Source organism: Neobacillus sp. NPDC093127 (assembly GCF_044754175.1).
In the GTDB taxonomy this organism is placed as follows: domain Bacteria; phylum Bacillota; class Bacilli; order Bacillales; family Cytobacillaceae; genus Neobacillus.
The window spans coordinates 1-115343 of record NZ_JBIVOP010000012.1; the positions used below are offsets into that span (position 1 = coordinate 1).

Below are 115343 nucleotides of genomic sequence, written 5' to 3' on the forward strand. Positions count from 1 at the left end.
CCCTCTGCTTTAGAACATTATCTAAAAGTACACACTGTAATATAAATTGAACCGCCGTATACGGAACCGTACGTACGGTGGTGTGAGAGGGGCGAGAATAATTAAATTATTTTCCCTCTACTCGATTTTCATCCATTATTTTATCTGTTCAAAGCTAAAATCGAAAAATGTTTCAGAACGAATAGTTTTTTCATGAAAGGTTAAAAAGGATGTTACCTGATTGGGGATTACGACGCATTCCATCCCTGCTTCGATGGCAGCCAGCGCTCCATTTAGCGAATCTTCAATAGCCAAGGCCTCTTGAGGTTCCACCTGTAATTCAGCTAAAGCCTTTATATAGAGAGCGGGATCAGGTTTAACCTTTGTGACATCTTCTTTTGTTTTTATCACGGAGAAATACTCCCAAAGTTCAAATTGTCTAAGGAATCCTTCGACCCATTCCCGAGATGAACTGGAAGCAAGTCCAATCTTCAATCCCAGCTCTTTGGCTTCATCTAGTTTTTCCTTTACTCCCTCACGAACAGCTAAGATTCCCTTTTTTGCTAAAAAGCGTTCAGTTGCTAATTTTTCGATATTCTCTTGATCAATCTTCATTCCTGTTTGGTTTTCTATGTATTGAAAAAACTCCTCATCAGTAGTACCGATACTTTTTGCAAATTCCTCTAGCGGTAATTCGATTTCATACGTCTCTTTTAGGATTTCCTGATAAACTTCAAACCAAATCGTTTCTGTATCAATAATGGTCCCATCAAAATCAAAAATAACTGCTTTAATTATCACATTCTCCCCCATTCTATTACACCTTTAATCTCTTAAGATATTTACATTATATGAATTCCAAGTGAGCGACACAAATTAATAGATTAAATGATTGGAATTCATTGTGTGGGAACCTTGGAAAGATAAGTGTGGATCTTTTTTTTCACAGTCAATAATTTTCTTCTTGACTTAGAGCTAACTCTAAGTTGTAGCATGTGATTAGGAGGTGTGGTTGTTAATGTTTAGTATTTCAGAGGTTGCCAAGGAAACAGGATTTTCTGCTCATACGTTACGATACTACGAAAAAATTGGCCTATTGGAGTCACCAATTAAAGTTGGTGGCAAACGGCTATATACAGCAGGCGATATTCGCTTGCTGCAGTTTATGAAAGTGTTAAAAAATACGGGAATGTCTTTAGAGGATATCCAAGAGTTTTTGGTGGATGGATGCTTATTGGAAAGTGATGATTCCGAACAAGAAAGAACTCCGAAGGTACAAAAACGAATGAACATTCTACAAAAGCATTTACTGACTTTGGAGCAGCAACGGAAAGAAATTGAGATGGTCATCCGGCTAACAGAAGAAAAGCTGGAAACCTATCAGGAAATGTTAGAAGGGGGACATTATGATGAACGGTAAAGTGTTGGCGATGTTACTAGGTTTTGCCATTGTTACAGGTGCCACATTTATTCTTGCAAAGTACGCTGTTCATTATTTCTCAGCAGCTAGTGCGGCAGGCTGGAGGTTTGGCATTGCCGCCATAGTGATGTTTTTCATCCTTTTGCTTCAAAGGAAAATAAAATGGACCGTCATTCGAAAATACGCTGCCATATACACATTATTAGGTGTTATCGGAATTTTCGGTTTTAATGCCTTATTCTTTTTCGGAATGAAACATACTTCTCCATTAAATGGGGCATTAATTATGGCAACAAACCCATTAGTTACGACAATTTTAGCATATTTTGTACTAAAAACTCCGATATCCAAAAGACAAGCTGCAGGAATTATTTTTGCACTCGTTGGAGTGATATTGGTTTTAACTCATGGCTCATGGGAGGTTATTCGTACGCTTTCCATATCAAAGGGCGACATGCTGATTTTATTAGGGAATGTGTGCTGGGCGTTATATGGTGTATTAGGGCGAAAGTATTTAAAAACTAGTTCTTCTATGGAGACCACCACCTATACAATGATTGTCGGTGCCTTATTTCTTGTTCTTTTAGCTCTATGTTCACCAAGTACTCAACCGCTGGTAAACGTTACGATTTCTGCCTGGGGGGCCATATTATTTATGGCCATCTTTACGAGCGTGTTAGGCTATCTATGGTGGAACAAAGCAATGGAGATGATTGGAGCGGCTAATACTTCGGTCTTCTTTAACCTCGTTCCTGTGGTTACCATGATTCTTTCAATCATGATGGGAACGCAAGTATCAATTGTTCAAGTGCTTGGAACAACAATGGTTATTTTGGGTGTTTTAACATCTTCCGGTTTTCTTAACTATCAACTGGTAATGAAATCTACAAGTAAAAACGCTTGAGGTTATTTTTGGCCTCAAGCCTTTCCCATGACTAATTAATAAGTTTCTTTACTTCATATCCATTTTCCCTAAAATAGGCGAGGACTCCATTTTCACCCTCTAAGTGCCCATATCCGACAGCCACAAAGTAAATCTCACCACTTCGTATATACGATTCAAATTTTTCCACCCAGACTTTATTTCTGTCCTCAACAAGTATTTTATTTTGTTTTTTATCAAATTCATCTGCAAGCTGCTCTTCAATGTCTGTTAATTTTCCTTGAATATAGTCAGTATATAATTGCGCCAGCTGCTTTTTTGATTCTGTTAATGATGGAATTTGTTTAATTACTTTTTCAGCTTCATTTTCAGAATATACTTTTTGCATTGCTTCAATTTGATATTTTGGTGTTTCAAGAAATTTGTTTATAAGATGATAGGAATCCGCCAATTCCATTATCTTTTGATCAACGCCATAATCCGATGTCAAATCAACCGTGCCAGCGTCTAAAAATAAACTCATCACAAACCACAATCGATATTGCTGAAGAGAGTGATAATCGAGTCCATATTCTTTAGCGCGCTTTTCCAAATACTCTTGGGCATCCGTTGATAAATAATCACTTAAGCTTTTATCCTCTGTTAATAAATACATGTCTTGATAATCAACATTCTTTAGGTCAATGGCATCTGTTTCGGTAACGAGAAATTTTGATTCTTTGAGAGCATGTTCAATTTTTTTAGGAAAGGGATACATCTCTTTTTTACCTATATGTATGGTACCGAACAGATACATGAAGTGATTATTTTTTTCAATTTTATAAATCGGCCACTTTACATCAATCACTGCTTCGTTTCTTGGTTGACTTGCAGCAGTAGCAGCGCCGCTTGTTAGGAGTAAACACAAGAAAATCGGCACCTTTCTGATAAATAAACCTTTCAACACTACTGGCTCCCTCCTCGTAACCGAAATATCTATATTCAATGGTAAATATACCATATTAATCTTTAACAAAGCCCCAAAATTAGAGTTATAATAGGGTATAGCACCCTTGCACTATTACATAGATTATCCCCAAATTGAAAGGAGAAACCATCTTGTTTGAAAAAGCACTCCCCTTACTAGAATCCCATTTTGGCTACGAAGCCTTCCGAAAAGGCCAGGAGCAGGCAATCCGCTCGGTATTAACCGGAGAAAACACCATTTGTGTTATGCCGACTGGCGGCGGAAAGTCGATTTGCTACCAAATTCCTGCCCTTATTCTGCCAGGCACCACGATTGTCATCTCTCCGCTGATCTCCTTAATGAAGGACCAGGTAGATGCCCTCATTCAAGTCGGGATTCCTGCGGCATTTATTAATAGTTCCCTTACGTATAATGAGGCAAACGAACGGATTCGAGCGGCAAAGCAGGGCAAATATAAATTACTCTACATTGCGCCCGAGCGTTTGGAATCATACGAGTTTTTGGAAGACCTTAATCAGATGGAGATTCCATTAGTTGCCGTCGATGAAGCCCATTGTATTTCACAGTGGGGCCATGATTTCCGCCCAAGCTACCGCCATATCCAGCAAATGATTCATAATCTGCCTAAGCGGCCGAATGTGCTCGCCCTAACAGCAACCGCAACCCCAAGAGTTCGCGCAGATATTTGCCAGCTGCTAAATATTGATGAAAATAATACAATCATTACCGGGTTTGAACGTGAAAATCTTTCTTTTTCAGTTATAAAAGGACAGGACCGGGTGAAGTATCTCCAAGCCTATCTAAAAAAGAACGAAAAAGAAGCAGGGATTATTTATGCAGCAACAAGGAAAAATGTGGACCAGCTTTATGAACGGCTGAGGAAAGAAAACATCAATGTTGCTAGGTACCATGCAGGGATGGGCGATGTGGACCGTGCCCGTGAGCAGGAACGATTTTTGGAAGATAAAGCATCGGTCATGGTTGCGACCTCTGCCTTCGGAATGGGGATAGATAAATCAAATATTCGCTATGTGCTTCATTTTCAGATGCCGAAAAACATGGAGAGCTATTACCAGGAAGCAGGCCGTGCCGGTCGTGACGGGCTAGAGAGTGAATGTATCCTGCTTTATTCCCCGCAGGATGTGCAGGTGCAGCGCTTTTTAATTGATCAATCAAGTGACCGGGGCCGGATCACACAAGAATTAGAAAAGCTGCAGCAAATGGTTGATTATTGTCACACAGAGAGCTGCCTCCAGGAATTTATTTTAAAGTATTTTGGCGAAACAGAAACGGACACCTGCGGCAGGTGCGGCAATTGTTTAGATTCTCGGACAAGCATCGATGTTACAAAGGAAGCACAAATGGTGATGTCCTGCGTGATTCGGATGGGGCAGCGCTTTGGCAAAAACATTACCGCACAAGTGTTAACGGGATCAAAAAATAAAAAAGTAACCGAAATGGGCTTTAATCGGCTCACCACCTACGGAATCATGAAAGATCAAGGGGCGAAAGATGTCAGTGATTTTATTGAATTCTTGATTTCGCAGGAGCTGATTGCGATTGAACAGGGGCAATTTCCGACCATCTATGTTTCTCCGAAAGGGAAAGATATTCTTTTAGGACATGAGCCGGTTTATCGCCGAGAAGCCGTTAAAGTGAAAGAAGTTTCGAAAAATGACCCATTGTTTGAAGAGCTTAGAGAGGTCCGAAAAAGTATTGCCGAAACAGAGAAAGTACCGCCATTTGTCATTTTTTCTGATGCCGCGCTTAAGGACATGTGTGCCAAGCTGCCGAAAACGAACGAAGAGTTTTTACAGGTCAGCGGTGTGGGGGAACATAAGCTGCAAAAATATGGACTTGAATTCATTCAAGCGATTCGGACCTATTTAGATGCCCATCCGGATTATCAGAGCGAAATCCAAGCAGAGCCGAAAGTGCCGAAAAAGTTAGCCAAAGCTGTAGGAGATTCTCATCTAGAAACACTTGAGCTGCACCAAAATGGTCTGTCCATTAACGAGATTGCGGAAAAGCGCGAGCTTGCGATAAGCACCGTAGAAAGTCATCTGCTTCAATGTGCCCAGCAAGGATTAACTGTCGACTTCATCAGGATGATTCCAAGTGAATACATCCCACTATTAGAAAAGGCAGTCGAAGAGGCTGGTCGAAATCGGCTAAAGCCAATTAAGGAACTGCTCCCTGAGGAAGTTAGTTATTTTATGATAAAAGCATATGTGTATTATTTGAGTAAAAATAAATAATAGATTGGCTGGCGCAGAAGAAAAACCCCTTCGCCAGCCATATTTTTACCAGAAATAAGGGCAGAACATGGTAATATGAAAGTATCAAATGTGATAGAAGGTGATGGTCATCGAACAAGTAGTATTATGTTTACGAGATTTAAAGAAAAATTACGGGGCAAAAGAGGTATTAAAGGGGATTGATTTAACGGTCCACCGTGGGCAAATTATCGGTTATATTGGACCAAATGGCGCCGGAAAAAGCACGACAATCAAGATATTGCTAGGGCTCGAGGGGGACTATTCCGGGAAGGTGGAGATTTTTGGCGAGGAAGTAACGGAGAAGAATATCGGCTATAAAAGGAAGATTGGCTATGTTCCGGAAATCGCTGAACTCTATGATAATCTCACCGCTAGGGAATACCTAACCTTTGTTGGTGAACTATATGGAATGGAATTTCAAGCGGCGGATGAAAAATCACTGCGGCTGATGAAAGTCTTCGGCTTGGAAGAGGTGTACGATTCAAGAATTGCCTCCTATTCCAAAGGAATGCGGCAAAAGGTATTGATTATCTCAAGTTTACTTCATAACCCAGACCTGTTATTTTTGGATGAGCCGTTAAGCGGCCTCGATGCCAACAGTGTCATGGTCTTTAAAGAAATCCTCGCTGTCCTGGCGGCGCAGGGAAAAACGATTTTCTACTCGTCACATATCATGGACGTCGTTGAGAAAATCAGTAATCGGATTATCTTAATTAATGATGGAAAAATTGTTGCCGATGGCAGCTTCAACGAGTTGAAGGCTCAGAACAAGGAAGGGACATTGGAACAAATCTTTAATCAGCTGACAGGTTTTAATGAATATAAGGCGCTGGCGGAGGAATTTGTAGCCATCGTCCAAGAGGTATAATTCGATGAAAAACTTTCAAACGCTTAAATTCTTAGATTTGTTCCGGCGGATTTTTGAGAGCTTTGGGATTGATTATCCCGTGATGCGAAAAATTTTAGCAGTCAAATTAACGATGGATGGGCGAAGGACCCCCACCATCTTTAACCAACAGGCTAAGAAAAAGAAAAAGCCGGAAGAAAACGGCTTTATCAAATCGTTAGGGATGTATGTATTATTAAGCCTCTTTCTAATTCCTATTGTGATTTTTGGACAGAATTATCTCTATCAAATGAGTATTCTTTTCGGAATCGTCATGTTTCTTGTGATGACCTCGATGATCTCTGACTTTTCCAATGTTCTTCTCGATATCAAGGACAAAGGAATTCTGCAGACAAAACCGGTTGGGCGAAAAACGATCAGTGCAGCAAAAACAGTTCATATTAGTATTTATCTATTCTTTCTGACAGCGGCTATCGCAGGAGCTCCGATTGTGGCCGGGACATTTAAGTATGGAATCCTGTTTTTGCTCCTCTCACTGATTGGGCTGATTTTGGTCAATTTATTTATTGTCGTATTAACAGCGATTATTTACTATTTCATCCTGCGTTACTTTGACGGTGAAAAATTAAAAGATATCATCAACTATGTCCAAATTGGTTTATCGGTCTCGATTGCTGTCGGATATCAGATTTTGGGGAGGGCCTTTAGTTTTATTGATATGAAAATTACCTTTTCTCCAAGCTGGTGGCAATTCTTTATTCCACCCATTTGGTTTGGGGCACCTTTCGAGCTGTTCTTAGGGAGCCATTCGAACGGATATCTAGTTATCTTTTCACTAATGGCTTTCGTTGTGCCAGTTCTAGCGATTGTCGTTTATAACCGAATGATGCCTTCATTTGAAAGGAACCTGCAAAAGTTAACAAATAATAGCGGGGAAAGTAAACGGAAGGAACGCAGGTGGAAACAGTGGCTGGCCGGTGTTATTTGCCGAAGTAACGAGGAAAAGGTATTGTTTCGATTCTCCGATAATATGATGCGGAACGAACGGGAATTTCGCTTAAAGGTTTATCCCTCTTTAGGGCTATCGCTCGTTTTCCCATTTATTTTTTTGTTTAACGAAATTCAAATGAATTCCTATGCTCACCTCGTATCGAGCAAATGGTATTTAGGAATTTATATGTCTTGCTTGATGATCCCCAATGCGGTGACGATGCTGAAATACTCAGGGAAATATAAGGGGGCTTGGATTTACAAAACTGCTCCGATAAAGAGCTTAGCACCCTTATACAGTGCGGCATTGAAGGTGTTTATTGTCAATCTTTTTCTTCCAGTCTATTTGATCCTATCCGTCATTTTTATCGGTATCTTCGGAATAAAAGTCATCCCAGACCTTTTAGTTGTGTTCGTGACCGCCGTATTATACACGGTAATTTGCTCGAACTATCTTAAAGGGACGCTGCCTTTTTCGGAATCGTTTGAGGATGCCCAGCAGAGCGGGGGAGCAAAAATTATGCTGGCGTTACTGTTGATTGCTGTTTTTATTGGTATCCATTTTGCCGTTACTTTTATCCCATTCGGAGTGGTAATTTATTTCATCCTGCTCCTAGTGATCACCATTTTTGCTTGGAAACAGGCCAATAAAACGATTTGGAATTTTTAATAGACAACGGATATATTATTTGAATATTCGTAATTTTGTCGACATAACACTGATATTGGCGTTATTTCCCCGGTAATTTGTCGATAAAAGAGAACAGGGCCGCCTCTGCATTTAGCTGCCCTGCTCTTTTTTTCAATAACCTCCAAAAACGGCTGATTCGCATATGTCTGAATCAGAAGCTTATTCGGACAGGATAAGAATGATCCGATGCTGTTATGCTGTATGCTTTACAAGTTTTGGATTTCGCTGCATGGAGACAAGTAAAATAAAACCGCTGATAACCAATAAGGCACTTGTACTGATAAATACCGCGGAAAATCCAAAGGAGCCGGATACGAATCCACCTAATAACGGCCCGATGATATTCCCAAGGAACCTTAAACTAGTATTGTAGCCAAGTACCTCCCCTTGCATCGCAATCGGTGCTTCTTGGCGGATATAAGCAATCCGCACAGGAATAATGCCGCCAATCGTGACACCGAGAGCGAAGCGGATGATGACAAGCTGCCAAAAACTTGTAACGGCTGCTCCCGGCAGGTAGACAATTCCCGCCAAGAAAAGAAGAATGATCAGTATTTTGATATAGCCATACTTATCAGCAATTTTCCCCCAATTCCTCGACATCATTAAATTCCCTAGACCTGCGGCGGAAAACGCAATCCCTGAATAAAAGGCAATATTTGCTGGGCCGTGCAGATTACTAACAAATAAGGACAAAATCGGTTGGATGCTAAAGTGTGCAATCTGGACAAGAGCAGAGATTAGCAGCACGGTTAATAATACGGGATTGCGCGTAATATGCTTCAATACTTCCTTGCTTGAATAATGGGATTTTGTGCCCTTTTTGGCTTCAAGTAGAAATTCTTTTGTGGCAATGACAAGGAGGGCCGAGATGAATATGGAAATGGAGGTCCACTTAAAGGTGGTGGAATAGCCAAGGGAATCTGCCAATATTCCGCCTAACATCGGCCCTAACAACGAACCAGTGATGCTCCCGGTTTGCAATGTCCCAAGGACCCTTCCGGCAACCTGTTTCGGTGTTTGCGTTGAAATAAAAGCTTGTGACATCGGGATAAATCCCGAAAAGAATCCCATGAAAAACCGGAGCATAAATAGCTGCCAAACGGAATGGACATAGCCTATAAGAAAAATCGATAAGGCCATTCCTAATCCGGAAAAGATTAGAATTTTTTTCCTCCCAAAGCGGTCGCCAATTCTTCCCCAAATAGGTGAGAAAAGGAAGGCGGATACAAATGTAATTGCAAATGTTAACCCTGACCAATGTTGGACATATGTTTCGGAAAAATCACCAAATGACTCAATGTACAACGAAATAAACGGCATAACCATCGTCATACTTCCGGCTACAAAGAAGTTGGCAAACCACATGATCAGTAAATTACGTTTTGCACTTTCCTGCTGGTTCAAGTAATTAACACTTCTTTCTAAAATTTATTTCGATTTACTAAATATTATCATACCGAAATTTCAATTGTTTATAAAGCGATAGCACTTAAATTGAAACTTGTGTTATTTTTCCCTAAATGTAGGGGTTTTGGATATCACTTTATTAAAAATATTCAAAACACTATTGACAACTTGTTAATAGGAGTTTAAATTAAGTTTAATACTTTAAATGAATAATACGTTCTCTTATCAAGAGTGGCAGAGGGACTGGCCCGATGACGCCCAGCAACCGTTCCGACAAGGAATTGGTGCTAAATCCTGCAAAACAAGTAATTGTTTTGAGAGATAAGAGAGGAGTAATCCGTCTATTTGTGATGAAACCTCTCTTTTCTGGAGAGGTTTTTTATTTTACATAAAAGCTAACCTTTCCAATAGGAATAATGTGTTAATTGGTAAGAAGTAAAAAGGGGGAGTTTCAAAGATGAAAAGGAATTTATTAAAAACTACGCTCGTATCAGCATTGGCAGCAACTCTATTACTCACAGGCTGTGCTTCAGGTGGAGAAACAAAACAAACAAGCAGCAATAAAAAGGTTTCCCTTGAAGGGGTACCGGAGGCATTTTCCAAAGGTGATCAGTTGAAAATCAAGGTCATCCGTAAAATTGGCGGTGACGACCATACAGCCCAATTCTTAGCCGGGGCAAAAGAAGAAGGAGAATCATTGGGGATAAAGGTAGACGTGTTTACAGCAAATGGGGACACAGCGAAATTCCACGATGCCATCAATCAGGCATTAGATCAGAATTATGATGGATTTATCATTTCACACGGTGACGACGATGCCACTGTAAACGATGTAAAGAAAATCGTAGAAAAAGGAAAAAGTGTAGTTGCATTTGACTCGAATCCGAACTTGGCGAATGTTGAAGGCGTGACGCTTACCTCTCAGGATGATGAAGCATTAGCAACCTTAGCTCTAGACCAGCTCATAAAGGATACGAAGGGTAAAGCTAATATTGCTTATCTTTGGGTAGATGGCTTCCCGCCAATGGTCCGTCGGAACAAAGTTTATCAGGACGTGCTTGCGAAAAACCCCGGGCTTAAAGAAGTGGAACGATTTGGCGTAGCGGCAGCGGATACAAGTGTGCAAACGCAAAATGCTGTTGCAGCGATGTTGAACAAATACCCTAAGGGCAAACTTGACGCAATCTTTGCTACGTGGGATGCCTTTGCGATTGGCGCTGCACGTGCGCTTAAAGAAGCAGGTCGTGAAGAAGTGAAAATCTATGGAATTGATGTTTCCAATGCGGACTTGCAGGATATCCAAAGAAAAGGCAGTGCCTGGAAGTATACAGCCGCTGTCGATCCTAAATTAATCGGCGCTGTCGACATGAGATTACTTGCGAAAAAACTGGCTGGCGAAGAAACACCTAAAACCTATGACTTAGAAGCATCACTTGTTTCCCAAAAAAATCTTCAGGACTCTAAGGATCCAGTGAACATGGTTAATCTTTCAAAAATCATCCCGAGCTGGGGCCAGTCCACGGCCTTTGAAGAAGATTGGATGAAAACGTTGAAGAAGCATTATAAAAAGTAATTTAGGCTGGCACTCTCTTTTTCTATCGATTAAGGGAGTGTCGTTTTGATAGGGGGTGGCATTTTGACGAGTTCAACTTTGGCAATGAAAAATATCTCAATTGAATTTCCAGGCGTGAAGGCGTTAAACCAGGTCAATTTTTCGATGGAAACGGGGAAAATTCATGCCTTAATAGGGGCAAATGGTGCGGGAAAATCAACGTTAATGAAGGTTCTTTCCGGAGCCTATGACCACTATACCGGCGAGATAACGATGAATGGGCAAGACCTGAAAATTCGTTCCCCGAAAAATGCCCAGAATGCTGGTATTCAAATTGTTTATCAGGAGGTAGATACGGCCCTTATTCCTTATTTAACCGTGGCTGAAAATATCATGCTGCTGGACACCGTTCATAACATGGGAAAACGACAATGGATGAGATGGAAGGAAATTCATCAAAAAGCGGCGCAAATATTGTCCAGTATGAATATTAGACTTTCAACGAAGACGCTGGTGAGCGAGTTGTCACTTGCTGAAAAACAAATGATTTTAATCGCAAGATCTGTTTCCAATCAGTGCAAGTTTCTCATTTTGGATGAACCGACTGCACCATTGAGCCATACCGAAACGAGCGAGCTTTTCAGGATTACTCGTGAACTAGTAAAACAAGATGTCGGGATTATCTTTATCTCACACCGCCTGCCGGAAATATTTGAAATCTGTGATGAAGTGACGGTAATGCGAAATGGTGAGTTTGTTGTAAAAGAGCAGGTTGCCGCCACAACCTCCAATAAAGTGGTTGAGCATATGCTTGGTCAAAAGCTGGAGGAGCAGTTTCCCGAAAGGAATTCGGCCATTGGAACCACCGTCCTAGAAGTGAAGGGACTTTCTGATAGAGGAAAAATAAAAGACCTGCATTTTCACGTTAAATCGGGAGAAATCGTTGGAATCGCGGGGCTTGTAGGCGCTGGGAAGACGGAATTATGTAAAGCGTTATTTGGTTCTGAGAAAACAACTGGCGGGGAAGTCCATCTTCACGGGGTCGAAGTAAAAATAAAGAGTCCTTATGAGGCGGTAAAGAAGGGGTTTGCTTTAGTACCCGAAGAACGGAGAAAGGAAGGAATTCTTGTTCTTGAATCGGTTGAAGCTAATTTGACAGCTGCGAACCTAGGGAGCTTTTCAAAGGTATTTAGCTTTTTAGATAGAAAAAGAGAAAAGGAGACAGCAAAGCAATTGATCAGCCGTCTTGGAATTAAAACACCATCTGAGGAAACGAAGGTACAAAATCTGTCTGGTGGAAATCAGCAAAAGGTTGCAATTGGAAAATGGCTCGTGGCTGATGCGGATGTTTACATTTTTGATGAACCAACTAAAGGTGTCGATGTGGGGGCAAAGAAGGATATCTTCGAATTAATTGCCGAATTGGCCAGCCGGGGCAAAGCGATTATCTATGCTTCATCCGAGCTTTCGGAGATTATCGGAATTACAGACCGGGTCTATGTTTTATATGATGGTAGGTCGGTAAAGGAACTAGAAACAAAAGCAACCAGCGAAGAGGAACTTTTATTGTATTCAACAGGGGGCAGGTAAAATGGAAGCAAAAATATCAGCGAAAAAACAGGGGGCCCCAGCGAAAAAGGCTTTTGAGTTATTTCAGTTTTTATATAAATACGGGACCATTATTACGATTCTTGTACTTATCATTATTTTTTCAGCAGCCAATCCTACATTTATTCAAGGCAGCAATGTTATCAATATTTTACGCTCGATATCGATTGTGACGATTATTGCGATTGGTATTACGATTTCGTTGTCTGTAAATGGTTTCGATCTGTCGGTCGGTTCGGTGGCATCACTTTCTAACGCGGTTGTCATTTCGATGTTTGTTTGGTTTTCACAAAATACACTGGTGGCGATTATTTCTGCGATTGCGGCGTCATTGGTTGTTGGGGCATTAAACTCGTTCATGATTGTGAAGTTAAGAATCCCTGATATGCTAATGACGTTGGCAACGATGTTTATTATCCAGGGGACAGCACTAACCTATACAAAGGGAGCAACGGTTTCGCAAAATATGGTGATGCCGGATGGCTCAATGGCAACAGGTTTGATTAGTCCATTTTTTGCAAAAATCGGTGAGGTGCCATGGATTATTATCATCATGGCTGTGACCGTCATACTTGTACACATCTTTTTGACCTATACAAAGCATGGCCGCTATATGTATGTAATCGGTGGAAATAAAGAAGCGGCAAGACTTTCGGGGATCCCTGTGAATAAATATAAGGTCTTCGCTTATTTGCTTTCTGCTTTGTTCGCAGCAATAGGCGGGATTGTGCTTGCATCACGTGTCATGACTTCAGAAATAAATTCCGGGGCACCCTACTTAATGGATTCAGTAGCCGCCGCCTTTATCGGCTTTTCGGTTCTTGGAGCCGGGAAGGCCAATGCCATTGGCACATTTGTTGGGGCAGTGTTAATTGGAATATTGCAAAACGGCCTCGTAATGATGTCTGTTCCGTATTATGCGATGGACATTGTTAAAGGGGCAGTATTGGCCTTTGCACTGGCGATTACCTATTATAAGCAAAAATAAACCTATTCACATTGTGGATAGGTTTATTTTTGTGTCAAGTTGAAAAAATATCTAATTAATATATTGACATTCATTATATTAACAATGATAATATAAACAAAGATAATATAAACATAAATAATATGAGGTGAAACCAATATGAATATTCAAGACGTAATTCTTGGCTTTATTTATGAGGAGCCGATGAGTGGCTATGATATCAAACAAATGATGGAGAATTCCGTGTCCTACTTTTTCGACGCGTCATTTGGGGCGATTTATCCGGCATTAAGAAAAATGGAAAAGGAAGGATTAGTGGAAAAACAGGTGATTCAGCAGGATGGTAAGCCGAACAAGAATTTATTCGTTATTACCGAAAGTGGAAAAGAGCAATTTCAACAATACCTAAACAGTCCAATCAATCCAACGATTACAAGATCGGATATCCTCATCCGTATCTTTTTCGGCCGGTTTACCACCAAAGAAAAAATCCAGCGGTGGTTAGAGGAGGAACGTAAAAAGAGCCAGGCAATGTTTGATAACTTAAACAGAATTGCCGAGATGTACCCTGAAATGGAACAGCACAAAAGATTTACATTAGAATTTGGGATTCGCCAAGCTGAGATGATTTTAGGAATGGTTGCCGAAGAACTAAAAAAATTGAATGAACAACAAGGGGAGTAATAGGATGAAGGAAACTGGCGGAATGAAGATTGTTTTGCTTATGTGCTTAGGGATATTTGTTTGTATGCTTGATTCAACAATTATGAACATTACGCTTCCGGCAATTCAGAACAGCCTGCATACGACATTGGAAACGAGCTCATGGATGTTAAATGTATACACAATGACGATTGCTGTCTTAGCAATACCGATGGCAAGGTTTGCCGAGATGTTTGGCAGAAATAAATTTTATCTTGTCGGGCTGCTTATTTTCGGATTGGGGTCTGCCCTTTGCGGACTTGCGACGAGCGGGGACTTCTTAATTGCTGCAAGGTTCATTCAAAGCATTGGTGCCGCCATCTTAATTCCGTGTAGTATGGTGATTGGTATTGCTGCCATGCCTATTGAAAAAAGAATACTCCCACTAACATTACTAGGGGCAACACAGGGTTTAGCCACAGCAATGGGGCCGACGGTGGGGGGAATCATAACAGAAAAGTTAAGCTGGCATTGGGTATTTTATGTGAATGTTCCAATCTGTTTACTGGCCATTGTCATTGCCTTCTTTTTACTAACACTAAAGAAAGAAAGTCGTGTAAAATCAAAAATAGATTGGTTTGGATTACTCTTCTCTGTTTCAGCCATTTTCCCGTTAAATCTTGTGTTAATTAAGGGAAATACATGGGGCTGGAATAGTACTCAAGCGATTTTCTGTTATCTTGTTACTGCCGCGTCCATTCTGCTATTTATTTTTGCAGAGAAAAAATCAAAGGCTCCAATGGTAAATCTAAATCTCTTTAAAGACCGCTTGTTCACAGGGTCAGTTGTAATAGTGACAACAGGGTTTATCTTCCTCATTGGTGTAATGGTCCTACTACCTCAGTTCTTAACTAACTTCCAGCATAAGACGGAGCTTCAAGCCGCACTACTCGTCACGCCCGTATCTGCCGCCATCTTTGTTTTTTCCAACATCGCCGGTTTACTAACGAAAAAGATCGGATATACCATCCCAGTCATTCTTGGTTTTGGTATTATGGGATGCGCGTATTATTTGTTACACAATTTAACTATTCACAGCACTTCAAAAGAAATTGTCCTATTGTGCAGTTTGCTTGGCTTGGGATTTAGCTTTGTCATTTCCTCGGCCACGATTGCCAGTACATCCTCTTTCGAAGGAGAAATGCTGACAGCCTCTCAGGGTGTTTTCTCGATGCTGAGGCAATTAGGAGTAGTATTAGCCGTCGCTATTTTTGTGGCAGGGCTAACGAATAATATTGACACTAAAAAGCAGGATGTTGTTCATTTCGCAGCCCAACAGCTTGAAAAGCTCGACGTACCACAATCGGCAAAAGAGAAAATCTTGAGTGAAACAAAAAGATTTATTAATGGCGATGAGACTGCACGCAAAACCATTCCAACCTTAATGACAGCAGCGGAACGTCAACAAATCATCGACATCAACGTCCAAAAAGCACTTGCCACTATTCCGAAAGAACAAAGAACTTCAGCCAAGGAATTGGTTTACCAAAAGGTAGCAATGCAGGTGGATAAGGATATCGTCGAAAAAGGAAAGCTCGTAAAAAACTATTCGAATCAGGTATCCACTTTTGCGAAAGAAACAATTGCTTCTAGTTTTGCTGACCTTTATAAAACGAGCATTCCATTTGTATTACTTTGCTGCTTAACTGGATTCGTTTTTATCGAAAGAAAAAAGAAGTCAACTACTGCTTTTGTAACTACTCCTGCTGCTGAATAAAGAAGATAGACAAAGTTATATTAGAAGGGCGTGGACAAATGGAAGGATTAAAGGTAATTAACCTGGGAGTGCGTTTTCTTTTAGAAATTTTAGTTTTGGTCATTTTAGGGTATTGGGGTTTTCGTGTATCACAGGGAACCGTCATGAAAATAATAGTAGGGATAGGGTCCCCCTTACTTGTAGCGGTAATATGGGGAATGTTCGGAGCGCCAAAGGCGTCGTATCCGTTAAGTGGATTCTCTTTTCTTCTGTTTGAAATTGTTATTTTTGGATTGCCGGCAGTTGCCTTGTTTTTTATTGAAAAACAATCGCTCGCCTATAGTTATGGGGTGATTGTGGTTATAAATCTAGTTTTAATGAAGATTTGGCATCAATAATACAAAAAAACAGCCTCCATCTAAATGATGAAGGCTGTTTTTGTTATTTCCAAGCGAATTTCTAATCAACAGCATCTAGACACTTTTCCACCCTTTGCATTGTAACGAGCCTCCTGTGCCTCACAGAAAAATTCCTTCCGTGATTTTACCGGTTCCCCAGGATGGTGTGATTCCATATGCTGAACGTATACCTCATAGCTTGGAACTCCTACTAGCAGACTTATGAATTGCTTTCTATAGGCATTGATTTTTCTTAATTGATTAAGCATGGAATTTCATATCTCCTTCATTGTGAGGCACGTATGGTGACTCATGCAACGGTAGTTTATGGTTTGTTAACACTTTAAACCAAATCCGGAGTGCTGAAATTAAGACAACGATGACCACGAACATGAACAGAGCAGTCAGTGCGGCGTCCACATAGTCATTTATTAACACCTGCTTCATTTGGGCAGCCGTAGCAGCTGGAGCCATGATTTTTCCATCATCGTATGCCCCTTTGAAAATTTTCGCATGTGCTAAGAAGCCAATTTTCGGATTCTCATGGAAAAGCTTTTGCCAGCCGGCAGTTAAGGTAACAATTAATAGCCAGGTTGTTGGCAGCAAAGTCACCCATACATATGCTTTTTTGCCCATTTTATAAAGAATGGTTGTTCCTAGCAGAAGCGCAATTCCGGCAAGCATTTGGTTGGCAATCCCAAACAATGGCCAAAGTGTATTAATTCCGCCAAGCGGGTCTATCACGCCCTGATACAAGAAATAACCCCAGAAGAGCACGCATAAAGCAGTAGCGATGATGTTTGGAATTAGCGAATCTGTTTTTGCGAAAGGCTTATAAACCGTTCCAAGAAGATCTTGAATCATAAAACGTCCGACACGAGTGCCAGCGTCGATAGTTGTCAAAATGAACAGGGCTTCGAAAAGGATAGCAAAATGGTACCAGAATGCCATTAAGGCCTTTCCACCAATGACATTTGAAAATATTACCGCCATTCCTATGGCAAGGGTCGGCGCACCGCCGGTTCTTGATAAAATCGTTTGCTCGCCGACATGCTTAGCAATCAATGATAAATCCTCGGGAGTAACAGTAAAGCCCCAGCTCGAAACAGTAGTAGCAGCTTGAACAACATCTGTCCCGATCAAGGCTGCCGGGCTGTTAATCGCAAAATAAACACCAGGGTGCAATACGCAGGCAGCAATCATCGCCATAACCGCAACAAATGATTCTGTCAGCATCGCCCCATAGCCAATTGGCCGGGCATGGGATTCGCGTTCAATCATTTTAGGGGTGGTCCCTGATGAAACCAATGCATGGAATCCGGATACGGACCCACAGGCAATCGTGATAAATAAGAATGGGAAAAGGTTCCCGGCGAATACCGGTCCTGTTCCGTCAATAAACTTTGTAATACCCGGCATTTCAAGATTAGGAGCAACAATGATAATACCTAATGCAAGTCCAAGAATGGTTCCGACTTTTAAGAACGTACTTAAATAGTCCCGCGGTGCAAGTAAAAGCCAAACTGGTAAAACTGAGGCCACAAAACCATAGATAATCATCATGATGGCAATTGTTTCACCTTTAAAGGTAAACATTGCGGCTAATGTTGGATTTTCCGCTACCGTTTGTCCAAAAATTAACGAAAGAACCAACAAGACAATGCCGATTAAGGATGCTTCGCCAACCCGGCCAGGACGGATAAAGCGCATATAAATTCCCATAAAAATCGCAATCGGAATCGTTGCAGCAATGGTAAACATTCCCCATGGGCTGCCGATAAGTGCTTTCACAACTACAAGTGCTAAAACAGCTAATAAAATAATCATAATGCCTAAAATGCCAATCATTGAAATAATGCCTGTTACCTTGCCCATCTCATCCTTGATCATTTCACCAAGGGATTTTCCATTTCGCCGCATCGAACCAAAGAGAATAATAAAGTCCTGAACAGCGCCTGCTAACACAACACCAACTACAATCCAAAGTGTTCCAGGCAAATAGCCCATTTGCGCGGCAAGGATTGGACCAACCAATGGTCCGGCACCGGCAATAGCCGCAAAATGGTGCCCGAAAAGCACCCATTTGTTAGTCGGCACATAGTCTTTTCCATCATTATGTATCTCTGCAGGTGTCTTACGCTTGTCATCAAGCTGAAAAACTTTTTGTGCAATAAATTTGCTGTAAAAACGGTAGGCAATCGAATATACGCATACAGCTGCTGTTAACAGCCAAATGGCATTAATGCTTTCGCCTCTGTTTAAGGCCATCACTGCAAATCCTACTGCTCCTAAGGCGGTAATGACCCCCCATATAATAATTGATTTCAATGCCTTCAACAAGATTCTCCATCCTTTCCAATAATATACCAATAGATTATAATACAAAATTCTGAAGATTTAAATAATTACTTTAGCCTATTATTCAAAAAATTCTTTTCAGGATCCCTTGCTCAAGAATGCACCTTGTGCATTGCTTCAACCCCTGGTTTTGATTTACACTAAGAAGCAAATGCAGGAATAATGTGGTGAGATAAAATGGGAAAACAAGTTGAACAAACATACGATATCATGGAGGTCTGTCTGCTTGCGGGGAAAATTATGCTCCAGAGCGGCGCGGAGACCTATCGGGTGGAGGATACGATGATGCGGATTGCCTCCTCCTTTGGGATTGTAAAAACACATAGTTATGTAACTCCAACCGGGATTATTTTTTCAGCGGAAAGTTCAGAGCCGACAAAGACCAAGCTGATTCGAATTTCGGAACGCTCTACGGATTTAAAAAAGGTGGCTTTGGTTAATAGTATTTCGCGAAATATCAGCAGCGGTACGATTAATCGCGAACAGGCATTGGAGCAATTGAATGAGATTGATTCCATGGACCTTTCCTTTCCCCTAAGAACTCAAGTGACCGCCGCTACTTTAGCCAGCGGCTGTTTTATGATTATGTTTAAAGGAGGATGGAATGACTTTATTCCCGCGATGATTTCCGGGGGATTAGGGTATCTTAGCTTTGTCTGTTTCCACCGATTTATCCCAATCAAGTTTTTCTCAGAATTTTTGGCAGCCTTCGTCATTGGTTTGCTGTCGTTTATTTTTGTAAAAATGGGTGTTGGCCATCAATTAGATAAAATTGTCATTGGCTCGGTGATGACGTTGGTACCTGGACTTTTAGTAACGAATGCCATCAGAGATTTAATGGCTGGACATTTAGTTTCAGGGTTGTCAAAAGGAGCGGAGGCTTTCCTGACGGCTTTTGCTATTGGCGCGGGAATTGCTGTTGTCGTTTCATTTTCAGGATGGGTAGGTTAGAAATAGTGGCGATTCTTGCACAGTTAATCACAAGTTTTATTGCTACAGGGTCCTTTGGGATCGTTTTTAATGCACCGAAAGAAACCTTGGTAAAATGCGGGCTGATTGGCATGGGCGGCTGGCTAATTTATTATCTTCTTGAAGGATATACAAAAAACCCGGTGTTGGCCACATTGGCAGCCACTGTCTTTATCGCGGTCCTCAGTCAGGAGTTAGCAAAGTTTTATAAAACCCCTGTGATTATTTTTAGTGTAGCCGGCATTATTCCGTTAGTGCCGGGCGGCCTTGCTTATGATGCCATGAGGAATTTCGTTGAGAACGATTATAATACGGCGATTGGCCTAGCGGCAAAAGTGCTTATGATTGCTGGATCAATTGCCTTCGGGCTAGTCTTTTCGGAGGTAATCAATCAAGTGATTCGAAAGCTTACACCAAAAAAAAGCTGAGAAATTCCCTTTTAGCGATAAGGCTAAAGGGGTTTTTCTTTAGGCTGTGCAAAAGAACATTGTTGATTTTGAGCACAATATTGATTGGAGTGGAGGGCGCGAGACTCCTGCGGGAGCAACGGGACAGGTGAGACCCCGCAGGCGCTTTAGCGCCGAGGAGGCTCACCGCCCGCCCCGCGGAAAGGGAAGCGCCTGGAACGGAAATCAACATTCACTTTTAACACAGCCTTGCTTAAGGAAATTCTTAAGAAAAGACGAATAGAATGTATTTGGAAAAGTTTTTCCTTTATCCTTAATGTACTTTTTGGTATGGTTATATAGTAGTATATTACGATAGTCGTAGTTTTTAGGTAAATTATCTTATGAGGAATGGTATAATTTCTATGAAAAAATTGCTAATCTTCATCATTATTCTTGTCATTACATTTATTAGTACAAAGACGATATTTGCTGTGAAATCCAACCAATCGGCAATCGTCCGTTTGAAAGAGGCTGCTCAATTGAAAATGCGTGAAGTAAACATTTTGAAAAAGGAGGTTCCCAGTTTACCAGATAGTATCCTTCTGGATGTTCCGTTATTAAATCAAATGGATAAACCCAAACTCTACAACGGATGTGAAGTTACCAGCCTGGCGATGATTCTCAATTATCATGGGGTAAAAGTAACAAAAAATGAATTAGCTGAAAAAATAAAAACAGTTCCGTTAACTTATAGTAATGGCAAAAAGGGGAATCCAAATGCTGGCTTTGTCGGGGATATGGCACAGGGACCAGGGTTGGGTGTATACAATGGCCCAATATTGGAACTGGCCCAAAAATATGTCGGGGATAGAGCGGTCAATTTAACGAATCAACCGTTCGACGATTTAATAAATGAAGTGGGCCAAGGGCTTCCAGTGTGGATTATTACAACGTCCAGCTTCGCACCTGTCTCTGTTTTTCAAACATGGGATACACCACAGGGGAAAATTGATATTACATTTAGTGAACATAGTGTCGCAATTACCGGCTACGATGAAAACTATATTTACATAAACGATCCATATGGGGAGAAAAATAAGAAATTAAACAAGGACAGTTTTATCAAAGCCTGGGAGCAAATGGGCAAACAAGCAATTGTGATAAAAAAATAAAAAAGACCTGAAATGGGCGAAGGCAGAGGAATGATTTATCCCTCTGCCTTCTTCGCTTCTGATTCAATTTTTTAGAATCCATATCGTAACTTGTGAATGGTTGTATTGTTAATGTCCAGCTAAAGCGCCTGATCAAGGCACTTGCGCTTTTCTTTTTGCCATCGCAAGGTAAAAACTTATATATTGTAATTGTTATAAAAACAAGTTTGCCGCGGTTATTCTTCCACCTGATGGTTTTATACCTAAACGACGTAAGCCCTACCTCTCTTACATCCTAACGGCTCCGAAGCCGATCCAGTGTGAATAAGTTTTTATTTAAACATAAGCAGAATGCCAGAAAAAATTCTTACATTGCGTTATCTCATTAATTACAAGTTACTTATTTGTAAAGCACAAACACTAATATTACAGGATACTTGTTATATTGTCAACTTTTTTCCTCCATTTTGTAAAAAGCAGGATTTTTTTACATGTATCTCTAATTATCTTGTATAAAACAAAAAAGGTGGAACTGTATATGAACCCATTTGCATTTGCTTGTATAATGCCGCATGGAGGAGAAATTATTCCAGAGCTACAAGGTGTATACCCCGAAAGAATGTCCGTGACAAGGGGGAGTATGGAAAAGTTAACGACTCTGATGTCTGAGGCGAATCCGGATTGTATCATCATTCTTACTCCACATGGAACAAGAATCCACGGTCAATTTGCAATCACGGATTCAGAAAGAATGGCTGGGACCGTTGAAGAAAATCAGTCGACGTATACTATTGAAAGACGAGTAGACAGGGAACTAGCTAGGTTGATTAACAAATGTGCACAGGAGAAGGGAGTTCCATCCGCCACGATTAATTTTGGAACTGCGGCTGGTCCAATCTCTTGCCTGCCGCTCGATTGGGGCGTAATTGTACCGCTAAGGTTTATGCCGGATGTGCCGATTGTTGTTATAAACCCGACAAGAGAACTTTCTTTTGGCCAGCATTTAGAATTTGGGAAAGCACTCCGAAAAGCTGTCCAACAATCACAAAAACGTGTGGGTCTTATTGCCAGCTGTGATTGGGCCCATGCCCATGACAAGGCTGGTCCATACGGCTTCGACCCGGCGGCAAAGCCTTTCGATGAACAAGTAGTAGAGTTAATTAAAACCAATCAATTAGAGAAAATGGCGGAATTCGAAGAAGGTTTTATTGAGGCAGCAAAGCCGGATGGAATCTGGCAGACGTTAATTCTTGCCGGGGCGATCCCTGCTGAAGAACGTCATGTCGAGTTTCTATCCTATGAAGCGCCAACCTACTTTGGATTAATTTGTGCGGCCTTTTATTCCCCAAAAAAATAGATTTATTTTACAAAATGAAGGTCAGTACGATGACCTTCTAATTTTTTGTGAAAATAATGTAAATTTTATGAAAGTTTTTTTGAGTTAAAGGAAATAGGGGACTTTTGTCGTATTGTTTATCTATCTAGTAGGTTGTTCTTGGGGGAATTGCAATGTTGGCAGAAAAACTTCTTTTGAATGTATTAATTACATTAGCACCAGTCCTGCTTTATAGCATTTTTAAGGATGATAAGCAAAAAGTTATTTCCCGCTTGATGTGCGGCCTAACCCAAAGTGCTGCCGCAGTTTCGTGTATGCTTTTTTCCTATTCAAACTACGGTTTCAATTGGGACCTGCGTTATGTTCCTCTTATTATCTCAATCCTTTATGCGGGTCCGGCAGTTGGCGGAATCGTTTTCGGCACGATGTTTGGAGCGCGTGTCATCATTGGCGGTGACACAGTAGTTTTTGGATTAGTGAATATTTTTTTAATCGCGCTTGTCTCCTTCCTATTGAGGAGGAAATTTTGGAATGCTGCCGCAAAAAAAAGAGTTCTTATTGCAACGGTTATTGGCGGCTGGTCGCTAATCCTTTGCTACATGTCTTTTATCACTTACCGTTATTTTAACGGCAATTTTTTTAAATTAGATTTTTATATTCCTGACGTCCTCCTTGTTGGTCTGATTGAAACGCTGGCTATTGTTTTAGGAGCTAAGCTGTATGAAGGAATAATCGATAAGAAAAGGATGAAAGAAGAGATTCAGCGGGCAGAAAAGCTGAATACACTGGGAGAGCTCGCCGCTTCGATTGCCCATGAGGTCCGCAATCCATTGACAGTAGTGAAGGGGTTTCTTCAGTTGATGCAGCAACAGGAGGAAGGAAAGAATTACGAATACCTTTCCCTTGTTTTAAGTGAATTAGGTCGTGCGGAATCGATTATTAGTGACTATTTGAATTTTGCCAAACCTAAATTTGAAAAAATAGAAACATTTCAATTAAAAGAAGTGCTCTCAGAAGTAGCCATGCTATTGAAGCCACTTGCAGTAAAGCAGGGGGTAGAGCTTAAAAGTGAATTGGACGCATCTGATTTTTCGCTAGTTACCGATCGGAATCAGTTGAAACAAGCCTTAGTTAACTTAATAAAAAATGGAATTGAAGCGACTCCAGATGGCGGGATAGTAACCATTCATTCAAAGATTGACAATAATCAGGCGGCTATTCAAATCTCTGATACAGGCAAGGGGATGACACAGGAACAATTATCGCGGATCGGTACCTTGTTTTATACGACTAAAGATAAAGGAACAGGGCTTGGTACATCTGTTTCCTTAAGAATTATCGAAACCATGAAGGGGAAGGTGTCATACCAGAGTGAACTTGGATTAGGTACAGAAGTTACGATGGTCCTGCCGGTAAGTAAAAAAGAAGAATTATTGATAAGTTAAGCTAACCATTTTGATAAGTGGTTAGCTTTTTTTGGGTTTTTTATCGAATTATGTCGAAAATCACATTTTTTTCGTTTTTTTTGTCATTATTTATGAGAAAAGATGATAAGATAGTAGGAGAAAATACTATTTAATATTTTCAGAAAACTTATCGTGAAAACTTGGCCAAGGGAGCTACTAACATGAAAGAAAGCAATAATAGTCCTAAATTGATATATGAAGAGAAAAAGGCGATTAAACTATTTTTGTGGTTGTTTTATATCTTTTTTATTACCTACGATATATTTTGGTATGCTATTTTACCAAGATATACAGGGTATGGGGGTTCGAAATTTCCAGACGGTGGACTGGGATTATGGCTTTATTTATTGATTTTAGGCTTTCTGCCTGTATCTATTTATTTTATTAAAAAGGGTAATCCGTACGTAGTTAAATATTTTTATCTTTTAGGCTATGTTATCCTTGATGTAATAGATACTTTTATAAAGTATTTTGGAACTAAGGATGTTTTTGCTTCAGGAAATGCAGTTGAACTTTTATTTGTGTTTTTTTCTCCCATATTTGTAAATAAAAAGTATTTCTGGACTGTTGCATGTGGAATTATTGGGAAGTATATTCTTTTAGGCGTCGCACTCAAAAATGGAGGTGTTTTACCACCTATAGTTATAACAATTATAATATCTGCGATTGCATCCATTATACTTATCCGATTTTATTCGTATATAAATTCCTTAACTTCGGCCCATGAAGATCTCCGCCAAAAAGAAAAGCTAGCTGTTATCGGTCAAATGGCTGCTGCGATTGGCCATGAAATTCGTAATCCCTTGTCATCATTAAAGGGATTTACCCAGCTGCAGCAAGAACGGGATCCAAATAGTAACGAGTATTATCCAATTATGATTCAGGAAATTGATCGGATAAATTCCATCGTTGACGATTTGATGTACCTTGGGAAACCGAAGGAAATCAAATTTGAAAAGGATAGTATTGAAGAAATTATTGCTTATACGTTGTCGATTACGCAGCAACAGGCTGAAAGACAAGGGGTAACGGTGGTAACGTTAATAGCCGGACCGCTGCCGCCTATCGATTGTGATGAGAAACAACTAAAGCAAGTGTTTATTAATTTAATCAAGAATGCGATTGAATCCATGGCTAATGGTGGTGAGATAAAGGTTCATGTTAAGGTTCACGAGCAGAAAAAAATGCTCATCTCTATCCAAGATGAAGGGTGCGGAATTGAGGATGAAGACATACTTAATCTAGGAGAACCTTTTTACACAACGAAAAAAGATGGTACTGGATTAGGTCTATTGGTGACGAATCAAATTATTCAAGATCACCATGGTAAGATGAAAATAGAAAGCACTCTTGGCAAAGGAACGAAGGTTAATGTAACTTTACCTATAAAACAGGGTAATTATTGAAATAAATAGTTCTATATTTATACAAAATTCTTCAAAATAATATCTATCATGGGTACAATGGATGATATATAATGGAGAAGAATATGGAATTTTAATAGATTTTGTAAGCGATAACTGATATGCTTATTACGAAATATTCAAAATTACGTTAATATTACTAAAACCTTATTTTCCAACACAATCTAGACATAAGGCAATTGTAATGATGTACTTGGAGGATTATATGATACCACACGAAGAACAACGAACCGTCAAATGGTTTCTATTATTTTTCTATATTATATTGATAGGTTATGATTTTTTTTATTATTACCTTTTTCCTGTTTTTATTGCTCATAAGAAGATTGGCTCACCAAGCAACTTTTTATATCTCACATATATTGTAATAACGCTATTAATTCCAGTAGCATTCTATCTAAATAAGATAAATAAGCAATTCTTAATAAAATATATCTTTTTTACAAGCTATTTAATTATCACTTTTATTGTTGATATATTATCTTACTATGGTAGAGGGGATTCTTACATTACTGGGAATATTATAGAGGTGTATTTAGTCTTATCGTTACCGCTTTTCATTAATACAAGATATTTTTGGTTAGTGAGTATTGGTATTACTTCCAAGTATATGTTAATTGGAATTGTTTTAAATTCTTCCAATGTGATTGTTCCCATTATATTAATTGTCGTTTTATCTGTTTTGGCGTTTTTCTTATTAGTAAGGTTCCAAGGTTATGTTCGAGCAATAAGCATTTCATATGATAGACAATTAGAAGGAATAGTCAAAGGAGTTATTGCAACCCTTGAACTAAAGGATCCCTACACAAGGGGTCATAGTGAACGAGTTGCCAGCTATGCTTTGTTATTAGCACAAGAAATAGGGAAGTTTTCTAAAGGGGAACAAAAATCCTTTTATTATTCATGTTTATTGCATGATATTGGTAAGGTTCATATTCCTGATTCAATCCTTATGAAACCAGGGAAGCTGACAAAAGAAGAATTTGAAATTATTAAATCCCATCCTGGAGTCGGAGCTGAGGCTGTAAAGAATGTCGAGGGAATTAAGGATTGTATTTGCGTTATTCGTTCGCATCACGAGCGCTGGGATGGAAAAGGCTATCCTGATCAATTAAGAGGAGAAGAAATCCCCTTGCTGGCGAGAGTGGCTTCTGTTGCGGATGCGTTTGATGCGATGACATCTTCACGGTCCTATCGTGCAGCCATGCCAGTTGAAGAAGCTTATAAACGTATTATTGATGGTAAGGGTTCCCAATTTGATCCGAATTTAGTGGAAGTATTTATAAAAGTTTTCCCTGAATGGGTCAAATTTCATGAAAAATATCAATTGACAAAACAATGGGAATTCCCAAAGGAGGTGGAGTTATGAAAATCCGTAAGCTCAAGAAAGTAAAAACAACTTGCTGGTGGTGCCCATTTCTTCCAGGATATAAACCGTGAGTATGTAGGATGCTAGCTTAGGCTAGCATCCTTCTTTAATGTCAAATAATGTGTAAAAAGGGAGTTAAAATGAGCCTTACACTCGATTCACGTTTATTATTGGTTCCTATCGAGATTCGCAAGGACAAAAAACATTACATCGTTGAAGATAAAACTTCCGGTGAGTTCTTCGAGATGCCTGAGGTTTGTATCGATGCCATCCATTTCATTAACAATGGCGAAACATTAGGGGAAATCGAACAGCAATTGAAAGAGAAGTATCCTTTGGAAGAAGTTTGCTTGATTGAGTTTGCCGAACAGCTCCTAGAGATGCACCTTTTAGCTGAAATTGATGGTGTCAAAGTTGAGGTTAATAAAGTAAAAAAGGAAACTTTAGGCTTTTTGTGGCTTTCACCACAAATCGGAAAATTCTTTTTTAATAAGTTCTCCCTTTTTCTGTATGGGGCGTTAATCATCGGAAATGCCTTCCTTTTCATTGCAAAACCGTCATTATTTCCACACTATAAGGACCTGTTTATCTTTGATTTAATGGTTTTCAATATCCCGGCTTGGATGCTCTTGACCTTTATACTTGTCCTAATCCATGAATTTGGCCACATTTTAGCGATGAGAGCGCAAAATCTGCCAACGAAATTAGAAGTCGGTCATCGTTTATTTCTTGTCGTCCTTGAAACTGATATGTCATCGGTATGGAAACTGCCATCAGGGAATCGCAATGTTTTATTTTTAGCGGGGCTTTGTTTTGATACAGTGATCTTATCTCTTGCCTTAGTTAGTCAGCTAATCTTCGCAAACGGGTCAGGGATTTTCATGAGTATCTTGCATGTGGTAGTCTTAGATACATTTATTCGCATGGTGTACCAATGCTGTGTTTATATGAAGACTGATTTATATTACGTGTTTGAAAATATGTCCGGCTGTTATAACTTGATGGAAAATGCCCAGCAAGCGATCAGAAAAAAACTTCCATTTCTAAATTCTAAAGTAACAGAAGAAGTTGTTTTCGCTGGTGAAAGAAATACTGTCTTCGTCTATTCGATTTTCTATTTCTTCGGTGTATTTGTGACGGTTGGAACATTTGTCTTTTATTATATCCCGCAACTTTTGTATGCCTGGAAAAAGGTCCTGCCAGGATTTTCGGCCGGGCCGGCCTCACTTCCATTCTGGGATGCTATGCTTTTCACCTTGCAAATATTAATTGGATTTGGGCTTCTCTTTTACGCTTGGCGGAAAAAATACCGCCAGACATAGATTTTATGCGTTTGTGTCAGAACTTTGTCTAAAAATGAATATCTCAGGGTTTTCCCCCCCCGATGATAGGGGAGTTCCCCTATATAGATAGCACTTCTGTTTTTCTTACAATAAGGGTAAGAAAACGGAAGTGTTATTTTTTAAAAGGAGGAGCTTGAAATGCAGGCGAATACTTCAATATCTAAAAAACCGGGAAGCTCGGTCAATGATGCCTTTGCATCCCATTTTGCGAAATCAATGTTTCTAACGATTGCCGGTCTATTGATCTTAACTTTTATTGGTACAAGAATGTTCACACATGTCGATTTAAATCTTTATGGATATATGGTTGGAACCATCGTGTTTATCGGCGGATTCTTCTACCGCTTTATTGCTTGGGGTGAAAGGCCGCCAACCAAACTTTTTATTAAAAAAGGCTTAAAGCTGCTGTTTAGAAAAAGCACACCGAAAACGGCTGTGAATCATTTAGCAATTTACGATTTCATCCGCAATCGCGGTGTTTATCGCTGGGTTCAGCATATCTTAATCGGCTGGGGCTGCGTCCTTGCTTGCCTAGTTACCTTCCCTCTCGTGTTTAGCTGGATGTATTTTACGATGGAAGACAATGGCTACTATACAATTGTACTATTTGGAATGAATGTCATGAATGTAAAAGCAGATGGGATCATCGCTTGGTTATCCTATAATGCCTTAAATATTGCAGCAATCATGGTTACCGCAGGCGTATGTATGGCCCTCTACCGCCGCTTGAAAAATATGCAGGCAAGAGCAGAGCAAAAGTTTATGTACGATTTCTTACCACTTTACCTATTGCTCTTCATTTCGATTACCGGACTATTACTGACGTTTCAAAATGTAGTTTTACATGGCTGGATGCAGCCGCAAATGTCACTAATCCACCAATTCTCAGTGATTGTAACGTTAATCTATCTGCCATTTGGAAAGCTAGCCCATATTCCTTTCCGGCCACTGAGCGTATTTGCAAGAAACTACCGTGAACATTATAGCGAACAACATATGAAAGAGTGTAAAGTATGTGGCGATCAATTTGTTTCTGTTGAACACTCAAACGATGTCATTCAAGTGTTAGACGTAAATGAAATTGATTTCAATATGAATGACGGCTTTAATCTTGCTGAACTATGCCTGCCATGTCGCAGGAAATATCGAATTGCGAAATTCTCAGGTTTCGCAACGCATCAAGTGAAGGTCAAGGAGGCAAATCAGAATGCAAATGGATAATTTTAGAAATGAAAGAGATCAATATTTTAAAGAAATCGATAACTTAAACCATCCAAATGAAACATTAGTCAAGACACATTGCAGCTATTGCGCGATGCAGTGTGGGATGAACTTAAGGGTAAATACAAAAACAAACAAGATTGTTGGGGTTGAGCCTCGATATGATTGGCCGGTAACTTTAGGAAAGATGTGCCCGAAAGGAGTTACGGCTTACCAGCAAGTAAACAATAAAGATCGTTTATTAAAACCATTAATTCGTGATGATCAATCATTAAAAGGGACGAAAAATGGCTTCCGTGAAGCAAGCTGGGATGAGGCATATGATCTAATTGTGAAAAAATTCACCGAACTGCAAGAGAATTATGGAAAAGATTCACTCTCTGTGTATAGCGGTGTTTCCATGACAAATGAAAAGTGTTATTTAACAGGTAAATTTGCTCGTGTCGGACTTCAAACGCGCTATATTGATTATAATGGCCGATTCTGTATGGCTAGTGCAGCTGGTGGTTTAAATCGCTCATTAGGTATTGATAGAGGTTCAACAATTCCATGGACGGATGTACAGGATACCGATTGTATATTTCTTGCCGGCAGTAATACCGCCGAATGTCATCCGACGATGATGTTCCGGGTTTGGGCAATTCAAGAACGGGGCGGCTATGTCATTGTTGCAGATCCACGAGAAACACCAGTTGCTAGAAGAGCAGATCTTCATCTTGATTTAAGACCTGGTACAGACCTTGCACTAGCCAATGGGATTGTCAACCTATTAATCCATAATGGCCATATTGACGAAGAATTTATCAAAAATCATACAAATGGCTTTGAAGACACAAAAGAACTTGTTAAACAATTCACACCGGAATATACAAGCGCGATAACAGGTGTGGCACCAGAGAAAATTATCCGCGCGGCAGAAATTTACGGTAAAGCTCCAAATGCGATTGTCATGTTTGCCAGAGGGATTGAGCAACAAATTAAAGGGGTAGATAACGTTTCTGGCTATACGAATATGGCCCTTGTAACCGGGAAAATTGGTCGTGCCAAATCAGGTGTTGCAACCATAACAGGACAAGGAAATGGCCAAGGTGGACGTGAACATGGGCAAAAAGCCGATGCACTGCCTGGCTATCGAAAAATTGCCAACCCTGATCACGTAAAATATGTTTCAAAGGTGTGGGGTATTGAACCGGAAGAAATGCCAAAAGAGGGTGTATCCGCATTTGAAATGTTTGGCTTGATGGAACAGAAGACCATTCGTGCGTTATATCTATTATGTTCAAATCCTGCCGTTTCTGCACCAGATCAAAATTATGTGCGGGAGCAGTTGAAAAACCTAGACTTTATGGTATGTGTTGATTTTTATCTTTCAGAATCTGCTGAATTTGCTGATGTCGTACTGCCTACAACAACTTGGGCAGAGGATGAAGGGACAACTACAAATGTTGAAGGACGGATTATCAAGATTAATCAAGCACAAATGCCTCTGGGCGAATCAAAGCCAGACTGGAAGATTCAAGTAGAACTTACCGAGCGAATGGGCCGTGGTAAATATTTTTCTCACTTAAAAACCTCTGAAGACATATTTAATGAACTTCGTGTCGCTTCTAAAGGTGGAACGGCTGATTACTATGGCGTTACATGGGAAAAGATTGACAAGCAAGACGGCGTGTTCTGGCCATGTAAAGATGAAAATGATCCTGGAACACCACGTTTATTTTTAGATAAAAAGTTTAATCATCCAGATGGAAGAGCTAAAATTTTTGCATTACCTTACAGACCTTCCGCAGAAGAACCGGATGAAGAATACCCATTGCGATTAACAACAGGACGTGTTGTCTACCATTATTTATCAGGGAATCAGACGAGGAGAATTCAATTCCTTCGTGATATGTGTCCTGAACCATTTGTAGAAGTACATCCAGAAACAGCGGCAAAATACAATATTGATCACGAAGAACTTGTCCGTCTCTATACACGTAGAGGCGAAACAACCTACAAAGTGAAAATTACAGAGGCCATTCGGAAGGATACCGTGTTTGTTCCGTATCACTGGGGCCATGAAAAATCTATTAATCTATTAACAATTGGTGCCCTTGATCCAATATCACGGATGCCGGAGTTCAAAGCGTGTGCCGCACAAATCGAAAAACTTGAAATGAAGAAGGTGCAGTAAATGAAAAAGAGGCTATATTTAGAACTTGAAAACTGTATAGGGTGCCGCTCTTGTTTAGCGGCTTGTACACAGTGCGGAGGGCATGAGGAACGGAACCGTAACTATGTTTACGACGTGAACCCGCTTGTTAACCGTCAAACAATGCCTCTTATGTGCCTTCACTGTGTGAATCCGGCATGTGCGAGAAGCTGTCCGGCTCAGGCAATCCAAATACACGAAACTGGAGCCGTACTTTCAGCTCTTGTAGAAAAATGTATTGGCTGCCAAAACTGTACGATTGCCTGCCCGTATGGTATACCAAAGTTTGATACAGAACAAAATCTCATGTATAAGTGTGATTTATGTATCGACCGGTCAAAGGATGGCATTCCGCCGATGTGTGCTAGTGTATGTCCAACAAACACATTACAATGGTTAACCGATGAAGAAATTGAAGCGAAACAAAAACAATTTAATTTAGATAATGGTAAATGGGTCACAAGCATGCCTTACTTAGAAGGCGAAACAAACGTAAAAGTGAATCTCCCTGGTATCCTGCAGGGCGTCACTAAATTGTTTTAGGAGGGATTAACATGAGCGATAAAAATAGTAAAATCCCGTTCAATGAAGATAACTATACACATAACATCAACCGCAATAATGAAAGAAAGCTTGACCGCCGCGGGTTTATGAAAACATTGGTGGGGGCAGCAGGGGTGTTCGCTGTTTCCTCACTCCCATGGGGTGTATTAGCAGCAAAAGAATTAAATGGACTTGGCGACAAAAAATATCCGAAACACAAAATTACCGATGTTAACTCATTGCCGATTGGTGATGCTGTTGACTTTGCCTTCCCAGGAGAGCATGACAGCGCGATATTAATCCGGCTTTCGGAGAATAAATACGTTGCCTACCAAAATGCCTGTACCCATCTGCGCTGCCCGGTTTTTTGGAAAAAGGATGAAGGGGAAATGATTTGCCCTTGTCATCACGGCAAATTTGATGTCAATTCCGGCGAACCGACTGCGGGGCCGCCAAGACGTCCGCTTCCGGAAATCCATGTGAAAGTAGAAAACGGTGCTGTATATGCCGTGGGGGTGAAACGTTATGAAGCGTAGTTACCTGCCTGTCGCCCTACTTCTTGCCGTGTTAATGTTAAATATAATTTTCACGCAATATATGGTTCATCAATATTTTTATGAAAACTATACCAATACCATTATTGCAGCTGTCATTAACGTGATTTTATTTCCAGTCGCATTCCTTATCTATAAAAAAGGTGTGAATGTCCATGACTAGTGAGACATATATTGATTTATGTTTTGTCCGCCCTGAATCAGGCGGTTTCACAGCGGAAATCGATGAATTGTTAAAAAGTACTTTTGCCAAAAAACGCTTGAACTGGTTTCTTGAAGAGAAATTACTAGATGGTGCTGAAATGGTTGTTGCAGAAGTTAAGGGAATGAGCGATTGGGGTTCTGAAGAAGAAACGATTCAATTTCTTGAAGAGCATGCAGGCGAGAAGTTTTGGGAGTATCTCCAAGGATATAAGATGTTCATCTATCCTGTATTGAAAGGATGTAACAGCTGTGGAACCCATTAAATTAGAAGATGTAAAGCGTTTTGTTGGTGTGCCGGTGGAAATTATCATTCATGATGAAGATGGTGGCGACCAGGCGCCAGCAGTAAAGAAAACAGTGAAAAAAGTCCAGCTTTGTCCCGACAACACCCATATTCGTTTCTATTTTGATGATTTTTATTTTCTTGCCGTTCCGCTTTACAGTCGCGTAAGTGAATCAGATGAACATTGGTCAGCTTTCGACCCAGAAAGCGGCTTAACCTATACAGTAAAAAAAGTTCAGGTCTTTTAATTAAGAGCCTGGCTTTTTTAAAAGGAGAATTGTTAATGGAGTTAAAATCAAAGCAGCAGATTAGCTCTTACATTATCCAGTCACAGGAAGAAGAAATCAAGCGGATTTCCATCGAACTTCACGAGGGTGTCGGTCAAAATCTTTATAGTATTTTAACAGGCTTACAATTTATTGACTCAGGGACAAAAGAGCCTCATATGAAAAATAATCTTCGCGAAATGTCGCAGTTAATCGAGAAAACGATTCAAGAAATTAGGCTGCTCTCTGTGGAATTGTATCCTCCTGTCTTAACAACTCTTGGTTTACTACCCGCCATGAAAAGCTATATTAAGCTGTATACTTCGACATTTGGAATTCTTGTTAATTTAGAAACTGCGGGCACGCAAAAGTGGCTCCCGGAACAAAGCAGGATTGCAGTGTTTCGGGTTTGTCAAGAAGCACTAACGAATATAGTGAAATATGCTGACACGTCCAATGTGAAAATAAATTTTATTTGGACTGACGATGAGCTGAAAGTTACGATTAATGATTTTGGGAAAGGATTTCAACAAGTAGAACATGGAGACAGCAATCAATCATCGGGAATTGCCGCAATGAAAGAGAGAATGCTTCTAACTGGCGGACAGTGCACGATATCCTCTAAAATAGGAGAAGGAACATCTATTGAACTATCCCTGCCGTTAAAGGATTAAAGGAGAGTTAAGAATGATAAAAATCCTCTTGGTTGATGATCATGCTGTTGTGAGAAGCGGTTTGAAAATGCTATTAAATACAAACCCTGAAATAGAAGTAATCGGGGAAGCCTCAGAAGGGAATGAAGGTATCAAGAAAGCGTTAAAATTAAAGCCGAATGTCGTGGTTATGGATTTAAGTATGCCCCATGGTAAAGACGGCTTGTCGGCGACAACAGAATTGAAAAAGCTGATGCCTGAGATTAATATCCTGATTCTAACCATGCACGATGATGAGGAATACCTCTTCCGGTCGATTCAAGGAGGGGCATCCGGCTGTATTTTAAAGAGCGCCCCGCACGATGAATTAATGTCTGCGATTGAATCAGTTGCAGCTGGGGATGCCTATCTTCATCCCTCTGCACAGAAGCGGTTAATGGAGGAATATTTGTCCGGTGTGAAGCAGGATGGCAATGATACGTACAATCTATTATCTGAACGGGAAAAGGAAGTCTTAACCCTTATCGCAAAAGGTTACGCCAACAAAGAAATTGCGGAGCAGCTTGTCATCAGTGTGAAAACAGTCGAGACCCATAAAGGGAACTTGATGGAAAAATTACAAATGAAAACCCGGCCTGAGCTCGTGGAATATGCCGTTAAAAAGGGGTTATTAGGTTATGACATTTAAGGGAAATCATCTGAGATGACAGAGATAAGGAAATTGCGGCCAGTTCTTGAAGTGTGCGACAGTTTAATGGTGGAGGCAGGTTGTGATTTTGTGGGGCTTGCCATTCAAAATACTGTTGGCCCTGATGTTAGGTGGCACTATGCCGCCGGAAATTTAAATGATAAATATGAGAGAATAACTGTCCGTTTCGGAAAAGGAATCGCTGGAAAAATTATTTCAAGTGGAAGTGCGATGATGTTGGCCGACTTTCCAAATGATATTTTTGGAAAAGTGACTGACTATCCGATTATGCTTGCTGAAAAACTTGTCTCCTCCTATGCGGTCCCTTTATTTTTTAATGCTGTTCCAAAAGGAGTATTGCTTATTGGCAAAAGAGAAAGCTTTACTTTTCCTGATTATATTCAGCAACAGGTTAAAGATGCAGCCGAAGCATTGGAGCAGTTATTAAATGAGCATTTATAACAATTCGGGGGCAGGGGGGATAGAAATGGACAAGGAAATCCGTAGGCCTTTGAACGAGCTGGCAGACCTTGAACTTGAATTAAAAAAGTCAATGCAGGAATTGGTGGATATTAAGTTTGCGCTTGATGAATCTTCGATTGTCGCCATCACAGATTCCCGAGGAATGATTACATATGTAAATGATCAATTTTGTCGAATCTCCAAATACTCACAGGAAGAACTGTTGGGCCACGATCATCGAATTGTCAATTCAGGATATCATTCTAGAGATTTTTTTAAAGAAATGTGGCGGACAATTGGGTCAGGCAAGGTTTGGAAAGGTGAAATTCGCAACAGGGCAAAGGACGGATCGTTGTATTGGATGGATACAACCATTGTTCCGTTTTTAAACGAAAAGGGGAAGCCTTATCAGTATCTTGCTATTCGCTATGAAATTACCGAGAGAAAGCGTGTCGAACAGGAATTAAAAAAAATGATGTCTTCCATCATCGGTGTGCAGGAAGAGGAACGAAAGCGCTTGTCACGCAACCTCCATGATGGAATTGGTCAAAATCTTTATAGCCATTTAATAACCATCAATCGTTTGCTTTCAGAGATGGATCATCCGTTACTTCAGCAGATGCAGAAAGAAGCGACCCAATTAATCGAGGAGATTCGCGAAATCTCATGGGAGCTGCGGCCATCGGTCTTGGATGACCTTGGTTTAGTTCCAGCCATTCGTTCCTTTTTAGCACGTTATTCAGAGCATTACAATATCGATGTATTCTTTGATTGCGTCTTAAACCAGCGCCTTGATATCAGTATCGAACTGACCATTTACCGGATTATTCAGGAGGCGTTAACGAATATTCGCAAATATGCGGCAGTTACAGAGGCCATGGTTACCATCAGAGAAATGGATGATGTCGTGCGGGTAATGATTGAAGATAAGGGAAACGGCTTTGACATCAGAAAACAAACTCCAGGAGTCGGACTGTTCAGCATGGATGAACGCGCCCGTTCCGTCGATGGAGGATTTTCAATCTACTCATCTCCGGGAATGGGAACAAAAATCATTTTAGAAGTACCGATTTCCACAGCTGAAGACGATTAAAAAAAAGAGAGGGTGTCAGGCACTAATTAACGGTGCCTGACACCCTCTTCCTTTTATATCTTAAATGAACTCTTCAAGGAAACGATTCTGTTAAAGACCAGCTTATCCACTGTAGTATCTTTCGGATCGACGTTGAAATAACCGTGTCTAAAGAATTGGAATTTTTCCTGCGGTCGGCTTTCTTTCATGTTTGGCTCGACAAAGCCCTGTAAGACTTCAAGTGAATGAGGATTAACGTTATCAAGGAATGTTTTCCCCTCGTCACTTGCTTCCTCTTCTGCGTCCAAAATAAGCGGTTCGTAAAGGCGGAATTCGGCGGGAACGGCATGGGCTGCTTCTACCCAATGAATCGTTCCTTTTACCTTCCTTCCAGTGAAGCCAGTACCACTCTTTGTTTCAGGATCGTACGTGCAGCGTAACTCGACAACTTTACCGCTCGCATCCTTAACAATCTCTTCGCATTTAATGAAATAGGCGTTCTTTAGGCGGACTTCATTTCCAGGAAATAGACGGAAATATTTCTTCGGCGGTTCCTCCATGAAATCGTCTTGTTCGATATAGATTTCGCGCGAGAACGGAATTTTCCGTGAACCCATTTCAGGGTTTTCCGGATTTATTTCCGCATCCAATAATTCGATTTGGCCTTCCGGATAATTCGTAATGACCACTTTTAAGGGATTAATCACACCCATGGTCCGCGGCGCTTTCAATTTCAAATCTTCACGGACAAAGTGTTCAAGCATTTGTGAATCAACCATACTGTTGTTCTTTGAAATAGCCGTTTCGCTAACAAAGGTACGAATCGATTCAGGGGTAAACCCTTTTCTTCTCATCCCAGAAATCGTCGGCATCCGCGGGTCATCCCAGCCATCCACGAACCCTTCCTCGACGAGCTGCTTAAGCTTCCGTTTACTCATAACGGTATTCGTCACATTCAAGCGGCCAAACTCAATTTGCTGCGGCGTGTTCTCCATTTCACATTGTTCCACAACCCAATTATAAAGAGGACGCTGATCCTCGAATTCAATTGTACAGATGGAATGAGTGACACCTTCAATTGCATCTTCAAGTGGATGGGCAAAGGCATACATTGGATAAATGCACCACTTATCGCCTGTGTTATGATGTGTCGCATGCGAAATCCGGTAAATAACAGGGTCACGCAAATTAATATTTGGTGATGACATGTCAATTTTTGCCCGGAGCACCTTTTGACCATTGTCGAATTCACCGGCGCGCATCCGTGCAAATAACTCAAGGTTTTCCTCAATGGAACGCTCGCGGTAAGGGCTGTTCCTGCCAGGCTCTGTCAGCGTGCCGCGGTATTCTCGGATTTCTTCAGCAGAGAGGTCATCAACATAGGCAAGTCCTTTATTAATTAACAGTACAGCTCTTTTGTACATTTCTTCAAAATAATCGGAAGCAAATAATAAGTTATCCCATTCGAATCCAAGCCATTTGACGTCTTCCTTAATCGAATTAACATATTCGATATCTTCCTTTAATGGATTGGTATCGTCAAAGCGTAAATTGGTTTGCCCCTTAAATTCATCTGCCAAGCCAAAGTTGATGATAATCGATTTAGCGTGGCCAATATGTAAATAACCATTTGGCTCTGGCGGAAAGCGTGTCACGATTTTTTGATGCTTGCCTGATTCTAAATCTTTTATCATAATATCTTTAATAAAGTTTGATGTTTGATTGTCCACCTTTTTCAACCTCTTTCATTTGTCTAGCTCCGGGCGCCATCGGCTCGAGTCATAAGCTGGTGCCCTCCGCTTTTCCACTTGTCTACTACTTATAAATACCATAAATATTGATATTTTTCCATTGTTCCCAACAAATCAACGGAAAAACAGCATTAAGTGAGAATTTTTTTTGAAAAATTTGATGTTGGGGACAATGGAGAAGGGAGGAAGTAGATATATTGGGGACTTATGACATAAATTTGTGTACTTACTACCTGTCTCCCGGAACTTACGACATAATTTAGGACACTTACGACATTTATTCCGTCACTTACGACATTCCCTGGATATTAATTGGAAATTACTTTAATTGTGGTCAAAATAGGTCCCCTATAGTTAGCGTATTCCGCTTAATAAAGTTAAAATTGGGATAAGTAAAACGTAGGAGGGGGAAGTTCCATGCTTAATTTTGCGACCGTTGGAACGAGTTGGATTACAGAAAGCTTTATTGAGGCAGCAATCGCAAGCAAACAGCTGCAGTTAACCGGAGTTTATTCCCGCACTGAGGAGAAGGCGAAAAGGAATGCGAATACATATAACGCTCCTTATTTTTGGACGGATTTAGAGAAAATGGCGAAAAGCCCGGAGTTCGAGGCGGTCTATATTGCTTCGCCCAACTCTGTTCATTTCGAACAAGCACTAACCTTTTTGAAAAATAAGAAACATGTCATCTGTGAAAAAACGATTTTTTCAAATACTGCTGAATTAGCAATAGCATACCAGACAGCGGAGGAGAATGGCGTCTATTTATTTGAAGCGATTCGCAATATTCATACACCTAATTTCAATATATTAAAGGAAAAGCTCCATTTAGCAGGCAAATTGAGAAGCACGATGCTGCCGTATATCCAATATTCCTCCCGTTATGATTTATTTTTACAAGGGGAGGAGCCGAATATCTTCTCTGCTAAATACTCAGGAGGAGCACTCGTTGATTTAGGCGTCTATCCGCTGTATTTGGCTGTTGGCTTGTTTGGTGAGCCGAAGAAGGTTACCTATCATCCTGTGATGTTAACAAGTGGTGTCGATGGCAGCGGCACACTTGTGTTGGAATATGAAGAATTCGTCTGTACCATTCTTTGTTCAAAGATAGCTCATTCCGAACTTCTATGTGAAATTCACGGCGAGGCCGGAACCTTTGTCCTTGAGGATGCAGCCCCTATTTCAGAAATAAAATTCATAGATAGCCATACGAAAGAAAGTCAAATCCTGAGTGTCGAACAAGAAGAACAAGACATGGTCTATGAATGTATCAATTTTGCCAAGATCATTGAAACGAAAAATGATCAGGAGTATCAACGCTTTACAAATTGGAGCAAAATTGTCCTGCGCATCACAGAAGAGGCCAGAAAGCAGAATGACATTATTTTTGCATCAGATAAATAATGATAATAAAATAATAAAAAAAATTTGACAGATTTAAGTCGCCAATATGACATTTTTTTGAATTGAATCTTAGCAATGACTTTTATCACATCCCCTGTTTTTTAGCTTCCTTATATTTAAAGTAAGGAAGAATGGAGGAATCGTGATGAAGTCAAAAGCGTGGTACAGGAAACAATTGAAGCGCAAGCCGGTTCAAATCACCAGATATACAGTTCAGGCCTTGTTTCTATTGTTTTTACTATATGTAGGCCTGCAGTTTTATCAATTTTATCAGCATTTTGAAACACTTGGAAAAACACCTTTTGTTGAAAGGCCGTCTGCGGTAGAAGGTTTTTTGCCAATCAGCGCTTTGGTTGCCCTGAAGGTTTGGCTGACAAGTGGTGACTTCGATGTAATCCACCCGGCTGGTCTCACCTTGCTGGCATTCTTTGTCGGCGCCGGTATCATTTTTCGGAAATCATTCTGCAGCTGGATTTGCCCAGTTGGGACGGCGAATGAACTAATCGCGTGGCTCGGCAGGAAAATTTTTAGAAGGAACTTTGATATGCCGCAATGGCTGGTTTGGTTTTTAACGCCAATAAAATATGTTCTGCTGCTATTCTTTGTGGCAATGGTTATTCAAATGGATACCTTCAGCGCCAAAAGTTTTCTTGTGGATCCGTATAATAAGGTTTCCGATGTAAAAATGTTATTGTTATTCCTTAATATTGGCGGATTTACGTTGAAATTTGTCATTGTCGTCTTTATTCTCTCGTTATTCTTCAGAAACTTTTGGTGCCGGTTCCTCTGCCCGTACGGTGCACTGATTGGCCTTGGCTCCATCTTTAGAATGACAAAAATACAACGGAATGAAGATACTTGTACAAACTGCGAAATGTGCACAAAGGTTTGCCCGCAAAGATTACAAGTTCATAAGATTGAAAAAGTAAATTCACTTAATTGTTCCGCCTGTATGTCCTGTGTGGAAGCCTGCCCAGTGAAGGATACACTTAATATGACGGTGGCCAATAAAAAGGTAAATAAATGGTTCGTTCCCGTTACCTTCTTCGTTCTATTCTTCGTTGTTATTGGGATTGCAAAAATAACCGGCCACTGGGATACAATCATTTCTTATAAAGAATGGAAAGAATTGATTCCAGATGCACGCTATATCGGTCATTAGAATTTCATAATCAAAATAGCAGCCTTGTTGGGCTGCTATTTTTTATGAATGTTCAAAAAGTGTTCATTGTAGTAACAGATTGCCCTTAGTATCATTAGGCTAGAGGGAATATTTTGAAGGGGGAATGTAGGCATGGCGAAAAAAGTTGATGACTATTCTTTAGCAGAGCTGATGGTAAGAATTGAAGAAATTTTTAATAAAAACCCGGGTCCGATTCAAGGCTTTGAAGCAATTGTTCAGTATGACATTCACGGTGAGGCAGAAGCTACCTATCAGCATTTTTTTCATGATGGAAAGCTGACGATTAAAGAAGGAGTAGAAGCAACTCCGAGCGTAACAATGGCATTATCGTATGATAACTTCAAAAAATTCCTGTTAGGTAAGCAAAGCGGCACAATGGCGTTATTGACAGGGAAGGTAAAAGCCAAAGGCGATATTGGCAAGGGAATGAAAATCGAAACAATTCTTCGAAAATATAATATAAAAGAACCATTCTAAAATTTAGAAAAATAGTACATTCATACGAGTGTGCTATTTTTATTTTTTGGCTGTGTTAAAGCACATTGTTGATTTTGAACACAATGTTGATTGAAGTGGAAGGCGCGAGACTCCTGCGGGATTAGCGGGACAGGTGAGACCCCGCAGGCGCTTTAGCGCCGAGGAGGCTCACCGCCCGCCCCGCGGAAAGCGAAGCGCCTGGAACGGAAATCAACATTCACTTTTAATACGGCCTATTTTTAAATACCTGGAGATATTGAACTATTAATAGCAATTTAAAATAAAATAGTAAAATAATAATTGACAATTTTGCTTTTAAAAAGTAATCTTTAATTTGTGTTAACAAAACCAATCGGATTTGTCGGCTTTTGTGATAGTGCTGCTGGTCAAGGGGTTGGTTTTATATTTTAATTCAAAACCAAGTAAACAGGGGGGAATAAAGTGAAAAAGAGTTTGAAAGGTTTATTTAGTGTCATCATCCTTTCTATGATTCTATCTGCTTGTGCATTGGATAGTTCAAGCCAAAAAGAATCGTCAACATCAGCAAAGAAAGGGAACACGGAAAGCTCCAGCGCAACGAGCACTGAAGTAAAAGAATACAAAGCAACAAACTTGGATGCACTTCCAAATAAAACAAAAGCAAGAAAAGATACATTCATCGCGGGCATATCAGCACCAGGTGGGGTATTTTTGCCGTATTTCTATGAAAATGGCTGGGATGGAAACGCCACAGACCCAATGTTTGCCCCATTGGTAAACTTAGATCCAACTGGGAAACCTGTCGGGATTTTAGCAGAGAAATGGGATGTCTCTGATGACAAACTTACATATACATTCCATTTGAGAAAAGGCTTAAAATTTAGTGATGGTTCACCATTAACAGCCGATGATGTCGCTTTTACCCTAACGCTATTACATGACCCGGCATATGCAGGGGAACAAGATATTTCGCTTACTGCTATTAAAGGCGGTAAGGAATATAAAGAAGGCAAAGCGAAATCGATTGAAGGAATTAAAGTAGTAGATAAAGAGACAATTACTATTACAACTGAAGAAGTGAATGCAAAATCTCTTCTGATTTTAGGCGGACAGGTATTATCGAAAGCTTATTACGGAAAAGACTATCAATTTGGCAAACTGGATTATTTAAAAGAACTTTATCCGAAGCCGCTTGGTGCCGGACCTTACAAATTTGTTAAGTATGTGCCAGGCCAAGAAATTCGTTATGTTGCCAATGAACATTACTATGCTGGCACGCCAAAAACGAAGAATTTAATCTTTAAAGTAATCGATACTTCAACTTCTCTTCAATTGTTTGAAACTGGTGAACTTGATTATGCTGGTTTCTCTGCAGATGATGATACAGTAGAGCAATTGAAAAGTTTAGGATTTGCAAACCTTCAAGTAGGACCGGTTAATGACTATGGTTTTATTTATGTCAACAATTCACGTCCACAGTTCAAGGATAAAGTGGTAAGGCAAGCGCTAGTTTATGGTTTGGACCGCCAAAAAATTGTTGATGTGAAATTTAAAGGCTATGGAACTGTTGCGAATGTCCCAGTTTCTAAAGTTTCATGGGCCTATAATGATGAAGGTATTAACAAGTATGAATTTAATGCCAAAAAAGCGAAGGAATTACTTGATCAAGCCGGCTGGAAGGTTGGTTCCGACGGTATTCGTGAGAAGGATGGCAAAAAATTCGTGATTCGTTACTTAACGAGGACAGCAGATGATCCAATCATCCCGATTGCAAAAGAAAACTATCAGGATATCGGTATTAAATTTGAACCGGAAATTATGGACTTTAATGCGATTGTTGCCAAATTAGGCACAAAGGATTATGACTTCGCAGCCGTGTCCACTTCACAAATTTTAGATCCAAGTGATCCGGTTGAAGAGTTTGCAACAGGAAACGCAAATAACGCGGCAGGCTATTCGAATCCAAAGGTAGATGAGTTAATTAAAAAGGGATTAAATACGTTAGATATTGAAAAACGTAAAGTTATTTACCATGATCTCTACAAAGAATTAAATGATGATCCACCTGTCATTCTAATTCACTATCGTCAAAGTGCAAAAGCAATCAGCGGCCAAATCGAAGGCTTACATCCTGACAACTTTACAGGCATCAGCGCTAGCTTGCCAAACATTTCGATTAAAAAGTAACCAATAAAGTGCCTAGCGGATGAAGCTAGGCACTTTGTTATGTGGAGGTGGAGAGTATATGAAACAGTATGTATTACAACGATTTTTACAAATGATTGTCATTTTATTCGGGACCTCATTTATCATTTTCTTCTTGTTTGCGATGCTGCCAGGGGATTACATTGATTCAAACATATCTTTAACCCCGCAAAGAGCGCAAGAATTAAAAGCACTTTATGGATTAGATAAACCAGTGCTAGAACGATATTTTACTTGGCTAGGAAATGCCTTACACGGTGATTTTGGCTACTCATTAAAGCATCAGGAAAAGGTGTTATCGCTATTAAATAAGTATGTGTGGAATTCCTTTTTTGTTGCGATTTTCGCTCTATTTTTAACGTGGTCCATTGCTCTAGTATCCGGTGTTATCTCTGCCATCAAGCAGTACTCTTGGTTTGATGGTTTCGTGACATTTTTTGTGTTTGCAGCAATGTCATTCCCGTCCTTCTTTATTAGTTTACTTTTTATCAAATGGTTCGGTGTTGACCTGCAAATCCTGCCAATCGGCGGGATGATTGATACAGGAAGTGAAAGTACGGGGCTGGCCCATCTTCTTGAAGTAGGCAAGCATATGATTCTGCCTGTGACCATTTTAACCCTGCTTAGCATTGGCTCATTAACGCGTTATTTTCGAACAGGGATGCTCGAGGTTATTCGCCAGGACTATATTCGAACAGCACGCGCGAAGGGCTTGAAGGAACGTGTGGTTATTTTTAAACATGCGTTGAAGAATGCGATTCTACCAGCAATCACGCTGCTTGCCTTTGAATTGCCAGGTCTGTTTTCCGGGGCGATTATCATGGAGCAAATCTTTAATTGGCCAGGTGTCGGCCGAATTCAGCTGGAATCAGTTAGTTTCCGGGACTATCCTGTCTTGATGGCCTTTACGATGTTCTTGTCGTGTCTAACGATCATCGGAAACTTTTTAGCGGATGTTACCTACGCTGCTGTAGATCCAAGAATTAGATTGAAATAAGGAGGGAAGCAGAATGGACACTCCAAATCCGATTGTAAATAAACAGGTGAAGACAGTTGTGAAATCACCTTCAATCTGGAAACAAACCTTTCGTCGCTTAAAAAAGAATAAATTAGCGATGATCAGCTTGTTCTTTTTACTATTTATGTTTTTGCTTAGCTTCATCGGGCCGTACTTTTCCCCGTACATTCTCGACAGGACGAATGTAGCGAATATGAATCAGCCTCCAAGTGCAGCGCATTGGCTTGGCACAGATAATTACGGGCGGGATGTACTAACTCGACTGATGATGGCGGGGCAAATCTCGTTAACCATCGGGATTGCCGCAATGGTATTGTCAGTTATGATTGGTTCCTTATTAGGGGCGATTTCAGGTTTTTACCGCGGTGTTGTTGATATGGTCATAATGCGGGTAGCTGATATTCTTATGTCCATTCCCGGCTTGCCGCTGCTCTTGATATTAGCAGCCATTTTATCAGAATGGAAAGTTCCGGCTGAATACCGTCTTTATATTATTATGATTATGCTTAGCTTTGTTGGCTGGCCGGGACTTGCGCGTCTAGTGCGAGGACAGATTTTATCATTGAAAGAACAGCCTTTTATGCAGGCAACAGAAGTGCTTGGTTTAAGTGATCGCCGGAAAATTTTACATCATCTTATTCCAAACACGGTTCCGCTTCTCTTGGTTGTGGCAACCTTGAACGTTGCGGGCTCCATTTTGAGCGAGTCCGCCCTTAGCTTTCTCGGGCTTGGCGTAGTTCCTCCGACACCATCATGGGGGAATATGATGGATGCGGCCAATAACTTCATGGATTTTAGGAAACGGCCATGGCTGTGGATTCCGCCGGGCACAGCTATTTTTCTAACGGTTGTTTCGATTAATTTACTAGGAGACGGACTGAGGGACGCGCTTGATCCGAAAATGAGAAGGTAGGGATATCGAATGAATGAGATGCTGCTCCAAGTAAATCACCTGCAGACAAACTTTTACACAGAAAGCGGCGTCGTTAAGGCAGTAAATGACGTCAGCTTTGCAATCCGTGAAGGGGAAACCGTTTGTATTGTCGGCGAGTCTGGCTGTGGAAAAAGTATTACTGCTTTATCTTTAATGCAGTTAATTCCGGAAAATGGCAAGGTGGAAGGCGGCGAAATTAACTTTGCCGGAAAAAATCTGCTGGGTTTATCTAAAAAGGATATCCGCCGATTAAGGGGTAATGAGATTGGCATGATCTTTCAAGAGCCAATGACTTCTTTAAATCCGGTGTTTACCATTGGGGAACAAATGATTGAGCCAATTCAGGAGCATTTATTACTAAGCAAAAAGGATGCCTATAAAAAGGCAATGGAACTGATTACGATGCTGGGAATTCCTAATGCTGAAAAAATTGTCAATCTCTATCCCCATGAATTAAGCGGCGGAATGCTGCAACGGATTATGATTGCGATTGCACTAAGCTGTAATCCGAAGCTCATTATTGCCGATGAACCAACGACGGCGCTGGACGTGACTATTCAGGCACAAATTTTAGATTTGTTACGTGAGATCAAAAAGGAATTCAACACATCGATGCTGCTGATCACTCATGATCTCGGTGTCGTAGCTGAAATGGCTGATTATGTGGTCGTCATGTATGCGGGGAAGGTGGTCGAAGAAGGACCTGTACTTGAGCTGTTTAAGAACCCGAAGCATCCGTATACAAAAGGATTGTTAAAGGCCAAACCTGTTATTGGTGAGAGGAAAGAACGGCTCTATACGATTGCCGGACAGGTTCCTAATTTAGTAGATTTGAGCGAGGCTTGTTATTTCGCAGACCGCTGTGAGCATGCAATGGATATTTGCCGGATGAAGCAGCCTGTTTTAACGGAAATGGCTAAAGGACAAAAAGCAGCATGCTGGTTATACGAGGATGGTGAAAATCGATGAGCGAAGCACTTTTAGAAGTTCAAAATCTAAAAAAATATTATTCTGCCTCTAAAGGAATGTTTAAGAAATTTGGCGACTCTGTTAAAGCGGTTGACGGGGTTAGTTTTACAATTGAAAAAGGCGAAGTATTTGGGCTTGTCGGTGAATCAGGGAGCGGCAAATCGACGATTGGTAAAACAATCTTACGCCTCCATGAGAAGACAGACGGTGATGTGAAGTTTAAGGGGAAAGACGTCTTTTCATTGTCCAAAAAGGAACTTCGTCAGCTTCGTGTCCAAACGCAGCTTGTTTTTCAAGATCCATTCAGTTCGTTAAATCCACGACTAAGGGTTGGTGATGCAATCGGCGAAGCGATGGTAGAACACGGTCTTGTTTCTAAAAAGGAAGTCCGCGAGCGGGTGCTAGAGGTAATGGATAAGTGCGGTCTGTCCCCCTTTCATATTGACCGCTATCCGCATGAATTTTCAGGAGGCCAGCGCCAGCGGATCGTCATTGCCCGTGCAATGGCTCTTAATCCGGAGTTTATCGTAATGGATGAACCTGTAGCCGCTCTTGATGTATCGATACAAGCACAAATTATTAATCTATTTAGTGACCTGCAGCGGGAAAACGGATTATCTTATTTGTTTATTTCACATGATCTAAGTGTTGTCGAGCACCTATGCACGAAAATTGCGATTATGTATTTGGGGAATATCGTGGAATTAGCTCCAAAGGAAGAGTTATTTGATCATCCCTTGCACCCATATACAAAAGCGCTTCTTTCAGCAATTCCGATTCCAGATCCAACGGCTAAAAGAGAACGAATTATATTAACCGGGGATATTCCAAGTCCAATCAATCCGCCTTCAGGCTGTAAGTTCCGGACCAGATGCCCGATGGCTACAGACCTTTGTGCCGAAAAAGCGCCCGATTACCGTGACGCGGGCGGCGGTCATTTTGTGGCTTGTCATTACGTCTAGTTTCAAAATAAATTATGGAAAAGGTTTAGGGAAATATGAAATAATGGGTGTAGAAATGCAATAGGATTAGGTAGGGAGTGATACAAAATGAGGATCTTCGATATCTCAAGAAAACTGGTCAATGGGATGCCCGTTTGGCCGGGAGATACCGCTTTTCAATATGAGGTTTCATGGCCAATGGAGGAAAGCGGCTCGGTTAATGTTGGCAGACTGGAATTAAGTACCCACACGGGCACACATGTTGATGCCCCATTTCACTTTGATAACGACGGAAAAAGAATCTATGAGCTGGACCTTAATCTTTACATCGGTGCAGCAAGAGTCATGGATTTGCCGCCGGATATAGAAAGCATCGGCATAAAGGAGTTAAAAGATATTGACTTGGATGGGGTCACAAGAGTTTTGTTTCGAACGCTTGCGTGGAAAAACGGTACCGTCTTTCCAGAGAAAATTCCTCATATTGAACCAGATCTAGCTCCATATTTAGCTAAGAAGGGCATCCGATTAATCGGATTAGATGTACCTTCCGTAGACCCGATTGACAGCAAAGAGCTTCCTGCCCACCACAGTTTAAATGAAAACGGAATACACATTTTAGAATCACTAATCCTAGATGAGATTACCCCTGGAGAATACGAACTAATCGCCTTGCCCCTCCCACTCGTCGAAGGAGACGGCAGCCCCGTCCGCGCCATCCTCCGTCAGTGGTAGAGATAGTGAAAAAAATAGGTGTCAGGCACCATTTTACAAATAAAGTAAAATGGTGCCTGACACCTTTGTAAATTTAGAGGCAAAATAGCCCGCCGGGATAGGTGGCGGGCGAAAAAAAGTGGGGTAAATACTATTTTATATTGCAGGTTAGGCTCGTTTTCTTCTGTAAATTAGCCAATAGCTTCCGAAGCCGATGATTAGCAATAATCCAACTGTGCCTGGTACAACATAATCCTTAAATGAGGGCTCTTCCGCGACGGCCTTTTTTGTTAGCGAGGATGCAATGTTTATCCCCTTATCTGACTGTTCAGTTGCAAAAACATTGGTCCCTAGTAGAAAAAACAACAGCGAAGCGATAAGAGAAATCTTCTTAAACATATTTTCAACCCCGTTATATTGTTATCTTATTGTTGTTCATTTTATCACCAATTCCTCAAGCTAAAATCATTTTGACATTAATGTTCACAAATCTTTCGAAATTTACTTTTCAAAAATATTACCGGTCTTTTAATATAAAGCCAGGAAAACCAACGGTTGGCGCAGCTTTTACGGGGATTATATCTAAACAGCTGACATGATATAAATCAATTCTTTTTGGAGAAAAAGGTGTTAAAATGAGCGTAAATTCTAACCAAAGGGGTCCTGTAATTATGTTTGAGATTGTTGATAAAAAAGCCGTCATGGATATCCGAGAGCGTGTGGCAAAGGGTGAACATCCGCGCCGGGAAATATTAAATTTTATAAAAGCAGCACCTGTTGGCACCATTTTTGAAATCCATTTGCCGCATCGAGGAGAGCCGCTTATCGCCAATTTACAAGCACTCGGAATGAATGTCGTTGTTAACGAACTAGAACCAATGCATTTTCGACTTATGGCAGTAAAACTAAATGACCTTTAATTTATAACTAAGAGAGGGGAGTTTTGTTATATGAGTGTGATGGAATTAGCCTTAAACGAAGTTGCCTGCTCCGGTTGTGTCGGGAAAATAAAACGAAGGGTGCAAAAGTATAACGGGGTTGAAAAAGTAAAAATCCTATCTGGAAGCGGAAAAATTCAAATTAATTTTAATGAAAATATCATTCAATCAGAGGAAATAAATCGCAACCTTTACAAATTAGCGTTACGAACCTTTGATTAACAAGAGCTGCCCATAATGGGTAGTTTTTTTTACAAAAATATGCCTCAATTAAGAACAAATATGTGCATTTTAAAGTAAAATATATATATAATAAAACAATGAACTATTCTAAAAGTCAGCCTTTATACACTCTTTGTGTTCTTAATAATGAACGAATAAATATACGAAAGGATAGAAATAATGGATACTGATAATTCTAATGGAGGTTGAACGATGAGACTTTGTTTATTCCTGCTTATTGCCGGTGTGGTGGATGCGGTCATGACCCATCTTGGGATCGTTTCAGGTTTTGTAGAGGAAGGGAACCCAGTAATGAAGTTTTTCATTGCTAAAAGCTGGTCCTATTTCTATCTGATAAAAATCATCTTACCGCTAACGCTGCTAGGCTTGTTTTCCCTTCGACCATTCAAAGGGTGGATTAGGACGCTTTTGATTTCTACCTGTGTCCTTTATTTCTCCGTCCTAGTGTATCATATGGTTTGGATGATCCTCTATTTAAATACCTCATCATGATCCATCAATCTTTCGTTGATAACTAGACACTCCACGGTTATTAAGTTAGTATCAATAAGATATGAATATACAAATAATAAGTAAAATGACTATACATAAAGGAGTACATTATGTTAGATAATTTAAAGCCTTTTTTACAGGAAGCATGGCAAAAGTCAGGATTCGAGCAGCCTACTTCGATTCAAGAAGCTGCAGTCCCGATGATTCTTGACGGCAAAGACATGATTGCCGAGTCACCGACAGGGACTGGTAAAACGCTCGCTTATTTACTGCCATTGTTAAATTCGATCGATACCAATCAACCATCCTTACAAGCAGTGGTCCTCGCCTCTTCGCAAGAGCTAATCATGCAGGTGTATCAAGAATTCCAAAAATGGTCAGAGGGAAGCGGCATCAGAGGCACTTCCATTATTGGCGGCGCCAACGTCAAACGGCAGTTGGAAAAATTAAAAAAACGTCCCCAGGTCATTTTTGCTACACCGGGCAGGCTGCTTGAGTTAATTAAACAGAAAAAGGTAAAAATGCACGAAGTAAAAATGATGGTTTTGGATGAGGGAGACCAGCTCCTGATTTCTGAACACCTTAACACGGTCCAAAGCATTGTTAAATCCACGATGAGTGACCGCCAAGTCGTGTTATTCTCGGCAACGATGAAACCCGGGATTGAACAGCAGGCAATCGCCATCACAAAGTCACCAGAGATTATCCGCATTGAAAGGGATGAGGCAGCCTCTTCCGGAGATGTAGAACATATCTATTTTCTGTGCGAACCTAGAGATAAGATCAAGCTTTTAGAAAAAATTACCCGCCTAGATAATAGTAAATCGCTTGCCTTTATTAATGATATTGGTGAAATCGAAGTTTTTAAAGAAAAGTTTCGTTTTAAAGAGCTTTCGACAGGAATCCTCCATAGCGACATGAAAAAGTTAGAGCGCCAGGCTGCGTTAAAGGCTTTCCGTGATGGAAAAATGAACATGCTTATTGCTACAGATGTCGCGGCCAGAGGTCTTGATATTCAAGGGGTCACCCATGTGGTTCAGATCGACCTCCCGAAGGATATTTCGCAATATGTCCACAGGGCTGGCAGAACAGGTCGGATGGGTGCAGATGGAATCGTCATCTCGCTTGTGACCGAAAGGGAAGAAAGAGAACTGAAGACCTATTGCCGCGAGCTAAAAGTCCCGCTTCATAAAAGAGTATTTTATCAAGGGAAAATAGCGGATGAGCAACAAAGAAGTAAAAATCTGCGACGATAACCCTGAGAGCTGTGGAGATATTTCCATGGCCTTTTTTTCATGAATAAAAAGGATTTCTCCCGTTTTCCTTGAATAGTTAAGTAAGAAACGGAGGGAAAACAATGGAAAATCCAAAATTAAAAAAATGGCATGATGAGTGGCTTGAGGAAGCAACGATCAGCGGGCTTCAAGAAAAAATGGAGCGTGGTGAACTTACCGCGAAAGAACTGGTCCTGATGTATTTACATAGAATTTCCGTCTACGACAGCGGTATTCATTCCGTCCTAGAAGTGAATCCTGACGCCTTGCAGATTGCTGAAGCACTTGATGCTGAACGGAAAGAATCAGGACCGCGGAGCCGGCTCCACGGGATTCCAATTTTAATAAAAGATAATATTGATACCCGTGACAAAATGCATACAAGTGCCGGCTCCCTTGCCTTAAAGGATTCAATTGCACTCCAGGATTCTTTTGTTGCCGAGCAATTACGCAAGGCTGGGGCTGTTATTCTGGGAAAAACAAATATGACCGAGTGGGCCAATTTCATTGCCATTGGAATGGAAAGCGGCTATAGTTCACGCGGCGGTCAGGTGTTAAACCCGTATGGACCTGGGATGTTTGATGTCGGCGGTTCAAGCTCAGGCTCCGGCGCTGCAATTGCCGCTAATTTTGCGGCTGCCGCAGTTGGAACGGAAACATCAGGATCGATATTAAATCCATCCTGCCAGAATTCGTTAGTCGGAATCAAACCAACAGTGGGCCTCATTAGCAGGAGAGGAATCATTCCTATCGCCCATACTCAGGATACCGCAGGGCCGATGGCTAGAACCGTTGAAGATGCCGCAATCCTTTTGAATGCTCTGTGTGGAAAAGACAGGCACGACCCTATCACCAATACAAATCCATTCGATGGATTCGACTTTACTGAATTTCTATTAAGAGATGGTCTTAAAGGAAAACGAATCGGAATCGCCGCAGAAGGATTTATTGAGCTATTAAGTAAGGAAAAACAAAAAGTGGCGGCTGCGGCATTGGAAATATTGAAAACCTCAGGTGCCGAAGTTATCGAAAATATTGATATCCCTTCTGCTAAAGCATCCTGGAAAAATGAAGTTCTAACGTATGAATTTAAACCAGACTTAAATGCCTATTTGAATCAATTGCATCCGTCCATACCTGTAAGAACTTTAGCGGATCTGATTGAGTTTAATAAAAAGGATGAAGAAAAAATGCTAAAGTACGGACAGGCTGTGCTCCTTAGATCAGAGAAGACGAGCGGAACATTAACTGAAGCAGCCTATATTAATGCATTGGAATTTGACCTCTATCATGCAACCGAGCAAGGAATTGATTTTGTTTTAGAAAAATATAATCTGGATTTGATTGTTTTTCCTAGTGATGAAGGCTCGCATATCAGTGCTAAAGCAGGCTATCCGACAGTAGCCGTTCCTGCAGGGTTCACCGCGGAAGGGGAGCCAGTTGGAATTACCTTCGCTGGAATTGCTTTTAGTGAACCGCTGTTAATTCAAACGGCCTATGCGTTTGAGCAAATGACAGCCTTTCGTAAGGCCCCCGTCCTCGAATAGGCTGGCCTGAATTCATGCATACTATCAATGAATTTCTTAGGAAAGGAGATGGGTAGCTATGGGAAGAACAAAACTAGGCAATGCCAATGCCCAGCGTAACAACAACACGAAAAAGCCAATGAAAACAAGCTCTGAGCTGGTCGAATTTACAACTGGGGAAGATCTAAAACGAAACCGTCCAAACAGTAAATAACAATGAAACGCCTCCTGCTTAGTTGGGAGGCGTTGTTTTTGTGTTAAATCCATATCTACCACTGGCAACCCTACTCTTCGGAAAGCAATGGCAGCGGTTTTTTTGTTGGCCCTTCGATGACGTCACCGGAGTAGGCATACCGAGAACCATGGCATGGGCAATCCCATGTTTTTTCAGCCCGATTCCATTCACATTCACAGCCAAGATGCTGACAAGTGGTGTCGACAACATACAGCTTACCATTTTCATCCTTGTAGGCACCCGCTCTTTTTCCGTTAAACATGACAACCGAGCCTTCACCAACCTGCAAATCCTCCGCAGCCTTGTCAGTATACTCAAGCTTGCCTTTAATGAGGTGCTTAGCGACATCGGCATTGGTTGTTACCACGCTTTTTAAATCCGGATCAGCCTGGAATCGGGACGGTGAATATAGCTCCTTGTACGGGTTATCCCGGCCAGTGACATAATCGGTCAATAAGTGTCCGGCAAGGATGCCTGTGGTCATGCCCCACTTTTTATAGCCCGTTGAAACCAATATATGATCACGCTCTGCCGTGATTGGACCGATATATGGAAGCTTATCAAGGGTAACTAAATCCTGCGCCGACCAGCGGTATTCGTATTCCTTTATGCCAAAAACATCTTCCGCAAAGTCTTCGAGTGCTTCATAATGCTTCATTGTATCAATGCCTTGTCCCGTTTTGTGATTTTCTCCGCCAATGATAATTAACTTTTCGCCGTCAATCGGTGTATAGCGAATCGAACGAGTTGGGCTATCAGCGCTGATATACATGCCACCAGGATAGTCTTTATCCGTTTTTATTCCGATTGCGTAAGATCTATCCACATGCATCCTTGCAAAATAAAGGCCAGGTAAATCGTAAAATGGAAAGTGTGAGGCGATAATCACCTGATTACAGGTGACTTTTTGACCGGACTTGGTGACCACCTTTGGCTGGGTCTTATCGTCCTCAATGTCGGTAGCAACCGTATTTTCAAATACAGCGCAGCCGCTTTTAACAGCCTCATCCAAAAGAAACTTCAAAAATTTAAGTGGATGAAACTGGCCTTGATTCCGCATTAGTAAGGCAGCTTTAACAGGGATATCAAACGGGATGGTATCCTTTAAGTCACCATTGATTCCAAGCGTTTTATAGGCTTCCCATTCCGTTTTAAGCTTTTCAGCATATTCCTCGGTCGTTGCATACATATAGGCGTCTTCATTGCTGAAATCACAATCAATTCCTTTTTTCTTTACATTACTTTCGACGAATTGGATGGCATTCATATGGGATTCGAAATACAGACGAGCCTTTTCTTCACCAAAATGATTGATAAATTCATCATAAACTAAGCCGTGCTGCGCCGTTACTTTTGCCGTTGTATGTCCGGTAGTACCATTTAAAACGCTGCCCGCATCAAGTAATGCAACCTTTTTTCCTTCTTTTGAAAGTAAATAGGCGGCAGTAATACCAGTTATTCCGGCGCCAACAATGGCTACATCCACTGTTAAATCTTCAGTTAATTTCCGAAAAGCAGGCAATTCGATTTCACGCCAATATGTTTTTGGGAATTGTGGGATTTTTTCAGAAGAACTCATACATACTCCTCCAGCTTCATAATGAACTCATGTTTAATTTTTCCTAAAGTGAGAAAATAATGTGGAAAAGTAAAAAAAGGATGAACCCAAATTCTTCTGGGTTCATCCTATATTTGCTAGAAAAAATCAATCTTCTTCATCGCTGTCTATTTTGTCAATTCGAACAGCATCTTCAGAATTAAGAGCTCTGCCTAAAAAATGAAAAATCATTCCGCCCACTAAACCAAGGCAAAGGACAAAACCGATGGTTGTTGTCAACCATAAAGCAGTCATTCAAGTTCCCCCTTCTTCCTGCTTAAGCTCTTCTAAAGATATATGCAGAGAGGGGACGTATCTTGCTTTATTATCGGGTTTTGTCAATCTTTTTTCTTAAGTTCCGAATAATAATCCACCTTTTTAATATTGACGCCGACAAAGGTTTCAATGATTGACTGACCACCAGCGATTGAAAAGATTAAAATAAATACAAAAGTAACCCTCGGGAAAAGTAAATAGGCTCCCCCAAGTAAAACGGCACTCCAAATACCGGCACACCAATAACATTTCAAGAGATAACCAAACATCGATGTCGGGACTTCCTTTGTTTCCGTGCCAGTATCCGTTACTACCTTTACTTTTTTCACAAACGGCTTGCGGATAAATTCGGTTATTTTATCAAAAACAATCAAATGGGTTAAACGGTAGCTTGCTAAAATTAACATAATATAGGTCATCCATGAAATATTGCTCACATTCTGCTCCTCCGAAAGCTCTGCTTATGGCCAGCTAAATATATTTTTCAGTTCCTTGTATATTTTGAGCCTGAAATCAAAAATATATATTCGGAGGAGGCGAAAAAATGAAAAAATCTTTATGGCTTAGTTTTCTGTTTTTACTATCTCTTTTCTGCATTCCAAGCGTCTCGTTTGCCCAGCAAATATACACCGTTCAGCCTGGGGACTCCCTTTGGAAAATTGCTGTAAGGTATCAGGTCGGAATTACCGAGATTATTCAAGCAAACCCGCAATTTAAAAATCCTAATTTGATCTATCCGGGTCAAAAGGTAAACATCCCTGATTTAGGCGGTGTTAAATCAATTGAAAGTCAAGTCATTCAGTTAACCAACCAGGAGCGGGCAAAGAATGGTCTCAAACCATTGAAGGCAGATTGGGAGCTTTCAAGGGTGGCACGCTATAAGGCAATGGACATGCGCGACAAAAACTATTTTAGTCATACCAGTCCAACTTATGGCAGTCCCTTTGATATGATGAGGAACTTTGGGATTACCTATCGTTCAGCAGCAGAAAATATTGCCGCCGGTCAAACGACAGCAGCATCGGTTGTTCAGGCTTGGATGAATAGTTCGGGTCATCGCGCCAATATTTTAAGTTCTCAGTCTACCTACATTGGTGTCGGCTATGCAAAAGGCGGCTCCCAAAGATACTATTGGGTACAGATGTTTATATCAAAATGATGTTACAAAGGGTCTGTTTCCATTAGGAGGCTGACCCTTTCTACGTCTCTGGACCGATATAAAAATCAAGCTCTAGCGCAATTATGAAAAGCATTGGAAAAAGGTAAGATGAAATCAAGAAAAGAAAGGAGTGAATGACAAAATGAAAAAATTTGGTTTACTAGTAGCGGGCGGGATTGCCGCTCTCATCTTGCTTTCAACAATTGGTCCAATGGTGGGGTTAGCCGTAAGTGTGGTGCTTCTATACTTCATCTTCAAGCAATTTTTAAAAACTGAATCAACTGGGGCAAAGATTGGTCTCGGAATCATCGGCTTCATCGTCCTGATGGCCTCTATCCACAATGCACCAGCCATCATTGGTGTCGCAGCTGCATACGTGCTTTACCTCGTTTATAAAAAATGGAACCAGAACAAGCACACGAAAATCAAAGAAGACTCTGACCCATTTGCCAATTTTGAAAAACAATGGAATGAAATCAAACATTAATAAGCTTAAAGGAGAGAATAACCATGACAAACTTATTTACGAGAATTAAAAACACCATTACTGCGGATTTACACGAGGCTCTTGATCAAAAAGAAAAGCAAAATCCAATTGTCTTGCTTAATCAATATCTTCGCCAGTGTGAGCAGGAAACAGAAAAGGTTAGAAAGCTGTTAGAACGTCAATACACGTTGAAGGATGAGTTTACGAGAGAATATCACCAGGCAGCCGAGTTAGCAGAAAAAAGAAAATACCAAGCGGAAATTGCTTCGAAAGCAGGGGAAACAGAGCTGTATCAATTTGCTGCTGCTGAACATCAGCAATATGCAGACCGCGCCCAGCGTCTCAGTGCTTCACTTGAACAGGTCAAAGGCCAGCTTGGTGATTTAGAGAGAAAATATGAAGAAATGAAGCACAAGCTAAAGGATATGAATCTTCGCCGAATGGAATTAATGGGCCGCGAAAATGTCACACGCGCCAATGTTCGGATCAACCAGGTGCTTGATTCCAATACGTACTCGGATAAATCTTACTCGAAGTTCAAAGACATTGAAAACTATTTAGACCGCTTAGAGCATCAAGTGAACAGTTCCTTTTACCGGAATACAATCGATGCAAGAATTGCTCAACTAGAAAAAGAAGCAAAATTAGAAGAAAGCAAGTCCGTTTAAGATCAAATATGGTATTCTAAAAAGGCGTAGGCTGTACGCCTTTTTGGCCATTAAAAAAATATATAATCCATTCGCAAATAAAACAAACGGTTTCGCAAATAAAACTGCCAACTTCGCAAATAAAACCGTCAAATCCGCAAATAAGAAAAAAGGGAGGGTGAGCCAATGTTTAAAAATACAAAAAATGATTATATTGGATGGCTCGTCTTAATCGGCATTGTGATCCTGCTATTGGAGATTTTATTTTTCAACAGAGGTCTTATATTCTCTCTTTTCATTTCTGGCGGGATGATCTATCTAGGGCGTAAAAAGGCCGGGAAAAAGCTGGGGAAAATCCTTTTTATCGGTGGTATTATCTTCTTTGTCCTAAGTATCGTCAATATGATGACGTTCAAGTTTTTATTGTTAGCCATTTTACTGCACTTTTTTATTCAATTTTTAAATTCTAAAAAGAATCCTAAGAAAATTACACCAGATATCATAAAAGATGAACCGGCTCAGCAAGAAGAAACAATGATTCAATCGAAGCCGCTGTTTGAAAATATCTTTTTTGGGCAGCAAAAAACTCCTTTTGGTGTTTATGAGTGGAATGATGTAAACATTCAGGCAGGCATTGGCGATACCACTATCGATCTTAGTTACACAATGCTTCCAAAAGGAGAAACGGTCATATTTATTCGCAATATCATTGGAAATATTCAAATCCTTGTACCCTATGAAATTGATGTTAGTATCCACCATTCCTGTGTGGCAGGGTCGGCAACGGTATTCGGGAATCATCACTCGAAAATTTTCAATCAAGTTTTTCAGCTTAAAACACCGGGCTATGAAAAGTCGGAGCACAAGGTAAAAATAGTTACCACGCTCGTTGTTGGGAATTTAGAGGTGAGCCGGATATGAGTACAACCCAGCGCCAAATTGTCTGGAGTGTCGGCTTCTCCTTCCTTATCGCCATCATTGTCGGGGCTGTTTGCTTTTTTGTTTTCCGGATAGGATGGTCCGAATTATGGGATCGCCACTTTATGGATATTCCAATTGTTATTTTTGTTCCTGCCTTTAGTATTGCCGTTGGGATTCTTCTAGGCGGAGCTTCAGGCCTTTTTTGGCGAAAACAGTTTCTTGCGATTGAACACTCCCTGCACCAATTAGAGGAAGGCAGACAGATGGAGGAGAAAGGGAAGTCTCCCATCACGGAAATGCAATCCATTGCAGAGAGGATTGAGAAAATCGGCAAACAAATGACAGAACAGGCTAAACTTTCGCAGCGATTAGCAACCGAAAAAGTAGAAGACCAGGAAGCAAGAATTCAGGAGATCATTGAACAAGAACGGAACCGTCTAGCCCGTGAATTACATGATTCGGTTAGTCAGCAACTATTTGCGGCTTCGATGATGATGTCGGCCATTAATGAAACAAAGGTGCAGACAGAAGAGACTCGCGAAGCGAAGCAATTGAAACTTGTGGAAGAAATGATTCACCAATCGCAGCTCGAGATGCGTGCACTGCTTTTACACTTGCGTCCTGTCGCCTTAAAGAATAAAACGCTCCAAGAAGGAATTGAAGAGCTGTTAATCGAATTATCTCAAAAGGTAACTATGGATATTAACTGGAAGGTTGAAGCTTTTCCGTTAGACAAAGGTGTAGAGGATCATCTTTTCCGTATTCTTCAAGAATCTGTATCAAACACCCTTAGGCATTCGAAAGCAAACAAGCTTGAGGTTCTGATGATTAAACGGGATGACCTTGTTATCTTAAGGATTGTTGATGACGGAATTGGTTTTGAAGTAAACGAAATGAAAGCAGGATCCTACGGAATGCAAAACATGCATGAGCGAGCAGTTGAAGTCGGGGGCACGTTAAAGGTGATAAGTGTGAAAAATAAAGGAACAAGGCTGGAAGTGAAGGTTCCGGTGATGATTAATGGAGGTGGTGTGAATGATTAGAGTTGTTTTTGTTGATGACCATGAAATGGTGAGAATTGGAGTTTCCTCTTATTTATCGGCACAGCCGGATATTGAGGTTGTGGGGGAAGCGGCCGATGGGAAAAAGGGGGTAGAACTGGCGCTCGAACTCCGCCCGGATATCATCTTAATGGATTTAGTGATGAAAGAAATGGACGGGATTGAAGCCACTAGACAAATTATTGAACAATGGCCTGAAGCTAAGGTGATCATCGTCACAAGCTTCCTGGATGATGAAAAGGTATACCCTGCACTTGAAGCCGGAGCAACCAGCTATATGCTGAAGACCTCGAAGGCTGGGGAAATCGCCAATGCCGTCCGGGCAACCTATCATGGGCAATCGGTTCTTGAACCGGAGGTCACCGGAAAAATGATGGTAAAAATGCGCCAGAAGAATACACACCTGCCACACGAAGACCTCACCAGCCGCGAACTAGAAATATTACTCTTAATGGCGGAAGGCAAAGCCAATCAGGATATAGCCGATGAATTATTTATCGCCCTGAAGACCGTCAAAACCCATGTTAGCAATATTTTAAGCAAATTAAGCGTCCAAGACCGCACCCAGGCTGTCATCTATGCGTTTAAACATTCATTAATAAAATAAACCCGAAAACCAAGGCTATCTCGAAATAGCCTTTTTTTTTCGCCTGAATTTTCTGTAGGATTATTATAATATTTGCTATTTTTCGATGGGACGGGCACCGTCGTAGTTTCAGAGTGCCCGAGGAAGCTAAAAAAAGAAGAGGACGGGCACTGTGATTGGGTTAGAGTTCCCGAGGAAGCTAGAAAAAGAAGAGGACGGGCACTGTGATTGGGTTAGAGTTCCCGAGGAAGCTAGAAAAAGAAGAGGTCGGGCACTGTGATTGGGTTAGAATGCCCGAGGAAGCTAAAAAAAGAAGAGGACGGGCACTGTGGAGTGTTCAGAGTGCCCCTGGAAGCTAAAAAAAGATGAGCGCGGGCACTGTGACGGGACCAGAGTGCCCATGGGAGGGAGAAAACGTGTCGCAGCGATCACAAAAAAATTTTATTGTGCCCGATGAAGGAAAAAAAGAAGCGCAGCGGTCACAAAAAAAATTAATTGTGCCCGTAAAAGGGAAAAAAGAGCCGCAACAGTCACAAAAAAACTAATTGGCGATAGCTTCCGAATGTTAACACCCTCCGTGTTACCAATGCTCACATAAAGTGCTCTAGTCCATACTTAGCCCAAAGGAAGCCCGCCCTTTTTTGCGTTGATAAAAAAATTCCCTACTATTCAGAGTACTTGTCTCATAAGTTTATAAAAGTGAGATAGGAAAGAGGGAATTTGAAAGTGGCTATTTATTACAGAGGGATATTTTTTTTAGCGGCGTCTGCTTTCTTAGGAGAGGGCATTGAAGTCCTGGTGAATATGATTCTTGCCCGGGAGTTAGGATCACACGGGTTAGGGTTGTATATGTCGATTCTGCCTACCATATTTTTGATTGTCCTGCTATCGAGCTTTGAGCTGCAGGTTTCGATTTCCAAATTCGTTGCCGAACGAGAGGAACGGTTCCATCGAAATATTCTTTATCATGCGCTTACGATTACCATCATCTTTACCAGTATTCTCTTTTTAGCAGCGGCGACGATTCTGCCGTTTATTCCGGTATTTAATACCTATCACCCCTATGTCAGATGGCTTGTGATGATTCTCATCCCCGTCATTTCGTTCACCTCTGTTGCTAGAGGCTATTTCATGGGAATGCAGCAGATGGGAAAAATCGCAGTCTCCAACTTTCTCAGGAAAATCATTCAACTCGGAGGTCTGTTTGTTCTGTTTCGCTTCTTTGCTTTCGATCCGGAAGCAGCATTGCTGGTCGCCATTGGCACACTGATTGGCAGTGAAATTATTGTGTTTCTTTATTTAATCTACCTGTTTATTGCACAATTTCAACAGCTAAAACGGCAGCCTTTTTCCAATTTAAACAGGAAAGTGGTTCGGAAAAATTTAATGGCGGTTTCGATTCCCACAACAGGCTTGCGTTTGTTTTCAGCCTTCACGGGAGCGATTCAGCCCTTTATCATTAAGGCGGCATTGGTACGCTCGGGTATGACCGATATATTGGCTACAGAACAATTTGGCATGCTGATGGGGGTGGCCATGTCCATTGGGTTCTTCCCGGCATTTATTGCCCACTCATTACTGATTGTTCTCATACCGGCCGTGTCGAAGACTCATTCTCAAAAGGATTATCCAACCTTGCAAAAAATGCTTCAGCAGGTGATGAAACTCACTGTAGTATACGGAGTTGCAGCCGTGACCCTTTTCTATTTTTTTGCTCCAGAATTAACTTCCTTGTTTTTTAAATCGGCAACATCTGCTGTTTTTCTGCAATTGCTATGGCCGTTTTTCTTATTTCATTTCTTTATTATGCCGTTGCAGGCCTTCATGATTGGCCTGGACATGATAAAAGAGGCGTTTATTCATATCGTTTGGTCGACTGTCATTTCCTTTGCACTTATTCTCTGGCTTGGTTCATCATCGGACTGGAGAATGAATGGGGTTATTATTGGGATGAATACAGGGTCAGTTTTATTAGCGCTGATGCATTATTTAACGATTTGTAAGAAGATTGGTGTTTCGATATTTATGAAAGGATTGGTTCAAAAGGCAGCGAATCGGTAAAAATTTTACCTATTCATGTGTAGGGGTAAGCAAGGTCCTTTCCGTCTAATAGAATGAACAACATTTTACAGAAGGAAAGGTAGGATAAAAATGCTTGAAGGATTTACGCAATCTTTTGAAGAATTAGTAAATGAACATGGAAAAGCCATTTTTAAATATATTTTTTCATTAGTAAAACATAAAGAACTTGCCGAGGATCTTTATCAGGAGGTCTTACTCTCTGCCTATTTGTCCTACCCCTCGATAAAGGAGAAAAGTAAATACAAAAGCTGGCTTTTTACCATCGCGATCAATAAGTGCCGTGATTATTGGCGGAAAGAAAATAAGTCAAAACATTTTTGGAGGGAAGAAGTTTATTCCTATTCCGTCACATTCGAAACTGCATTTATACCGGAAGAGGAAGTCTTACATAAATTTTCAGCAGAACAAATCGCTGAAAAGATAAACCTATTGCCCGAAATTTATCGCTATCCTATCTATCTTTATTACTATCAAGATTTATCTTTAGTAGAAATAGCCAGGAAAAGCAATCTGCCAATGTCGACTGTAAAAACAAGAATGAAAAGGGCAAAGGAACGGCTGCGGCCGAAAATGCTGTCACTTGCTTAATGGTTTCCAAAATATTCTTTGCAAAGGGGAAGGTTCACGATGATTGACAAGGATACAAAAAAGATTCCTGTGCAACTAAAGCAATTTATTTCTAAACAATATTATGATAGCTATTCTCCGATTGATCATGCGGTCTGGCGGTTTGTAATGAAGCAAAATCATTATTTTTTAAAGGGAATCGCTCATCCCTATTATGTAAATGGCTTAAAGGATTCGGGCATCAAAACGGAATCAATCCCAAAGGTAGATGACATGAATACGAGTCTGGAAAAAGTCGGCTGGGGGGCTGTGACAATCGATGGGTTAATTCCCGGCTCCGCTTTTTATGGCTTTTTGGCAAATGGCATCTTACCGATTGCGACAGAAATACGAAAGATAGAAAACATTGCCTATACACCGGCACCGGATATGATTCATGAAGCTGCCGGACACGCACCGATTTTATTAGATGAATCATACCGTGGATTTGTGAAAAAAATTGGTGAAATGGGTTCCAAAGCCATTTCTAGTAAGGAAAAGCTTGAAGTATTTAAAGCGGTTCGTCATTTAACGATTGTCGCTGAGGATCCTCATTCGACCGCAGAGCAAGTGAAAGAGGCAGAACGTCAGGTTGCTGAAGCACGGGCAAAGGTAAAAGGTTTATCTGAAGCCGATCAAGTGTCCCGGCTGTTTTGGTGGACGGTGGAATACGGCTTAATTGGCGAGCTTATTGATCCAAAAATTTACGGGGCGGGTTTGCTTTCATCGGTAGGCGAGAGCCAAAGCTGTTTAGCAGACGATGTCCGAAAAATTCCATTTACCGTAGAAGAGTGTGTGAGGACCCCATATGATGTCACCAAACCACAGCCGCAATTATTTGTTTGTAAAAACTTTGATGAGCTAGTTTCGGCTATTGATCAATTTGCCGCCACGATGGCATTTCGCAAAGGCGGCACAGAAAGTCTGGAGAAAGCACTGCAGTCCGATAGTGTCGCTACGATTTGTTTTTCTTCTGGCTTGCAGGTAACCGGTACGTTAGCGACGATTTTGAAGGATGATGACGGGGAAGCTGTTTATTTGCGAACAAAAGGACCGACCGCATTATCTTTCGAAAATAAGCAATTGACGGGGCATGGCATCGAGACCCATCGTAAAGGCTTTGGAACGCCGATTGGCCGTTTAGAAGCTGGTATTGCACTTGAAGATTGCACTGAGGATCAATTACGAGATTTAGGAATTAGCGAAGGAAAGGCAGCATTGCTTCATTTTGAAAGCGGTGTCATAGTTGAGGGCACAGTCACTGGCATTTTGTCCTCTGCAGCGAAGCCAATCTTAATCTCATTTAAGGATTGTACCGTGACTTATGAGAATCAAGTCCTTTTTGAACCAGCTTGGGGGACGTTTGATATGGCTGTTGGTGCCGGTATTCCATCTGTATTCGCAGGCGCGGCAGATCCAGACGCATATTATCAGTTCGAGCCTGCTGAAGAAATGGAAGACAGAGCGGTTCAGCGAAGTTGGAATGAATTAGAGAAGTTGTATGAAGAAGTACGCAACATACGTGAGGGATCGAATTGGAATGAACAAAGTTTATCCCAGGTTGATAGAATTTTAACCGTCCTCGAGGACAAATATCAACGCGAATGGCTATTGCGGCTGGAATTGCTAGAAATTTATCAAAAGCATAATCCAAGTCATCCTACTATTACCCAGCTAGTCGAAAAGCTCGAGAACACCGCCTGGGACCCTTCAGTCCAACAAATGATTCAGCGCGGATTAACCTTATTTTATTACAGCTAAAAATAAAGGAGCTTGGGAAATTTCCAAGCTCCTTGTTTTAATTAATCTCTGCTATTAAGAATCCCAAATATACGCAGGAGGCTGATGAATAGATTAATAAAATCTAAATATAAGTTTAAAGCCATTAATGGCACATCTTCAGCTCGAACTCCATAGTGTTTCATCCGGCTAAAATCGAAAAGAACATAGCCGCTAAAAACTAATACACCGATAAATGAGTATGCAAGCATGGCTGTAGATCCTAGTGGAGAGAACATGTTGAAAATCCCAATAGCCACCATAGCAAGCAGGGCTGCAAGCAGGAATCCACTTAAAAACGAAAAGTTATGTTTTGATTTTGTCGCGTAAATGGCAATACCCGTAAAGACAACTGTCGTACTTGCAAAGGCCATGACAACTATGTTGGCACCTGCAGTAGCTAAGTAATAAGAAACAATAGGATACAAGGTAATCCCTGAGATAAACGTGAAAATGTAAAGGAAAGAATAGGACATTGCTTTTTTACGTCTAAAGAAAAAAGCAGTCAGTAGCATGACAAATTCTAGGATAGCTAACGGCATAAATAAAGCTGGTGGAACAAATACACCTGCCATTGTGCCTAAGAAGGCAATTGCAAGGGAAAGAGCAAACGTCCGTAAAACAGAAGGTAAAAATTGAGTCGATGATGTTTGTGTGTACAATTTATTCACCTCTAAAAAAGTATTCTTATTTAAGTTATACGATGAAATGGTCAAGATGTTTCATTTTTTCTTAAAATATCTCTATCTTCTTTTAATAAATCGCGAATCTCAGCTAAAAGTTCTTCACTTCGGTCCACTTTCTCAGCGACCTGAGCTGGTTCCTCTTTCTTTTTAAAACGATTAAGAAACTTTATAAAAAGGAAAATGGAGAAAGAGATAATCAAGAAATCAACAACCGTTTGAATAAATTGGCCATATTTTAATTTGCCATAGGCAAGATCACTTAAATCTACTACCCCGATTAACATTCCAACCAATGGCATAATTACATCGGCAACAAGGGAAGAAACGATTTTGCCAAATGCGCCGCCGATAATGACCCCGACTGCTAAATCGATGACATTGCCTTTCATGGCAAATTGTTTAAATTCATTCCACATGAAGGGATCCTCCAAAATTGTTCTTATTTTCTTAAAAATATATTGTAGCCTTAACCTAGGCAAAAATTCAAGCGCTATGTTTTTCCAACAAACAAAAAAAGAGCAGAATTCCTGCTCTTTTATTAGGTTGTAAACTAAAACGCCCGTTTCCTGCTATTAATTAGGCTGCAAACTAAAACGCCCAATTACCTGCTCTAAATACTGGTTCGGTTTTTCCATCAGCAGTAATTCCGTCGATGTCCATTTCTGCTGATCCAATCATAAAATCGACGTGAGTGAGACTTTCATTAAGGCCATTCTTCTCCAATTCTTCAGCGGACATTTTCTTGCCTCCCTCAATACAGAAGGCATAGGCGCTGCCGATTGCTAAATGGTTAGAGGCATTTTCATCAAACAAGGTATTGAAGAATAGAACATTGGACTGTGAAATAGGTGAGTCGTAAGGAACAAGCGCGACTTCACCAAGATAATGTGAGCCTTCATCAGTGTCCACAAGACGCTTCAGAATCTCCTCACCTTCTTCAGCCTTCACGCCAACAATTTTTCCATTTTCAAAGGTAATCGAAAAGCGGTCAATGATATTGCCGCCATAACTTAACGGCTTTGTACTTGCAACAGTACCGTTAACACCTGTTTTCAACGGGACTGTGAAGACTTCTTCTGTCGGCATGTTGGCCATAAATTCAAATCCCTTTTCATTCACGCTGCCGGCTCCAACCCAAAGATGTTTTTCCGGAAGCTCAATCGTTAAGTCGGTGCCAGGTGCTGTATAATGAAGCTTCTGATATCGTTTTTCATTTAAATAGTGAACCTTTGCATGAAGAGTTTCGTCGTGTTTTCTCCATGCCTCTACCGGATTCTCTACGTCGACACGGGTAGCTTTAATAATTGCATCCCAAAGTTTGCTTACTTGGGTTTCAGCAGGTTCATCCGGGAATACTTTCGCGGCCCATGCCGGTGAGGCTGCGGCAATGACGGTCCAGCTGACTTTGTCTGACATCGTTGCTTTGCGGTAATTTTTTAACGCCGTGCCAGCGGCTTTATTGAAGTTTGAAATACGTTCTGGATCGACGCCTTTTAATAAATCAGGGCTCGAAGATACGACTGACATAAAGGCTGCTCCTTTGTCAGCGAGCTCTTCCAGTTCTTTTGCACGCCAAACTGGGTACTCTTGAAAGGCCTCATCTGGTGCTAAATCATATTTTGTTCTTGTAACAGTATCATCGTTCCAGTTGACAACGACATTCTTCGCTCCTGTTTCATAGGCTTTTTTTACAATTAAACGGACAAATTCTGCAGCATCGATGGAGGCATTGACGGCTAACGTTTGACCGGGCTGAACATTAACGCCTACCTTAACGGCGAGCTCAGCATATTTCTCAAGGTTTTTTTGAAATTCACTCATATGTATAATCTCCTTTTTCAGAATCTTCCTATATTGTAGCGTTTTTAATTGGAAAAAGAAACCGAGAGCTTCTAGTCTAAAAACACAAAAAAAAGTAAAGATTTTCATCTCTACCGGAGCTTGCTTCCATATACTTTTATATTAAAATAAACACCTGCTGAAAATAGAACTAAAAATGTAATAATGCCTGACAATGAAGTTGGAGCCATAAACTGTGATAATTCCATTATTTTCACCGTCCTTATAATAGAAACCGCATACATGTTAATTATAATATTAAAAGAGGTAACTGTGAATAATTTAGTACAATTTTTAGGCGAATTTATGAATGTTAGAAATATATTAGAACCGGAAAAAAAATAAAAAAGCACATAAGTGCTTTTTTACATTTGCGGTCCGATTTTTTGTTTTTCAAATGAATAAAACATCACCCAATACAAGCCCGCACTGACCAAGGCAAGGATGGAGAGGACGAAAAATGTCCAGCCATAGCCAATCCAAACCGTCATCGGGATGGAAAGCGGTGCAATTGTGCGACCAAGTGTGTAGCGCAAGCTTGCCGCGGCAAAATATTGTCCCCGCATATGCTCAGGAGCAAGCCTGGAAACGAAGCTTTGCTGCAGCCCTGCCCCCATTAATTCGGCAAACGTGAAAACCGCCATTGCGATAATTAATCCCCAAATCCAATGCGTTTGACTGAAAAGAACAATCGAAATCGCATAAACGACCGAGGAGAGGACAAACACGTTTCTTTCAGAATATTTTCCCATCCACTTCGTTACAAAAACAGTAAATAGGGCAACAAGGAAGCCATTTTCAGCCAGGACAATTCCAAATGCCTGCTCACCCTTCACAGCGAACGACCAATTCCCAATGGAAAAAAGACTTTGATTTTTGACAAAATCCTTAATATAAACTGGAATTAATAAGTCCAATTGCATAAATGTCTGTCCGGCTAAAACCCCTGCAAGGATAAATAATAGAAAGGTTTTATCCTTAATAATGAGGCGATAATCTCGTAGTTGGTTAAGTAAAAAGTAGTACCATTTCCCGTCGCTGGAAATAGTTGCTTTTTTTTGAATTGGTGCGGTTTCCCGCGTCCATTTTGCCAGGATTAGCCCCAGGAACATACACACTGCTCCTGCTACAAGCAACAGCTGAAAGCGATATTGAACATAGAAAATAGCTCCCAATATCGGACCGACTACCACCGCAATATTAATGGACGTATAAAAAATGGCAAATACATTGCTTCGGTCCTTTTCGGCCACGACATCGGCTACCATCGCTTGGCTCGCAGGCCAGTAAAAGGATCCAAACACACCGGCAAATGCAAACGAAACAAAGCCCATCCAAGGGGATTGAAGCCATGGTGAACTAGCGAGGGCAAAGGCTAAGAAAGAAAGTCCTTGCCCGATGGCAGAAAGAACCATCATCCGTTTTCTCCCAAAACGGTCGGCACAATATCCACCCATTAAATTAGCAATCACGGAAAAAACCTGTGAAAAAACTAATAATAATCCTGCTTTATTTTTACCGAACTCTTCCGCAAAATAAATCGTTAAGAACGGAAAGAACATCCAAAAGGTAATATTCATCATCGCTTCCCCAAACAAGCGAACCTTTAAATTTGAATCCCAATCCCTTATCCTCATATAAAAAATCCCCGTTTCTCTATTTTCACGCCTTTTTATCATACTATCCAGCCGGAAGTAAGTACAAGGAAAAAAGCAGGCACGTATGCTATATTTAACTTATGGAAATTCGAAAGGATGTTTAACTATGGTAAAAAGTATTGTCATTGCTGAAAAACCTTCTGTGGCACGTGATATTGCGCATGTGCTTAATTGTAATAAAAAAGGAAACGGGTATCTTGAAGGAAATAAATATATCGTTACGTGGGCACTAGGACACCTAGTTACACTTGCTGACCCAGAAAGTTATGATGTGAAATATAAAACTTGGAATTTAGAAGATCTGCCAATGCTGCCTGAGCGTTTGAAATTGACAGTCATTAAGCAGACTGGAAAACAGTTTAATGCTGTTAAAAGTCAACTGATTAGAAATGATGTCAATGAAATAATCGTGGCTACAGACGCAGGGAGAGAGGGAGAATTAGTTGCACGTTGGATTATTGATAAAGCAAAAGTCAATAAACCAATTAAACGTCTATGGATCTCATCTGTTACGGATAAAGCGATTAAAGACGGCTTTGCAAACTTGAAGCCAGGCGCAGCGTATGAAAATTTATATGCATCAGCTGTCGCACGTTCAGAAGCTGACTGGTATATCGGTCTTAATGCAACACGTGCATTAACAACTAGGTTCAACGCACAGCTAAACTGCGGCCGTGTTCAAACACCTACTGTTGCGATGATTGCGGCTCGTGAGGACGAAATTAGAAACTTCAAAGCACAAACCTATTACGGCATTGAAGCCCAAACAGCTGACCAATTAAAGCTGACATGGCAGGATGTAAAAGGCAACAGCCGCAGTTTTGATAAAGAGAAACTCGATGCGATTGTAAAAAAACTTGGAAAACAAAATGCCATTGTGACGGAAATTGAAAAGAAACCTAAGAAGTCTTTTTCTCCAGGTCTATATGATTTAACAGAACTACAGCGCGATGCGAACAAAATCTTTGGTTACTCTGCAAAGGAAACGTTAAACATTATGCAAAAGCTGTATGAGCAGCATAAAGTTTTAACGTACCCAAGGACAGACTCGAGGTTTATCTCATCAGATATTGTTCCAACCATACCAGAGCGTCTGAGGGCATGTGGAATTGGTGAATATCGCTTACTAACAAGCAAAATCTTAAAAAAACCCATCAAGGCTTCTAAATCTTTTGTAGATGATAGCAAGGTATCTGATCACCATGCGATTATTCCTACAGAAGGATATGTGAACTTTTCAGCTTTTACAGATAAAGAACGGAAAATTTATGACTTGGTCGTTAAACGCTTCTTAGCAGTATTATTCCCGGCATTTGAGTATGAGCAATTAACGCTTCGTGCAAAAATTGGTGAGGAAAACTTCGTTGCTAGAGGAAAAACCATTTTATCGCTTGGTTGGAAGGAAGTTTACAATAATCGACTTGACGAAGACGATGAAGGTGATGATCTGAAAGAACAGATTTTACCTCGGATTGAAAAAGGCGACACCCTAAACGTAAAACTAATCGCTCAAACATCGGGTCAAACGAAGCCGCCTGGTCGTTTTAATGAGGCGACATTACTGTCGGCAATGGAAAATCCAACGAAATATATGGATACGAAAAATAAACAATTAGCCGATACCTTAAAATCGACGGGTGGGCTTGGTACTGTTGCTACACGCGCGGATATCATTGATAAGCTATTCAATTCATTCTTAATCGAAAAGCGTGGCAAAGACATTCATATGACTTCTAAAGGTCGTCAATTGCTGGATTTAGTGCCGGAGGAGCTTAAATCTCCAACTTTAACAGCTGAGTGGGAACAAAAGCTTGATCAAATTGCACATGGCAAATTGAAAAAAGACGTGTTTATCAGCGAAATGAAAAACTACACAAAAGAAATTGTTGCTGAAATTAAAGCAAGCGATAAAAAATACAAGCACGACAATATTTCTACAAAAAATTGTCCAGACTGTGGTAAACCAATGCTTGAAGTGAATGGAAAAAAGGGCAAAATGCTCGTGTGCCAAGATCGGGAATGTGGACATCGTAAAAATGTTTCCCGCGTCACAAACGCACGCTGCCCAAAATGTCATAAACAACTTGAGTTACGTGGTGAAGGTGAAGGTCAAGTCTTTGCTTGTAAATGTGGACACCGTGAAAAACTGTCCGCTTTCCAAGCACGCCGTCAAAAAGAATCTGGCGGTAAAGTGGATAAACGAACTGTACAAAAATATTTGAAAAACCAAAACAAGGAAGAAGATCCAATTAATACTGCTTTGGCAGATGCTTTAAAGAAACTAAAATTAAAGTAAATCTTCATAAAAAAGGGTTTGTTAGGCAAAAAATGATGTTTTCTCAAAGAAAAGGACTTGTTAAAGTCCTTTTATATACTATCCTGCTAAAGTGTTATCGTGTTAAAATTCAGAAAATTTAATTGACAGGTAAGGTTTTCTTCTCATACAATAATTATTAGAATGAAAGTTAATCGAATGGAATGATAACCGATGAGGATGAGGCATCTCCAAAAGACAGATCAATATTCGGTAATTTTTATAAAAGAGGCTGGACTCCAAATCTAATCTGATATGGAATCCAGCCTCTTTCTTTATTGTGATAAAGTGGTAGAGGAGCGGGATAGAAATGATAACACTTACAGGTGGAAGTTTAACATTAGAGCAAATAAAAGCTGTTTTATATCACAGCCAAAAGGTCAACGCATCAGAAAAAAGCATGGAAGCTGTTGCAAAGAGCCGCGAAGCAGTTGAAAGAATTGTTTCAGAATCAAAAGTAGTTTACGGAATTACCACGGGCTTTGGAAAATTTAGTGATGTTCTTATTGAAAAGGATCATGTGCAGGACCTGCAGCTTAACTTAATTCGTTCCCATGCTTGCGGAGTTGGCGACCCGTTTCCTGAGAATGTGGCAAAAGCAATGGTTCTCCTTCGTGCCAACGCATTATTAAAAGGCTTTTCCGGGATAAGACCGCTTGTTATTGAAAAACTATTGGACTTAGTAAATCACGACATCATCCCGGTTATTCCACAGCAAGGATCACTCGGGGCAAGCGGGGATTTGGCCCCGCTCTCCCACTTAGCTTTAGTATTAATCGGCGAAGGTGAAGTGTTTTACAAAGGACAGCGGATGGAGTCACTCGATGCACTAAGGCAAGAGGGGATTTTACCAGTAACATTGGAGGCAAAGGAAGGCCTGGCACTCATTAATGGGACCCAGGCGATGACAGCAATGGGGGTTGTCGGCTACCTTGAAGCCGAGCAATTGGCACATGAAAGTGAACTCATCGCGTCGATGACGATGGAGGGGTTAAACGGGATTATTGACGCTTTTGCAGAAGAAGTGCATATTGCAAGGGGCTATAAACAGCAGATTTATACTGCGGCAAGAATCCGTCAGTATTTAAGCGACAGTTTGTTAACAACACAGCAAGGGGAACTTAGGGTTCAGGATGCATATTCGCTTCGCTGTATCCCACAAGTTCATGGGGCTTCTTGGCAGGTTCTTGATTATGTAAAAGAAAAACTAGAAATCGAAATAAATGCTGCTACTGACAATCCATTAATTTTTGATGATGGTGAAAAAGTCATTTCCGGGGGGAATTTCCATGGTCAGCCGATTGCCTTCGCAATGGACTTTATGAAAATTGCAGTAGCAGAGCTGGCGAATATTTCAGAAAGACGGATTGAACGCTTGGTTAATCCGCAGTTAAATGACCTGCCACCATTCCTAAGTCCTGAACCAGGCTTGCAATCCGGGGCAATGATTATGCAATATGCAGCAGCTGCTCTTGTATCAGAAAATAAAACACTGGCACATCCAGCCAGCGTTGACTCAATTCCTTCCTCGGCCAATCAGGAGGATCATGTCAGCATGGGAACGATTGCCTCAAGGCATGCCTATCAAATTATCCAGAACGCAAGAAGGGTGCTGGCGATTGAATTGATTTGTGCAATGCAGGCAGTGGAAATTCGCGGTGTCGAAAAAATGGCAAGCCATACGAAGCTCTTCTATGAAAAAGGACGCGAGCAGGTTCCTTCCATTAAAAAAGATCGTGTATTCTCGAAAGATATTGAAAAAGCGGCAGAGTGGTTAAAGACAATTGAGTTTTCGCAATTTATTAGAAGTTTAAGTATAGAAGGTCAATACTAAGAATCTTTTGACACAGAAAAAGGCGTGAAAATAACCACGCCTTTACTCTGTTTGATCCGGCAGCAAGCGGGCGGTATCTCCCCGCGCATCCTCTTCTTCTACTCTATTTTTAAAAGCTTCCTGGGTTACAATGAATTCTTCATCCCCAATTGCTTCCTTTACATGTTTCTCCGTTAGACTGTCCTTAGGGAAATTACCAGGATGGTTTTTCTTTTTGTGTTCAAAATGTTCTCCACGTGACATACTAAAGCACTCCTTTCATCTACCCAAATAGCATTCCCTAAGAGTAGTGAAATAATTACTTATTGTTCTTTCCTCGAAAAAGAAAAAGCTGTGTGAAAGAGACTATTTAAAAATAGATTACTCTTCACCAGCTTTTTTAATTGGTTTATCAGGTTTGCACATCCGATCAAGCAGAAAACCAGCAAATACAATAAAGGCAATCGGGATTGAAAAGTTTAACACATGAATAAGTGTCATAGCATTGCTTCACCACCATTATTCCGAATATTAAGTATATTTAGGTGTTGTTTACATTATATTCTAATTGTCAGATTTTAGACAAATCTTTTTGTCATAAATAATGAAAATAAGTTCTACTACTGCATACCTAGCGGTTTTATCGGCTTTTATCCCCTTATTTTCCATTAATATACAAGAGGATTTCAAGGATTAGTATCTAATAGTTATAAGTAGAGAATATTATTGCGTTTCTGACATAACTCAATATGGTCATAGAGGAGTGATTACGACAATGATGAAACAGAATGCAATAATTTTGGAAGAAAAGAAAGTTCTTTGTATTGGCGGTGCCAATGTGGACCGGAAAATACAGGCACTGAAACAATTAGAGTATGGGACTTCGAATCCTGCGATTAGCACGAAATCCAGAGGCGGTGTTGCACGTAATGTGGCGGAAAACGCTGGGCGCCTTGGCCTTAATGCTTCCTTATTAGCCTTTATTGGATCCGATGCGGATGGGGAATGGCTGTTGCAAAACACAAATAAATTCGCAGATATAAATCTAACCGAAATTATCGATGGGAAATCCACGGGAACTTATACAGCAGTGCTAGATGAAGAAGGTGAAATGGCCGTCGCCTTTGCAGACATGGCTATTTATGATGAGGTTGAAGACTCCTTTTTTAATAAAAATTGGCCCCATATTCAAAATGCAAAAATGATTCTATTAGATACGAATTTTCCCGCTGAAGTAATCAATGAAGTGATTAATTGCAGTAACGAAGAGGGAATACCTATATGTATTGCCACAGTGTCAGCAGCTAAAACTGCTAAATTGCCGGACTCCTTGGATGGTGTAACCTGGCTGATTGCCAATCATAAAGAAGCAGAAGCTCTTTCAAAATTAGAAATTATTTCCGAAGGGGACTTCTATCGAGCAGCAGAAATAATTTTAAAAAGTGGTGTAGAGAGAGTAGTTATTACTAGGAATGAAAAAGGCTTAATTTATTTTACAAACAATGGGGAAGCGGGAGCAATCGTACCTCCAAGTGTTCCGATTGTAGATGTAACAGGAGCAGGGGATGCACTTATTTCCGGAATCCTATTTGGCTATTTAAAAGGCCTTAATACAGAAGATTCCTGCAAAATTGGTGTTTCTTGTTCAATGATTACAGTCCAAACGAGTGAAACAGTCCACCCCGATTTGAACCAGCAAAAATTACTTGAAACATTTCAGAAATACTTTAGCAAGGGGCTAAGCCATCGATAATAAGAAAATCGGAGGGAATTTTGATAAGAATTCTCCTCCCTTTTTTTTACAAAAATTATAAGAGGAATGGGTATTTTTGTAGAAATTTGTCACAATTTGTAGTAAAAAGAAGTGTGAAAATTCAAAGAAAATGACAAAATATAACAACCTGTTAGAAAAGAACTAGATATAATGAGGATATCAATTGTAATTATGAAAAAAGGCCTGGTTATTTGTTTATGGGATAGGTAATCGGTGATGCCCTGGGGAGAATAGGATCAGAAAAAGGCAAACCTGTTGAAAAGCAGGGACGCAAAGCCAAGGATCTAAGGCAGGCGATATGCTTGCTATGATGGCCGGGATGCCTGAAATACGAATGGTATTTTAGGGGTGAGGATATTGGTTATTACTGAAAAAGAGGTTGATGTTATCGATCAGGAATGGATGACCCTTATATTAGAAGCGAAGGAACTTGGACTATCCATAGAAGAGGTTCGTGACTTCTTTAATCAACATGGAGGATTAAAGTAATCACGAATAACAATTGAGCAATTACATAAAAAAGAAGAGCATCCTGCAATTTGTAGAATGCTTTTTTCTTGTATTCTAATGGTCACTATTTTGTTTGTTCCGCCATTTATTAAATTCAAGGTAATCACGAAATTGTTCTTTTGAAACACCAGAATTCATGGCCTCTTTGACTAGGTTCATCCAATCACTGTCTAATTGGTCCTTATCAATTTGTTCATGGATTAAATGTTCAACGGGAAGATTTAAGACTGCTGCAATTTTTTCAAGAAATTGAATCGAAGGATTCTTTTGCAGGTTTCTCTCAAGTGAACTTAAATAAGATTTAGCAACGCCCGCCTGTTCAGCAAGTTCGGATAGTGACATTTTCTTTTCTGAGCGGAATTTTTTTACGCGGTCACCAATCATTGATTCTCACACACCTAATTATTATTATTGTTATTGTTGTTATATTAATTCTACCAAAAAGAATGAGAAAGTACCATATAAAGAACGACGGAATATTACAAAATGTTGAACATTGGAATTTTTTGTTTCGGAGCAATTCAAGCAGGATAGAAATTTTGAAAAAATCATGGGTTAGAGTTACTATTAAAAGTGTTGCCATAGTCTAAAGTATTATTTTAACGCGGAAAATGTTCTAAGAAGAACAATATGGTTCATTATACATAATATTAATTCAAAAAGGCAGGGAATAATATGATTGTCCTTAAATCACAACGAGAAATTGAAGCCATGCAAAAAGCAGGAGAAATTCTGGCAGCCTGTCATAAAGAAATTGCAAAATTAATTAAGCCAGGTGTTACAACGTGGGAGATTGAAGAGTTTGTTGATGAATTTCTAAGACAAAAAGGAGCAACGCCGGAACAGAAAGGCTATAAAGGCTACGAGTATGCAACGTGTGCAAGCGTTAATGATGAAATTTGTCATGGCTTTCCGAGGAAGGAGCCGTTAAAAGAGGGCGACATTGTAACGATTGATATGGTGGTCAGATACAATGGAGCCTTAGCTGATTCTGCTTGGTCATATGCAGTTGGCAAGGTCTCCGAGGAAACAGACCATTTATTAAAAGTGACGAAGGAAGCTCTTTACAAGGGAATTGAACAGGCGGTAGTGGGAAATCGGATAGGTGATATTGGCCATGCGATTCAAAAATATGTTGAAAGTGAAGGACTATCAGTTGTAAGAGACTTTATCGGACACGGGATTGGCGCCGTGATTCACGAGAAACCGGATGTTCCACATTATGGATTGCCTGGTAAAGGTGCGAGAATTAAAGAGGGAATGGTTTTTACAATTGAACCGATGGTCAATGTCGGCTGGTACCAAACAAAAATGGATGATAACGGCTGGACAGCCCGGACCCTTGATGGTAAAAATTCAGCTCAATATGAGCATACACTCGCAATTACGAAGGACGGCCCGATTATCCTAACCGATCAAAAATAAGCAAAAAACCCGTTATTCAGTAAAAATAACGGGTTTTTACTTATTTCTTTCTTAGACTACCCAATTCTTCCACTAATGCCTGCATTTCATTAGGACTAAAAGAGTTTTTCCTTAGGACCATCTCATAAATTTCCTTTAATTCCTCGTACATTTCTTCATCAAAGTGAGACGGTTTAATGGCTCCAAGGTTGAGGACCTTTAATTTTTCCTTTATTTGTTCAATCATATATTCGACATTTTCAACAGATTTTTGTGATAAATTCATTTCGGCCACCCTTTCCGAATTAATATTCCCATCTTTTCATGTTAAAAAGCATCTGTCAATACAAACATTCTTTGAAGTAGAGGCATTACTTTTTCCGGTGATAGCAAATAAAAGTTTGGACGGGCTTGCAAAAGGGAATTGATATAAAGCAAAATAAAGATGAGCTTATTTTGCTGCTATTTTCATTAGAGAAAGATTAATGATAATTATGATTGTGGAAGGAGAGTTTAAGATGACGAAGAAAAATCAATTCTGGAAGGGAATGCTAATCGGTGCTATCGCCGGCGGAGCAATCAGCCTTTTAGATAAACAAACAAGGCTGGCAATGAAGGAAAACGTTCAAAAAACATCCAGCAAGGTTTCCGATGTTCTATGTAATCCTGGCAAAATAACCGATAAGGTGAAGGAAACTGCGGCCAAAATCAAAACAACCGCTCAGCAGGTAACTGAAGATATTTCCTACATATCAAATAAGGTGGATGAAATACGGGAGCTGACACCGCAAGTGACTGATATTCTAAAAGAAACAAAAGATGCCTTTTCAAAGAGTGAGGAATCACAGCTTTTAGAGGACGTGCTGGGAAAAGAGGAAAAAATCAACTAAAAGGAGTGCTGAACATGGAAAAGACAGGGAATGTACGCTCCTCTTTACTAAAATTGCTTTGGCACCGGATTGAAGAAGATGACATTCCAGGATTAAGTGCGCAGTTAGCCTATTTTTTTCTTCTTTCCTTGTTTCCACTCCTGATAGTCTTATTCACTCTGCTGCCGTATTTACCGATTCCACATCCGGACATGCTGGGGATGATTAAAGATTTTGCCCCAGTGGAAGCGATGGATTTAATTGAAAAAAATGTAAATGAGATTATGAACCACCGGAATGGCGGTTTGCTCTCATTCGGGATTATCGGTACGATTTGGTCCGCCTCTAACGGAATAAACGCTATCGTACGGGCTTTTAATAAGGCTTACAATGTGAAGGAAAGCCGTTCATTTATTGTTTCAAGAGGAGTGGCAATACTATTAACTTTTGGGATGATTTTTGTCTTTATCCTTGCCATTGTTTTACCGGTTTTCGGCAAGGAAATTGGTCTGTTCTTGTTTTCAAAATTTGGCTACACCAGCGAATTTATTAAGCTGTGGAATGCGTTAAGCTGGCTGGTCAGTGCCATTATTTTGTTCCTAATGTTTACCGGATTGTACTGGATTGCACCCAATGTGAAATTGCGGTGCCGCAGTAGTTTTCCTGGCGCCATTTTTGCGACATTAGGCTGGATAATCTCCTCATTGGGATTATCCTTCTATGTTGGAAACTTTAGCAACTATTCGCTTACTTATGGAAGTATCGGGGCCATCATTGTGTTAATGATTTGGTTATATATATCCGCATTTATTATTATTATTGGCGGAGAAATCAATGCCTTTTATAGTGAAAGAAATCGTACGAACTGCTAATACTTTCCTTTATGAAAATATCTTATCTGTCCACACTATTATTATGGGCACATCGCCCTAACATAAAGGGAGGTTTTTCTTTTGACGAAACATACGAAAAAAGATGGCGGTACAAAGCAAAAAGGAAATAAGAGTAACCCAAAACAAAAAACTTCCGGGTCGGCAAATGGCTCGAATGGATATCACTAACAACTAGACAAAAAAAGGACCGGATGCGGTCCTTTTTTTCACGACTTTAACAAGCGCAGACTATTCAGTATCACGAGGATGGTGCTGCCTTCATGGCCGATGACTCCATATGGCAAATCAAGCATCTGAAAGAAATTTGATGCTATCAAGAGCATGATAACCGAAACCGAGAAAATGACATTCTGTTTGATTATTTTATTCATTCGTTGTGAAAGGTGGATGGCATCGGCAATTCGCGGCAGGTCATTCTTCATCAGCACGATATCGGCTGTTTCCAGTGCTACATCTGTTCCTCCACCCATCGCAATCCCGACATTGGCTATCGCCAGAGCCGGAGCATCATTGATTCCGTCCCCAACCATGGCAACCGTTTTATAGTTTATTTTAAGCTGTTTAAGATGTTCTACCTTTGATTCCGGCAGGCATTCAGCAAAAAATTCATCAACATGGCTCTCAGCGGCTATCGCACGAGCGGTTTTTTCACTATCACCCGTAAGCATAACGGTATGGATGCCCTGTTTCTTTAAATGATCAATTGCCAGCTTCGTTTCCTCGCGAACAACATCCTTTAAGGCAATCATCGCACAAAGCTCACCGTTGATTTCAATGAAAACAAGGGTATTACCACGACTTGCAAGTTCTTTCGCTTTTCCGTCAGCAAACTGGTCGACATCATCTTTTCCAATGAAAGCTGCTTTGCCAATTTTCCACTGATCTCCATTAATTTCTGCCTTAACCCCCCAGCCGGGTATATCCTCGAGATTGTCGGGATGAAAAAGTTCTTTGGTTAATTTCTGCTTTGCATATTTAACAATCGCGATCGCCAGCGGGTGGTTCGAATGGCTCTCTATTGATGCCGCCTGCCAGAGGAGCTGTTCCTTTTCAAGTCCTTCTTTCACAATCACCACGGTTACTTCCGGTTTCCCCTTTGTAAGGGTGCCGGTTTTATCTAAGGCAATGGCTTCAAGATGACCTAAATTTTCAAGATGGACACCGCCTTTTACTAATATCCCATGTCTGGCCCCATTCGAAATCGCCGATAACGATGCCGGCATGATTGAAGCCACCAAAGCACAAGGGGAGGCGACCACTAATAAAATCATCGCGCGGTAAAAGGATTCATGCCAGCTCCAGCCCAGTAAAAAGTAGGGCAGAAAGAACATGACAACCACGACGAGCAGGACAACCTTGACATAGGTTCCTTCAAAGCGTTCAATAAACAGCTGCGACGGTGACTTTTCACTTTGTGCGGATTGCACAAGCTGAATAATTTTTCTGAAAAGGGTGTCACTGCTCTCTTTTGTCACTTGAACAGTAATGGCACCTGTCATATTAACGGTTCCGGCAAAAACATCTGCTTGCTCCCCTTTAGAGACGGGCATCGACTCACCGGTAATCGCTGCTTCATCAATATTTGTCTGTCCTTTAATTATCATTCCATCAGATGACACCCGTTCGCCTGGCTTAATCAGAATATGATCGCCAACACGAAGCTCCGAGACGGGAACACGCTTTTCAAAGCCATTGCTGATTAGCAGGGCTTCTTCTGGCTGAAGCTCCATTAAAGAGGAAATCTCCTTATGGCTTTTATTCATGGTGTAGGTTTCTAAGGCTCCGCTGACGGCAAAAATGAAGATTAGAATGGCACCTTCTGTCCAGTAACCAATGATCGCTGACCCAACAGCGGCAAAAATCATCAGCATTTCTACATTTAATTCTTTATTTTCATACGTGGCCTCAATGCCTTCCTTTGCTTTTGCAAATCCGCCGATGACAAATGCCAGCAAGTAAGCAATGATGGAGTCCGTTCCAAATCCATATTTATCGAAAATCCAGCCAAGGACAATGAAAACACCGCTTAGCGATGCAGCAATTAGTTCCAAATGTGGTTTGATTTTTTCCAAAAGGTTGTTTTTTTGTTCCTTTTTCGTGAGTACTTTTGCGTCAGAACTCATCTGTATCTCCCCCCTAATATTTTGATTGTACTGTGAGAAAAAGTATATGTCAATTCTAATTGATAAAATTAAAATTTAATTGAGAATGAAAATCAAAGTTACTTCTAACACTATATGTATTTTCGTTGGTTTAGGTTAACTGTAAATAATAATTATTATCATTTGATTTGCTGAATAATAAATTGAGAGTGTAAAAAGACTAATTGGGAATTGAGAAGAATAATCAACCTCACTACCCCTAAAAAACACGAAAGCTGTCACCCAAGTGATGACAGCAGAATCCTCTAAACTTCTAAATTTTCTTATATTTTACCATACATATTATGCGTAAGATATGAATTTGCTCCAAAATCAATTTTGTTGCTCAAGTTCCAACTGGTTCTTCTTTCCAAAGGTAAAGATTATGAATGATAAGGCTAAGAGCATCGTACTAATAATGTAGAAGAAGCTGACGCCGTGCAAAAATTTAATAAATAAGCCGCCGATTATTGGCCCGCTTAAGGAACCAAGGCTAAAAAAGATGCCGCATAACAAATTTCCTGTTGGCAATAACTCCTTAGGTACTAAATCGGTCATATAACTGATGCCAAGCGAGAAGGTGGAGCCGACGACCATCCCGGAGATCAGGAATGCGATAAACAGACCGATAAAAGAATGTTCAAGAAAACTAGCGGCTGTAAAGCTGAAAAATCCAAGGAAAAGAACTGACATCAAGATATTTCGCCGCCCGTATTGATCACTTAATATCCCTAACGGCAGCTGGGTAATAATACTGCCAATCGCAAAAGCGGACAAAACTATTGAGACACTGGAAACATCAATATTCATTCTTAAGGCATAAATGGGGAAACTACCGTTTAACGATGATTCTAAAAAGCCGTAGGAAAATGGCGGCAAGAAGGCGACCCAGCCATATTTCAAAGCTCTTCTGAACTGCTTAATCGTTGCCAAGAATGAATTTATGTTTACCACTTGTTCCGGAAGTTCATTTTTTAAAGAAAAGACAAAGAGCCAGCCTGCCAAGCAAACGATTGAAGAGACGATGAAGGGCAGGGCTTCATTCACATTTACCAATGGCGTCATTAACGGTCCTGTCGCAAAACCAATTCCAAAAAACAAGCCATATAAGGAGATATTCCGTCCTCTCTTCTCAGCGGGAGAAAAGGATGTGATCCACGTCTGGGTCGCGAAATGCAAGGAATGGTCGCCGATGCCGATTAGCATTCTTAATGCAAACCAAAACCAAAATGTTTTCCATAAGGGAAATAAAGCAAGCGAAACGAATACAAGTGCACCGCCGAAAATGATGATCGGCTTATAACCGTATTTTCTAAGCGGCATCTCCATAAAAGGGGAGACAAGGAGAATGCCGATATATAGTGCAATCGCATTTAGGCCGTTTAAGGAAGGAGAAACACCGCCTTTTTCAAATATTACCGCGATGAGCGGCAGGAGCATCCCCTGGGAAAAGCCAGATATGGCGACAATACTAACAAGTATCCAAAAACGAAAATAAGGTTTATTCATATAACTTCCTCAATTCTACTTTCCATCAAAAATATAGTTCTAAATGATGGTAACGAGAATATTCTGCATTTGCAAGAAAAAAGTGGTCTTATTAATCATAAGTTTTTTTAGGTAAATGTTAGGGTAAAGGGAAATAACATAGATAGGAAAAAATAGCGGTTCAAAAAGAATCTGAGGAGGGAACGCGATGACGAACAAAATCTTCATGCTGCTGACATTCATTGGAGTTCCAGTTTCCGTGATTGGGACACTAATGCATTGGCCGAGTATGATTCTTTTTATTCTTTACTGTATCACCATTATTGCGTTATCAAGCTTTATGGGCCGAGCAACCGAGAGTCTTGCCATTGTGGCCGGTCCGCGAATCGGTGGACTGCTAAATGCAACCTTCGGAAATGCAGTGGAGCTGATTATTTCAATCTTTTCGCTTAAAGCTGGACTTGTTGGAATTGTTCTTGCCTCATTAACTGGTTCGGTATTAGGAAATTTACTTCTTGTTGCTGGACTGTCTTTTTTTATTGGCGGACTAAAATTTAAGCGCCAGGAATTTAATGTCTTTGATGCCCGTCATAATTCGGGGCTGCTCATTTTTGCGGTGATGATTGCTTTTGTTATTCCAGAAGTTTTTTCAATGAATATGAACGAAACAAAAACCATTTCATTAAGTATTGGGATTTCGGTTATTCTTATTGTTCTTTATCTGGCTGCCTTGTTCTTTAAACTTGTTACCCACCGCGGTGTCTATCAGCCGAGCGGGGAAACGGAGGAGCATGAAAAGGAAGTACCGGAATGGGGGAAAGGGAAGGCCATCGCTGTACTCTTCATTGCCACAATTGCTGTTGCCTACATATCTGAGCATTTGGTTCATACGTTTGAGTTTGTGGCAGAATCCTTTGGCTGGACTGAGCTGTTTATCGGCGTGATTATTGTCGCCATCGTGGGAAATGCAGCGGAACACGCATCAGCGGTGTTAATGGCCTATAAGAATAAAATGGATGTAGCCGTTGAAATCGCGATTGGCTCTACCCTCCAGGTAGCAATGTTCGTATTACCCGTGCTTGTCCTCATATCGTTATTCTTTGAGCAATCAATGCCGCTCTTGTTTAGCTGGCAGGAACTAATTGCCATGGTATCATCGGTACTCCTGATGGTCATCATCTCCAACGACGGCGAATCCAATTGGTTCGAAGGCCTAACACTGCTAGCTGCCTATGTAATAATGGGAATTGGGTTTTTCTTACTCTAGGTGTCAGGCACCATGAAAAGCGAAAGCGCCCTGGTCAGCGGCGTATGGCTTGGAGCACTCCAACTGAGATAAAGGAAACACGGAGCTGCGCAAGATTCGATGTTGACTTATCGTAGGGCGGAGAGCGAAGGACATTAGCCGCTAGGGCGCTGGAGCTGGACAATTCTCAAAGTTCAATGATTTAAATTCTGATTCTAAAATAAAGACTCTGAGCCGAGCGGCTTAGAGTCTCTTTTTTAACTTTTTTCAATTTTTACAATGTACGGTTTAATTGCTATCGGTGTGCTATAATGAAACAGCACATTTTGTTATGGGAAAAAATCAATCGCTTCTCTATAGGACCATCCATCACCAACTTTCATGTTTATTTCACAACAAGGAAAACACGAGTGTTGAATGTCATATTATACGAGAATCCCAACCTCCTTAAGGAATTTAAATAAATGGTTAGCCGATTGATTACAGCCCTCCTTTTTGAAAGGTTACTTATATTATAAACGGTAAATCCAATTTTGTAAATGTTCAGATTATTGCATTTTCATTATTTTTTACCAATATCTGAGGAGCGACAGATGAAATTTTTTATCCGGTTATTATTTTTTATTATCGGTTTAACCATCATGACATTTGGGGTTTGCATGACCATTAAAGTGGCCGATATTGGTGTCGGGGCATGGGATGCCCTTAATATCGCGCTAACTGAAAAAGTAGGGTTATCAGTTGGGAAATGGGTGATGATTGATGGTGCCTTATTAGTTATCATCAACTCCCTTTTAGTCAAAAGGAGACCGGATTTACTCTCGCTCCTTACTATTATCATCATCGGTTCTTTAGTCGATTTTTGGCTGTTTACTGTGTTCGAATTATTTAAAGTCGACCCTTTACTGGCTAAGTTTGGCATGTTATTGCTAGGCATCCTCATCGTCGGATTAGGAGCGGCGATTTATTTGCAGGCCAAATTTCCGCAAAGCCCAATTGATAATTTCATGTTGGCGATAAGAGAGCGGTTTAGCTTCAATTTGATGATGGCAAAAACAATTGGTGAAATTACCGCCTTAGTCCCAGCATTCATTTTAAAGGGACCTATCTCCTATGGAACGTTTATTATCACCTTTACGGTAGGACCAGCAATCCAGCTGTTCTTTCCGCATTTTGAAAAATTAATGGAGCGGCTTCAAGCGAAATATTGATGGGGAATGGATAATATTGATTAACTCCGAAAAAACTAGTAGCAGACATAATAATTCTATTAGTGAAAGGAGTTAAACTTTAGTGAAAAAAATGGTTTCTGTCCTCATGCCACTGCTTTTAATGCTCATTTTTATTCCGTCAGCTCTCGCTGATAAAGCACCAGAGAAAAAAAGCTCAGTAAAATATCAGGTGCCATCTTCTGTCCGGAACATTTCGAAGGAGAATACTTATCCGAATTCGACACAGGACTTACCATTATTGCAGCCAAGCGATCTAACCAAGAAGTTAATTAACTCTTCGAAGGTCAAAATTGAAAACCCTGATTTAATTCGGATGCTGAATGAGTCAAGTATTAACAGCACACCGTTTGCCCTTGGCTACCGGGCGATTGTTTACTTAGGCCAATGGCCATTGAATTACGAGTCCGCAGAGACATCACCGAACTGGGAGTTTCAAAAAATTAATACGAATTACTTTGATAATCGCGGCGGTAAGGTACCTTTTCAAATTAAGTATGTTCAGGAGTCGCAAAAAATTATCAGAGGCGGTCTAACAGCGAAAATTCCGAATGCGGAAGATGTCAAAAAGATGATGCTGCTGAAATCAATGGAAAAGACACGGCTTCCGCTTTCGTTTGAAACGATTATCGGTTCAGGGACGAAGAACGACCATATTTATAACATCCCGGCAAATCGCTTGGGCTACTTGTATGCCTATGCACCTGGTGTAAACGAAAAAGGGAAAGTGACTTACGGTGAAGTTTATTTAATGCTAAAAGGCAATAAAAAGTTTATCGTAATCAAGAACGTGACATCACAGGGAATCGGTGCCTGGATTCCAGTGCAGGATTTTGTTTCCTTTGGCTTTGTTGCCTCAGAGCGGCCGCGGTAAGATTTTAAGCGGCCTCATGGGTGCTAGCGGCTGAAATTTATGGTTAAGGCAGGACTCCTTTTGCAGGGGTCTTTTATTCATATAGAAAAATAAAATTGTCAAAGTTTCATTCTTTCGGTAGGATGGAAGAGAAAATGAAAGGAGAGAAATTAGTTGGGCATCCCGATAAAAGATAAAAATTCACAGGTAGACTTTTTAAAACAGCGCTTAAATATGTTCATTGATGTGCTTGATGCCATTGATCCTGAAGATACGGACCTTGAGGATATTGATCGCTTAATTTCCATGCTTGATGATATGGAATCAAAATGCAAAGAATTTAATAATCGTGACGTGAGTGAGTCTGTTTAAGAGCAGGCTCTTTTTTATGGTCCGAGAATTCCCTTTTTCCTCCATGTATTCGTTTTCAAGCAAATCCTTTAATTCTACCCGCTATAGGAGTATAATGTAACCGTGCAAAATGTTGTAATATTAAAATAGATTAATTAGAGGAACAAAGGGAAAGGGGTACTCGAATTGAATATCGCGAAATTTCAAGAAAGCATGTACAAGCTTGTTGTTGAAACTTCTACCAAACTTCCAAAGGATGTCCGCCGGGCAGTTTTGAAGGCCAAGGAAAAGGAAAATGCCGGCACTTGTGCCGCAATGAGCCTTGATACGATCACAAACAATATCAAAATGGCGGATGACAATGTGTCGCCAATCTGCCAGGATACAGGCTTACCTACTTTTAAAATAAAAACGCCGGTTGGTGTCAATCAATTAGAAGTAAAAGAAGCCATTCGCAATGCAATCGTGCTTGCCACGAAAGAGGGGAAATTGCGTCCAAACTCAGTCGATTCGTTAACAGGAGAAAACAGCGGTGATAACCTTGGTGCAGGGGTACCGGTTATTAAATTTGATCAATGGGAAAAGGATTACATCGACGTCCGCTTAATTTTAAAAGGCGGCGGTTGTGAGAATAAAAATATTCAATATAGTCTGCCATGCGAGTTAGAAGGGCTTGGCCGTGCGGGCCGTGATCTGGATGGTATCCGTAAATGTGTCATGCACTCAGTTTACCAAGCACAAGGACAAGGTTGCAGCGCCGGCTTTATCGGTGTCGGAATCGGCGGCGACCGCTCATCCGGCTACGATTTAGCAAAAGAACAACTATTCCGTTCCGTTGAAGATGTGAATCCAAATGAGGATCTTCGCCGGTTGGAAGAGTACGTAATGGAAAATGCAAATAAATTAGGAATCGGCACAATGGGCTTTGGCGGAGAAGCAACATTGCTTGGCTGTAAAGTCGGAGTCATGAACCGTATTCCGGCGAGCTTCTATGTTTCTGTTGCGTACAATTGCTGGGCATTCCGCCGTTTAGGGGTGAGTGTTGACGCTGTGACTGGTGAGATTAAAGAGTGGGCGTACCAAGATGGTGAGTTCATTGATTTTGCTGCTGATCAGGCTGAAAAAGAAACAGCTGCTTCAAGGTCTGAAGAAGTGATTACATTAGAGGCGCCAATTACAGAAGAGAAAATTCGTTCGTTGAAGGTCGGAGATGTCGTTCAAATCAACGGCTTAATGTATACTGGCCGCGACGCGATTCATAAATACTTGAGCGATCATGATGCACCTGTTGATTTAAATGGGCAGGTAATCTATCATTGCGGCCCGGTAATGTTAAAGGATGAGGCAGGAGAGTGGCATGTTAAAGCTGCTGGTCCAACTACAAGTATTCGCGAGGAGCCTTACCAAGGTGACATCATGAAGAAATTTGGTATACGCGCTGTGATTGGTAAAGGCGGCATGGGACCTAAGACGTTGGCAGCATTGGAGGAACATGGCGGCGTTTATCTTAACGCGATCGGTGGAGCGGCTCAATATTACGCGGACTGCATTAAAGGGGTCGAGGGCGTTGATTTGATGCAATTCGGTATCCCTGAAGCAATGTGGCATCTTCGCGTCGAGGGCTTTACAGCCGTAGTGACAATGGACTCACACGGCAACAGCCTGCATGCGGATGTAGACAAATCTTCATTGGAAAAATTAGCGCAGTTTAAGGAAGCGGGTTTTTAGATAGGATGATTTTGGGTAGGTGTGCTGCGTGGGGCGCCTATCCTTTTTTTGTGCTGTGATTAGGTAAATATCAAATAGGCATTTGAAATTTTGAGAGGAGTAACCCCTAATAATATCCAGCAAATGTCGTAAGTATTGAAAAAGAGGTAATAAGTGGCCCGGAATATGTCGTAAGTGTCCAAAAATATGTCATAAGTTCTCGAGGTCCGAGGGAATTACCAATTAATATCCAGTAAATGTCGTAAGTATTAAAAAATAGGTAATAAGTGACCGGAAAGGTGTCGTAAGCGTCCAAAAATATGTCATAAGTTCTCGAGGTCCAAGGGAATTACCAATTAACATCCAGCAAATGTCGTAAGTATTGAAAAAGAGGTAATAAGTGACCCGGAATATGTCGTAAGTGTCCAAAAATATGTCATAAGTTATGAAAAATATGTAATAAGCTGCGCTTATCCAAATTATTTTTAAATAAAATTGAATTAACCAAGTGCAGAAAATTAATCATAAGAGGAAAAAGACACAAAAATGTCAAAATAGCTGACTAAATCGGGTAGGAGTTTCTCGAATTTCTATTGAAGATATTCCTAAAACAATTAAGGAGGAATAGATTTTGAATGCAAAGGAACTAACTCCCCCCACCATCCTACTTCAAGCTGAGGCCTTGGAAAGAAGGGTAACAAAAACAAATGAGAAAATACCGGATATCAAGTCAAAAATAAGAATTTTGAAATCGGGATATAACGGAGAAAAAACAGTAAAATATTATCTGGATCAAATCCCGGAACACAAGTATCACATTTTTTACGGTCTCCGCCTCCCAATAGGAAATACCTTCTTCCAAATCGACGCGCTACTTTTCTCACAAAAGCTCATTCTCATTATTGATGCTAAAAATCATTCAGGAAAATTAATATTCGAGAAGCAGCAATTGATCCATGAATATGGAGAAAATAGAGAGATATATGAAAATCCAGTAGCACAAGTAAATCGGCACAAAATTTCATTAAGAAATTTATTTGATAAAAATAAAATACCTTTTATTCCTATAGAAAATCTTGTTGCAATTTGCAAAGCTTCTACTGAAATTATAATTGGACCTAACTACAAAGAAGCCGAGCAAAAAGTCATTAAAGCCTATGATTTATTAAATAAAATCAATGAATTAGAGGAAAAATATAGTGAAAAAAAGATTAATCAAAAGACAATTAGCCAAGTGACAAATCTTTTATTATCACTACATACTCCTCAAAAAATAGATATACTAAAATTATTTCAATTTACAGTAGACGAAATAATTCCAGGAGTTCAATGTCCAAGATGTTTGCACATTCCGATGGAATACAAAAGAGGAAAATGGATATGTCCTAAATGCCTTTTGTTTTCGAATGATGCCTTTTTAAACGGGATAAATGATTACTTCCTACTGGTAAAACCCTCTTTTAGCAATCCTGAAATACGGAAATTTCTTCAAATGCCATCCTCTAGAACAACAACATCAAGACTGCCATCCTCACACCTTCCCTATACAGGTACAAAAAGAGGTCGAATCTACCACCAATCACAGCCATTTCCTTAATATGCTAATAATGTTTTTCCTAATAAAACAAACACTATAAAAAACAAAACCAGGGGGAACATGGATGAAAAAATTTTTAGGTATCCTTAGTATGCTGCTTTTACTAATACCCAATGTTACATACGCATCAGTACCCAATAAACCGATCCACTGGGGATTCAAAAAAGCGGTAAATGAACAGCCGGCAGATGCAGGTGCGCAGTATGATCAGCTCCTTGAAAAGTACGGAGCATTTTACAAAGGAGATCCAAACTCAAAGACCCTATACCTTACCTTCGATAGCGGTTATGAAAATGGCTATACCCCAAAAATTCTCGAGGTCTTAAAAAAGGAAAAGGTACCTGCCACTTTTTTTGTGACGGGGCATTTTTTAAATTCACAACCGGAACTTGTAAAACAAATGGTAAAAGAGGGGCATATTATTGGCAACCACTCCTGGCATCATCCCGATTTCACAGCGGTGAGTGATGAAAGAGTTCGCGAAGAGCTCAATAGTGTGAAACTAAAAACAAAAGAATTAACTGGGCAAAAAAAAATGAAGTATTTACGTCCGCCGCGTGGGGTTTTTAGCGAAAGAACGATGCAAATTGCAAAAGAAGAGGGCTTTACGCATGTATTCTGGTCACTCGCTTTCGTCGACTGGAATATTAACCAGCAAAGAGGGTGGCAATACTCATACGACAATATTATGAGACAAATCCATCCTGGCTGCGTGCTGTTACTTCACTCCGTCTCGAAAGACAACGCAGATGCACTTGAAAGAGCAATCCAAGATTTGAAAAAGAAAGGCTATAAATTCAAAAGCCTTAACGATTTAACAAAAAAGAAATAACATGCAAAAAAGCCGAATTCAACAGGATTTCGGCTTTTTTGCGTGTCGTTTACAGGCACTTACCAACACCCTCATAGTACTAATCAGAAAATCGATTCCTAACCATTTATATAATAGATAGAATGAATTTATTTTAGAATACCATTTATTTATAATGAAATAGGAATCAATATTTGTACTGTAGTTAATGGCGAAAAACATGAAACAGTTATCCAAACAAACTTCTGCCATGGACAGATGCAAACTTATAGGAGGAATACAAAATGGTAGTTAACAGAAAGGCAATCCTATTTCTTTTATTGGGCAGTCTTTTAGTACTCTCAGCCTGTTCGAATAATAATGCGGCAGGTAAAAATAAAAAGGAAACATCAGTGGTAACCCAAAATATCAAGACAGACGAATTGAAAGCAAATATCGGAAAAGATAACTGGGTAATTGTTGATACAAGAGCAAATGATGCGTTTAACGGCTGGGCATTAGATGGGGTTAAAAGGGGCGGTCATATTAAAGACGCCGTTGATTTTTCCGCTGACTGGCTAAAGGTAATAGTGGATAAACAAGATGAAAAACTAACAGAAGTACTAAAAAGTAAAGGTATTACCACCGACAAAAACGTTGTTCTTTATGATGCAAACGGTAAAGATGCTCAAAGCGTTGCTGGATACCTGCAAGATAAGGGTTTCAAAAATCTGTATAAATATGATGTGAAAGAATGGGCAGAGAACCAAGATTTGGCATTAGAAGCCTATCCTAATTACGAAATGCTCGTGTCATCATCATGGGTAAATGATTTAATTAACAATAAAAATTACGGCAATCCTTATAAAATTTTTGAAGTCAGCTGGGGCGATGAAGCAAAGGATTATAAAGACGGTCATATTCCAGGGGCCGTCCATATTAATACGGATGAGGTAGAGGAAGGACCTGTATGGAATCGTCTGAAGGACAAAGAGCTTGAAAAGTTCGCCTTAAAAAATGGGATCACTAAGGACACAACTGTCGTCCTATATGGTGCTGATTCCATGCCTGCTTTTCGTACAGCAGTTATTTTAAAATACATGGGTGTTACCGATGTTAGGGTGTTAAACGGAGGATTTACCTCATGGAAAAATGGCAGTTACCGGGTGGAAAAAAAGGTGAATACTAAGAAATCAGTTACAGCATTTGGAACGGTCATTCCTGCTAATCCGGAATATATTATTGATTTGCCTGAAGCAAAAGCAATACAAGCTAATAAAAATAATGGAACACTTGTTGATATTAGAAGTTGGGAAGAATATACCGGAAAAATATCAGGTTATGATTATATCGAGGCCAAAGGGCGTCCTGCGGGGTCTGTTTGGGGACATGCAGGCTCCGATTCTAGTAAACTTGAAGATTTCAGAAATATCGATAATACAATGCGGAGCGGCTCAGAGATTTTGAGTATGTGGGAAAAAGATGGAATTAACATGGATAAAGAGCTGGCGTTCTATTGTGGAACTGGCTGGAGGGCTGCGGAAGTATTATTTTATGCCGACGTTTTAGGCGTAAATAATATCACACTATACGATGGCGGTTGGAATGAATGGAGTATGGACCCGTCCAATCCTGTTGAAAAAGGTGAACCAAATAAGAAATAATGATATCTTTAAGGGAGAGACAATACGACGAATGGTATTGTCTTTTTCTTCTGAAAAAGGTGATGATTTAATGATAAAAGCCATGAAAAAATTTTTCTTATACCCATTGCTTATATTGCTGCAATTTTCGGGAATCATCTTAGCCATTGTCCTAGAAAATTTATCATCTGAAAAAATGGGAGTTGCCCGCTATTTAATTTTTAAAAAGCAACAGTTTGAATCGACCTATTTTACGCCTCAATTAATCCTAATATATACAATTGTTTTAGGAATAGGAGCAATTATTTGTATACTGCTTCTCCTTACTAAAGGGAAAAGCAGGGGGAAAATTATTATGCTAATAGTCGCTGTACCTGCCAATATTATTGGAATTATTTTTATGCAATTCAACAAGGATTTAGAGGCCTATCACTTCTTTATCATTGGAATGTTGATCGTCATTGCCGTTCAATATTTTTGGATCATGAAATTCTTCAAACAAGAATCAAAATCCACCTAAACCGAATTTCGTCTGGAATTCGGTTTTTCTCTGTGAATCATGCTATAATACGGGGAAAATAAAAATGGAACTCAAGCATTATCCAAAAATTTGGAGTGAAAAAATGAAAACAGAACAAGGAATCAAAATCCAATTAAATCAAACATTCCCACTTACGATAAAAAGGCTTGGCATTAACGGCGAAGGTGTCGGTTATTTTAAAAAACAAGTTGTCTTTGTTCCAGGTGCTCTCCCAGGTGAAGAGGTGGTCGTCGAGGCAACAAAAATAAATCCTAAATTTGCTGAAGCGAAAATCAAAAAAATTCGGATTAAATCCCCGCACCGAGTGCAGCCGCTGTGCCCGGTTTATGATCAATGCGGCGGCTGCCAGCTTCAGCATTTGCATTACGACCAGCAGCTTAAAGAAAAACGTGACATTGTTATTCAATCTCTTGAACGCCATACGAAGCTGTCAATCGACAAGCTGGATATCCGTGTAACGCTTGGCATGGAGGATCCATGGGGGTACCGTAATAAAAGTAGTTTTCAAGTTGGACAAAAAGATGGAAAAGTGCTGGCGGGGCTTTACGGAATTAACTCCCATCAATTGATTAACATTGACCAATGTGCAGTACAGCATTCGCAAACCAATGAAGCGACATCAAAAGTAAAACAAATTTTAGAAGAATTAAGAATCCCTATTTATAATGAAAAGTCACGAAAGGGAATCATCCGAACGATTGTCACCCGTGTCGGGGTGCAAACAGACGAACTTCAAATTGTGCTAATTACATCACAAAAAGAGATCCCCAAAATGGAGATCATCATTGAAGAAATCCAAAAACGGCTGCCAAATGTGAAATCCGTCGTCCAAAATATTAATGGCCAAAAAACATCGCTTATTTTTGGAGAGGAAACAGTACCGCTCGCAGGCGAAGAATTTATTCAAGAAACATTGGGTGACCTGCAATTCGAGCTATCCGCCAGAACCTTTTTTCAGTTAAATCCTGTTCAAACGGTCAAGCTTTATAACGAAGTGAAAAAAGCGGCGGCCCTAACAGGCAACGAAAAAGTGGTCGATGCCTACTGTGGAGTTGGAACCATTGGGTTATGGCTCGCCAATCAAGCTGCAGAAATCCGCGGTATGGACGTAATCCCTGAATCAATTGAGGATGCCAAGAAAAATGCGAAGCGCCACGGATTTACCAATACTAAATATGTACCTGGAAAGGCAGAGGAGGTCCTGCCAAAATGGGTCAAAAAAGGCTGGAAACCTGATGTTGTAGTTGTCGATCCGCCAAGAACGGGCCTCGACGGTCAACTACTTCAAACCATCCTGCAAGTAAAACCAGAAAAACTCATCTATGTCTCATGCAACCCGTCCACTTTGGCCAAGGACATTCAAACCTTAAGTTCGAAATATGAGGTTAAGTATATCCAGCCAGTGGACATGTTTCCGCAGACGGCGCACGTGGAGTGTGTGGCACTACTAACGTTGATATTGTAACTGAAAAATAGAAATCCTACATGTTAAAATAAACAAGTTCAAAAAATTATGAAGAAAAGGCCCAGCAAGCCAGACATATCAACATTCGCGAAAAAAGTAAGAAAGAAAAACTTTATTCCAACTCGATAAAAAGTGTGATGTTTTTATGGAAAATTGGGCAAAAGGAAAGACTTTATTTTAACAGCGAACGGTGGAATGCGGGTTTGATCGGGGTAAAATTGAAAATATATTTTTTAACTGCACAAAAGAAGGCAACTAACGCTTGGCGTTGTTGCCTTTTAAGCTACTTGTTCATGTAAAGGAGTTTGTTTTTAGGTCCAATTTTTGGGGAACATCAATATGGGGTTATTATTAAATAAACTTCTATTGGAAACTTGGTTATTTTGAATAGTACTTGAGTATTAAATCTTTTCAGTAAAAAAAATACTCGAAAGTTTTAATGAACATTTCATGATTCAACTTGGTTAGTCACATAGACAATAATTGATAGAGGTGCTCCAATGCTTTATTTAGATAACGATAATATGTGGCCATTGACAGGTTGAGCCTTTCTGCAATTTTCTCATGAGAATGGTTCCCTTGTAAAAATCTATATTTTAATAGTTTGCCATAAGTGGCTTCCCGCTCGCTTTCTTTGATTAGTTGAGTAATTATATTGCTTACTTCTTTCTGTATTGAAATCCCCAAGCTTTTAACGGATTCTGAATCTCTCATTCGATGGGGAAACAAACGAAAATAAGTATCTGATAATGCAGGGTTACTAATGAGTTGATTCCATTCTTTTAAAACACTTTTCAAATCTTGAATGTCCTGAGTTTGTGGAGATTTTGTTACTTTCTTTTCAGAGCCCCGACTTGTTAACAAACGATCAAGTTTCGTGAGATAATCTTCTTGTGTAAGGTCAAGTATGAAGGCACGATATTCGGTTCCGTATTGTGTTGTTGCATTTGCCCATGGAGCGGGGCTAAACCCACACAGTTCGAGTACGGGAAACCACTCTTTGAAGCATGTAAAATCAAGGATCCACTCTGAAAAGGATAAGTGATTTATCATCGTATTAACGATATAAGCACTTGTTTTATCCTCAAGTTTTGGTTCAATCCCCATTAATAAAAGTGAATATGCATTTGTGGTGGGTTTCCACTTTGAAAGAAAAGGCTGTAATATTGGTTCAGTTGCTAATATTTCTAACATTTCAGCATGTAGAGGAACCTTACAGTAAAAAGCAATGAGTTCATTTCGTTCCCAGATGGTTATAAAAGATGTAGGGACTACTTCCCAGATTGGGCGTATTAACTTTTCCATATAACGCTCTTCAGGGACAATTGGTAATATATAATGATGATATCGAACATATAAAGACTGTATTGCGGGTATATCAATTTCCCTACATGCACGTAATTCCACATCCTCTAATTGTCCAGAAAAACATATATTCCGAACCATTGGATTTTCGTGTAAGTTCATTTTATCTAAATGCAGCTTTTTTCTAAGTTTCGGATTTTTTCGCTCCTCCAACCAAATCTGGTTAAGTGCCTTCTTCCGCATTTCTTCATATTTGAGTGGCTTCCGCAGCAGTAAGTCCTCTAATACCCAAGCTCTAACCGCATCATGTACCATCCAACCATCTTCTTTTAAAAAAACGTAGGGCATCATTGTGAGTTTCCGAAATGAAAATGCATCCATTTCTTCGTTTATGATGGATGCCAGTCTCTCTTCGTTAAATTTCCAAAATACAGATGCAGCCTCTAATAATTTACATACATTTAATGGTAGTTCGCTAAACAATTTTTCCATCAAAATGTTGAGAAGCTCCGTTTTTTCTTGTCGATTGAATTGCATGTCTCCTTTAGTCTGAAGCATCAATTCTGCGGCAAGTGTCAATGCAAGGGGAATACCTCTAGAAAACTGGTAAATATCAGACTGGGCTTGGGTGTCAGCTATTCCTTGTTTACGCGCAAATTGCTGAACCTCAACCGAAGTCAAGGCTGGAAGGTGTAATGTATAGATCAAGTTTGCCCATCCATAATGGAGCCATCTGCCAGTCAGTGGATGTTGTCCTGCCGTGATAATACGTATATTTTCATCTAATTGCTCTAACCATTCAGTTAACCATTTTTCTACCGAACGAAAATGATCGAATGCATCCATCACAAGTATATGCTTTTTGCCAATAGATCGGGCTTTATTGTTCATCTGTTGAACCATTACTTCAGAGTCCAGTTGATCATTCTTAGAATCACTTGCATGATCTAGTTGTTTTGCCAATTGAGCTAGCACATCATCTTTCTTTATTATTCCTTGACTACCATCCAAAAAGTAAAAACAGGCACCTTTTATTTCTGAAGTCACATATTGGAGAAATGTAGTCTTTCCGATGCCGCTTTGCCCATAAATATGGATCCATTGCCATTTCCAATCACCAGCAATATGGCGATGAATGATCTCCATTTCTTTGGAACGCCCTACAAAATTCTTCTTTAGCGCATTCGCTTTTTTTTCACTTATCTGCACTTCATTCACCTCCACAATACCGCATGATCCTGTTATTTATTTTATACGCTAAGTTTTTAGTAAAGACCTTTTTTTGAGAGTAATGTGGGATTGTTTTTGAGAGTATCTGGAAAGTACATTTAAAGGGAGTATAAAACAATTTCCTGGAGGTTTTTTTATGACAGTCCCTTCATTTATAAGATTTTCTGGTTTGTGTTTAATTTTCACTGGAATTCTTTTCATTTCTTTTGCCATTTTGTATAGCATATCATCCCTGAAGACAATGGCCGCTTATGTTAATTTACTGGGTATGCTTGTCCTCTTATTAGGACTTGTAGGGATGTATTTTCGACAGATGCATGTTTTGGGGAAATTTGGGTTCATTACATTTCTTATCTATTTTTTGGGGGCGGGAATGTGGACTGGATTTGGCTGGGCAGATGTTTTCGTAGTTCCTGCTTTAGGAAAGCATGCTCCACAATTAGTAAACACTCTTCCTGAGCAAATGAATATGGGTCTCATCATCTCTTTATTTAGTTTTTTTGGTGGGATGTTCTTATTCAATCTTTTAACAGCAGTGAAAGGAATACTTCCTCGTTGGGCGGCACTTCTCCTTGTCATTGTACCAATTATAGATTTTATTCCTATTGGCAATTATCTAGCTCAGCCGCTAGCAGGCGTTTCATTCATTTGGTTAGGATATTCATTATGGAAAGGGCCGTATAAAGAAGAGACGAGGGTGAGCTGATCGATATATAAGATCCATAGAAAAAAAGGGTGATAGCTATCATCGTATTTAGACAGTACCTGATAAAGAATAGATCTTAACTATTAATGAAAGGGATGAAAAGAACATGGGAAAATTATATTTAAAAGTAGCAGCAGTGTATTTTACGGTAGGAGTTTTAATGGGGATTATGATGGGAATTATACAAGATTTCAGATTTAAATCCATCCATGCACATATTAACTTATTAGGTTGGGTTTCTATGGCATTGTTTGGAATCATTTATCATTTGTATCCAGCAGCTGCTCATTCTAAGTTGGCTAAAACCCAGTTTTGGTTGCATAATATAGGACTTCCAGTAATGACGGGGGCCATTGTATTTGAAGTAATAACAGGTAGTTTGGCAAGTCTTCCAGCAGCAATTGCCGGTTCAATAGCGGTTGTAGTGGGGGTTATTTTGTTTATGATTAATATTTTTAAATATGTAGGTCAAGAATCATAGTTAATTATAATCAGCTCTGTAAGGGAAATTCTTTCCCCTAATGATTAAAAAAAGACATTAGCAAAGCGACTCCAAATAAGGAATCCTATGTTAATGTCTCTTTTTGATTTTCAATTAACTTCATAAAATCTGTACATTCCCTCTACTAATTTTCAGTTGAATCTGATTCATCTTTAACCCAAAGCTGTGACCAGTTCTCAATTGTTCTCAAAATGGGTTCCATGGATTGTCCTTTTTCTGTTAAAGAATACTCAATGATGACTGGTGTTTCCGGTATAACCTCACGTTTTACCAACCCGTGGTACTCCAATTCCTTTAAACGATCTGATAAAACCTTTCCACTTATACCAATGGAAGATAGAATTTCATTAAACCTTTGTGGTCCCAATAATAATTGATAGATAACTAATGCTGTCCATCTCTGACTTAATAGCGAAATTGCCTTTTCAAATTTCGGGCAAATTGTAGGTTGTTTCATTTTCTAAATACACCTCTCTTGATCTTTATTGTACCACAAATACAGAAATTAAGTTACAAATTAAAATCAAGTTACTTGACATTATTTTATTATATAAATATACTTACTTACATAAAGTAACTTAATTAGAAAAGAAGTAGGTTTATTAGCCGTATCAATTTATTTCGTTTTTGTCGAGAAATCAAAAATTTCATTGGATCAAATGTTTTTTCAATCATAAAAAATGTACTCTAGGAGGGTTATCTATGGGATTTCACACGAAACCAACAACATTTATTGGGCATGTAAAAGTAAAAGTGGAAAATTTACAACGTTCAATAGAATTTTATCAAGATGTCCTGGGATTCGATATTTTAGAACAAACAACTTCAACAGTAAAACTAACAACTGATGGGAAAACGAGTTTTTTATCACTGGAACAACCTGAAAATGTTATCCCAAAACAGGGAAGAACTACTGGTTTATATCATTTTGCGATTTTATTACCAGATCAATCGGCTTTAGCAAATATTGTTGTTCATTTGGTGGGGAAAGGAGTTCGTTTTGGCTCTTCAGATCATCTTGTTAGTGAAGCATTGTACCTACATGATCCAGATGGAAACGAGATTGAAATCTATCGTGATCGGGCTCCTTTTGAATGGAACTGGAATAGTGATGAAGTGGCAATGACTGTTGATCCACTCGACTTTGAAAATTTGCTTAAATATGCTACACCAAGTAAACCATGGCAAGGAATGCCGGCTGAAACGGTAATGGGTCACATTCATTTACACGTGTCAGAACTTAAAAAGACAGAAGAATTTTATGTAAAAGGACTGGGAATGGACGTCGTAAATCGATTTGGGGGGCAGGCCTTATTCCTTTCCTACGGAAAATACCACCATCACGTCGGGGTCAACACTTGGAATGGTACAGGGGCTCCAGCACCGGCCAAAAATAGTGTAGGTCTTGAATCGTTTACGCTCATTTTTGATAATGAAGGGGCTCGTAAACAAGCAGTAACGAATTTAAAGCGTATTGATGCGGATGTGTTTGAAGACAATAATAATTATATAACCTTTGATCCTTCTGGAAATCGCATCGAATTAGCTGTATAAGATGGGAGGTATCCAAATGGCTGCTAAAGAAAGTCCAGGTATTGAAATAGGTATTTATACGCTTGCCGATATTGGTCCGGATCCCCTAACTGGAAAAACCATATCGGCTGGTCAAAGAGTAAAAGAAATCATTCAAGCTGCAAAACTTGCTGATGAGGCAGGACTAGATGTATTTGGGGTAGGAGAACATCACCGTCTGGATTACGCTTCTTCTTCCCCTGCGGTTCTATTGGCTGCTATTGCACAAGTAACAAAACAAATTAGATTAACCAGTACAACAAGTGTTTTAAGTACGCTTGATCCTGTTCGTCTATTTGAAGATTTTGCTACCTTGGATTTACTTTCGGATGGTCGAGCCGAAATACTAGCTGGCAGGGGAGCATTTATAGAATCTTTTCCTCTTTTCGGTTATAGCACAAACGATTATGATGAATTGTTTGAAGAACATATGGACCTCCTATTACAACTGACCCAAAATGAGACCGTCACATGGTCGGGGAAGTTCCGTCCTTCTTTAAGGGATGCTGAAATTGCCCCGAGACCGGTACAAGAAAAATTACCAATTTGGATTGGAGTCGGAGGTACACCCGAGAGTGCCGTTCGTGCTGGAAGATTTGGGGTGGGAATGGCTTTAGCTATCTTGGGTGGTAATCCAAGACGGTTTAAGCCACTTGTCGATCTTTATCGTCAAGCAGGAATAGACGCAGGACTCACTCCAGAAACATTGAAGGTTGGTGTAACCGGCCATGCTTATCTAGCCAAGACAACTCAGCAAGCAAAAGATGAGTTTTATCCTTATTACTCCAATTATTGGGGATATGTGAACCGCCAGCGTGGAATGGGGACAAGGATGTCTTGGGATGACTTTGAACATATGGCTAGTCCGGATACTGCTTTGTTTGTGGGAAGTCCACAGCAAGTCATCGAAAAGATTCTTAAACAATACGAACTCTTTGGGCACCAACGTTTCCTTGCACAGTTAGATATTGGTGGGCAGCCTTTTAAGAATGTCGCAAAAGGTATTGAATTGTTAGCAACCGAAATTGCTCCAATAATTCGAAGAGAAATAAGTAAATAAATCTTTATAGGCGGTGTTAAAAATGAGTTTTTTAGAAAAACTATTTGGTAAACAAACTAAGGAGGAAGAAACAATGACTACAGAAAAATTAAACATTGGAATTATTTTAGGAAGCACTCGTCAAGGACGTGTGAGCCCACAAGTAGGAGAATGGGTAAAAGGAATTGCTGACAAACGTGGAGACGCGAATTATGAAATTGTCGATATTGCTGACTTTAATCTTCCGTTTTTAGGAACAACTGATGGAACGGAGCCAGGTATTGCTGCTTGGAATGAGAAACTGGCAAGTCTTGATGGGTTTGTATTCATTGTTCAAGAATACAATCACAGTATTACCGGTGCGTTAAAAAACGCCATCGATTTTGCCCGTGAAGTATGGTATAACAAAGCAGCTGGTATCGTAAGTTATGGTTCTACCGGTGGTGCTCGTGCAGCTGAACATTTACGTGGTATTCTTGCAGAACAGAAAGTTGCGGATGTTCGCACACATCCAACTTTGAGTTTATTTACTGATTTTGTTAATGGAACGGAGTTTAAGCCACAAGAATTACATCTCGATAATGTAAATGCTATGCTTGATGATGTTCTTGCTTGGAGCGGAGCTTTAAAAACCTTACGTTAAATTTAAATATTATAAATGAACTGTACCAAGAATATCAGACGCAATTTAGGTGTCTGGTATTCTTTTTATTTAATAACAATGAGTAGACAATGGTATCGTGAAATCTGGAACCGTCAAAGTCTGTTGGAAACTGTAGTATCATGCTTTTCATTAAATTGAGTGAGGAGAGGAAGGGAATGCAAAAACTCAAACAAATTTCCAATCGTATCTTTTACTTACCGCCGTATCAGGAAACAGATCGGCCCATATTAGCAGCGATCGTTGGAGAAGAAAAAACACTATTTATAGATGCCGGGAACTCCTCAAGCCATGCCCGATTATTTATGTCCCAACTTGAGGAACGTAATATTGGCGGCGACTGGCTTGTCCTCACTCATTGGCACTGGGACCATATATTTGGAATGAGTGAATTCCCAGTTCCGATTATTTCTCATAGTATGACACAGGAAAAAATCAAAGAATTACAGAAGTTGTCCTGGGAAGATCGAGATATAGATCTGCGTGTTAAGGAAGGAACGGAAATTCCATTTTGTGCGAATGCAATGAAGATAGAGTTGGGAAATCAACGGGATATCCTTCTTTCTGAACCTGATATTACGTTTGAAACCCAAATGGAACTAAATTTAGGGGGCCTGTCCTGTGTAATTGAACATGTGGGTGGAGATCATTCCGATGACTCAAGCATTGTTTATATTCGTGAGGAAAAATGCCTATTTATTGGGGATTGCCTCTATGCAAATCTTTATTCGGAAAAATGGAATTATACCATTGAGAATATGCTTCAGTTGATTTCTAAAATTGAAAAATATGATGCAGAAACGTTTTTTCTTTCCCATCATGAGGCTCCCTTAACCAAAGAGGAATTCGGGTCTTTTATCCAGCTTTTAAAAGATGCAGCCCTTCTTACCAAAAAGTATAAGGGAGAACAAGAAGCCATTTTCAGAGAAATGTCTGAAAGGTTACAAAGGGGATTAAACGAATTAGAGATTGAAACTATCGACTATTTTATAAATGGCTTTTCTTGAAAGTGATAGACCGGTATTGTGTCTTATTTTTGCGAATATAAGGGAATGAATTTTTTTGGACTTGCTGTCAACGTTAAAAAAGGAAAACCCTATTCAGTTCGACATGTGCTGATTAGGATTTCCCCTTTTTTATTTATGGTTTAACAACATTAACATCGCTTTTCTTTACAAATCCAACACGATGATTGAAAGTGATTTGGTAGTACTCTTCCGTGCCCTTCACGACTTTGTTCGTGGCTGGGTCATTGAAATTTTTGGCGTGATAGTAGTCGGATTGGATTGGTCCAGTCGCCACATACCTCTGTCCTTTTGGCAGCTGGTACAAGACCTCCGCCGTTCCTTTTGCCGAGGCTGCAATTCCTGTACCGTTATAAGCGGAATCTTCCGGGTAGGCTCCCCCGTATACAGGAACAGTGGAAAGCCCATCTTTCGGTGTAATCACGATTCCTTTTCCAGGTACGGTGTTTTTGTTTTTAGGATTGTAAAACCAAGCCTTTTGCCCGGCAAAGTAGATCGCGGTCCAATCTCCTTGTTGCTCAGCTTTAACATAGCTTTGCCCCATAGTGGCCTTGGCCCCCCAATCATTGAGTCTCATTGTTCCCGCAGCGGTCTTATTTAGAATAGGGTCGCTGATAAGCGGTGAGTTAAAATCGGGCTCTTTATATAACTGTAAGAAGCTGGATGATAGGGTTTCAAGTTCTTTGCCGTTGTACGTATAATTTGCTTTATTCGTGTTGAAGTTCGGACGAATCGTCACAATCGAGCTGTTGTTGTCCCCTTTGCCTGGATTAATGGATTCTCCAAGCAGGTTAAAGAAATGCGACCAATCCCAGTATGCACCCGGATCCCAGTGCATGCTGGCTTGCTTGGCAACTGTCAGGCCCGGGATTTCATCGTGCCCGATAATATGCTGCCTATCCAATGGAATATTATATGTTTCTGATAAGTATTTTACGAGTTTCGCAGTTGAACGGTACATTTGCTCGCTATACCAGTTCGTTCCCTCCACCGCAAAGCCTTCATGTTCAATTCCAATCGAGTGCATATTAAAATACCAGTTTCCCGCATGCCACGGGATGTCATTTGGACGAACCATTTGTGTGACCTTCCCGTTTGCTGAGTCAATAATGTAATGGGCGCTTACAGAAGATTGATTCCGAAAATGATTGATGGCTGATTGTGCGCTCCCCTCGATATCATGGATAACGATATAGCGAATATCAATCCCATCTTCAGGTCGGTTGGCAATGTCGTAATTTCCATAATTCGTTTGACTGCTTGAAAACTGTTTGTATAAGGCAGGAATAAATGTGCATTCCAGTCCATTCGGACAATCCGAATTGTTGAATTTTGCATTGCGCAGTGGAATATTTTTGGCTGTATCTTTATTGGGAACGATGTTCTCCGCTTGTAAAGTCAGTTTCTCTCCATTACCTGTCGTTTTTACAGCCCCGTTTTGGATGGTTTCGTACACTTGGCCGGCAAAATCTGCAGCTAATTCAGCAATATCCGAACCGCTGTATTTGACAACAGCCCCATACCAATCGGCGGGATCCGCAGGAAGACCGTCTGTCGTTTCCTTGGCGTATTCGGCAAGCAAGGCAGCACCGCCGCGAATGTTTTGTTCCGGATCATCCTTTAAAAAATTTGGATTCATTTGAAGAAGCTGGGCTGCCTTTTCAAGCGTATTTATCGACTCATCCGGTGTGAAGGATTCGCCCTGGGCTGTTTCATCCCCTTTAGCACTATTATTTTGCTCAAGCTGGACCAAATTCATGATCCCATAGCCTCCTGCTTCGCTATGACCCTCTTGCTGCACCCAGCGCGATTCATTGTAAGCCACAGCCATCAGGATATTGACGGGAACACCGAACTCCTTTGCCACATTTTTAAATAATTGCTGTGAAACTTCCGTATTTTCGACTGTTTCTGCATAGGACTTAACCTCGTTTTTGGAAAAATAAGAGGGAGCGACCAGTAAAGAAGCAGTGAGTACAGAAGCAAACAACACTTTTGAAACTTTTTTTACCTGAAAAACCATTGTTGAACCTCCTTTTGACAGAATAATTATAAAATTCCATCTTAAGGCGAGGCTTTCCTTCAAACGAGTTGCAAAATGATTCAAAATACACAAGAAGAATATCCTGATTGGAAAGATTGCAGGTAGATATAACGAGGATAGCTAGGCTAATAGTTTGATTTTCTTTCACCATGTGGTTTTTCAATTAAGCTGTCTATGTGTTACAATCTTAGCTAGTCAAAACGATTAAGGGAAGAAACGAATGTGCTTGCCTGTTAATCCAGGGACAGGCATTAGTATTAAAATTTGGAGGTCTTACGATGGATAATAACGATATATTAATTCGATTGAGATATGCACTCGAAATAAAAAATAAAGAAATGGCGGAGATATTTAATCTTGGCGGCGTGGAGGTAACCGTACCAGAGGTGATAAAAATTCTCACAAAATCAGATGATGATGAAGCTGAAAATGACGAGCAAATAAAATGTAATAACAGTATGTTCGATTCATTTTTAAATGGATTTATTATTTATAAAAGAGGAAAACAAGAGCCGAGACCAGGACAGCCTGATACCCCAGAGTCATCTTTTAAAAAAAGCTCGAACGTTAATAATCTCCTGTTAAAGAAAGTAAAAATAGCGCTAGCATTAACGACTGAAGATATGCTTGAGCTATTCGAAAAAGCAGGAATTACAGTAACAAAAGGAGAACTCGGAGCTTTATTAAGAAAAGAAGGCCATAAGAATTATAAAGAGTGCGGCGATAAATTTGCCAGGAACTTCTTAAAAGGACTAGCAATTAAATACAGGGGATAACGGCATTAATGGATCTACAGGTGATGATATGATATATACCTATTCAGGTAAGACAATACGTTTTGAGATAAAATACAAAAACCGAACCTCAATTGGAATTACTATAGATAGTTTTGGAAATGTTGAAGTCCAGGCACCGAGAGGGACCCCTGATGAAAGAGTGCTTCAGTTATTAGAGGAAAAATGGGATCTCATTCAGCAAAAAGTAAATGAAATGAAGGTTAGGCTGCAAGGGCCACAGGAAAAGGTCTACGAGCATGGTGAACCCTTTCTTTATTTAGGAAACACCTATCCGATACAGATCTATCAAGACAAAAATATTGAGCAGGACTATGTGGTGTTTGAGGGAGAGAAGTTACTTATATATTCAAATCTGCTTGAGGATGAGAAAATAAAACAAGCTTTAAAACGCTTTTATTACCAGCAATGCAAAGCTTTAGTAGAGAAGAGTATCTCCTACTATCAAAGCAATTTTAAAACAAAACCGCGTTCCATTCGTATCTCGGATAGCCAAACTACATGGGGAACATGTGATTCTAAATTACAGTTAACATTTAATTGGAAGCTGGCCATGGCACCACAGGAAGTAATTGATTACGTAGTCGTCCACGAAATGTGCCATATGGTTCATCTGAATCACGACCGTTCCTTCTGGCGCCTTGTTGGAAAAATAATGCCTGATTATAAGGAAAAGGAAAACTGGCTGTCTTTATCAAACTGGAAAATGACTGTTTAGCAGCCCGCTGGTATCGGGAATATAATTTATTGGATTTTATCAAAGCGACTATTTTTATAAAGCCGGATATATATAAGGGTTTATTCACCTTTATATATCTCCGGCTTATTTATTTAATAGTAAACATTCCTAAAACTAGATTTTTACTATCTTTCAAATGGCTATTTTCTGATTAGGCTGTATAAAGAGGCTCCAACTAAGTCACCAGCTTCTTTCAGACGCTCAAGGCTGATATGCTCGATCTTGTCAAGCGGTGTATGATAATAAGGCTCTAGGTTTGCTGTTCCTGGCTCACGACGGATAAAGTTAACAGCCGGGATACCCGCATCATGGAATGAAACGTGATCAGAGGATCCGCGTTGGTAGAGCACCAATTCAGATGGTGTACCGATTCTTGCTGCTGTCGCCCGTGCAGTATCTGTCACTATGTTTGCCTTCCCATCTAGCGTATTCATATAAATCGCTGTGGCATTTTCCCATGAAGTACCAACCATATCCATATTGAAATTCGCAATGCTCCGTCCGACTTCATCCTTACTCAACTGACTAACATAATATTCTGAACCGACTAAGCCAATCTCTTCTGCGCCGACAAAAGCAAACCGTAATTCCTTTTCAATTGGATAACTTTTTAAAACATTGGCCAATTCTAAAGCAACAGCCGTTCCCGAAGCATTATCATTTGCTCCTGCCGCAAACGGAACACTATCAATATGGGCAGATACGTGCACTATGTCGTGGTTTTTACCTTGTTTAGGGGCTCTGGTCGCTATAATGTTTTGTGATTTCGCATTTGCAATCCGGGTCACATTCAGCGTCATCGTTTTACCCGGTGCCACCACGTCCTGCAGTAATGCTTCACCACTCACTTTAGTTATTCCGCCCACTGGTACATTTACATTGCCTCCTATGGAAGGATTTAATGGACCTGGCTGATTGATATTATCATAAATTAACACTGCGATAGCCCCTGCTGCAACCGCGTTGTCCACTTTCTCTTTAAAAGTTAATTCTCCTCTTGAGATAAGGGCAATCTTACCCGCTGCTTCTGCAGTAAAATCTGTTACTTTTCCTAATCCGGCATTGAAAAGTTTAGCAGTAACGCCCTCAATCGTTGTAGCCTCAGATCCAGAAGGGATATTAACCAGCACTTCATTATGATCACTTGTATGTAAATGGCCAATCATTTTGTCTGGAACGCTGAATTCTTGTGTCTCTACCTTATAGCCAAGAGATAAAAGGCGTTCTTTAATGAATTTGGCTGCCAGCTCTTCCCCCTCAGTTCCGGTAACACGTGGACCAATAGTTTCGGATAAAAAGTGAATATCCTTATAAATTCGTTCGGCACTGACTCTTGCAATTACCTTCTGGTCAAAAGCCTTTATACTAGGGTTAACACTAGTCTGTGCCGCAGCTTCCACCTGAGTACCGAAATTCACAGGAGAAAAATACAAACCTGAAGTTACTAGTATAGTAGATAGCATAATGGAAGAGCGTTTTTTTCCTTTTTTCAAAATGATTACCTCCTTGAGTTTGAATTCCTCATATGTATTCGCTTACGCTATGTGTATTCCTTTCCCTTTTTGAAAATTGAATCTATTAAACTATTCGGTAGGTTAAAATGAAGTAATATTTGGTACTTAAGGTCCGGTGATTTTTGAAGTTGAAGTAATAATTGCGCAGGTCTTTAGGCTGCTCCTACGAAAACAACTAAGGCTTGAATTCGATAAATCTAGGACAATTTCGTTTTTTGAAATTGGGTATTAATTGGGACTTTCGCACCTTTTTCTATAATTAATTCATAAAAAGTCGATTCTTTATGAGATATTTCTACATAAAATTACAATTATATTACATTACCGACACATACATTGTTTTTAGTCAATTTAGACTATAAACTAGTAATATATCAAGAAGCCGAATTATAGATAGGGAATAAGAGGAGATTTTGCTATGATAAAAAGAATAATTAAATATACGGTTTCGGCCGCGGTTCTCGCTACAATGATTCAAGCAACACCTACTTTTGCTAGTCCAGTAGCTCCACCAGTAACACAAGGACAAATTGATGCGACACAAGGACAAATCAATAACTTTGAAACAAAGATTCAACAATTAGATGACCGAATCTCTATATCAATGGAGAAAAGTGAAAAGCTAAATAATCAAATTAAAACGCAACAAGGAAAAATTGAAGAAACAGAGGCTGAAATTGAAAAAGCTAAAAAGTCATTAGACACTCACAAAAAGGTCTATTCTGAACGACTAAAAAGCATTCAGTTAGAGGGAAAACAGTCAATTGCTACATACGCTGAACTATTGCTTTCTTCTAAAAATCTTTCTGAGTTATTAACTCGTTTCACTGCGATTTCTCAAATCATGGAAAGTGACACAGACTTACTAAATGGTTTAAATGAAAAGGAACAAGCTTTAAAGGCTGCAGAGGAAAAATTACAAAATGAAGTCGACAAATTAAAAAAGAGCAAAGATGAATTAGCGGTAGAACAAAAACAGATCGAAGCAGATAAAAATGAAATTGCAAAAGAATTAGCAGATGCAAAAAACATCTTACAAAACCAACAGGATCAACTGGCGCAACAACAAGAGGAAGAGCGGCAGGCTGAAATCGCCAGACAGCTTGCGGAGCAACAGGCTCGACAGCTTGCGGAGCAGCAAGCCAGATTAGCTGAGCAACAGTCCAAGCCGCAATCTAAAGTTAACAAAGCTTCAAATTCGACACCATCGGCTGAAGTGTCTAATCCAACTAACTCTAACTCTAATGCTACTGCGAGTGAAGTCATTGCGTATGCTAAACGATTTTTGGGCGTTCCTTACGTTTGGGGCGGTACAGATCCGAGAAGTGGATTTGATTGTTCGGGATTCACTTCGTATGTGTTTAAAAATTCTGTCGGCATTAGTCTTCCAAGAGTATCACGAGATCAACAAAATGTTGGAACAAGAATTTCTCCAAGTCAGGTGCAGCCAGGAGATTTAGTATTTAGGGGTTCTCCTGCCTATCATGTCGGCATTTATATTGGCAACGGACAATATATCCATGCCCCGCAAACGGGTGATGTAGTGAAAATTGCTTCGTATAATCCGGCTAAATTTACTAGTGCTGCCAGAGTATTGCCTTAAGGCTGGCAATTTTTTGAAGTGTAAACTTGAATAGTTAAAAGCCAAGCAGAAGAGCTGTCTCATTCGACAGCTCTTCTTTTTTTTATAATTAACTAGGGGTTTATGTCGAAAAGCTTCTATTATGAGGCGTTCATGAGGGCAAAAACCGAGCGGTTCATACAGTCCTTTTCGTAGGAAACCAAGACGAAACGGTTCATAAGAGCGATTCATAAAGCCCGTTATGAAGGAAACCAAGACGAAACGGTTCATAAGAGCGGTTCATAAAGCCCGTTATGAAGGAAACCAAGTCGAAACGGTTCATAAGGCGGTTCATAAAGCCCATTATGAAGGAAATCAAGTCGAAACGGTTCATAAGAGCGGTTCATACAGCCTGTTTTGAAGGAAGCCAAATCGAAAGCGTTCATAAGAGACGTCTAAAATTTTGTAATAAAATCATTTACACAAAATAATTTACATTCCCGCGAAAAAAGCCGAACCTGTCCTTATGAGGCGTTCATGAGGACAAAACTGGGAAGGGAATCGCGAATCCCCTTCTATGAAACAATCCTGATAGACTCCACTCAACTCTGCGGTCGCTTTTTTAATAAACACATCAATTTTCCTCGCGCATGTCATACTGAAGGTGCGCAGAAAGATATGGATTTTGCCCCTGAATATAGGCGTCAATAATGGTATATTCCTTTGGGGCCTCAAATTCAGTAGCCGTATAAAAGTGTAAGCCAACCACATCCTCAAACAAGGCAGGCTGCTTCCAGGGAACAGAATAGAACAATGAATGATCGGATGCATTATTTATAAAACTGAACTCGTTGTTTTCCTGTGTAGGAGTGGAGGCATCAACGGTTTCGATACCTGACTTTATTTTTTTCGGCTTAAAGCTAGGCGTTGCCCACCAAATTTGTTTGGCGGTTTGATTCAGCAAAGTAAAATCCGTCCTTAACTGAAGCTCAATTCCTAAAGGTTTTAACCTATGAGGGCCGTAATCATAATGGTGTTCTGAAATGATTAGAAATTTATGATTCCCTTCATTGACAAGCTTTAGTTGAACTCTTTCCAAGCTTGCTTTTTGCACCCATTTGGATTTTGAATAACGTTGTAATAATTTATTGTATTCCTTTTTTGACAAGCGCTTCTCATTTTCCCCTGTTACTTTCCTGTAAATGTATTGCTCATCGACAACATTACCGTTAATGCTCCGATATTGGTCAATTTCCGATCGAGTCATATGTGAAATATCAATGTCGGAAAAACCCAACTGCTTTAAATGCTGAACCTGTTCTTCATTTTTTTCAGAAAGGATTGATTTGCTGGATTCAAGCCTCTCAGGATTGGTAATAACTAATCCTTGAAATGTTTGGTCAAAATAGATTAAAGCCGTATATAGAAAAAGTAGCACTGTTAGTACTGTCGCAGCCTGAAGAAAATTTTGCCTTATCCCCAAATCTCTCCCTACTTTCCATAATTTGATAGTATAATAATACCAGTAATAGCGAGAGAATTCGAGATAATTCTAGGGGGCAATAATATGGGCTTTGGCACGATGATCGTGGGCTTTTTCTTTATCTTTTTTGATTTTAATTTTGGAAAAATAAATATCCTGCCTGATTTAATTGGCTACATTTTTATATATTTTGCAGCTGCAAAGGTAATCAGCGGTATGGGAAATAAATACTTTGTTGTTTTCAAGAAAACTAGCCTTCTATTAATCTTCCTGAACGCTTTGGATATGTTTATTAAATACTCATCTTTTTTAGATGGAGTGATCAATAATCCTGAAACGATCCAGGGCAGAGTGTTTGTAGTTCTTTTTACGATTACTTATCTTTCGATGATGGTATATATGTTCTTCCATCTCACGAAAGGAATTGAAATGGCGGCAGAAGAATTAGATAATAAGTCCCTAGCTGAAAAAGCAAGAAAAGTTTTTAGACTGTTTTCTATTTATATAATGAGTATTGCAGCTGTCAACTTAATAGCCATTATTGTTTTCAAACAGCCATTTCCTACTATTTCTTTAGATGGTCTGAGTGCATTTTTATTGATTCTCGTGGTGATGGCTGTTCTCATTTATGTCTTTGTTCGAGTTAGCTCATTATTGAATCGAGCAGAGATCACTTTCAGCGAAGCCAAAAAAACGATCGATTATTAAAATATACCGATATTAAGCTTCACCCCAGTCGACGTAATATTGATATTTTCTTCAAAAAGCTACAGAATATTGAAAGATGGATATATGATTTATTAGGGGGGAGCAGCAGGGTAATGAAACCGACGATTTTAATTGCCGATGATGATTCGAATATTCGCATGGTGACGCAGCTTTATTTGGAGAAAGAAGGGTTTCATACGGCAATCGCTTGTGACGGTGTAGAAGCCATCAACATGTTAGAAACCGAGAAGATTGATTGTGCTGTTATTGACCTAATGATGCCCAATATAGATGGCTGGGAGCTATGTGAGAAAATAAAAACGTATTATGAGATTCCCGTTTTGATGTTGACAGCAAGAGCAGAAATGGAAGATATCATCAAAGGATTTCAGCTTGGTACCGATGATTATCTTACAAAACCATTTCATCCCGTTGAGCTAGCCATGCGGGTAAAGTCGCTATTAAAAAGGTATCGTGTGATTGCCGCGGGAAACTTACAATTTACTAACATCTCCATTGACAGTAACAGTTATAAAGTAAAAATTATGGGTGGAGTGGTACCGCTGCCGGCTAAACAATTTGAATTATTGTATTTGTTAGCAAGCCATCCAGGAAAAATTTTTACCAGGGATCAGTTGATTGAAAGAATTTGGGGACTCGATTATGAGGGTGATGAAAGAACGGTTGATTCCCATATTAAAAAGCTTCGCAGGCAATTCAGGGAATATGAAGACCAGCTCCAAATTGTAACTGTCAGGGGACTTGGTTATAAAGTAGAGATCCCATCATGATTAGGTCGATTTATCTAAAGAATATACTGAACTATTTTTTCGTGATTATCGTCTCATTAATTCTTTCATTCGTCATCACATTTTTCATTTATCAAAAGCAAGTCATTCAAATGCGCGAAGCCGAAACAATCGAGCAGGGGAAGGGAATTATTACTTTATATCAACGATTGGGTGAAGCGGGTTTTAACGAATATTTGGAGAGCCTCACTACCATACCTTATGAAATATATGTTTATAATCGGAATGGATTAGTAACTAAATCACCACAAGCTTCCCAAACAAGTGGATTTGATCAAAAAAACATTGATTATGTTCTAGATGGCGGTGTGTATCGGAATCTATCAGATTCTGGTTCACATCATAAATTGATTGGACTGCCGTTTGATGGTAAGAATGAACGGTTGGCTATGTTCATAAAGCCTAGTCTGAAGGAACAATTTAGTCAGATTCGGAAAATATTATATACGGCGCTATTACTGGTCCTCTTCTTGGGTATTTCGCTTATTTTGGTAACGACGCGCTTTTTAGTAAAACCGATCGTTCGTGTGACCAATGCGACAAAGGAATTAGCAAAAGGAAATTTTCAAATCCGTTTACCGATAAAAAGTAAAGATGAAATTGGTGAACTTTCGAAAAGCTTTAATTTCATGGTTGAGGAACTTGATAAAACGGAACAAATGCGTAAGGATTTTGTTGCGAATGTGTCACATGAACTGCAGTCTCCGCTTACAGCAATTAGGGGTATGGCCATCGCTTTAAAAGATGGTGTGGTCGAACGCGAGGAAGAAAAGCATTATTTTGCTTTGATTGAACAAGAAAGTGAACGGCTATCAAGTTTAACGAAACAACTGTTGAACTTATCATCGCTTGAAGCAAACCAATCACCGTTTCAGCCGAAACAATATCGTTTAGATCGGCAGATTCGAAATCAGCTTGTGGCGATGCAATCATTATGGATGGAAAAACAGCTTGAAGTTGATTTCGACATCCCGGAACTTAAGGCTTTTGCCGATGAAGGTTTAATGAGTCAGGTGTGGAGTAATTTATTCGCAAATGCTATCAAGTACAATCGGATGAATGGAACGATTACCGTTCGAGGATATGAGCTAGATGACGATGTCGAGGTCGTGATAAGCAATACGGGTGCTGGGATTCCTCAAAATGATTTACCGCATATTTTTGAGCGGTTTTATCGTGTCGAGAAGGCACATACAAGAACAACAGAAAGCTATGGACTGGGCTTGGCCGTCGTGAAACGGATTATTGAGCTTCATAACGGCGAAATCTCGGTAACCAGTGTTGAGGGACAGGAAACAGTATTCGGGGTTCGGTTAGCAAAATAGGGTAAATAGTGATAGATGGTAAGAAGAGCAGGCCGATTTCGGTCTGTTATTTTTTTTGAAAAATTGCTCTTGGGTCACATTCAGGACACAAAACTAGTATATTCTTTTGGTTGTTATCATCGAAGAAGGAGTGTTTGTTTTGAGCAACCTAATAAAGCTAAGCTTGAAAAATTCAGTGGCAATCCTCTTGCTTGTGATTCTCGTGATTGCCAGCGGCGTCTATTCTACTAATAAAATAAAAGTAGAAACGTTTCCAAATGTTACATTTCCAGCCCTATTTGTCCAAGCATCTTATATGGGCCATTCAACGCAAGAATTGGAAGAGCTGTTAACAAATCCAATTGAAGACAGTATAAAGCAGCAAAAAGGATATGACACGTTAACCAGTACTTCCAGAAATAATGCGGCGACAGTCACCGTCAATTATCCTTACGGAACAGATATTGACAAACAAAAAACAAAGCTAGAAGAAGTCATTAGTAAGATAAAGGTGCCAGAAGGGGCAAAGGTTGAGGTTAAACAAATTGATATGGGCGGTCAAGCAGTCTATCAGGCTGCCATTACGGCTGATAACACAACACAAAATATCCAATCATTAATAGAGAGTGATCTTGTTCCAACACTTGAAAAAGTAGACGGAGCCGGGACTGTAACGCTTCAAGGGGCGAAGCAGCAGAAGGTTTCCATCGAGCTTAATCAAGAGCAAGCTAAGGAACATGGCATTACCTTACAAAATGTGAAAGACGCCATTCAATTGAAAAATTATAAAGTTTCACTTGGCCAAGTAAACAACGGTGGAACAAATATCCCGCTAGAGATAGCAGGGGATATTAAAAACCTTGATGTGTTAAAGAACATTAAAATTACAGTAAGCCAAACAAATGACCAAGCAAATTTTTTACAAAACGGGATGAAAAATGGTGTGTCCGGGCAACAGCCAAATGGCCTGAATCCGTCGCAGCAAGTCGTTTCGCAGCAAACGAAGGTAAAGCTTTCAGATATCGCTGAAGTCAAAACAACAATGTATCAGGAAGAAATTTCTCGTTTCAATGGAAAGGATAGCTACCTAATTTCTGTAACAAAGACACAGGATGCCAACACAGCGGAAGTCGTCCGGAATGTAAAAGATAAAATCAATACTTTTAAAAAGGATAACCATTTAACGCTATACACTGTACAGGATCAAGGAAAAGAAGTGGAGTCATCGATTTCCTCACTTGTTAAGGAAGGCGGGTACGGTGTACTGTTTGCTGTGCTGATTATTCTGCTGTTCTTACGTAATATCCGGGCAACCGTGATTGCGGTCGTTTCGTTACCGTTATCGATTTTGGCTACAATTTCTTTATTGCATCAATTTGACTATACCCTTAATATCATGACACTTGGGGGAATGGCCGTTGCCGTCGGTCGAATAATTGATGACAGTATTGTTGTCATTGAAAATATTTTCCGCTGGCGTCAAGAACAGGGAGATAAACTAAGCATGAAGCAAGTTGCACTTCATGCGACGAAAGAAGTGTTTGGAGCGGTTACATCATCGACGCTTGCAACACTTGTTGTCTTTTTGCCAATCTCCTTTGTTGGCGGCATTATCGGAGAGATGTTTAGGCCATTCGCACTCGCAGTAGTGTTTTCAATCTCCGTTTCCTTAATCGTTGCCATCATTTTAATTCCGGTTTTAGGGAGCATGTTCTTTAAGAAAGTGAAACATGCCGAGAAGAAAAGCAGGTTAGCAGAACTTTACGAAAAGCTGTTAAGAGCGGCATTTCGAAAAAAAGGACTTGTCATTGCTCTATCAATTCTTCTGTTAATCGGTTCATTCGCGCTAATTCCTAAACTAGGGATTTCCTTCCTGCCTGCAAGCGAATCAAACGCACTGCAAGCAGATGTCACAGTTCCAAGTACGCTGAGTCTTGAACAAATGGATACTGTGGCAAAGAATGTGGAGTCTTTTTTGAAAAATCAACAAGCGATTGATTACAGTCAAGTATCAATTGGTATGTCAAATGGGCGCGCCATGTTAATGGGGGGCAGCAATAATAAAATTAAACTGTTCATTCAATTGAAAAAAGGCGAAAAAGTAAATGATGTCTTAACTACGTATCAAAAAAATATTGAAGAAATCGTGCAGAAACAATATCAAGATTCTACTGTGACAGTGAGCGAAACGCAAAAAGGCGGACCGCCGTCAGGGAATACAATTGATATTCAGCTTTATAGTTCAGATCTAGAGAAGCTAACGGATGCGTCAGACAAAGTGACGTCATTATTAGCGAAAAACAATCAGTTGAAAAATATCACTAGTAACCTCGGTGATGAACAAACGAAATGGCAGCTTGTAATAATCGATAATGGGGAAAAGGCCGGTGTTCAGTATCTTCAGCTTATGCAAGCCATTCGCGAGTATTTGTCGCCCGTCACGGTTGGTGAATATGAACTAAACGGAAATACAGAGGAAGTCACTTTAAGCTATGATAAAAAAATGACTTCTAAAGAGGATATTGAAGCGATTGAAATTAAAACGTCGGCAGGTTTGAAAAAAGTAAGTGATGTAGCTTTAATCAAAGAAATGAAGGTTCCAACTACATTGTATCATGATGATGGTAAACCACTTGTCAAAGTGTCTGCCGTGATTAATGGAAACGATACTGCTAGTGTAACAAAGGAAGTTAAAAAAGATGTTAATGCCTTGTCATTACCGAGTGGAGTCGATATTCAATATGGCGGCGGATTAAAAATGATTCAGGATGGTTTCTCAAATATGGGAATCGCCATGGGAGCAGCTATCGGCCTTGTGTTCTTAGTCCTTAGTGTGACATTTGGCGGCATATTGACACCGATTGTTATCCTTTCCTCGTTGATTTTCGTGCCAATTGGGGCTCTCGGCGGGTTATTAATCAGCGGACAGCCGCTTTCAATGAGTGCGTTAATTGGAATGCTGATGCTTATAGGTGTAGTGGTTACCAATGCCGTTGTGCTCCTCGACCGAGTGGAAGCAAATCGTAAAAATGGAATTGAGCTTCAAGAGGCAGTCGTGGAGGCAGCGAAGACGCGTTTACGCCCGATCCTAATGACGGCATTTGCGACCATTTTTGCACTTGTCCCGCTGGCGATGTCAACATCAGAATCATCCGGGTTAATTTCAAAGGGTCTAGCCGTTACAGTAATCGGCGGTTTAACAACATCAACACTGCTAACCCTGATTTTTGTCCCGGTCTTCTATACACTTGTCGGCAAGTTTAGAAAGAATTTAACCTCAGAATTCTAACACAGGTTCTGATTATACCAAACGAAGAGAATCAGAGATGTAGTTTATATTTAGGCGCCTAGTAGGTGCCTGTTTTTTTTTATTAATGGGACAAGGTAAATCTTGGCACAAAGATACATAAATATTAATAAACTGGAGTGGATTATACAAATAACTGGAGGTGTTTTTTGATGGTTTGTAACAAATGTGGTAAGCAGCTTGCGGAGAATGCAAAATTCTGCGACGGATGTGGTGCAGCATTAAACAACGACCCGCCAACGGAGAATCAAGTCCCGGCTGCGAAAAATGAGGATCAGGATAATAAGGTGATTTTCGTGCTCTCGTATCTAGGGATCTTATTTTTCTTGCCGCTTGTTGCTTGCCCTAATTCTAAGGTGGGACGCTTTCATGCAAATCAAAGTCTTGTCCTGTTAATTACTGCAGTTGGCGGGC

The 115343-nt window shown here is 40.1% G+C and carries 111 protein-coding genes and 2 riboswitches (1 of these 113 running past the window's edge); of the genes, 87 read left to right on the forward strand and 24 right to left on the reverse strand.

All coding sequences use genetic code 11. The features are described from left to right. Window positions 1-135: 135 nt before the first annotated feature. Window positions 136-792 (reverse strand): HAD family hydrolase, encoded by a 657-nt coding sequence (locus ACIQCO_RS16415; RefSeq protein WP_400430394.1) that lies wholly within the window; start codon window positions 790-792, stop codon window positions 136-138. Window positions 793-997: 205 nt separating this feature from the next. Here ACIQCO_RS16415 and ACIQCO_RS16420 point away from each other — a divergent pair, with 205 nt between their 5' ends. Together ACIQCO_RS16420 and ACIQCO_RS16425 are read left to right on the forward strand one after the other, a co-directional pair. Further along, window positions 998-1399, forward strand: a complete 402-nt coding sequence (locus tag ACIQCO_RS16420; protein ID WP_400430396.1) for a MerR family transcriptional regulator — start codon at window positions 998-1000, stop codon at window positions 1397-1399. Beyond that, on the forward strand, window positions 1386-2303 hold the full coding sequence (locus ACIQCO_RS16425; protein WP_400430398.1) for a DMT family transporter: 918 nt from the start codon (window positions 1386-1388) through the stop codon (window positions 2301-2303). Before ACIQCO_RS16420 ends, ACIQCO_RS16425 begins: the two co-directional genes overlap by 14 nt. Window positions 2304-2334: 31 nt before the next feature. Here ACIQCO_RS16425 and ACIQCO_RS16430 read toward each other — a convergent pair whose 3' ends face one another. Next, entirely contained in the window at window positions 2335-3228 is an 894-nt protein-coding gene (locus ACIQCO_RS16430) for a TraB/GumN family protein (protein WP_400430400.1), read from the reverse strand. Window positions 3229-3380: 152 nt separating this feature from the next. Between ACIQCO_RS16430 and recQ the strand changes: the two genes are divergently transcribed. From recQ to ACIQCO_RS16445, 3 genes are all read left to right on the forward strand, one after another. After that, on the forward strand, window positions 3381-5507 hold the full coding sequence (gene recQ, locus ACIQCO_RS16435) for a DNA helicase RecQ (protein WP_400430402.1): 2127 nt from the start codon (window positions 3381-3383) through the stop codon (window positions 5505-5507). Window positions 5508-5610: 103 nt separating this feature from the next. Further along, window positions 5611-6396, forward strand: a complete 786-nt coding sequence (locus tag ACIQCO_RS16440; RefSeq protein ID WP_400430403.1) for an ABC transporter ATP-binding protein — start codon at window positions 5611-5613, stop codon at window positions 6394-6396. A gap of 4 nt (window positions 6397-6400) precedes the next feature. Further along, window positions 6401-8035 (forward strand): hypothetical protein, encoded by a 1635-nt coding sequence (locus ACIQCO_RS16445; protein ID WP_400430405.1) that lies wholly within the window; start codon window positions 6401-6403, stop codon window positions 8033-8035. 213 nt (window positions 8036-8248) lie between these two features. Here ACIQCO_RS16445 and ACIQCO_RS16450 read toward each other — a convergent pair whose 3' ends face one another. Next, window positions 8249-9424: an MFS transporter gene (locus ACIQCO_RS16450; RefSeq protein WP_400430585.1), complete on the reverse strand. Its 1176-nt coding sequence runs from the start codon at window positions 9422-9424 to the stop codon at window positions 8249-8251. 261 nt (window positions 9425-9685) lie between these two features. Next, a riboswitch (SAM riboswitch) is annotated at window positions 9686-9794 on the forward strand. 129 nt (window positions 9795-9923) lie between these two features. On the opposite strand from ACIQCO_RS16450, the gene ACIQCO_RS16455 reads away from it, so the two are divergent. The 6 genes from ACIQCO_RS16455 to ACIQCO_RS16480 all read left to right on the forward strand — a co-directional run bounded on the left by ACIQCO_RS16455 (window position 9924) and on the right by ACIQCO_RS16480 (window position 16389). Further along, complete coding sequence (locus ACIQCO_RS16455; protein ID WP_400430407.1) at window positions 9924-11039, forward strand: sugar ABC transporter substrate-binding protein; 1116 nt, start codon at window positions 9924-9926, stop codon at window positions 11037-11039. An 84-nt stretch (window positions 11040-11123) separates the two neighbouring features. Then, on the forward strand, window positions 11124-12608 hold the full coding sequence (locus ACIQCO_RS16460; RefSeq protein ID WP_400430586.1) for a sugar ABC transporter ATP-binding protein: 1485 nt from the start codon (window positions 11124-11126) through the stop codon (window positions 12606-12608). 1 nt (window position 12609) lies between these two features. Beyond that, entirely contained in the window at window positions 12610-13614 is a 1005-nt protein-coding gene (locus ACIQCO_RS16465; protein WP_400430409.1) for an ABC transporter permease, read from the forward strand. A gap of 138 nt (window positions 13615-13752) precedes the next feature. Beyond that, complete coding sequence (locus ACIQCO_RS16470; protein ID WP_400430411.1) at window positions 13753-14277, forward strand: PadR family transcriptional regulator; 525 nt, start codon at window positions 13753-13755, stop codon at window positions 14275-14277. A gap of 4 nt (window positions 14278-14281) precedes the next feature. After that, entirely contained in the window at window positions 14282-16012 is a 1731-nt protein-coding gene (locus tag ACIQCO_RS16475) for an MFS transporter (protein ID WP_400430413.1), read from the forward strand. Window positions 16013-16050: 38 nt separating this feature from the next. Beyond that, a complete protein-coding gene (locus tag ACIQCO_RS16480; protein ID WP_400430414.1) occupies window positions 16051-16389 on the forward strand; it encodes a YrdB family protein in 339 nt (112 codons plus the stop codon). A gap of 65 nt (window positions 16390-16454) precedes the next feature. On the opposite strand, the gene ACIQCO_RS16485 is transcribed toward ACIQCO_RS16480, so the two are convergent. Both ACIQCO_RS16485 and ACIQCO_RS16490 read right to left on the reverse strand, forming a co-directional pair. Further along, the gene (locus ACIQCO_RS16485; protein WP_400430415.1) at window positions 16455-16658 is read right to left on the reverse strand and encodes a YbdD/YjiX family protein; all 204 of its coding nucleotides are present in this window, start codon (window positions 16656-16658) and stop codon (window positions 16455-16457) included. Continuing rightward, on the reverse strand, window positions 16651-18726 hold the full coding sequence (locus ACIQCO_RS16490; RefSeq protein WP_400430417.1) for a carbon starvation CstA family protein: 2076 nt from the start codon (window positions 18724-18726) through the stop codon (window positions 16651-16653). Before ACIQCO_RS16490 ends, ACIQCO_RS16485 begins: the two co-directional genes overlap by 8 nt. Window positions 18727-18924: 198 nt before the next feature. On the opposite strand from ACIQCO_RS16490, the gene ACIQCO_RS16495 reads away from it, so the two are divergent. From ACIQCO_RS16495 to ACIQCO_RS16585, 19 genes are all read left to right on the forward strand, one after another. Next, window positions 18925-19698 carry a threonine/serine exporter family protein gene (locus ACIQCO_RS16495; protein ID WP_400430418.1) on the forward strand — a complete coding sequence of 258 codons (774 nt, stop codon included), beginning with the start codon at window positions 18925-18927 and terminating at the stop codon, window positions 19696-19698. Then, window positions 19686-20144 (forward strand): threonine/serine exporter family protein, encoded by a 459-nt coding sequence (locus ACIQCO_RS16500; RefSeq protein ID WP_400430419.1) that lies wholly within the window; start codon window positions 19686-19688, stop codon window positions 20142-20144. The genes ACIQCO_RS16495 and ACIQCO_RS16500 overlap by 13 nt, the downstream gene beginning before the upstream one ends. A 383-nt stretch (window positions 20145-20527) precedes the next feature. Then, a complete protein-coding gene (locus tag ACIQCO_RS16505; RefSeq protein ID WP_400430421.1) occupies window positions 20528-21277 on the forward strand; it encodes a C39 family peptidase in 750 nt (249 codons plus the stop codon). Between the two features lie 517 nt (window positions 21278-21794). Next, window positions 21795-22613 (forward strand): DODA-type extradiol aromatic ring-opening family dioxygenase, encoded by an 819-nt coding sequence (locus tag ACIQCO_RS16510; protein WP_400430423.1) that lies wholly within the window; start codon window positions 21795-21797, stop codon window positions 22611-22613. Window positions 22614-22765: 152 nt separating this feature from the next. Then, window positions 22766-24037, forward strand: coding sequence for an ATP-binding protein (locus ACIQCO_RS16515; RefSeq protein ID WP_400430425.1), 1272 nt, complete (start codon window positions 22766-22768; stop codon window positions 24035-24037). A gap of 182 nt (window positions 24038-24219) precedes the next feature. Further along, the gene (locus ACIQCO_RS16520; RefSeq protein ID WP_400430426.1) at window positions 24220-25464 is read left to right on the forward strand and encodes an ATP-binding protein; all 1245 of its coding nucleotides are present in this window, start codon (window positions 24220-24222) and stop codon (window positions 25462-25464) included. 205 nt (window positions 25465-25669) lie between these two features. Continuing rightward, window positions 25670-26851, forward strand: coding sequence for an HD-GYP domain-containing protein (locus ACIQCO_RS16525; RefSeq protein WP_400430428.1), 1182 nt, complete (start codon window positions 25670-25672; stop codon window positions 26849-26851). Between the two features lie 140 nt (window positions 26852-26991). Beyond that, window positions 26992-28173, forward strand: a complete 1182-nt coding sequence (locus tag ACIQCO_RS16530) for a hypothetical protein (protein ID WP_400430430.1) — start codon at window positions 26992-26994, stop codon at window positions 28171-28173. Window positions 28174-28332: 159 nt separating this feature from the next. Next, window positions 28333-29415 carry a hypothetical protein gene (locus ACIQCO_RS16535; protein WP_400430432.1) on the forward strand — a complete coding sequence of 361 codons (1083 nt, stop codon included), beginning with the start codon at window positions 28333-28335 and terminating at the stop codon, window positions 29413-29415. Further along, window positions 29402-31591 (forward strand): molybdopterin oxidoreductase family protein, encoded by a 2190-nt coding sequence (locus ACIQCO_RS16540; protein WP_400430433.1) that lies wholly within the window; start codon window positions 29402-29404, stop codon window positions 31589-31591. Before ACIQCO_RS16535 ends, ACIQCO_RS16540 begins: the two co-directional genes overlap by 14 nt. Then, window positions 31592-32152 (forward strand): 4Fe-4S dicluster domain-containing protein, encoded by a 561-nt coding sequence (locus tag ACIQCO_RS16545; RefSeq protein WP_024026506.1) that lies wholly within the window; start codon window positions 31592-31594, stop codon window positions 32150-32152. Between the two features lie 11 nt (window positions 32153-32163). Further along, complete coding sequence (locus tag ACIQCO_RS16550) at window positions 32164-32688, forward strand: Rieske (2Fe-2S) protein (RefSeq protein ID WP_400430435.1); 525 nt, start codon at window positions 32164-32166, stop codon at window positions 32686-32688. Continuing rightward, the gene (locus tag ACIQCO_RS16555) at window positions 32678-32869 is read left to right on the forward strand and encodes a hypothetical protein (protein ID WP_066083550.1); all 192 of its coding nucleotides are present in this window, start codon (window positions 32678-32680) and stop codon (window positions 32867-32869) included. The genes ACIQCO_RS16550 and ACIQCO_RS16555 overlap by 11 nt, the downstream gene beginning before the upstream one ends. Then, a complete protein-coding gene (locus tag ACIQCO_RS16560; protein WP_400430437.1) occupies window positions 32862-33173 on the forward strand; it encodes a hypothetical protein in 312 nt (103 codons plus the stop codon). The genes ACIQCO_RS16555 and ACIQCO_RS16560 overlap by 8 nt, the downstream gene beginning before the upstream one ends. Next, window positions 33160-33441: a hypothetical protein gene (locus ACIQCO_RS16565; protein WP_400430438.1), complete on the forward strand. Its 282-nt coding sequence runs from the start codon at window positions 33160-33162 to the stop codon at window positions 33439-33441. Before ACIQCO_RS16560 ends, ACIQCO_RS16565 begins: the two co-directional genes overlap by 14 nt. A gap of 35 nt (window positions 33442-33476) precedes the next feature. Beyond that, complete coding sequence (locus ACIQCO_RS16570) at window positions 33477-34133, forward strand: sensor histidine kinase (RefSeq protein WP_400430440.1); 657 nt, start codon at window positions 33477-33479, stop codon at window positions 34131-34133. 13 nt (window positions 34134-34146) lie between these two features. Continuing rightward, on the forward strand, window positions 34147-34800 hold the full coding sequence (locus ACIQCO_RS16575; RefSeq protein WP_066083560.1) for a response regulator: 654 nt from the start codon (window positions 34147-34149) through the stop codon (window positions 34798-34800). Window positions 34801-34815: 15 nt separating this feature from the next. Continuing rightward, a complete protein-coding gene (locus tag ACIQCO_RS16580; RefSeq protein ID WP_400430442.1) occupies window positions 34816-35262 on the forward strand; it encodes a GAF domain-containing protein in 447 nt (148 codons plus the stop codon). 25 nt (window positions 35263-35287) lie between these two features. Continuing rightward, window positions 35288-36355, forward strand: coding sequence for a PAS domain-containing sensor histidine kinase (locus ACIQCO_RS16585; RefSeq protein WP_400430444.1), 1068 nt, complete (start codon window positions 35288-35290; stop codon window positions 36353-36355). A gap of 53 nt (window positions 36356-36408) precedes the next feature. Here the strand turns inward: ACIQCO_RS16585 and ACIQCO_RS16590 are convergent, their stop codons facing one another. After that, a complete protein-coding gene (locus ACIQCO_RS16590; protein ID WP_400430445.1) occupies window positions 36409-38064 on the reverse strand; it encodes a glutamine--tRNA ligase/YqeY domain fusion protein in 1656 nt (551 codons plus the stop codon). Between the two features lie 438 nt (window positions 38065-38502). Here ACIQCO_RS16590 and ACIQCO_RS16595 point away from each other — a divergent pair, with 438 nt between their 5' ends. The 9 genes from ACIQCO_RS16595 to kynB all read left to right on the forward strand — a co-directional run bounded on the left by ACIQCO_RS16595 (window position 38503) and on the right by kynB (window position 47927). Next, window positions 38503-39489, forward strand: a complete 987-nt coding sequence (locus ACIQCO_RS16595; protein WP_400430447.1) for a Gfo/Idh/MocA family protein — start codon at window positions 38503-38505, stop codon at window positions 39487-39489. A gap of 145 nt (window positions 39490-39634) precedes the next feature. Continuing rightward, entirely contained in the window at window positions 39635-40651 is a 1017-nt protein-coding gene (locus tag ACIQCO_RS16600) for a 4Fe-4S binding protein (protein WP_400430449.1), read from the forward strand. A gap of 132 nt (window positions 40652-40783) precedes the next feature. Further along, window positions 40784-41149 carry an SCP2 sterol-binding domain-containing protein gene (locus ACIQCO_RS16605; RefSeq protein WP_400430451.1) on the forward strand — a complete coding sequence of 122 codons (366 nt, stop codon included), beginning with the start codon at window positions 40784-40786 and terminating at the stop codon, window positions 41147-41149. Window positions 41150-41635: 486 nt separating this feature from the next. Beyond that, entirely contained in the window at window positions 41636-43315 is a 1680-nt protein-coding gene (locus tag ACIQCO_RS16610) for an ABC transporter substrate-binding protein (protein ID WP_400430587.1), read from the forward strand. Between the two features lie 58 nt (window positions 43316-43373). Beyond that, window positions 43374-44330, forward strand: coding sequence for an ABC transporter permease (locus tag ACIQCO_RS16615; RefSeq protein WP_400430452.1), 957 nt, complete (start codon window positions 43374-43376; stop codon window positions 44328-44330). A 13-nt stretch (window positions 44331-44343) separates the two neighbouring features. After that, the gene (opp4C, locus tag ACIQCO_RS16620; RefSeq protein ID WP_024026522.1) at window positions 44344-45264 is read left to right on the forward strand and encodes an oligopeptide ABC transporter permease; all 921 of its coding nucleotides are present in this window, start codon (window positions 44344-44346) and stop codon (window positions 45262-45264) included. A gap of 9 nt (window positions 45265-45273) precedes the next feature. Continuing rightward, window positions 45274-46254, forward strand: coding sequence for an ABC transporter ATP-binding protein (locus tag ACIQCO_RS16625; RefSeq protein WP_400430454.1), 981 nt, complete (start codon window positions 45274-45276; stop codon window positions 46252-46254). Further along, window positions 46251-47216: an ABC transporter ATP-binding protein gene (locus tag ACIQCO_RS16630; protein WP_400430456.1), complete on the forward strand. Its 966-nt coding sequence runs from the start codon at window positions 46251-46253 to the stop codon at window positions 47214-47216. The genes ACIQCO_RS16625 and ACIQCO_RS16630 overlap by 4 nt, the downstream gene beginning before the upstream one ends. 87 nt (window positions 47217-47303) lie before the next feature. Then, window positions 47304-47927, forward strand: a complete 624-nt coding sequence (kynB, locus tag ACIQCO_RS16635) for an arylformamidase (RefSeq protein WP_400430458.1) — start codon at window positions 47304-47306, stop codon at window positions 47925-47927. A gap of 147 nt (window positions 47928-48074) precedes the next feature. On the opposite strand, the gene ACIQCO_RS16640 is transcribed toward kynB, so the two are convergent. Then, window positions 48075-48305: a hypothetical protein gene (locus tag ACIQCO_RS16640; protein WP_400430460.1), complete on the reverse strand. Its 231-nt coding sequence runs from the start codon at window positions 48303-48305 to the stop codon at window positions 48075-48077. A 272-nt stretch (window positions 48306-48577) separates the two neighbouring features. Here ACIQCO_RS16640 and ACIQCO_RS16645 point away from each other — a divergent pair, with 272 nt between their 5' ends. The 6 genes from ACIQCO_RS16645 (at window position 48578) to ACIQCO_RS16670 (ending at window position 52593) form a co-directional block, all read left to right on the forward strand. Further along, on the forward strand, window positions 48578-48826 hold the full coding sequence (locus tag ACIQCO_RS16645) for an amino acid decarboxylase (protein WP_400430462.1): 249 nt from the start codon (window positions 48578-48580) through the stop codon (window positions 48824-48826). 30 nt (window positions 48827-48856) lie between these two features. After that, window positions 48857-49066, forward strand: coding sequence for a heavy-metal-associated domain-containing protein (locus ACIQCO_RS16650; RefSeq protein ID WP_400430464.1), 210 nt, complete (start codon window positions 48857-48859; stop codon window positions 49064-49066). Between the two features lie 213 nt (window positions 49067-49279). After that, on the forward strand, window positions 49280-49579 hold the full coding sequence (locus tag ACIQCO_RS16655; RefSeq protein ID WP_400430466.1) for a DUF5658 family protein: 300 nt from the start codon (window positions 49280-49282) through the stop codon (window positions 49577-49579). 110 nt (window positions 49580-49689) lie between these two features. Then, window positions 49690-50835: a DEAD/DEAH box helicase gene (locus ACIQCO_RS16660; protein WP_400430468.1), complete on the forward strand. Its 1146-nt coding sequence runs from the start codon at window positions 49690-49692 to the stop codon at window positions 50833-50835. A 101-nt stretch (window positions 50836-50936) separates the two neighbouring features. Continuing rightward, window positions 50937-52400: an amidase family protein gene (locus tag ACIQCO_RS16665; RefSeq protein WP_400430469.1), complete on the forward strand. Its 1464-nt coding sequence runs from the start codon at window positions 50937-50939 to the stop codon at window positions 52398-52400. Between the two features lie 58 nt (window positions 52401-52458). Next, a complete protein-coding gene (locus tag ACIQCO_RS16670; protein WP_268874914.1) occupies window positions 52459-52593 on the forward strand; it encodes a hypothetical protein in 135 nt (44 codons plus the stop codon). Between the two features lie 70 nt (window positions 52594-52663). Here ACIQCO_RS16670 and ACIQCO_RS16675 read toward each other — a convergent pair whose 3' ends face one another. From ACIQCO_RS16675 to ACIQCO_RS16685, 3 genes are all read right to left on the reverse strand, one after another. Then, a complete protein-coding gene (locus tag ACIQCO_RS16675) occupies window positions 52664-54193 on the reverse strand; it encodes an FAD-dependent oxidoreductase (protein WP_400430470.1) in 1530 nt (509 codons plus the stop codon). A gap of 126 nt (window positions 54194-54319) precedes the next feature. After that, a complete protein-coding gene (locus ACIQCO_RS16680; protein WP_400430471.1) occupies window positions 54320-54466 on the reverse strand; it encodes a hypothetical protein in 147 nt (48 codons plus the stop codon). An 83-nt stretch (window positions 54467-54549) separates the two neighbouring features. Then, on the reverse strand, window positions 54550-54924 hold the full coding sequence (locus tag ACIQCO_RS16685) for a DUF1360 domain-containing protein (protein ID WP_400430472.1): 375 nt from the start codon (window positions 54922-54924) through the stop codon (window positions 54550-54552). A gap of 107 nt (window positions 54925-55031) precedes the next feature. On the opposite strand from ACIQCO_RS16685, the gene safA reads away from it, so the two are divergent. The 10 genes from safA (at window position 55032) to ACIQCO_RS16735 (ending at window position 63797) form a co-directional block, all read left to right on the forward strand. After that, the gene (safA, locus tag ACIQCO_RS16690; RefSeq protein WP_400430473.1) at window positions 55032-55646 is read left to right on the forward strand and encodes a SafA/ExsA family spore coat assembly protein; all 615 of its coding nucleotides are present in this window, start codon (window positions 55032-55034) and stop codon (window positions 55644-55646) included. 142 nt (window positions 55647-55788) lie between these two features. Continuing rightward, window positions 55789-56133, forward strand: a complete 345-nt coding sequence (locus ACIQCO_RS16695; protein ID WP_400430474.1) for a lmo0954 family membrane protein — start codon at window positions 55789-55791, stop codon at window positions 56131-56133. 23 nt (window positions 56134-56156) lie between these two features. Further along, window positions 56157-56801 carry a PspA/IM30 family protein gene (locus ACIQCO_RS16700; protein WP_400430475.1) on the forward strand — a complete coding sequence of 215 codons (645 nt, stop codon included), beginning with the start codon at window positions 56157-56159 and terminating at the stop codon, window positions 56799-56801. A 165-nt stretch (window positions 56802-56966) separates the two neighbouring features. Then, a complete protein-coding gene (gene liaF, locus ACIQCO_RS16705; protein ID WP_400430476.1) occupies window positions 56967-57701 on the forward strand; it encodes a cell wall-active antibiotics response protein LiaF in 735 nt (244 codons plus the stop codon). Further along, window positions 57698-58744 carry a sensor histidine kinase gene (locus tag ACIQCO_RS16710; RefSeq protein WP_400430477.1) on the forward strand — a complete coding sequence of 349 codons (1047 nt, stop codon included), beginning with the start codon at window positions 57698-57700 and terminating at the stop codon, window positions 58742-58744. The genes liaF and ACIQCO_RS16710 overlap by 4 nt, the downstream gene beginning before the upstream one ends. Then, window positions 58737-59369 carry a response regulator transcription factor gene (locus ACIQCO_RS16715; RefSeq protein WP_400430478.1) on the forward strand — a complete coding sequence of 211 codons (633 nt, stop codon included), beginning with the start codon at window positions 58737-58739 and terminating at the stop codon, window positions 59367-59369. Before ACIQCO_RS16710 ends, ACIQCO_RS16715 begins: the two co-directional genes overlap by 8 nt. A gap of 344 nt (window positions 59370-59713) precedes the next feature. Then, window positions 59714-59893: a hypothetical protein gene (locus tag ACIQCO_RS16720; RefSeq protein WP_400430479.1), complete on the forward strand. Its 180-nt coding sequence runs from the start codon at window positions 59714-59716 to the stop codon at window positions 59891-59893. Between the two features lie 181 nt (window positions 59894-60074). Further along, window positions 60075-61409, forward strand: coding sequence for a polysaccharide biosynthesis protein (locus ACIQCO_RS16725; protein WP_400430480.1), 1335 nt, complete (start codon window positions 60075-60077; stop codon window positions 61407-61409). A gap of 90 nt (window positions 61410-61499) precedes the next feature. Continuing rightward, window positions 61500-62018, forward strand: coding sequence for an RNA polymerase sigma factor (locus ACIQCO_RS16730; RefSeq protein WP_400430481.1), 519 nt, complete (start codon window positions 61500-61502; stop codon window positions 62016-62018). 39 nt (window positions 62019-62057) lie between these two features. Next, a complete protein-coding gene (locus tag ACIQCO_RS16735; RefSeq protein ID WP_400430482.1) occupies window positions 62058-63797 on the forward strand; it encodes an aromatic amino acid hydroxylase in 1740 nt (579 codons plus the stop codon). Window positions 63798-63838: 41 nt separating this feature from the next. Here the strand turns inward: ACIQCO_RS16735 and ACIQCO_RS16740 are convergent, their stop codons facing one another. The 4 genes from ACIQCO_RS16740 to ACIQCO_RS16755 all read right to left on the reverse strand — a co-directional run bounded on the left by ACIQCO_RS16740 (window position 63839) and on the right by ACIQCO_RS16755 (window position 67977). Next, on the reverse strand, window positions 63839-64477 hold the full coding sequence (locus ACIQCO_RS16740; protein WP_400430483.1) for a Bax inhibitor-1/YccA family protein: 639 nt from the start codon (window positions 64475-64477) through the stop codon (window positions 63839-63841). Between the two features lie 50 nt (window positions 64478-64527). Beyond that, a complete protein-coding gene (gene mscL, locus ACIQCO_RS16745; protein ID WP_400430484.1) occupies window positions 64528-64917 on the reverse strand; it encodes a large conductance mechanosensitive channel protein MscL in 390 nt (129 codons plus the stop codon). A gap of 172 nt (window positions 64918-65089) precedes the next feature. Then, complete coding sequence (locus ACIQCO_RS16750; protein ID WP_400430485.1) at window positions 65090-66322, reverse strand: aminopeptidase; 1233 nt, start codon at window positions 66320-66322, stop codon at window positions 65090-65092. Window positions 66323-66705: 383 nt separating this feature from the next. After that, a complete protein-coding gene (locus ACIQCO_RS16755; protein ID WP_400430486.1) occupies window positions 66706-67977 on the reverse strand; it encodes an MDR family MFS transporter in 1272 nt (423 codons plus the stop codon). Between the two features lie 127 nt (window positions 67978-68104). Between ACIQCO_RS16755 and ACIQCO_RS16760 the strand changes: the two genes are divergently transcribed. Further along, the gene (locus tag ACIQCO_RS16760; RefSeq protein WP_400430487.1) at window positions 68105-70294 is read left to right on the forward strand and encodes a DNA topoisomerase III; all 2190 of its coding nucleotides are present in this window, start codon (window positions 68105-68107) and stop codon (window positions 70292-70294) included. Window positions 70295-70622: 328 nt separating this feature from the next. After that, window positions 70623-72146 (forward strand): histidine ammonia-lyase, encoded by a 1524-nt coding sequence (gene hutH, locus ACIQCO_RS16765; protein WP_400430488.1) that lies wholly within the window; start codon window positions 70623-70625, stop codon window positions 72144-72146. Between the two features lie 42 nt (window positions 72147-72188). Here hutH and ACIQCO_RS16770 read toward each other — a convergent pair whose 3' ends face one another. Continuing rightward, window positions 72189-72389, reverse strand: a complete 201-nt coding sequence (locus ACIQCO_RS16770) for a hypothetical protein (RefSeq protein ID WP_066083634.1) — start codon at window positions 72387-72389, stop codon at window positions 72189-72191. A gap of 511 nt (window positions 72390-72900) precedes the next feature. Between ACIQCO_RS16770 and ACIQCO_RS16775 the strand changes: the two genes are divergently transcribed. Beyond that, window positions 72901-73878, forward strand: a complete 978-nt coding sequence (locus ACIQCO_RS16775) for a carbohydrate kinase family protein (protein ID WP_400430489.1) — start codon at window positions 72901-72903, stop codon at window positions 73876-73878. A gap of 256 nt (window positions 73879-74134) precedes the next feature. After that, window positions 74135-74226, forward strand: a riboswitch (cyclic di-GMP riboswitch). Window positions 74227-74256: 30 nt separating this feature from the next. After that, the gene (locus ACIQCO_RS16780; protein WP_400430490.1) at window positions 74257-74388 is read left to right on the forward strand and encodes an anti-repressor SinI family protein; all 132 of its coding nucleotides are present in this window, start codon (window positions 74257-74259) and stop codon (window positions 74386-74388) included. Window positions 74389-74463: 75 nt separating this feature from the next. On the opposite strand, the gene ACIQCO_RS16785 is transcribed toward ACIQCO_RS16780, so the two are convergent. Next, a complete protein-coding gene (locus ACIQCO_RS16785; protein WP_400430491.1) occupies window positions 74464-74793 on the reverse strand; it encodes a helix-turn-helix domain-containing protein in 330 nt (109 codons plus the stop codon). A 291-nt stretch (window positions 74794-75084) separates the two neighbouring features. On the opposite strand from ACIQCO_RS16785, the gene map reads away from it, so the two are divergent. Continuing rightward, window positions 75085-75834 carry a type I methionyl aminopeptidase gene (gene map / locus ACIQCO_RS16790; protein ID WP_400430492.1) on the forward strand — a complete coding sequence of 250 codons (750 nt, stop codon included), beginning with the start codon at window positions 75085-75087 and terminating at the stop codon, window positions 75832-75834. Between the two features lie 40 nt (window positions 75835-75874). On the opposite strand, the gene ACIQCO_RS16795 is transcribed toward map, so the two are convergent. Next, on the reverse strand, window positions 75875-76099 hold the full coding sequence (locus ACIQCO_RS16795) for a DUF1128 domain-containing protein (RefSeq protein ID WP_024029733.1): 225 nt from the start codon (window positions 76097-76099) through the stop codon (window positions 75875-75877). 232 nt (window positions 76100-76331) lie between these two features. Between ACIQCO_RS16795 and ACIQCO_RS16800 the strand changes: the two genes are divergently transcribed. Both ACIQCO_RS16800 and ACIQCO_RS16805 read left to right on the forward strand, forming a co-directional pair. After that, on the forward strand, window positions 76332-76703 hold the full coding sequence (locus ACIQCO_RS16800) for a YtxH domain-containing protein (protein WP_400430493.1): 372 nt from the start codon (window positions 76332-76334) through the stop codon (window positions 76701-76703). 14 nt (window positions 76704-76717) lie between these two features. After that, entirely contained in the window at window positions 76718-77554 is an 837-nt protein-coding gene (locus tag ACIQCO_RS16805) for a YihY/virulence factor BrkB family protein (RefSeq protein ID WP_400430494.1), read from the forward strand. 227 nt (window positions 77555-77781) lie between these two features. Here the strand turns inward: ACIQCO_RS16805 and ACIQCO_RS16810 are convergent, their stop codons facing one another. Together ACIQCO_RS16810 and ACIQCO_RS16815 are read right to left on the reverse strand one after the other, a co-directional pair. Continuing rightward, window positions 77782-79698 carry a heavy metal translocating P-type ATPase gene (locus tag ACIQCO_RS16810; protein ID WP_400430495.1) on the reverse strand — a complete coding sequence of 639 codons (1917 nt, stop codon included), beginning with the start codon at window positions 79696-79698 and terminating at the stop codon, window positions 77782-77784. Between the two features lie 351 nt (window positions 79699-80049). Then, entirely contained in the window at window positions 80050-81225 is a 1176-nt protein-coding gene (locus ACIQCO_RS16815; protein ID WP_400430496.1) for an MFS transporter, read from the reverse strand. Window positions 81226-81412: 187 nt separating this feature from the next. On the opposite strand from ACIQCO_RS16815, the gene cax reads away from it, so the two are divergent. From cax to rlmD, 10 genes are all read left to right on the forward strand, one after another. Next, window positions 81413-82471, forward strand: a complete 1059-nt coding sequence (cax, locus tag ACIQCO_RS16820; RefSeq protein ID WP_400430497.1) for a calcium/proton exchanger — start codon at window positions 81413-81415, stop codon at window positions 82469-82471. A 572-nt stretch (window positions 82472-83043) separates the two neighbouring features. Then, entirely contained in the window at window positions 83044-83661 is a 618-nt protein-coding gene (locus ACIQCO_RS16825; protein WP_400430498.1) for a YczE/YyaS/YitT family protein, read from the forward strand. A 91-nt stretch (window positions 83662-83752) separates the two neighbouring features. Continuing rightward, on the forward strand, window positions 83753-84553 hold the full coding sequence (locus ACIQCO_RS16830; RefSeq protein ID WP_400430588.1) for a YfkD famly protein: 801 nt from the start codon (window positions 83753-83755) through the stop codon (window positions 84551-84553). Between the two features lie 153 nt (window positions 84554-84706). Next, a complete protein-coding gene (locus ACIQCO_RS16835) occupies window positions 84707-84904 on the forward strand; it encodes an SE1561 family protein (protein WP_400430499.1) in 198 nt (65 codons plus the stop codon). A 165-nt stretch (window positions 84905-85069) separates the two neighbouring features. Then, window positions 85070-86611 (forward strand): fumarate hydratase, encoded by a 1542-nt coding sequence (locus ACIQCO_RS16840; protein WP_400430500.1) that lies wholly within the window; start codon window positions 85070-85072, stop codon window positions 86609-86611. A 610-nt stretch (window positions 86612-87221) separates the two neighbouring features. Next, on the forward strand, window positions 87222-88187 hold the full coding sequence (locus tag ACIQCO_RS16845; protein ID WP_400430501.1) for a nuclease-related domain-containing protein: 966 nt from the start codon (window positions 87222-87224) through the stop codon (window positions 88185-88187). Between the two features lie 64 nt (window positions 88188-88251). After that, on the forward strand, window positions 88252-89019 hold the full coding sequence (gene pdaA, locus ACIQCO_RS16850; RefSeq protein ID WP_400430502.1) for a delta-lactam-biosynthetic de-N-acetylase: 768 nt from the start codon (window positions 88252-88254) through the stop codon (window positions 89017-89019). Between the two features lie 263 nt (window positions 89020-89282). Next, window positions 89283-90641, forward strand: coding sequence for a rhodanese-like domain-containing protein (locus tag ACIQCO_RS16855; protein ID WP_400430503.1), 1359 nt, complete (start codon window positions 89283-89285; stop codon window positions 90639-90641). Further along, window positions 90583-91140 (forward strand): hypothetical protein, encoded by a 558-nt coding sequence (locus ACIQCO_RS16860; RefSeq protein ID WP_400430504.1) that lies wholly within the window; start codon window positions 90583-90585, stop codon window positions 91138-91140. Before ACIQCO_RS16855 ends, ACIQCO_RS16860 begins: the two co-directional genes overlap by 59 nt. A 103-nt stretch (window positions 91141-91243) precedes the next feature. Continuing rightward, window positions 91244-92626: a 23S rRNA (uracil(1939)-C(5))-methyltransferase RlmD gene (gene rlmD, locus ACIQCO_RS16865; RefSeq protein WP_400430505.1), complete on the forward strand. Its 1383-nt coding sequence runs from the start codon at window positions 91244-91246 to the stop codon at window positions 92624-92626. 468 nt (window positions 92627-93094) lie between these two features. On the opposite strand, the gene ACIQCO_RS16870 is transcribed toward rlmD, so the two are convergent. Then, window positions 93095-95140, reverse strand: coding sequence for an AAA family ATPase (locus ACIQCO_RS16870; RefSeq protein WP_400430506.1), 2046 nt, complete (start codon window positions 95138-95140; stop codon window positions 93095-93097). Between the two features lie 382 nt (window positions 95141-95522). Between ACIQCO_RS16870 and ACIQCO_RS16875 the strand changes: the two genes are divergently transcribed. Together ACIQCO_RS16875 and ACIQCO_RS16880 are read left to right on the forward strand one after the other, a co-directional pair. Then, entirely contained in the window at window positions 95523-95867 is a 345-nt protein-coding gene (locus ACIQCO_RS16875) for a hypothetical protein (RefSeq protein WP_400430507.1), read from the forward strand. Window positions 95868-95973: 106 nt separating this feature from the next. Then, window positions 95974-96348, forward strand: a complete 375-nt coding sequence (locus ACIQCO_RS16880) for a cytochrome-c oxidase (RefSeq protein ID WP_387314386.1) — start codon at window positions 95974-95976, stop codon at window positions 96346-96348. Between the two features lie 145 nt (window positions 96349-96493). On the opposite strand, the gene ACIQCO_RS16885 is transcribed toward ACIQCO_RS16880, so the two are convergent. Next, a complete protein-coding gene (locus tag ACIQCO_RS16885; RefSeq protein WP_400430508.1) occupies window positions 96494-96826 on the reverse strand; it encodes a winged helix-turn-helix transcriptional regulator in 333 nt (110 codons plus the stop codon). Between the two features lie 245 nt (window positions 96827-97071). Between ACIQCO_RS16885 and ACIQCO_RS16890 the strand changes: the two genes are divergently transcribed. The 4 genes from ACIQCO_RS16890 to ACIQCO_RS16905 all read left to right on the forward strand — a co-directional run bounded on the left by ACIQCO_RS16890 (window position 97072) and on the right by ACIQCO_RS16905 (window position 100648). Continuing rightward, entirely contained in the window at window positions 97072-97923 is an 852-nt protein-coding gene (locus ACIQCO_RS16890) for a VOC family protein (RefSeq protein ID WP_400430509.1), read from the forward strand. Window positions 97924-97939: 16 nt separating this feature from the next. Next, complete coding sequence (locus ACIQCO_RS16895) at window positions 97940-99001, forward strand: LLM class flavin-dependent oxidoreductase (protein ID WP_400430510.1); 1062 nt, start codon at window positions 97940-97942, stop codon at window positions 98999-99001. Between the two features lie 22 nt (window positions 99002-99023). After that, complete coding sequence (locus tag ACIQCO_RS16900; protein WP_066083691.1) at window positions 99024-99623, forward strand: NADPH-dependent FMN reductase; 600 nt, start codon at window positions 99024-99026, stop codon at window positions 99621-99623. Window positions 99624-99799: 176 nt separating this feature from the next. Beyond that, on the forward strand, window positions 99800-100648 hold the full coding sequence (locus ACIQCO_RS16905; RefSeq protein WP_400430511.1) for an MBL fold metallo-hydrolase: 849 nt from the start codon (window positions 99800-99802) through the stop codon (window positions 100646-100648). 133 nt (window positions 100649-100781) lie between these two features. Here ACIQCO_RS16905 and ACIQCO_RS16910 read toward each other — a convergent pair whose 3' ends face one another. Next, window positions 100782-102689 (reverse strand): N-acetylmuramoyl-L-alanine amidase, encoded by a 1908-nt coding sequence (locus ACIQCO_RS16910; RefSeq protein ID WP_400430512.1) that lies wholly within the window; start codon window positions 102687-102689, stop codon window positions 100782-100784. Window positions 102690-102988: 299 nt separating this feature from the next. On the opposite strand from ACIQCO_RS16910, the gene ACIQCO_RS16915 reads away from it, so the two are divergent. Together ACIQCO_RS16915 and ACIQCO_RS16920 are read left to right on the forward strand one after the other, a co-directional pair. Further along, on the forward strand, window positions 102989-103486 hold the full coding sequence (locus ACIQCO_RS16915) for a YehS family protein (protein ID WP_400430513.1): 498 nt from the start codon (window positions 102989-102991) through the stop codon (window positions 103484-103486). Between the two features lie 28 nt (window positions 103487-103514). Beyond that, complete coding sequence (locus ACIQCO_RS16920) at window positions 103515-104222, forward strand: M48 family metallopeptidase (protein ID WP_400430514.1); 708 nt, start codon at window positions 103515-103517, stop codon at window positions 104220-104222. Window positions 104223-104383: 161 nt separating this feature from the next. On the opposite strand, the gene ACIQCO_RS16925 is transcribed toward ACIQCO_RS16920, so the two are convergent. Beyond that, entirely contained in the window at window positions 104384-105736 is a 1353-nt protein-coding gene (locus tag ACIQCO_RS16925) for a DUF4910 domain-containing protein (RefSeq protein WP_400430515.1), read from the reverse strand. 439 nt (window positions 105737-106175) lie between these two features. Between ACIQCO_RS16925 and ACIQCO_RS16930 the strand changes: the two genes are divergently transcribed. After that, window positions 106176-107360 (forward strand): C40 family peptidase, encoded by a 1185-nt coding sequence (locus ACIQCO_RS16930; RefSeq protein WP_400430516.1) that lies wholly within the window; start codon window positions 106176-106178, stop codon window positions 107358-107360. Between the two features lie 220 nt (window positions 107361-107580). Then, window positions 107581-107739, forward strand: coding sequence for a hypothetical protein (locus tag ACIQCO_RS16935; RefSeq protein ID WP_400430517.1), 159 nt, complete (start codon window positions 107581-107583; stop codon window positions 107737-107739). Between the two features lie 213 nt (window positions 107740-107952). Here ACIQCO_RS16935 and ACIQCO_RS16940 read toward each other — a convergent pair whose 3' ends face one another. Beyond that, window positions 107953-108756: a hypothetical protein gene (locus ACIQCO_RS16940; protein ID WP_400430518.1), complete on the reverse strand. Its 804-nt coding sequence runs from the start codon at window positions 108754-108756 to the stop codon at window positions 107953-107955. 129 nt (window positions 108757-108885) lie between these two features. On the opposite strand from ACIQCO_RS16940, the gene ACIQCO_RS16945 reads away from it, so the two are divergent. The 5 genes from ACIQCO_RS16945 to ACIQCO_RS16965 form a co-directional block, all read left to right on the forward strand. Further along, on the forward strand, window positions 108886-109509 hold the full coding sequence (locus tag ACIQCO_RS16945) for a hypothetical protein (protein WP_400430519.1): 624 nt from the start codon (window positions 108886-108888) through the stop codon (window positions 109507-109509). A 113-nt stretch (window positions 109510-109622) separates the two neighbouring features. Continuing rightward, a complete protein-coding gene (locus ACIQCO_RS16950) occupies window positions 109623-110300 on the forward strand; it encodes a response regulator transcription factor (protein WP_400430520.1) in 678 nt (225 codons plus the stop codon). Then, window positions 110297-111643 carry a sensor histidine kinase gene (locus ACIQCO_RS16955; protein ID WP_400430521.1) on the forward strand — a complete coding sequence of 449 codons (1347 nt, stop codon included), beginning with the start codon at window positions 110297-110299 and terminating at the stop codon, window positions 111641-111643. The genes ACIQCO_RS16950 and ACIQCO_RS16955 overlap by 4 nt, the downstream gene beginning before the upstream one ends. A 139-nt stretch (window positions 111644-111782) precedes the next feature. Next, the gene (locus tag ACIQCO_RS16960) at window positions 111783-114911 is read left to right on the forward strand and encodes an efflux RND transporter permease subunit (RefSeq protein ID WP_400430522.1); all 3129 of its coding nucleotides are present in this window, start codon (window positions 111783-111785) and stop codon (window positions 114909-114911) included. Window positions 114912-115081: 170 nt separating this feature from the next. Beyond that, window positions 115082-115343: the 5' portion of a zinc-ribbon domain-containing protein gene (locus ACIQCO_RS16965; RefSeq protein ID WP_400430523.1), read on the forward strand. Its footprint extends 176 nt past the window's final position; 262 of the gene's 438 nt are visible here — the first part of the coding sequence; it begins with the start codon at window positions 115082-115084; the stop codon falls past the right edge of the window.

Excerpts from the sequence above, each read along its gene's own strand:
- ACIQCO_RS16530 (WP_400430430.1), top strand. The coding sequence starts at position 26,992 with ATGAGCCTTACACTCGATTCACGTTTATTATTGGTTCCTATCGAGATT.
- ACIQCO_RS16695 (WP_400430474.1), top strand. The coding sequence starts at position 55,789 with ATGAAAAAATTTGGTTTACTAGTAGCGGGCGGGATTGCCGCTCTCATC.
- ACIQCO_RS16465 (WP_400430409.1), top strand. The coding sequence starts at position 12,610 with ATGGAAGCAAAAATATCAGCGAAAAAACAGGGGGCCCCAGCGAAAAAG.
- ACIQCO_RS16585 (WP_400430444.1), top strand. The coding sequence starts at position 35,288 with ATGGACAAGGAAATCCGTAGGCCTTTGAACGAGCTGGCAGACCTTGAA.
- ACIQCO_RS16915 (WP_400430513.1), top strand. The coding sequence starts at position 102,989 with ATGGATAATAACGATATATTAATTCGATTGAGATATGCACTCGAAATA.
- ACIQCO_RS16880 (WP_387314386.1), top strand. The coding sequence starts at position 95,974 with ATGGGAAAATTATATTTAAAAGTAGCAGCAGTGTATTTTACGGTAGGA.
- ACIQCO_RS16460 (WP_400430586.1), top strand. The coding sequence starts at position 11,124 with ATGAAAAATATCTCAATTGAATTTCCAGGCGTGAAGGCGTTAAACCAG.
- ACIQCO_RS16640 (WP_400430460.1), bottom strand. The coding sequence starts at position 48,305 with ATGTTTAAGAAGATTTCTCTTATCGCTTCGCTGTTGTTTTTTCTACTA.
- ACIQCO_RS16710 (WP_400430477.1), top strand. The coding sequence starts at position 57,698 with ATGAGTACAACCCAGCGCCAAATTGTCTGGAGTGTCGGCTTCTCCTTC.
- ACIQCO_RS16485 (WP_400430415.1), bottom strand. The coding sequence starts at position 16,658 with ATGCTTAATCAATTAAGAAAAATCAATGCCTATAGAAAGCAATTCATA.
- ACIQCO_RS16895 (WP_400430510.1), top strand. The coding sequence starts at position 97,940 with ATGGCTGCTAAAGAAAGTCCAGGTATTGAAATAGGTATTTATACGCTT.
- ACIQCO_RS16760 (WP_400430487.1), top strand. The coding sequence starts at position 68,105 with ATGGTAAAAAGTATTGTCATTGCTGAAAAACCTTCTGTGGCACGTGAT.
- ACIQCO_RS16700 (WP_400430475.1), top strand. The coding sequence starts at position 56,157 with ATGACAAACTTATTTACGAGAATTAAAAACACCATTACTGCGGATTTA.
- ACIQCO_RS16715 (WP_400430478.1), top strand. The coding sequence starts at position 58,737 with ATGATTAGAGTTGTTTTTGTTGATGACCATGAAATGGTGAGAATTGGA.
- ACIQCO_RS16505 (WP_400430421.1), top strand. The coding sequence starts at position 20,528 with ATGAAAAAATTGCTAATCTTCATCATTATTCTTGTCATTACATTTATT.
- ACIQCO_RS16735 (WP_400430482.1), top strand. The coding sequence starts at position 62,058 with ATGATTGACAAGGATACAAAAAAGATTCCTGTGCAACTAAAGCAATTT.
- safA (WP_400430473.1), top strand. The coding sequence starts at position 55,032 with ATGAAAAAATCTTTATGGCTTAGTTTTCTGTTTTTACTATCTCTTTTC.
- map (WP_400430492.1), top strand. The coding sequence starts at position 75,085 with ATGATTGTCCTTAAATCACAACGAGAAATTGAAGCCATGCAAAAAGCA.
- ACIQCO_RS16805 (WP_400430494.1), top strand. The coding sequence starts at position 76,718 with ATGGAAAAGACAGGGAATGTACGCTCCTCTTTACTAAAATTGCTTTGG.
- ACIQCO_RS16770 (WP_066083634.1), bottom strand. The coding sequence starts at position 72,389 with ATGTCACGTGGAGAACATTTTGAACACAAAAAGAAAAACCATCCTGGT.
- ACIQCO_RS16455 (WP_400430407.1), top strand. The coding sequence starts at position 9,924 with ATGAAAAGGAATTTATTAAAAACTACGCTCGTATCAGCATTGGCAGCA.
- ACIQCO_RS16650 (WP_400430464.1), top strand. The coding sequence starts at position 48,857 with ATGAGTGTGATGGAATTAGCCTTAAACGAAGTTGCCTGCTCCGGTTGT.
- ACIQCO_RS16720 (WP_400430479.1), top strand. The coding sequence starts at position 59,714 with ATGAGCGCGGGCACTGTGACGGGACCAGAGTGCCCATGGGAGGGAGAA.
- ACIQCO_RS16670 (WP_268874914.1), top strand. The coding sequence starts at position 52,459 with ATGGGAAGAACAAAACTAGGCAATGCCAATGCCCAGCGTAACAACAAC.
- mscL (WP_400430484.1), bottom strand. The coding sequence starts at position 64,917 with ATGTGGAATGAATTTAAACAATTTGCCATGAAAGGCAATGTCATCGAT.
- ACIQCO_RS16950 (WP_400430520.1), top strand. The coding sequence starts at position 109,623 with ATGAAACCGACGATTTTAATTGCCGATGATGATTCGAATATTCGCATG.
- ACIQCO_RS16910 (WP_400430512.1), bottom strand. The coding sequence starts at position 102,689 with ATGGTTTTTCAGGTAAAAAAAGTTTCAAAAGTGTTGTTTGCTTCTGTA.
- liaF (WP_400430476.1), top strand. The coding sequence starts at position 56,967 with ATGTTTAAAAATACAAAAAATGATTATATTGGATGGCTCGTCTTAATC.
- ACIQCO_RS16860 (WP_400430504.1), top strand. The coding sequence starts at position 90,583 with ATGAATGGAGTATGGACCCGTCCAATCCTGTTGAAAAAGGTGAACCAA.
- ACIQCO_RS16730 (WP_400430481.1), top strand. The coding sequence starts at position 61,500 with ATGCTTGAAGGATTTACGCAATCTTTTGAAGAATTAGTAAATGAACAT.
- ACIQCO_RS16450 (WP_400430585.1), bottom strand. The coding sequence starts at position 9,424 with ATGTGGTTTGCCAACTTCTTTGTAGCCGGAAGTATGACGATGGTTATG.
- ACIQCO_RS16510 (WP_400430423.1), top strand. The coding sequence starts at position 21,795 with ATGAACCCATTTGCATTTGCTTGTATAATGCCGCATGGAGGAGAAATT.
- ACIQCO_RS16655 (WP_400430466.1), top strand. The coding sequence starts at position 49,280 with ATGAGACTTTGTTTATTCCTGCTTATTGCCGGTGTGGTGGATGCGGTC.
- ACIQCO_RS16600 (WP_400430449.1), top strand. The coding sequence starts at position 39,635 with ATGAAGTCAAAAGCGTGGTACAGGAAACAATTGAAGCGCAAGCCGGTT.
- ACIQCO_RS16665 (WP_400430469.1), top strand. The coding sequence starts at position 50,937 with ATGGAAAATCCAAAATTAAAAAAATGGCATGATGAGTGGCTTGAGGAA.
- cax (WP_400430497.1), top strand. The coding sequence starts at position 81,413 with ATGACGAACAAAATCTTCATGCTGCTGACATTCATTGGAGTTCCAGTT.
- ACIQCO_RS16905 (WP_400430511.1), top strand. The coding sequence starts at position 99,800 with ATGCAAAAACTCAAACAAATTTCCAATCGTATCTTTTACTTACCGCCG.
- ACIQCO_RS16535 (WP_400430432.1), top strand. The coding sequence starts at position 28,333 with ATGCAGGCGAATACTTCAATATCTAAAAAACCGGGAAGCTCGGTCAAT.
- ACIQCO_RS16445 (WP_400430405.1), top strand. The coding sequence starts at position 6,401 with ATGAAAAACTTTCAAACGCTTAAATTCTTAGATTTGTTCCGGCGGATT.
- ACIQCO_RS16785 (WP_400430491.1), bottom strand. The coding sequence starts at position 74,793 with ATGATTGGTGACCGCGTAAAAAAATTCCGCTCAGAAAAGAAAATGTCA.
- ACIQCO_RS16750 (WP_400430485.1), bottom strand. The coding sequence starts at position 66,322 with ATGAGTGAATTTCAAAAAAACCTTGAGAAATATGCTGAGCTCGCCGTT.
- ACIQCO_RS16615 (WP_400430452.1), top strand. The coding sequence starts at position 43,374 with ATGAAACAGTATGTATTACAACGATTTTTACAAATGATTGTCATTTTA.
- pdaA (WP_400430502.1), top strand. The coding sequence starts at position 88,252 with ATGAAAAAATTTTTAGGTATCCTTAGTATGCTGCTTTTACTAATACCC.
- ACIQCO_RS16930 (WP_400430516.1), top strand. The coding sequence starts at position 106,176 with ATGATAAAAAGAATAATTAAATATACGGTTTCGGCCGCGGTTCTCGCT.
- ACIQCO_RS16830 (WP_400430588.1), top strand. The coding sequence starts at position 83,753 with ATGGTTTCTGTCCTCATGCCACTGCTTTTAATGCTCATTTTTATTCCG.
- rlmD (WP_400430505.1), top strand. The coding sequence starts at position 91,244 with ATGAAAACAGAACAAGGAATCAAAATCCAATTAAATCAAACATTCCCA.
- ACIQCO_RS16855 (WP_400430503.1), top strand. The coding sequence starts at position 89,283 with ATGGTAGTTAACAGAAAGGCAATCCTATTTCTTTTATTGGGCAGTCTT.
- ACIQCO_RS16595 (WP_400430447.1), top strand. The coding sequence starts at position 38,503 with ATGCTTAATTTTGCGACCGTTGGAACGAGTTGGATTACAGAAAGCTTT.
- ACIQCO_RS16555 (WP_066083550.1), top strand. The coding sequence starts at position 32,678 with ATGAAGCGTAGTTACCTGCCTGTCGCCCTACTTCTTGCCGTGTTAATG.
- ACIQCO_RS16480 (WP_400430414.1), top strand. The coding sequence starts at position 16,051 with ATGGAAGGATTAAAGGTAATTAACCTGGGAGTGCGTTTTCTTTTAGAA.
- ACIQCO_RS16945 (WP_400430519.1), top strand. The coding sequence starts at position 108,886 with ATGGGCTTTGGCACGATGATCGTGGGCTTTTTCTTTATCTTTTTTGAT.
- ACIQCO_RS16610 (WP_400430587.1), top strand. The coding sequence starts at position 41,636 with ATGATTCTATCTGCTTGTGCATTGGATAGTTCAAGCCAAAAAGAATCG.
- ACIQCO_RS16580 (WP_400430442.1), top strand. The coding sequence starts at position 34,816 with ATGACAGAGATAAGGAAATTGCGGCCAGTTCTTGAAGTGTGCGACAGT.
- ACIQCO_RS16885 (WP_400430508.1), bottom strand. The coding sequence starts at position 96,826 with ATGAAACAACCTACAATTTGCCCGAAATTTGAAAAGGCAATTTCGCTA.
- ACIQCO_RS16825 (WP_400430498.1), top strand. The coding sequence starts at position 83,044 with ATGAAATTTTTTATCCGGTTATTATTTTTTATTATCGGTTTAACCATC.
- ACIQCO_RS16440 (WP_400430403.1), top strand. The coding sequence starts at position 5,611 with ATGGTCATCGAACAAGTAGTATTATGTTTACGAGATTTAAAGAAAAAT.
- ACIQCO_RS16680 (WP_400430471.1), bottom strand. The coding sequence starts at position 54,466 with ATGACTGCTTTATGGTTGACAACAACCATCGGTTTTGTCCTTTGCCTT.
- ACIQCO_RS16500 (WP_400430419.1), top strand. The coding sequence starts at position 19,686 with ATGGGTAGGTTAGAAATAGTGGCGATTCTTGCACAGTTAATCACAAGT.
- ACIQCO_RS16425 (WP_400430398.1), top strand. The coding sequence starts at position 1,386 with ATGATGAACGGTAAAGTGTTGGCGATGTTACTAGGTTTTGCCATTGTT.
- ACIQCO_RS16560 (WP_400430437.1), top strand. The coding sequence starts at position 32,862 with ATGACTAGTGAGACATATATTGATTTATGTTTTGTCCGCCCTGAATCA.
- ACIQCO_RS16755 (WP_400430486.1), bottom strand. The coding sequence starts at position 67,977 with ATGAGGATAAGGGATTGGGATTCAAATTTAAAGGTTCGCTTGTTTGGG.
- ACIQCO_RS16955 (WP_400430521.1), top strand. The coding sequence starts at position 110,297 with ATGATTAGGTCGATTTATCTAAAGAATATACTGAACTATTTTTTCGTG.
- opp4C (WP_024026522.1), top strand. The coding sequence starts at position 44,344 with ATGGACACTCCAAATCCGATTGTAAATAAACAGGTGAAGACAGTTGTG.
- ACIQCO_RS16570 (WP_400430440.1), top strand. The coding sequence starts at position 33,477 with ATGGAGTTAAAATCAAAGCAGCAGATTAGCTCTTACATTATCCAGTCA.
- ACIQCO_RS16575 (WP_066083560.1), top strand. The coding sequence starts at position 34,147 with ATGATAAAAATCCTCTTGGTTGATGATCATGCTGTTGTGAGAAGCGGT.
- ACIQCO_RS16550 (WP_400430435.1), top strand. The coding sequence starts at position 32,164 with ATGAGCGATAAAAATAGTAAAATCCCGTTCAATGAAGATAACTATACA.
- ACIQCO_RS16475 (WP_400430413.1), top strand. The coding sequence starts at position 14,282 with ATGAAGGAAACTGGCGGAATGAAGATTGTTTTGCTTATGTGCTTAGGG.
- ACIQCO_RS16775 (WP_400430489.1), top strand. The coding sequence starts at position 72,901 with ATGATGAAACAGAATGCAATAATTTTGGAAGAAAAGAAAGTTCTTTGT.
- ACIQCO_RS16630 (WP_400430456.1), top strand. The coding sequence starts at position 46,251 with ATGAGCGAAGCACTTTTAGAAGTTCAAAATCTAAAAAAATATTATTCT.
- ACIQCO_RS16660 (WP_400430468.1), top strand. The coding sequence starts at position 49,690 with ATGTTAGATAATTTAAAGCCTTTTTTACAGGAAGCATGGCAAAAGTCA.
- ACIQCO_RS16525 (WP_400430428.1), top strand. The coding sequence starts at position 25,670 with ATGTACTTGGAGGATTATATGATACCACACGAAGAACAACGAACCGTC.
- ACIQCO_RS16645 (WP_400430462.1), top strand. The coding sequence starts at position 48,578 with ATGTTTGAGATTGTTGATAAAAAAGCCGTCATGGATATCCGAGAGCGT.
- ACIQCO_RS16920 (WP_400430514.1), top strand. The coding sequence starts at position 103,515 with ATGATATATACCTATTCAGGTAAGACAATACGTTTTGAGATAAAATAC.
- ACIQCO_RS16420 (WP_400430396.1), top strand. The coding sequence starts at position 998 with ATGTTTAGTATTTCAGAGGTTGCCAAGGAAACAGGATTTTCTGCTCAT.
- ACIQCO_RS16795 (WP_024029733.1), bottom strand. The coding sequence starts at position 76,099 with ATGAATTTATCACAAAAATCTGTTGAAAATGTCGAATATATGATTGAA.
- ACIQCO_RS16540 (WP_400430433.1), top strand. The coding sequence starts at position 29,402 with ATGCAAATGGATAATTTTAGAAATGAAAGAGATCAATATTTTAAAGAA.
- ACIQCO_RS16605 (WP_400430451.1), top strand. The coding sequence starts at position 40,784 with ATGGCGAAAAAAGTTGATGACTATTCTTTAGCAGAGCTGATGGTAAGA.
- ACIQCO_RS16890 (WP_400430509.1), top strand. The coding sequence starts at position 97,072 with ATGGGATTTCACACGAAACCAACAACATTTATTGGGCATGTAAAAGTA.
- ACIQCO_RS16900 (WP_066083691.1), top strand. The coding sequence starts at position 99,024 with ATGAGTTTTTTAGAAAAACTATTTGGTAAACAAACTAAGGAGGAAGAA.
- ACIQCO_RS16800 (WP_400430493.1), top strand. The coding sequence starts at position 76,332 with ATGACGAAGAAAAATCAATTCTGGAAGGGAATGCTAATCGGTGCTATC.
- ACIQCO_RS16810 (WP_400430495.1), bottom strand. The coding sequence starts at position 79,698 with ATGAGTTCTGACGCAAAAGTACTCACGAAAAAGGAACAAAAAAACAAC.
- ACIQCO_RS16625 (WP_400430454.1), top strand. The coding sequence starts at position 45,274 with ATGAATGAGATGCTGCTCCAAGTAAATCACCTGCAGACAAACTTTTAC.
- ACIQCO_RS16495 (WP_400430418.1), top strand. The coding sequence starts at position 18,925 with ATGGGAAAACAAGTTGAACAAACATACGATATCATGGAGGTCTGTCTG.
- ACIQCO_RS16515 (WP_400430425.1), top strand. The coding sequence starts at position 22,766 with ATGTTGGCAGAAAAACTTCTTTTGAATGTATTAATTACATTAGCACCA.
- ACIQCO_RS16415 (WP_400430394.1), bottom strand. The coding sequence starts at position 792 with ATGGGGGAGAATGTGATAATTAAAGCAGTTATTTTTGATTTTGATGGG.
- hutH (WP_400430488.1), top strand. The coding sequence starts at position 70,623 with ATGATAACACTTACAGGTGGAAGTTTAACATTAGAGCAAATAAAAGCT.
- ACIQCO_RS16520 (WP_400430426.1), top strand. The coding sequence starts at position 24,220 with ATGAAAGAAAGCAATAATAGTCCTAAATTGATATATGAAGAGAAAAAG.
- ACIQCO_RS16815 (WP_400430496.1), bottom strand. The coding sequence starts at position 81,225 with ATGAATAAACCTTATTTTCGTTTTTGGATACTTGTTAGTATTGTCGCC.
- kynB (WP_400430458.1), top strand. The coding sequence starts at position 47,304 with ATGAGGATCTTCGATATCTCAAGAAAACTGGTCAATGGGATGCCCGTT.
- ACIQCO_RS16935 (WP_400430517.1), top strand. The coding sequence starts at position 107,581 with ATGAAGGAAACCAAGACGAAACGGTTCATAAGAGCGGTTCATAAAGCC.
- ACIQCO_RS16545 (WP_024026506.1), top strand. The coding sequence starts at position 31,592 with ATGAAAAAGAGGCTATATTTAGAACTTGAAAACTGTATAGGGTGCCGC.
- ACIQCO_RS16675 (WP_400430470.1), bottom strand. The coding sequence starts at position 54,193 with ATGAGTTCTTCTGAAAAAATCCCACAATTCCCAAAAACATATTGGCGT.
- ACIQCO_RS16470 (WP_400430411.1), top strand. The coding sequence starts at position 13,753 with ATGAATATTCAAGACGTAATTCTTGGCTTTATTTATGAGGAGCCGATG.